95 protein-coding genes, 4 tRNA genes, 3 rRNA genes and 2 pseudogenes (2 of these 104 running past the window's edge) are annotated in these 115,343 nt (G+C 59.4%); 69 read left to right on the top strand and 35 right to left on the bottom strand.

Going from position 1 to position 115,343, the window contains the following annotated elements; genetic code table 11:
- The 5 genes from dapB to DNK50_RS27475 all read left to right on the top strand — a co-directional run.
- Positions 1-282, top strand: partial view of a 4-hydroxy-tetrahydrodipicolinate reductase gene (dapB, locus tag DNK50_RS27495; RefSeq protein ID WP_112196766.1) — the end only. 525 nt of this gene lie to the left of the window's left edge; 282 of the gene's 807 nt are visible here — the last part of the coding sequence; the start codon falls outside the window, past its left edge; the stop codon is at positions 280-282.
- 259 nt (positions 283-541) lie between these two features.
- On the top strand, positions 542-1,678 hold the full coding sequence (carA, locus tag DNK50_RS27490) for a glutamine-hydrolyzing carbamoyl-phosphate synthase small subunit (RefSeq protein WP_099584785.1): 1,137 nt from the start codon (positions 542-544) through the stop codon (positions 1,676-1,678).
- A 105-nt stretch (positions 1,679-1,783) separates the two neighbouring features.
- The gene (carB, locus tag DNK50_RS27485) at positions 1,784-5,005 is read left to right on the top strand and encodes a carbamoyl-phosphate synthase large subunit (RefSeq protein WP_099584786.1); all 3,222 of its coding nucleotides are present in this window, start codon (positions 1,784-1,786) and stop codon (positions 5,003-5,005) included.
- Entirely contained in the window at positions 5,002-5,478 is a 477-nt protein-coding gene (gene greA, locus DNK50_RS27480) for a transcription elongation factor GreA (RefSeq protein WP_099584787.1), read from the top strand. Before carB ends, greA begins: the two co-directional genes overlap by 4 nt.
- Before the next feature lie 28 nt (positions 5,479-5,506).
- Positions 5,507-5,911 carry an MFS transporter gene (locus DNK50_RS27475; RefSeq protein WP_112196765.1) on the top strand — a complete coding sequence of 135 codons (405 nt, stop codon included), beginning with the start codon at positions 5,507-5,509 and terminating at the stop codon, positions 5,909-5,911.
- 8 nt (positions 5,912-5,919) lie between these two features.
- Here the strand turns inward: DNK50_RS27475 and DNK50_RS27470 are convergent, their stop codons facing one another.
- A complete protein-coding gene (locus DNK50_RS27470; RefSeq protein WP_017139256.1) occupies positions 5,920-6,228 on the bottom strand; it encodes a YhbY family RNA-binding protein in 309 nt (102 codons plus the stop codon).
- Between the two features lie 105 nt (positions 6,229-6,333).
- Here DNK50_RS27470 and rlmE point away from each other — a divergent pair, with 105 nt between their 5' ends.
- From rlmE to DNK50_RS27390, 16 genes are all read left to right on the top strand, one after another.
- The gene (gene rlmE / locus DNK50_RS27465) at positions 6,334-6,984 is read left to right on the top strand and encodes a 23S rRNA (uridine(2552)-2'-O)-methyltransferase RlmE (RefSeq protein ID WP_003235041.1); all 651 of its coding nucleotides are present in this window, start codon (positions 6,334-6,336) and stop codon (positions 6,982-6,984) included.
- 200 nt (positions 6,985-7,184) lie between these two features.
- A complete protein-coding gene (ftsH, locus tag DNK50_RS27460) occupies positions 7,185-9,095 on the top strand; it encodes an ATP-dependent zinc metalloprotease FtsH (protein ID WP_099584789.1) in 1,911 nt (636 codons plus the stop codon).
- Between the two features lie 8 nt (positions 9,096-9,103).
- Positions 9,104-9,955: a dihydropteroate synthase gene (gene folP / locus DNK50_RS27455; RefSeq protein WP_112196764.1), complete on the top strand. Its 852-nt coding sequence runs from the start codon at positions 9,104-9,106 to the stop codon at positions 9,953-9,955.
- 16 nt (positions 9,956-9,971) lie between these two features.
- Positions 9,972-11,309, top strand: coding sequence for a phosphoglucosamine mutase (gene glmM, locus DNK50_RS27450; RefSeq protein WP_112196763.1), 1,338 nt, complete (start codon positions 9,972-9,974; stop codon positions 11,307-11,309).
- Positions 11,310-11,375: 66 nt separating this feature from the next.
- The gene (tpiA, locus tag DNK50_RS27445) at positions 11,376-12,131 is read left to right on the top strand and encodes a triose-phosphate isomerase (RefSeq protein ID WP_112196762.1); all 756 of its coding nucleotides are present in this window, start codon (positions 11,376-11,378) and stop codon (positions 12,129-12,131) included.
- Between the two features lie 4 nt (positions 12,132-12,135).
- The gene (secG, locus tag DNK50_RS27440; RefSeq protein WP_010206600.1) at positions 12,136-12,519 is read left to right on the top strand and encodes a preprotein translocase subunit SecG; all 384 of its coding nucleotides are present in this window, start codon (positions 12,136-12,138) and stop codon (positions 12,517-12,519) included.
- Positions 12,520-12,541: 22 nt separating this feature from the next.
- Positions 12,542-12,627, top strand: a tRNA-Leu gene (locus DNK50_RS27435).
- Positions 12,628-12,723: 96 nt separating this feature from the next.
- A tRNA-Met gene (locus tag DNK50_RS27430) sits at positions 12,724-12,800 on the top strand.
- 140 nt (positions 12,801-12,940) lie between these two features.
- Positions 12,941-13,399, top strand: a complete 459-nt coding sequence (gene rimP / locus DNK50_RS27425; protein ID WP_038843818.1) for a ribosome maturation factor RimP — start codon at positions 12,941-12,943, stop codon at positions 13,397-13,399.
- Between the two features lie 47 nt (positions 13,400-13,446).
- Positions 13,447-14,928, top strand: coding sequence for a transcription termination factor NusA (nusA, locus tag DNK50_RS27420; protein WP_003212187.1), 1,482 nt, complete (start codon positions 13,447-13,449; stop codon positions 14,926-14,928).
- A gap of 27 nt (positions 14,929-14,955) precedes the next feature.
- Positions 14,956-17,472, top strand: coding sequence for a translation initiation factor IF-2 (gene infB, locus DNK50_RS27415; RefSeq protein ID WP_099584793.1), 2,517 nt, complete (start codon positions 14,956-14,958; stop codon positions 17,470-17,472).
- A 159-nt stretch (positions 17,473-17,631) separates the two neighbouring features.
- Positions 17,632-18,027 carry a 30S ribosome-binding factor RbfA gene (rbfA, locus tag DNK50_RS27410; RefSeq protein WP_003176137.1) on the top strand — a complete coding sequence of 132 codons (396 nt, stop codon included), beginning with the start codon at positions 17,632-17,634 and terminating at the stop codon, positions 18,025-18,027.
- 3 nt (positions 18,028-18,030) lie between these two features.
- A complete protein-coding gene (gene truB, locus DNK50_RS27405) occupies positions 18,031-18,948 on the top strand; it encodes a tRNA pseudouridine(55) synthase TruB (protein ID WP_099584794.1) in 918 nt (305 codons plus the stop codon).
- Positions 18,949-19,063: 115 nt separating this feature from the next.
- A complete protein-coding gene (rpsO, locus tag DNK50_RS27400; RefSeq protein WP_003176135.1) occupies positions 19,064-19,333 on the top strand; it encodes a 30S ribosomal protein S15 in 270 nt (89 codons plus the stop codon).
- A gap of 196 nt (positions 19,334-19,529) precedes the next feature.
- Positions 19,530-21,635, top strand: coding sequence for a polyribonucleotide nucleotidyltransferase (pnp, locus tag DNK50_RS27395; protein ID WP_112196761.1), 2,106 nt, complete (start codon positions 19,530-19,532; stop codon positions 21,633-21,635).
- A gap of 295 nt (positions 21,636-21,930) precedes the next feature.
- Positions 21,931-22,551, top strand: a complete 621-nt coding sequence (locus tag DNK50_RS27390; RefSeq protein ID WP_099584796.1) for a BON domain-containing protein — start codon at positions 21,931-21,933, stop codon at positions 22,549-22,551.
- Between the two features lie 147 nt (positions 22,552-22,698).
- Here the strand turns inward: DNK50_RS27390 and DNK50_RS27385 are convergent, their stop codons facing one another.
- The 14 genes from DNK50_RS27385 to dksA form a co-directional block, all read right to left on the bottom strand.
- A complete protein-coding gene (locus DNK50_RS27385; protein ID WP_112196760.1) occupies positions 22,699-25,632 on the bottom strand; it encodes a DUF748 domain-containing protein in 2,934 nt (977 codons plus the stop codon).
- 87 nt (positions 25,633-25,719) lie between these two features.
- Entirely contained in the window at positions 25,720-26,736 is a 1,017-nt protein-coding gene (locus DNK50_RS27380; protein WP_112196759.1) for a class I SAM-dependent rRNA methyltransferase, read from the bottom strand.
- Positions 26,737-26,791: 55 nt separating this feature from the next.
- Positions 26,792-27,661, bottom strand: coding sequence for an oxygenase MpaB family protein (locus DNK50_RS27375; RefSeq protein WP_099584799.1), 870 nt, complete (start codon positions 27,659-27,661; stop codon positions 26,792-26,794).
- Positions 27,662-27,677: 16 nt separating this feature from the next.
- Positions 27,678-29,615 carry an acetate--CoA ligase gene (gene acs, locus DNK50_RS27370; protein ID WP_112196758.1) on the bottom strand — a complete coding sequence of 646 codons (1,938 nt, stop codon included), beginning with the start codon at positions 29,613-29,615 and terminating at the stop codon, positions 27,678-27,680.
- Between the two features lie 105 nt (positions 29,616-29,720).
- Positions 29,721-31,385: a glucose-6-phosphate isomerase gene (gene pgi, locus DNK50_RS27365; RefSeq protein WP_099584801.1), complete on the bottom strand. Its 1,665-nt coding sequence runs from the start codon at positions 31,383-31,385 to the stop codon at positions 29,721-29,723.
- 224 nt (positions 31,386-31,609) lie between these two features.
- A complete protein-coding gene (panC, locus tag DNK50_RS27360) occupies positions 31,610-32,461 on the bottom strand; it encodes a pantoate--beta-alanine ligase (protein ID WP_112196757.1) in 852 nt (283 codons plus the stop codon).
- A complete protein-coding gene (gene panB / locus DNK50_RS27355; RefSeq protein ID WP_099584803.1) occupies positions 32,458-33,258 on the bottom strand; it encodes a 3-methyl-2-oxobutanoate hydroxymethyltransferase in 801 nt (266 codons plus the stop codon). The genes panC and panB overlap by 4 nt, the downstream gene beginning before the upstream one ends.
- A 367-nt stretch (positions 33,259-33,625) precedes the next feature.
- Positions 33,626-34,111 (bottom strand): 2-amino-4-hydroxy-6-hydroxymethyldihydropteridine diphosphokinase, encoded by a 486-nt coding sequence (folK, locus tag DNK50_RS27345; protein WP_112196756.1) that lies wholly within the window; start codon positions 34,109-34,111, stop codon positions 33,626-33,628.
- 2 nt (positions 34,112-34,113) lie between these two features.
- Positions 34,114-35,514, bottom strand: coding sequence for a polynucleotide adenylyltransferase PcnB (locus DNK50_RS27340; RefSeq protein ID WP_099584806.1), 1,401 nt, complete (start codon positions 35,512-35,514; stop codon positions 34,114-34,116).
- 699 nt (positions 35,515-36,213) lie between these two features.
- Positions 36,214-37,641 carry a sigma-54 dependent transcriptional regulator gene (locus DNK50_RS27335; protein ID WP_112196755.1) on the bottom strand — a complete coding sequence of 476 codons (1,428 nt, stop codon included), beginning with the start codon at positions 37,639-37,641 and terminating at the stop codon, positions 36,214-36,216.
- 22 nt (positions 37,642-37,663) lie between these two features.
- Positions 37,664-40,618 carry a sensor histidine kinase gene (locus DNK50_RS27330; RefSeq protein ID WP_160385051.1) on the bottom strand — a complete coding sequence of 985 codons (2,955 nt, stop codon included), beginning with the start codon at positions 40,616-40,618 and terminating at the stop codon, positions 37,664-37,666.
- On the bottom strand, positions 40,602-40,778 hold the full coding sequence (locus DNK50_RS27325; RefSeq protein WP_003176118.1) for a hypothetical protein: 177 nt from the start codon (positions 40,776-40,778) through the stop codon (positions 40,602-40,604). The genes DNK50_RS27330 and DNK50_RS27325 overlap by 17 nt, the downstream gene beginning before the upstream one ends.
- 62 nt (positions 40,779-40,840) lie before the next feature.
- Positions 40,841-41,728: a tRNA glutamyl-Q(34) synthetase GluQRS gene (gene gluQRS / locus DNK50_RS27320; protein WP_099584809.1), complete on the bottom strand. Its 888-nt coding sequence runs from the start codon at positions 41,726-41,728 to the stop codon at positions 40,841-40,843.
- An 83-nt stretch (positions 41,729-41,811) separates the two neighbouring features.
- Entirely contained in the window at positions 41,812-42,255 is a 444-nt protein-coding gene (dksA, locus tag DNK50_RS27315) for an RNA polymerase-binding protein DksA (protein ID WP_099584810.1), read from the bottom strand.
- Positions 42,256-42,573: 318 nt separating this feature from the next.
- On the opposite strand from dksA, the gene DNK50_RS27310 reads away from it, so the two are divergent.
- Together DNK50_RS27310 and sfsA are read left to right on the top strand one after the other, a co-directional pair.
- Positions 42,574-43,746, top strand: a complete 1,173-nt coding sequence (locus DNK50_RS27310; protein ID WP_112196754.1) for a pyridoxal phosphate-dependent aminotransferase — start codon at positions 42,574-42,576, stop codon at positions 43,744-43,746.
- Positions 43,746-44,456 carry a DNA/RNA nuclease SfsA gene (gene sfsA, locus DNK50_RS27305; protein ID WP_099584812.1) on the top strand — a complete coding sequence of 237 codons (711 nt, stop codon included), beginning with the start codon at positions 43,746-43,748 and terminating at the stop codon, positions 44,454-44,456. Before DNK50_RS27310 ends, sfsA begins: the two co-directional genes overlap by 1 nt.
- Here the strand turns inward: sfsA and DNK50_RS27300 are convergent.
- Positions 44,453-44,770 (bottom strand): Rieske 2Fe-2S domain-containing protein, encoded by a 318-nt coding sequence (locus tag DNK50_RS27300; RefSeq protein ID WP_112196753.1) that lies wholly within the window; start codon positions 44,768-44,770, stop codon positions 44,453-44,455. The two genes, sfsA and DNK50_RS27300, sit on opposite strands and share 4 nt — an antisense overlap.
- Positions 44,771-44,926: 156 nt before the next feature.
- Here DNK50_RS27300 and DNK50_RS27295 point away from each other — a divergent pair, with 156 nt between their 5' ends.
- The 3 genes from DNK50_RS27295 to DNK50_RS27285 are packed head-to-tail and all read left to right on the top strand — an operon-like array spanning position 44,927 to position 47,606.
- Positions 44,927-45,805 (top strand): hemin ABC transporter substrate-binding protein, encoded by an 879-nt coding sequence (locus DNK50_RS27295; RefSeq protein WP_112196752.1) that lies wholly within the window; start codon positions 44,927-44,929, stop codon positions 45,803-45,805.
- Complete coding sequence (locus DNK50_RS27290) at positions 45,802-46,839, top strand: iron ABC transporter permease (RefSeq protein WP_099584815.1); 1,038 nt, start codon at positions 45,802-45,804, stop codon at positions 46,837-46,839. Before DNK50_RS27295 ends, DNK50_RS27290 begins: the two co-directional genes overlap by 4 nt.
- Positions 46,839-47,606, top strand: coding sequence for a heme ABC transporter ATP-binding protein (locus tag DNK50_RS27285; protein ID WP_099584816.1), 768 nt, complete (start codon positions 46,839-46,841; stop codon positions 47,604-47,606). The genes DNK50_RS27290 and DNK50_RS27285 overlap by 1 nt, the downstream gene beginning before the upstream one ends.
- 244 nt (positions 47,607-47,850) lie before the next feature.
- Here DNK50_RS27285 and DNK50_RS27280 read toward each other — a convergent pair whose 3' ends face one another.
- The 3 genes from DNK50_RS27280 to DNK50_RS27270 all read right to left on the bottom strand — a co-directional run bounded on the left by DNK50_RS27280 (position 47,851) and on the right by DNK50_RS27270 (position 50,321).
- Complete coding sequence (locus DNK50_RS27280; RefSeq protein ID WP_032884753.1) at positions 47,851-48,123, bottom strand: TfoX/Sxy family protein; 273 nt, start codon at positions 48,121-48,123, stop codon at positions 47,851-47,853.
- A gap of 203 nt (positions 48,124-48,326) precedes the next feature.
- On the bottom strand, positions 48,327-48,671 hold the full coding sequence (locus tag DNK50_RS27275; RefSeq protein ID WP_112196751.1) for a pentapeptide repeat-containing protein: 345 nt from the start codon (positions 48,669-48,671) through the stop codon (positions 48,327-48,329).
- 93 nt (positions 48,672-48,764) lie between these two features.
- Positions 48,765-50,321 (bottom strand): bifunctional aminoglycoside phosphotransferase/ATP-binding protein, encoded by a 1,557-nt coding sequence (locus DNK50_RS27270; RefSeq protein ID WP_099584818.1) that lies wholly within the window; start codon positions 50,319-50,321, stop codon positions 48,765-48,767.
- Between the two features lie 118 nt (positions 50,322-50,439).
- On the opposite strand from DNK50_RS27270, the gene mrcB reads away from it, so the two are divergent.
- From mrcB to DNK50_RS27165, 20 genes are all read left to right on the top strand, one after another.
- Positions 50,440-52,764: a penicillin-binding protein 1B gene (gene mrcB, locus DNK50_RS27265; RefSeq protein WP_099584819.1), complete on the top strand. Its 2,325-nt coding sequence runs from the start codon at positions 50,440-50,442 to the stop codon at positions 52,762-52,764.
- Between the two features lie 16 nt (positions 52,765-52,780).
- The gene (locus DNK50_RS27260) at positions 52,781-53,515 is read left to right on the top strand and encodes a tetratricopeptide repeat protein (protein WP_099584820.1); all 735 of its coding nucleotides are present in this window, start codon (positions 52,781-52,783) and stop codon (positions 53,513-53,515) included.
- Positions 53,515-53,844 carry a YqcC family protein gene (locus tag DNK50_RS27255; RefSeq protein ID WP_112196750.1) on the top strand — a complete coding sequence of 110 codons (330 nt, stop codon included), beginning with the start codon at positions 53,515-53,517 and terminating at the stop codon, positions 53,842-53,844. Before DNK50_RS27260 ends, DNK50_RS27255 begins: the two co-directional genes overlap by 1 nt.
- Positions 53,845-54,275: 431 nt before the next feature.
- The gene (locus tag DNK50_RS27250; RefSeq protein ID WP_112196999.1) at positions 54,276-56,000 is read left to right on the top strand and encodes an acetolactate synthase 3 large subunit; all 1,725 of its coding nucleotides are present in this window, start codon (positions 54,276-54,278) and stop codon (positions 55,998-56,000) included.
- Between the two features lie 2 nt (positions 56,001-56,002).
- The gene (gene ilvN, locus DNK50_RS27245; protein WP_003176102.1) at positions 56,003-56,494 is read left to right on the top strand and encodes an acetolactate synthase small subunit; all 492 of its coding nucleotides are present in this window, start codon (positions 56,003-56,005) and stop codon (positions 56,492-56,494) included.
- A gap of 47 nt (positions 56,495-56,541) precedes the next feature.
- On the top strand, positions 56,542-57,558 hold the full coding sequence (gene ilvC / locus DNK50_RS27240) for a ketol-acid reductoisomerase (RefSeq protein WP_099584822.1): 1,017 nt from the start codon (positions 56,542-56,544) through the stop codon (positions 57,556-57,558).
- Between the two features lie 144 nt (positions 57,559-57,702).
- Positions 57,703-58,560, top strand: coding sequence for a CDP-diacylglycerol--serine O-phosphatidyltransferase (pssA, locus tag DNK50_RS27235; protein WP_099584823.1), 858 nt, complete (start codon positions 57,703-57,705; stop codon positions 58,558-58,560).
- Between the two features lie 63 nt (positions 58,561-58,623).
- A complete protein-coding gene (gene msrP / locus DNK50_RS27230) occupies positions 58,624-59,637 on the top strand; it encodes a protein-methionine-sulfoxide reductase catalytic subunit MsrP (RefSeq protein WP_099584824.1) in 1,014 nt (337 codons plus the stop codon).
- Positions 59,637-60,257: a protein-methionine-sulfoxide reductase heme-binding subunit MsrQ gene (gene msrQ / locus DNK50_RS27225; RefSeq protein WP_112196749.1), complete on the top strand. Its 621-nt coding sequence runs from the start codon at positions 59,637-59,639 to the stop codon at positions 60,255-60,257. The genes msrP and msrQ overlap by 1 nt, the downstream gene beginning before the upstream one ends.
- 489 nt (positions 60,258-60,746) lie before the next feature.
- Positions 60,747-62,283 (top strand): 16S ribosomal RNA (locus DNK50_RS27215).
- A gap of 164 nt (positions 62,284-62,447) precedes the next feature.
- A tRNA-Ile gene (locus tag DNK50_RS27210) sits at positions 62,448-62,524 on the top strand.
- A gap of 30 nt (positions 62,525-62,554) precedes the next feature.
- A tRNA-Ala gene (locus tag DNK50_RS27205) sits at positions 62,555-62,630 on the top strand.
- A gap of 247 nt (positions 62,631-62,877) precedes the next feature.
- A 23S ribosomal RNA gene (locus DNK50_RS27200) occupies positions 62,878-65,769 on the top strand.
- Positions 65,770-65,920: 151 nt separating this feature from the next.
- A 5S ribosomal RNA gene (gene rrf, locus DNK50_RS27195) occupies positions 65,921-66,036 on the top strand.
- Together the 16S, 23S and 5S rRNA genes with 2 tRNA genes alongside form the textbook arrangement of a ribosomal RNA operon.
- Positions 66,037-66,171: 135 nt before the next feature.
- Positions 66,172-69,624 (top strand): exodeoxyribonuclease V subunit gamma, encoded by a 3,453-nt coding sequence (gene recC, locus DNK50_RS27190; RefSeq protein ID WP_112196748.1) that lies wholly within the window; start codon positions 66,172-66,174, stop codon positions 69,622-69,624.
- A complete protein-coding gene (recB, locus tag DNK50_RS27185; RefSeq protein WP_112196747.1) occupies positions 69,621-73,295 on the top strand; it encodes an exodeoxyribonuclease V subunit beta in 3,675 nt (1,224 codons plus the stop codon). The genes recC and recB overlap by 4 nt, the downstream gene beginning before the upstream one ends.
- Positions 73,292-75,397 (top strand): exodeoxyribonuclease V subunit alpha, encoded by a 2,106-nt coding sequence (recD, locus tag DNK50_RS27180; protein ID WP_112196746.1) that lies wholly within the window; start codon positions 73,292-73,294, stop codon positions 75,395-75,397. Before recB ends, recD begins: the two co-directional genes overlap by 4 nt.
- 12 nt (positions 75,398-75,409) lie before the next feature.
- Positions 75,410-75,976 carry a YfiR family protein gene (locus DNK50_RS27175; RefSeq protein WP_112196745.1) on the top strand — a complete coding sequence of 189 codons (567 nt, stop codon included), beginning with the start codon at positions 75,410-75,412 and terminating at the stop codon, positions 75,974-75,976.
- Positions 75,973-77,235: a diguanylate cyclase domain-containing protein gene (locus tag DNK50_RS27170; RefSeq protein WP_112196744.1), complete on the top strand. Its 1,263-nt coding sequence runs from the start codon at positions 75,973-75,975 to the stop codon at positions 77,233-77,235. The genes DNK50_RS27175 and DNK50_RS27170 overlap by 4 nt, the downstream gene beginning before the upstream one ends.
- 4 nt (positions 77,236-77,239) lie before the next feature.
- Complete coding sequence (locus tag DNK50_RS27165; RefSeq protein WP_099587223.1) at positions 77,240-77,731, top strand: OmpA family protein; 492 nt, start codon at positions 77,240-77,242, stop codon at positions 77,729-77,731.
- 127 nt (positions 77,732-77,858) lie between these two features.
- On the opposite strand, the gene DNK50_RS27160 is transcribed toward DNK50_RS27165, so the two are convergent.
- Positions 77,859-78,149, bottom strand: coding sequence for a DUF3077 domain-containing protein (locus DNK50_RS27160; RefSeq protein ID WP_099587224.1), 291 nt, complete (start codon positions 78,147-78,149; stop codon positions 77,859-77,861).
- 316 nt (positions 78,150-78,465) lie between these two features.
- Entirely contained in the window at positions 78,466-79,413 is a 948-nt protein-coding gene (locus DNK50_RS27150; protein WP_099587226.1) for a LysR family transcriptional regulator, read from the bottom strand.
- Positions 79,414-79,544: 131 nt separating this feature from the next.
- On the opposite strand from DNK50_RS27150, the gene DNK50_RS27145 reads away from it, so the two are divergent.
- Both DNK50_RS27145 and mmsB read left to right on the top strand, forming a co-directional pair.
- Positions 79,545-81,062, top strand: a complete 1,518-nt coding sequence (locus DNK50_RS27145; protein ID WP_099587227.1) for a CoA-acylating methylmalonate-semialdehyde dehydrogenase — start codon at positions 79,545-79,547, stop codon at positions 81,060-81,062.
- 15 nt (positions 81,063-81,077) lie between these two features.
- Positions 81,078-81,965: a 3-hydroxyisobutyrate dehydrogenase gene (gene mmsB / locus DNK50_RS27140; RefSeq protein WP_112196743.1), complete on the top strand. Its 888-nt coding sequence runs from the start codon at positions 81,078-81,080 to the stop codon at positions 81,963-81,965.
- A 122-nt stretch (positions 81,966-82,087) separates the two neighbouring features.
- On the opposite strand, the gene DNK50_RS27135 is transcribed toward mmsB, so the two are convergent.
- Positions 82,088-82,432 (bottom strand): cupin domain-containing protein, encoded by a 345-nt coding sequence (locus DNK50_RS27135; protein WP_015885872.1) that lies wholly within the window; start codon positions 82,430-82,432, stop codon positions 82,088-82,090.
- Positions 82,433-82,730: 298 nt separating this feature from the next.
- On the opposite strand from DNK50_RS27135, the gene kynB reads away from it, so the two are divergent.
- Positions 82,731-83,381, top strand: coding sequence for an arylformamidase (kynB, locus tag DNK50_RS27130; protein WP_099587229.1), 651 nt, complete (start codon positions 82,731-82,733; stop codon positions 83,379-83,381).
- The gene (gene kynA, locus DNK50_RS27125) at positions 83,378-84,235 is read left to right on the top strand and encodes a tryptophan 2,3-dioxygenase (protein WP_112196742.1); all 858 of its coding nucleotides are present in this window, start codon (positions 83,378-83,380) and stop codon (positions 84,233-84,235) included. Before kynB ends, kynA begins: the two co-directional genes overlap by 4 nt.
- Positions 84,236-84,394: 159 nt before the next feature.
- Here kynA and DNK50_RS27120 read toward each other — a convergent pair whose 3' ends face one another.
- From DNK50_RS27120 to antA, 4 genes are all read right to left on the bottom strand, one after another.
- Positions 84,395-85,798 carry an amino acid permease gene (locus DNK50_RS27120; protein ID WP_112196741.1) on the bottom strand — a complete coding sequence of 468 codons (1,404 nt, stop codon included), beginning with the start codon at positions 85,796-85,798 and terminating at the stop codon, positions 84,395-84,397.
- A gap of 72 nt (positions 85,799-85,870) precedes the next feature.
- Positions 85,871-86,878 (bottom strand): anthranilate 1,2-dioxygenase electron transfer component AntC, encoded by a 1,008-nt coding sequence (gene antC, locus DNK50_RS27115; RefSeq protein WP_112196740.1) that lies wholly within the window; start codon positions 86,876-86,878, stop codon positions 85,871-85,873.
- Positions 86,879-86,972: 94 nt separating this feature from the next.
- Positions 86,973-87,464 carry an anthranilate 1,2-dioxygenase small subunit gene (gene antB, locus DNK50_RS27110; protein ID WP_099587232.1) on the bottom strand — a complete coding sequence of 164 codons (492 nt, stop codon included), beginning with the start codon at positions 87,462-87,464 and terminating at the stop codon, positions 86,973-86,975.
- Positions 87,464-88,855: an anthranilate 1,2-dioxygenase large subunit gene (antA, locus tag DNK50_RS27105; protein WP_112196739.1), complete on the bottom strand. Its 1,392-nt coding sequence runs from the start codon at positions 88,853-88,855 to the stop codon at positions 87,464-87,466. Before antA ends, antB begins: the two co-directional genes overlap by 1 nt.
- Before the next feature lie 315 nt (positions 88,856-89,170).
- On the opposite strand from antA, the gene DNK50_RS27100 reads away from it, so the two are divergent.
- Positions 89,171-90,163, top strand: coding sequence for a helix-turn-helix domain-containing protein (locus DNK50_RS27100; RefSeq protein WP_099587234.1), 993 nt, complete (start codon positions 89,171-89,173; stop codon positions 90,161-90,163).
- Between the two features lie 4 nt (positions 90,164-90,167).
- Here the strand turns inward: DNK50_RS27100 and DNK50_RS27095 are convergent, their stop codons facing one another.
- Entirely contained in the window at positions 90,168-91,043 is an 876-nt protein-coding gene (locus DNK50_RS27095) for a LysR family transcriptional regulator (protein WP_112196738.1), read from the bottom strand.
- Between the two features lie 114 nt (positions 91,044-91,157).
- Between DNK50_RS27095 and DNK50_RS27090 the strand changes: the two genes are divergently transcribed.
- The 3 genes from DNK50_RS27090 to catA are packed head-to-tail and all read left to right on the top strand — an operon-like array spanning position 91,158 to position 93,559.
- On the top strand, positions 91,158-92,285 hold the full coding sequence (locus DNK50_RS27090) for a muconate cycloisomerase family protein (protein WP_112196737.1): 1,128 nt from the start codon (positions 91,158-91,160) through the stop codon (positions 92,283-92,285).
- A gap of 12 nt (positions 92,286-92,297) precedes the next feature.
- A complete protein-coding gene (gene catC / locus DNK50_RS27085; protein ID WP_112196736.1) occupies positions 92,298-92,588 on the top strand; it encodes a muconolactone Delta-isomerase in 291 nt (96 codons plus the stop codon).
- Between the two features lie 41 nt (positions 92,589-92,629).
- Complete coding sequence (gene catA, locus DNK50_RS27080; RefSeq protein ID WP_112196735.1) at positions 92,630-93,559, top strand: catechol 1,2-dioxygenase; 930 nt, start codon at positions 92,630-92,632, stop codon at positions 93,557-93,559.
- Positions 93,560-93,835: 276 nt separating this feature from the next.
- Here catA and DNK50_RS27075 read toward each other — a convergent pair whose 3' ends face one another.
- Positions 93,836-94,309, bottom strand: coding sequence for an Lrp/AsnC family transcriptional regulator (locus DNK50_RS27075; RefSeq protein ID WP_003194103.1), 474 nt, complete (start codon positions 94,307-94,309; stop codon positions 93,836-93,838).
- Between the two features lie 144 nt (positions 94,310-94,453).
- Here DNK50_RS27075 and kynU point away from each other — a divergent pair, with 144 nt between their 5' ends.
- Together kynU and DNK50_RS27065 are read left to right on the top strand one after the other, a co-directional pair.
- The gene (gene kynU / locus DNK50_RS27070) at positions 94,454-95,704 is read left to right on the top strand and encodes a kynureninase (protein WP_112196734.1); all 1,251 of its coding nucleotides are present in this window, start codon (positions 94,454-94,456) and stop codon (positions 95,702-95,704) included.
- Between the two features lie 72 nt (positions 95,705-95,776).
- Positions 95,777-97,183, top strand: coding sequence for an amino acid permease (locus DNK50_RS27065; protein WP_112196733.1), 1,407 nt, complete (start codon positions 95,777-95,779; stop codon positions 97,181-97,183).
- On the opposite strand, the gene DNK50_RS27060 is transcribed toward DNK50_RS27065, so the two are convergent.
- Positions 97,129-98,025 (bottom strand): LysR substrate-binding domain-containing protein, encoded by an 897-nt coding sequence (locus DNK50_RS27060; RefSeq protein WP_112196732.1) that lies wholly within the window; start codon positions 98,023-98,025, stop codon positions 97,129-97,131. The two genes, DNK50_RS27065 and DNK50_RS27060, sit on opposite strands and share 55 nt — an antisense overlap.
- A gap of 101 nt (positions 98,026-98,126) precedes the next feature.
- On the opposite strand from DNK50_RS27060, the gene DNK50_RS27055 reads away from it, so the two are divergent.
- From DNK50_RS27055 to DNK50_RS27040, 4 genes are all read left to right on the top strand, one after another.
- A complete protein-coding gene (locus DNK50_RS27055) occupies positions 98,127-98,891 on the top strand; it encodes a sulfite exporter TauE/SafE family protein (protein WP_112196731.1) in 765 nt (254 codons plus the stop codon).
- Between the two features lie 118 nt (positions 98,892-99,009).
- Positions 99,010-99,600 (top strand): NAD(P)H-dependent oxidoreductase, encoded by a 591-nt coding sequence (locus tag DNK50_RS27050; protein WP_112196730.1) that lies wholly within the window; start codon positions 99,010-99,012, stop codon positions 99,598-99,600.
- A gap of 30 nt (positions 99,601-99,630) precedes the next feature.
- A complete protein-coding gene (locus DNK50_RS27045) occupies positions 99,631-100,527 on the top strand; it encodes a LysR family transcriptional regulator (RefSeq protein ID WP_099587244.1) in 897 nt (298 codons plus the stop codon).
- Positions 100,528-100,750: 223 nt separating this feature from the next.
- On the top strand, positions 100,751-102,196 hold the full coding sequence (locus tag DNK50_RS27040; RefSeq protein ID WP_112196729.1) for a SulP family inorganic anion transporter: 1,446 nt from the start codon (positions 100,751-100,753) through the stop codon (positions 102,194-102,196).
- A gap of 21 nt (positions 102,197-102,217) precedes the next feature.
- On the opposite strand, the gene DNK50_RS27035 is transcribed toward DNK50_RS27040, so the two are convergent.
- Complete coding sequence (locus DNK50_RS27035; RefSeq protein ID WP_099587246.1) at positions 102,218-102,598, bottom strand: lysozyme inhibitor LprI family protein; 381 nt, start codon at positions 102,596-102,598, stop codon at positions 102,218-102,220.
- 245 nt (positions 102,599-102,843) lie between these two features.
- Between DNK50_RS27035 and DNK50_RS27030 the strand changes: the two genes are divergently transcribed.
- The 4 genes from DNK50_RS27030 to DNK50_RS27015 are packed head-to-tail and all read left to right on the top strand — an operon-like array spanning position 102,844 to position 106,930.
- Entirely contained in the window at positions 102,844-104,193 is a 1,350-nt protein-coding gene (locus DNK50_RS27030; protein ID WP_256595405.1) for a gluconate:H+ symporter, read from the top strand.
- Between the two features lie 13 nt (positions 104,194-104,206).
- Positions 104,207-105,067, top strand: a complete 861-nt coding sequence (locus tag DNK50_RS27025) for a MurR/RpiR family transcriptional regulator (RefSeq protein WP_112196727.1) — start codon at positions 104,207-104,209, stop codon at positions 105,065-105,067.
- Position 105,068: 1 nt separating this feature from the next.
- A complete protein-coding gene (locus DNK50_RS27020; RefSeq protein WP_112196726.1) occupies positions 105,069-106,532 on the top strand; it encodes an amidohydrolase family protein in 1,464 nt (487 codons plus the stop codon).
- Positions 106,533-106,561: 29 nt separating this feature from the next.
- Entirely contained in the window at positions 106,562-106,930 is a 369-nt protein-coding gene (locus tag DNK50_RS27015) for a glyoxalase superfamily protein (protein WP_112196725.1), read from the top strand.
- Between the two features lie 625 nt (positions 106,931-107,555).
- Here the strand turns inward: DNK50_RS27015 and DNK50_RS29685 are convergent.
- Together DNK50_RS29685 and DNK50_RS29680 are read right to left on the bottom strand one after the other, a co-directional pair.
- Positions 107,556-108,149, bottom strand: a pseudogene (locus tag DNK50_RS29685) (methyl-accepting chemotaxis protein); the annotation flags it as partial.
- A gap of 309 nt (positions 108,150-108,458) precedes the next feature.
- Positions 108,459-109,475: pseudogene (locus DNK50_RS29680) on the bottom strand (methyl-accepting chemotaxis protein); the annotation flags it as partial.
- A gap of 249 nt (positions 109,476-109,724) precedes the next feature.
- Between DNK50_RS29680 and DNK50_RS27005 the strand changes: the two are divergent.
- Positions 109,725-110,342, top strand: coding sequence for an FKBP-type peptidyl-prolyl cis-trans isomerase (locus DNK50_RS27005; RefSeq protein WP_099587252.1), 618 nt, complete (start codon positions 109,725-109,727; stop codon positions 110,340-110,342).
- Between the two features lie 60 nt (positions 110,343-110,402).
- Here the strand turns inward: DNK50_RS27005 and DNK50_RS27000 are convergent, their stop codons facing one another.
- The 3 genes from DNK50_RS27000 to DNK50_RS26990 all read right to left on the bottom strand — a co-directional run bounded on the left by DNK50_RS27000 (position 110,403) and on the right by DNK50_RS26990 (position 112,312).
- The gene (locus tag DNK50_RS27000) at positions 110,403-110,660 is read right to left on the bottom strand and encodes a hypothetical protein (RefSeq protein ID WP_003194088.1); all 258 of its coding nucleotides are present in this window, start codon (positions 110,658-110,660) and stop codon (positions 110,403-110,405) included.
- Between the two features lie 159 nt (positions 110,661-110,819).
- Positions 110,820-111,161: a zinc ribbon domain-containing protein YjdM gene (locus DNK50_RS26995; RefSeq protein WP_003230858.1), complete on the bottom strand. Its 342-nt coding sequence runs from the start codon at positions 111,159-111,161 to the stop codon at positions 110,820-110,822.
- A 182-nt stretch (positions 111,162-111,343) separates the two neighbouring features.
- Positions 111,344-112,312, bottom strand: a complete 969-nt coding sequence (locus tag DNK50_RS26990) for a polyprenyl synthetase family protein (protein ID WP_112196723.1) — start codon at positions 112,310-112,312, stop codon at positions 111,344-111,346.
- A gap of 239 nt (positions 112,313-112,551) precedes the next feature.
- Between DNK50_RS26990 and rplU the strand changes: the two genes are divergently transcribed.
- From rplU to proB, 4 genes are all read left to right on the top strand, one after another.
- Entirely contained in the window at positions 112,552-112,866 is a 315-nt protein-coding gene (gene rplU, locus DNK50_RS26985) for a 50S ribosomal protein L21 (protein ID WP_026014348.1), read from the top strand.
- Between the two features lie 34 nt (positions 112,867-112,900).
- Complete coding sequence (rpmA, locus tag DNK50_RS26980; protein WP_003176049.1) at positions 112,901-113,158, top strand: 50S ribosomal protein L27; 258 nt, start codon at positions 112,901-112,903, stop codon at positions 113,156-113,158.
- 193 nt (positions 113,159-113,351) lie between these two features.
- Positions 113,352-114,575 (top strand): Obg family GTPase CgtA, encoded by a 1,224-nt coding sequence (cgtA, locus tag DNK50_RS26975; protein ID WP_015885843.1) that lies wholly within the window; start codon positions 113,352-113,354, stop codon positions 114,573-114,575.
- A gap of 111 nt (positions 114,576-114,686) precedes the next feature.
- A protein-coding gene (gene proB / locus DNK50_RS26970) for a glutamate 5-kinase (protein ID WP_026013771.1) crosses the window boundary here: on the top strand, positions 114,687-115,343 show its 5' portion. The gene runs 462 nt beyond the window's last position; only the first 657 of its 1,119 coding nucleotides appear in the window; the start codon lies at positions 114,687-114,689; the stop codon falls past the right edge of the window.

Below are 115,343 nucleotides of genomic sequence, written 5' to 3'. Positions count from 1 at the left end.
GCTGATGCGTTGGGACGCGACTTGTCCAAGGTGGCGGTTTACGGTCGCGAAGGCCATACCGGTGCGCGCGCCCGTGACACCATTGGTTTTGCGACCGTTCGTGGTGGTGATGTCGTAGGTGATCACACTGTGCTGTTCGCCACTGAAGGCGAGCGCCTGGAAATCACGCACAAAGCTTCCAGTCGCATGACGTTCGCCAAGGGTGCGGTGCGCGCTGCGCTTTGGTTGGAAGGTCGTGATGCGGGTCTGTACGACATGCGCGATGTGCTTGAACTGCACTAATCAGTAGCTAAAACAGGGCCTCAGGATTATCCTAAGGCCCCGTTTTTACCCGCTAAGCGACGTCCTGTCGCATTCTCCTGCCTTTAAGGCTCATTAGCGGTGGACCCAAAAAGCCTTTTTCTGTAAGCTACAGCTTTAGTGTGTCCACTAAAAGCGCGCAGAATAATTCAGTGAAGAAGCGGGGTGACGTGTCCATACGTCACTCCGCTTTTTTACAACCTGCGATCGCCCTTTCAGGCTTTATTTACGGGAGGTCTTCTTGACTAAGCCAGCCATACTCGCCCTTGCTGATGGCAGCATTTTTCGCGGCGAAGCCATTGGAGCCGACGGTCAAACCGTTGGAGAGGTAGTGTTTAACACTGCCATGACCGGCTATCAGGAAATCCTTACCGATCCTTCCTACGCCCAACAGATCGTTACCCTGACCTATCCACACATCGGCAATACCGGTACTACACCGGAAGACGTCGAGTCTGATCGTGTCTGGTCGGCCGGTCTGGTGATTCGTGACCTGCCACTGGTTGCGAGCAACTGGCGTAACACGATGTCGCTGTCCGATTACCTGAAAGCCAACAATGTTGTGGCGATCGCCGGTATCGATACGCGCCGCCTCACACGCATCCTGCGTGAAAAAGGCTCGCAGAACGGCTGCATCATGGTCGGTGACAATATTTCCGAAGACGCGGCGATTGCCGCAGCGCAAGGCTTCCCTGGCTTGAAGGGCATGGACCTGGCGAAGGTCGTCAGCGTCAAAGAGAAGTATGAATGGCGCTCCACTGTCTGGGACTTGAAGACCGACAGCCACGCGACCATCGAAGCCAGCGAGTTGCCTTACCATGTGGTCGCGTACGACTACGGTGTGAAGTACAACATCCTGCGCATGCTGGTTGAGCGCGGTTGCCGCGTGACTGTGGTGCCTGCGCAAACCCCTGCTAGCGATGTGCTGGCCTTGCAGCCGGACGGTGTGTTCCTGTCCAACGGTCCGGGTGATCCGGAGCCTTGCGACTACGCCATCCAGGCCATCAAGGAAGTACTGGAAACCGAGATTCCGGTGTTCGGTATCTGCCTGGGCCACCAACTATTGGCACTGGCTTCCGGCGCCAAGACCCTGAAAATGGGTCACGGCCATCACGGTGCCAACCACCCAGTGCAAGACCTGGACACTGGCGTCGTGATGATCACCAGCCAGAACCACGGTTTTGCGGTGGATGAAGCGAGCTTGCCGGGCAACGTCCGCGCAATTCACAAGTCGCTGTTCGACGGCTCCCTGCAAGGCATCGAACGCACCGACAAGAGCGCGTTCAGCTTCCAGGGCCACCCTGAAGCGAGCCCGGGCCCGAACGACGTAGCGCCGCTGTTCGACCGTTTCATCAATGAGATGGCCAAGCGACGCTGACTGAGCGGCCTGCGGGCGGCCCCGAATCCCGGTGGCCCCTGCAGGCTCTTCAAAGATTGTTCAAGACGGCTTGCCGACTGACCTGCGGATTTGAGTGACAAACCCATGCCAAAACGTACAGACATAAAAAGCATCCTGATTCTCGGCGCTGGCCCGATCGTGATCGGCCAGGCCTGCGAATTCGACTACTCCGGCGCCCAGGCCTGTAAAGCCCTGCGCGAAGAGGGCTACCGCGTCATCCTGGTGAACTCCAACCCGGCCACCATCATGACCGACCCGGACATGGCCGACGCCACCTACATCGAGCCGATCAAGTGGCAGACCGTTGCCAAGATCATCGAAAAAGAGCGTCCGGACGCCCTGCTGCCAACCATGGGTGGCCAGACCGCACTGAACTGCGCGCTGGACCTGGAGCGCGAAGGCGTTCTGGAAAAGTTCGGCGTAGAGATGATCGGCGCCAATGCCGACACCATCGACAAGGCTGAAGACCGCTCGCGTTTCGACAAGGCCATGAAGTCCATCGGCCTTGATTGCCCGCGTTCCGGTATCGCCCACAGCATGGAAGAGGCCAACGCGGTTCTCGAAAAGCTGGGCTTCCCGTGCATCATCCGTCCGTCCTTCACCATGGGCGGCACGGGTGGCGGTATTGCTTACAACCGTGAAGAGTTCGAAGAGATTTGCGCGCGTGGTCTGGACCTGTCGCCGACCAAAGAGCTGTTGATCGACGAATCCCTGATCGGCTGGAAAGAGTACGAGATGGAAGTTGTCCGCGACAAAAAGGACAACTGCATCATCGTCTGCTCCATCGAAAACTTTGACCCGATGGGCGTGCACACCGGCGACTCGATCACCGTTGCTCCGGCACAGACCCTGACGGACAAGGAATACCAGATCATGCGTAACGCCTCGTTGGCGGTACTGCGTGAGATCGGCGTTGAAACCGGCGGTTCCAACGTTCAGTTCGGCATCTGCCCGGACACAGGCCGCATGGTCGTGATCGAGATGAACCCGCGTGTATCGCGTTCTTCGGCGCTGGCATCGAAAGCTACCGGCTTCCCGATTGCGCGCATCGCAGCCAAGCTGGCAATCGGTTACACCCTGGACGAATTGCAGAACGAAATCACTGGCGGCGCTACGCCGGCGTCCTTCGAGCCGTCGATCGACTACGTCGTCACCAAGCTGCCACGCTTCGCTTTCGAGAAATTCCCGAAAGCCGATGCCCGCCTGACCACTCAGATGAAGTCGGTCGGTGAAGTCATGGCCATCGGCCGGACCTTCCAGGAATCCCTGCAGAAAGCCCTGCGTGGCCTGGAAGTGGGCGTTTGCGGTCTGGACGAGAAGCTCGACCTGAGCAACCCGGAAAGCATGAGCGTGCTCAAACGCGAGCTGACCGTTCCGGGCGCTGAGCGTATCTGGTACGTGGCCGATGCTTTCCGCGCCGGCATGACCGTCGAAGATATCTTCGGCATGAACATGATCGATCCGTGGTTCCTGGTACAGATCGAAGATCTGATCAAGGAAGAAGAGAAGGTCAAGACCCTCGGTCTTTCCTCTATCGACCGCGACCTGATGTTCCGCCTCAAGCGCAAAGGCTTCTCCGACCAGCGTCTGGCCAAGCTGCTGGGCGTGACCGAGAAGAACCTGCGTACGCATCGCCACAAGCTGGATATCTTTCCGGTCTATAAGCGCGTTGACACCTGCGCTGCAGAGTTCGCCACCGACACCGCGTACCTGTACTCCACTTACGAGGAGGAGTGCGAGGCCGCGCCGTCGGGTCGCGACAAGATCATCATCTTGGGTGGCGGTCCAAACCGTATCGGCCAGGGCATCGAGTTCGACTACTGCTGCGTACACGCCGCTCTCGCCCTGCGCGAAGACGGTTACGAGACCATCATGGTCAACTGCAACCCAGAAACCGTTTCCACTGACTACGACACTTCCGACCGCTTGTACTTCGAGCCGGTTACGCTGGAAGACGTGCTGGAAATCTGTCGCGTCGAGAAGCCAAAAGGCGTGATCGTGCAGTACGGCGGCCAAACTCCGCTGAAATTGGCACGCGCTCTGGAAGCAGCGGGTGTGCCAATCATCGGCACCAGCCCGGACGCCATCGACCGTGCTGAAGACCGTGAGCGTTTCCAGCAAATGGTTGAGCGCCTGAACCTGCGTCAGCCGCCAAACGCTACCGTGCGCAGCGAAGACGAAGCTATCCGCGCAGCCAGCAAGATCGGCTACCCGCTGGTGGTGCGTCCGTCCTACGTGCTGGGCGGCCGGGCGATGGAAATCGTCTACGAAGAAGAAGAACTCAAGCGTTACCTGCGCGATGCAGTGAAAGTGTCCAATGACAGCCCTGTGCTGCTGGATCACTTCCTCAACTGCGCCATTGAAATGGACGTGGACGCGGTTTGCGACGGCACTGATGTAGTGATCGGCGCGATCATGCAGCACATCGAACAGGCGGGCGTTCACTCCGGTGACTCCGCGTGCTCGCTGCCGCCGTACTCGTTGCCGCTGCACATCCAGGACGAGATGCGCGAGCAGGTCAAGAAAATGGCCCTGGAATTGGGCGTGGTCGGCTTGATGAACGTTCAGTTGGCGCTGCAAGGCGAAGACATCTACGTCATCGAAGTCAACCCACGTGCTTCACGTACCGTACCGTTCGTGTCCAAGTGCATCGGTGTGTCCCTGGCGATGATCGCTGCCCGTGTAATGGCCGGTAAGACCCTGAAGGAAATCGGCTTCACCAAGGAAATCATTCCGAACTTCTACAGCGTGAAAGAGGCGGTGTTCCCATTCGCCAAATTCCCTGGTGTGGACCCGATCCTAGGCCCAGAGATGAAGTCCACCGGTGAAGTGATGGGCGTGGGCGATACCTTCGGTGAAGCGTTCGCCAAGGCTCAGATGGGTGCCAGCGAAGTGCTGCCGACCGGCGGTACTGCGTTTATCAGTGTGCGTGATGATGACAAGCCACTGGTTGCAGGTGTTGCCCGTGATCTGATCAACTTGGGCTTTGAAGTCGTTGCTACTGCCGGTACTGCCAAGCTGATCGAAGCGGCGGGCCTGAAAGTGCGTCGCGTAAACAAGGTGACGGAAGGCCGTCCGCACGTGGTCGACATGATCAAGAATGACGAAGTCACGCTGATCATCAATACCACCGAAGGTCGTCAGTCGATCGCGGACTCCTACTCCATTCGTCGTAATGCCTTGCAGCACAAGATCTACTGCACCACCACCATTGCTGCTGGCGAAGCTATCTGTGAGGCGCTCAAGTTCGGTCCGGAAAAAACCGTACGCCGCTTGCAGGATCTACACGCAGGATTGAAGGCATGATCAAATACCCAATGACCGTCCAGGGCGCAAAGGCCCTGGAAGAGGAGCACGCTCATCTGACCAAGGTCGTACGTCCGAAGCTGAGCCAGGACATCGGTACGGCCCGCGAGCTGGGTGACTTGAAGGAAAACGCTGAATACCACGCGGCTCGCGAGCAGCAGGGTATGGTTGAGGCGCGGATTCGTGACATTGAGGGTCGGATCCAGAATCAGGTCGTCATCGACGTTACGAGCATTCCTCACACTGGCAAAGTGATCTTCGGTACCACCGTCGAAATCGCCAATGTGGAGACTGATGATCGCGTGACTTACCATATCGTTGGCGAAGACGAAGCTGACTTTAAGCTCGGAAAAATCTCCGTCGGTTCGCCGCTGGCCCGCGCCTTGATTGCCAAGGAAGAGGGTGATGTGGTGGCTGTAAAAACACCCGGTGGCGTGATCGAGTACGAGATTGTTGAAGTTCGCCACGTCTGAAAGGCGGCGCCCGCTTCGTGCGGGCGCCATGCTTTGGCAGCTTGCCCAGATGCTTTGGGTGGGTGGCCTGTGGTTGCTGCACATTGGTGTGCTGCCGGCGCTGGGCCTTATTGGCCTGGCTCCGTTGCTGATCGATGAGATCGATGGATTACTGAGTGCGTTGCTGGTGGGTTTTGCAGCAGCGTGCGTGACCCTTCAGGCATTGGTGCTGGTCAAGGCCGAGGGCTTGGGGAGTTTGTGGCGGGATATTCGCGGCCAACTGCTGTTGATGGCGCTGTATGCGTGTGCAATGTTTTGCATCGTGCATGTGTGGCTGCCGGAAGCGTTGCGCTGGCAGCTATTCAGCTATCTTGTATTAGGGTTCTCCGGCCTGGTGCTGGTTGTACAGCCCGCGCCAGGATGGAGTGGCAGGGCGCGCAAAGCACGCCCGTGACCCTTGTGTCATTTGAAGCGATGCACGTTCGACAGTTGCTTGTTGACGCTGAAGTTCTTGCGATACAGCAGCGCCATCTTGCCGATGACCTGAACCAGGTCCGCTTTGCCAACCTTGCACAGTTCTGCAATGGCGGCCAGGCGCGCTTCGCGGTCAAGGATGTTGACCTTGATCTTGATCAGTTCATGATCGCCCAATGCGCGTTCAAGTTCGGCTAACACACCTTCAGTCAAACCGTTGTCTGCCACAATCAGAACTGGTTTCAGATGGTGGCCAATGGATTTGTACTGTTTCTTCTGCTCTTGAGTGAGCGGCATAATCTGACCCCTGCGTCTGATCTTGTAAAAAGCGGCGGCCAGTTTACCCGAGCGAGTCCGGGACCGCCCAGTTAATCACGACCCGTTTTATTTTCGAGGTGGCCCGTGGCCCGTTCCAAAACTAGCCTTAAGTGGCTGCAAGAGCATTTCAACGATCCTTACGTCAAAAAGGCGCAAAAGGACGGGTACCGTTCGCGGGCCAGCTACAAGCTCCTGGAGATCCAGGACAAGGACAAATTGATCCGTCCGGGCATGAGCGTTATCGATCTGGGTGCCGCTCCAGGTGGTTGGTCCCAGGTGACCAGTCGTCTGATTGGTGGGCAAGGCCGGTTGATCGCCTCCGACATCCTTGAGATGGACAGCATCCCGGATGTGACCTTCGTACACGGCGACTTCACCCAGGACTCGGTGTTGGCCGAGATCCTGGAGGCTGTGGGAAATTCGCAGGTAGACCTTGTGATTTCCGACATGGCCCCCAATATGAGTGGATTACCGGCCGTCGATATGCCGCGAGCCATGTTCCTCTGCGAACTGGCGCTGGATTTGGCGGGTCGGGTGTTGCGTCCCGGTGGAGATTTCCTTGTGAAAGTCTTCCAGGGCGAAGGTTTTGACGAGTATCACAAGAACATTCGCAAGCTGTTCGACAAGGTGCAAACTCGCAAGCCAGACTCGTCCCGAGACCGTTCTCGTGAGCAATACCTGCTGTGCCGTGGGTTCCGCGGGGTTGAAGGTGCGGCGAGCGAAGAGCGTTTTTGATTTATTCGAGGAGGGTGATAGGTTTTTTTATATCGCTTTCGTCACGAAGCTTTACGAATATTGTGTAGTCAAAGTTTCACAAAGGGTTACAGACGGCGCCTGCCAGAGTTGTAGGTAATGTAGTAAGTTAGGCCGGTGAATATCATGCGAAGCGCGCGCCAGTAGCGGAGCTTGCTTCAGAGGGTAGTTAATTGAACGATATGGCAAAGAATCTGATCCTGTGGTTGATCATCGCGGCTGTCCTGGTGACGGTGATGAACAACTTCTCCAGCCCTAACGAGCCGCAGACCCTCAACTACTCCGACTTCATCCAGCAAGTTAAGGATGGCAAGGTCGAGCGCGTAGCGGTTGATGGCTACGTGATCACCGGCAAACGCAACGATGGCGACAGCTTCAAGACCATTCGTCCGGCAATCCAGGACAACGGTCTGATCGGCGACCTGGTGGATAACCACGTGGTGGTCGAAGGCAAGCAGCCTGAGCAGCAGAGCATCTGGACTCAGCTCCTGGTGGCAAGCTTCCCGATCCTGGTAATCATTGCCGTGTTCATGTTCTTCATGCGCCAGATGCAGGGCGGCGGCGGAGGCAAGGGCGGGCCGATGAGCTTCGGCAAGAGCAAGGCGCGCCTTCTCTCAGAAGATCAGGTGAAAACTACCCTGGCTGATGTTGCAGGCTGCGATGAGGCCAAGGAAGAAGTCGGCGAACTGGTCGAGTTCCTGCGCGATCCAGGCAAGTTCCAGCGCCTGGGTGGTCGTATTCCTCGCGGCGTTCTGATGGTAGGTCCTCCGGGTACCGGTAAAACCTTGCTGGCCAAGGCGATTGCTGGCGAAGCTAAGGTGCCGTTCTTCACCATTTCCGGTTCTGACTTCGTTGAGATGTTTGTCGGCGTGGGTGCCAGTCGTGTCCGCGATATGTTCGAGCAGGCCAAGAAGCACGCTCCGTGCATTATCTTCATCGATGAAATCGACGCTGTCGGTCGCCATCGTGGTGCTGGCATGGGTGGTGGTCACGACGAGCGTGAGCAGACTCTCAACCAGTTGCTGGTCGAGATGGATGGTTTCGAGATGAATGACGGCATCATCGTCATCGCCGCAACCAACCGTCCAGACGTGCTGGACCCTGCGCTGCTGCGTCCGGGCCGTTTCGACCGTCAGGTTGTGGTCGGCCTACCGGACATCCGTGGTCGTGAACAGATTCTGAAAGTGCATATGCGCAAAGTGCCAATGGGGGATGACGTGGCTCCGGCCGTGATTGCCCGTGGTACTCCAGGCTTCTCCGGTGCCGACTTGGCCAACCTGGTGAACGAAGCTTCGTTGTTTGCGGCTCGTACCGGCAAGCGCATCGTTGAAATGAAAGAGTTCGAGCTGGCGAAAGACAAGATCATGATGGGCGCCGAGCGCAAGTCCATGGTCATGTCCGAGAAAGAGAAGCAGAACACTGCCTATCACGAAGCCGGCCACGCCATTGTTGGGCGCGTTGTGCCTGAGCATGATCCGGTCTACAAGGTGTCGATCATTCCTCGTGGTCGTGCGCTGGGTGTCACCATGTTCCTGCCGGAAGAGGATCGTTACAGCCTCTCCAAGCGTGCGCTGATCAGCCAGATCTGCTCGCTGTACGGCGGCCGTATTGCAGAAGAGATGACGCTGGGCTTCGACGGCGTAACCACTGGTGCTTCCAACGACATCATGCGTGCAAGCCAGATTGCTCGGAACATGGTGACCAAGTGGGGATTGTCGGAAAAGCTGGGCCCGTTGATGTATGCCGAGGAAGAAGGCGAAGTGTTCCTGGGGCGTGGTGGTGGCGGTCAAAGCGCCAGCTTCTCCGGTGAGACAGCCAAGCTGATCGACTCTGAAGTGCGCAGCATCATTGATCAGTGCTACGGCACAGCCAAGCAGATTCTGACCGATAATCGCGACAAGCTGGATGCAATGGCTGATGCGCTGATGAAGTACGAAACCATTGATGCGGACCAGATCGACGACATCATGGCTGGTCGGGCGCCTCGTGAGCCTCGCGATTGGGAAGGTGGTTCGGGTACTTCGGGTACACCGCCCGTGGTTCAAAACGAGCGTCCTGAAACCCCGATCGGCGGTCCGGCAGCGGATCACTAAGGTTTGAAATGACTTTTGGTACGTCCTCCACCCGGTTGCCTTGCGGCAACCGGGTTCTTGATTTGGCCCATGCGCATGTCATGGGTATTCTTAATGTAACCCCCGATTCCTTTTCCGATGGTGGCCGCTTCAGCCAGGTTGATGCTGCATTGCGTCATGCCGAGTCAATGGTGGCTGCCGGCGCGACACTGATTGATATCGGTGGCGAGTCGACCCGGCCGGGTGCTCGTGTTGTTTCTCCGCTGGAGGAGCTCGAGCGTGTGGCGCCGATTGTCGAGCGCATTGCCCGTGAGCTGGATGTGATTATTTCGGTAGACACGTCAACGCCGGCCGTTATGCGCGAGACGGCTCGGCTGGGGGCCGGATTGATCAATGATGTGCGGTCCCTGCGCCGCGACGGCGCTCTGGATGCGGCCGCTGCTACCGGTCTGCCCGTGTGCCTGATGCATATGTTGGGTGAGCCCGGCAATATGCAGGACAGCCCGCACTACGATGATCTGGTCGACGAGGTAAGTGGTTTTCTCTCCGAGCGGGTTGCCCAGTGCGCCGCGGTAGGCATTGCGCCGGAAAAGATAATTCTTGATCCGGGTTTTGGTTTTGCCAAGACCCTGCAACACAATTTAAGTCTGTTCAAGCACATGGAGTCCCTGCATGCCCTTGGTCGCCCCTTACTGGTTGGCGTTTCACGCAAGAGCATGATCGGGCTGGCGTTGAATCGGCCTGTGGGTGAGCGATTATACGGTGGCCTTGCGCTGGCCGCGCTGGCCTTGACCAAGGGTGCGCGCATCTTGCGTGTGCATGACGTCGCAGAAACCGTTGATGTGGTGCGCATGATTGCCGCTGTAGAATCAGCCGAATAAGAATGATGGAGCACTTATGACTAAAAAATACTTTGGCACCGACGGGATCCGTGGTCGGGTCGGCGAATTTCCAATTACTCCTGATTTTATGCTCAAGCTGGGTTGGGCGGCGGGTATGGCCTTTCGCAGCATGGGCGCTTGTCGGATCCTGGTGGGCAAGGACACCCGAATCTCGGGGTACATGTTTGAATCTGCGCTTGAGGCAGGTTTGTCCGCCGCAGGTGCTGACGTGATGTTGCTAGGCCCTATGCCTACCCCGGCGATTGCATACCTGACGCGTACCTTCCACGCTGAAGCCGGTATTGTGATCAGCGCCTCGCACAACCCTCATGATGACAATGGCATCAAGTTTTTCTCGGGGCAGGGCACCAAGTTGCCGGACGAGATTGAGCTGATGATTGAAGAACTGTTGGACGCGCCGATGACGGTGGTCGAGTCCAGCAAGCTGGGCAAGGTTTCGCGGATCAATGACGCGTCGGGCCGGTATATTGAGTTCTGCAAGAGCAGCGTGCCAACCAGCACCAACTTTGCAGGCCTGAAGATTGTGATCGATTGCGCCCATGGTGCGACCTACAAAGTCGCCCCAAGCGTGTTCAAGGAATTGGGCGCAGATGTCACAGTGCTCTCGGCCCAGCCCAATGGATTGAACATCAACGAAAACTGCGGCTCCACCCATATGGGGCAGTTGCAGGCCGCTGTCCTGGCTGAGCATGCGGACCTCGGGATTGCCTTTGACGGTGATGGAGACCGCGTGCTGATGGTTGATCACACGGGGGCCGTGGTGGATGGCGATGACCTGTTGTTCATCATTGCTCGTGACCTGCACGAGCGTAACAAGCTCCAGGGCGGTGTCGTCGGTACGTTGATGAGCAATCTGGGGCTTGAGCTCGCATTGGCAGACTTGGGTATTCCTTTTGTCCGTGCCAACGTGGGTGATCGTTATGTGATTGCCGAGCTGCTGGAGCGTAATTGGCAGGTAGGCGGTGAAAACTCTGGGCACGTCGTATGCTTCCAGCACACCACCACGGGCGATGCGATTATCGCGGCTTTGCAGGTGTTGCTGGCTTTGCGTCGTCGTGAAGAGAGCTTGGCGCAGGCGCGTCAGGCTTTACGCAAATGTCCGCAAGTTTTGCTTAACGTGCATTTCTCGGGCGGCGAAAACCCGATCGAGCACCCTGCTGTCAAAGAGGCTTGCGAGCGCGTGACCCTGGCAATGGCGGGGCGCGGGCGGGTACTGCTGCGCAAGTCCGGCACAGAGCCTTTGGTGCGCGTTATGGTCGAAGGTGACGACGAAATACAGGTTCGCGGCCACGCCGAAGACCTGGCAAAACTGGTAACTGAAGTTTGCGCCTGAATTCGGCTTGCCAGTAATGATGTGGTTGGGTAACATCTGCGCCCACTTTGACCGACGAGGTACAGCATGCGTCGCACTATGGTAGCTGGTAACTGGAAGATGCACGGTACCCGCGCCAGTGTCGCTGAGCTGATCAATGGCCTTCGTCACCTGGCCTTGCCTAGCGGTGTTGATGTCGCGGTTTTCCCGCCTTGCTTGCACATCACCCAAGTGGTTGATGGCTTGAAAGGTAAGTCGATTCAGGTCGGCGCGCAGAATTCTGCGGTGGAGGCCATGCAAGGTGCGTTGACCGGTGAGATTGCACCGAGTCAGCTGGTCGATGCGGGTTGTTCCTATGTGCTTGTTGGGCACTCCGAGCGTCGTCAGATGATGGGCGAGCGTGATGGAACACTCAATCGCAAGTTCGCAGCGGCACAGGCTTGTGGCTTGATTCCAGTGTTGTGCATAGGCGAGACCCTAGAGCAGCGCGAATCAGGCAAGACTCTTGAAGTTGTCTCGCGTCAGTTGGGCAGCATCATCGAGGATCTGGGTGTTGGTGCGTTTGCAAAGGCGGTAATTGCTTACGAGCCGGTCTGGGCCATTGGTACCGGGCTGACTGCTACACCGCAACAGGCGCAGGATGTGCACGCAGCCATCCGCGCGCAGTTGGCGGCAGAGAATTCTGAAATCGCACAAGGTGTGCGGCTTCTATACGGCGGCAGCGTGAAGGCGGCCAATGCGGTCGAACTGTTCGGCATGCCGGATATCGATGGGGGGCTCATTGGTGGAGCTTCCCTGAATGCAGATGAGTTCGGTGCGATCTGTCGCGCCGCGGGAAACTGAAAAAATGCTGGAAACAGTCGTAGTCGTTTTTCATCTGTTGGCTGCCCTGGGCGTAGTTGCCCTGGTTTTGTTGCAACAGGGTAAAGGTGCGGATGCTGGTGCGTCTTTCGGTGCAGGTGCTTCAAATACTGTGTTCGGAAGCCAAGGTTCCTCTACCTTTCTTAGTAAGTTTACTGCTATACTTGCCGCCGGTTTCTTCATAACCAGCTTAGGGTTAGGTTACTTTGCTAAAGAGAAAGCTCATGTGCTGACTCAAGTAGGTTTGCCAAACCCAGCAGTGTTGGAAGTTCCAAAAGCAAAACCGGCTTCTGATGATGTCCCGGTGCTTCAAGAGCAAAAGTCGGCTACTCCAGCGACTGACGTACCTCCAGCTCAAGAGCAGAAGTAAGAAGGGTTGTAAGTGCTGTATTGCCGAGGTGGTGGAATTGGTAGACACGCAACCTTGAGGTGGTTGTGCCCATAGGGTGTAGGGGTTCGAGTCCCCTTCTCGGTACCAATTATCAGAAGAGCCCGCTGTTGCGGGCTTTTTTGTAGGTGGAAGGTTACATTGACCCTGTAAGGGATCGGTCGTATACTTCCGCCCCAGCTTTGTCGCGGGGTGGAGCAGTCTGGTAGCTCGTCGGGCTCATAACCCGAAGGTCGTCGGTTCAAATCCGGCCCCCGCAACCAGTTTTAGCGGAGCCCCTTTTAAGGGGCTTTTTGTTAGCTGGACACTTTCAACGCCGCTGTTCGACGGCGTTTCAAGGATGGGCGTTTCGCCCATTTTTTTATTTTGCACAGCATGCACATACATGCACGAGGGGGTTCAGGTGTCGAGCAAGCTAGAAGAGTTGCAGGCCTTGCTGGCCCCGGTGGTCGTGGCCCTAGGCTATGAATGCTGGGGTATTGAGTTTTCGGCTCAAGGTCGCCACTCAATGTTGCGCGTTTATATCGATAAAGAGGGCGGTGTGCTGGTGGACGATTGTGCCATTGTCAGCCGTCAGATCAGCGGTGTCCTGGATGTTGAAGATCCAATTTCCGTTGAATACACCCTCGAAGTTTCCTCGCCAGGCATGGAACGCCCACTGTTCACTATTGAGCAGTTTGCAAAATTTGCCGGTGAACAAGTGAAGATCAAGCTGCGGTCTCCTTTTGAAGGGCGACGCAACTTTCAGGGCCTTCTGCGCGGTGTAGAAGAACAGGATGTCGTGGTGCAGGTAGAAGACCATGAGTTCCTGTTGCCGATCGATATGATCGACAAGGCCAACATTATTCCCAGTTTTGACTGAGACGCGGATCCCGCGGATCCAATGGCTTGCGAAAGGCGAGGCGTACGATGAGCAAAGAAGTACTGCTGGTTGTTGAGTCGGTATCCAATGAAAAGGGCGTACCGGCAAACGTGATTTTTGAAGCGCTGGAGCTGGCCCTGGCCACTGCTACCAAAAAGCGTTTTGAAGACGAAGTTGATCTGCGTGTGGAAATTAACCGCCACACCGGTGCCTATGAGACTTTCCGTCGCTGGACGGTCGTCGAAGAAGCCGATCTTGATGATCCGGCCATCGAAACCTGGCCAAGCAAGGTTGCTGAAACGCACCCGGGCGCCCAGGTCGGTGATGTCGTCGAAGAAAAGATCGAATCCATCGAGTTCGGCCGTATTGCTGCACAGACCGCCAAACAGGTGATCGTGCAAAAGGTTCGCGAAGCTGAGCGCGCTCAAGTTGTCGACGCTTATCGCGAGCGCCTGGGTGAAATCATCTCCGGCACCGTGAAAAAAGTGACCCGCGACAATGTGATCGTCGACTTGGGCAACAACGCCGAAGCGTTGCTGGCCCGCGAAGACATCATCTCTCGCGAAACCTTCCGTGTCGGCGTGCGTCTGCGTGCGCTGCTCAAGGAAATCCGCACCGAGAACCGCGGCCCTCAGTTGATCCTGTCGCGTACCGCGCCGGAAATGCTGATCGAGCTGTTCCGTATCGAAGTGCCGGAAATCGCCGAAGGCCTGATTGAAGTCATGGCTGCGTCCCGCGACCCGGGCTCGCGCGCCAAGATCGCGGTCCGCTCCAAGGACAAACGCATCGACCCGCAGGGTGCTTGCATTGGTATGCGCGGTTCGCGCGTCCAGGCAGTGTCGGGCGAATTGGGCGGTGAGCGTGTGGACATCGTCCTGTGGGACGATAACCCGGCGCAGTTCGTGATCAACGCAATGTCGCCTGCTGAAGTGGCGGCAATTATCGTTGACGAAGATGCCCATGCAATGGACATCGCCGTTGGCGCAGACAATCTGGCTCAGGCCATTGGTCGTGGTGGTCAGAACGTGCGTCTGGCCAGCCAACTGACCGGTTGGACCCTGAACGTGATGACCGAATCGGACATCCAGGCTAAGCAGCAAGCTGAAACCGGTGACATCCTGCGCAACTTCATCGACGAGTTGGAAGTCGACGAAGACCTGGCACAGGTGCTGGTAGATGAAGGCTTTACCAGCCTGGAAGAGATTGCCTACGTACCGTTGGAAGAAATGCTCAACATCGACGGCTTTGACGAAGACACCGTCAACGAGCTTCGCGCTCGGGCCAAGGATCGTTTGTTGACTAAAGCCATCGCTACTGAGGAAAAGCTGGCAGACGCCCATCCGGCCGAAGACCTGCTCTCGCTTGAGGGTATGGACAAGGATTTGGCGATGGAACTGGCGGTGCGCGGCGTAATTACCCGCGAAGACCTGGCCGAGCAGTCTATTGACGACCTGCTCGACATCGACGGCATTGACGATGATCGTGCCGGCAAGTTGATCATGGCCGCCCGAGCCCATTGGTTCGAGTAATTAGGCGCGGCCTGAGGAGAGAAGTGCATGACGCAAGTCACGGTGAAACAACTGGCCGATGAGGTCAAAACACCGGTAGAGCGCCTGTTGCAGCAGATGCGTGAGGCAGGTCTGCCGCACACCGCCGCCGATGAAGGTGTGAGCGATAGTGAGAAGCAGTCTTTGCTGACTCACTTGAAGAGCAGCCACAAGGCGAAAGTGGAAGAACCGCGCAAGATTACATTGCAGCGCAAAACTACCAGCACCCTGCGTGTTGCTGGTAGCAAGAGCATCAGCGTTGAAGTACGCAAGAAAAAAGTCTTCGTACAGCGCAGCCCGGAAGAAATCGAAGCCGAGCGCAAACGCGAACTGGATGAACGTCGCGCAGTAGAAAATGCTGCTCGTCAGAAGGCTGAAGAAGAATCCAAGCGTCGCGCCGAAGAAGAAGCGCGCCGTCAGCCTGCTGCTGCGCAAACTGCTTCGACTGATGCGGTCGCTGCTCCCGCAGAAGCTGTGCGTGAGGCCGCTCCGGTTGCCGCTGCACCAGCACCTGCTGCCGATGCCCGCAAGCGCGAGGAACCTCGTCGTCCGGACAAACCACGTGCCGACGATAACAATCGTCGCGGTGGCGGTGGCGATGGCGAGCGCAAAAACGCTCCGCATCGCGCTTCGGTCAAAGAGAAAGCGCCTGCGCCACGCGTTGCCCCACGTACTACCGACGAAGAAAGCGATGGCTTCCGTCGTGGTGGTCGCGGCAAGGCCAAGCTGAAGAAGCGCAACGCCCACGGTTTCCAGAGCCCAACCGGCCCTGTCGTGCGTGATGTGCAGATCGGCGAGACCATCACTGTTGGCGATCTCGCCAACCAGATGTCGGTCAAGGCTGCTGAAATCATCAAGTTCATGTTCAAACTGGGTACTCCAGCGACCATCAACCAGGTGCTTGATCAGGAAACTGCTCAGCTGGTAGCCGAAGAACTGGGCCACAAAGTGACCCTGGTCAGCGACACCGCTCTGGAAGATTCCCTGGCAGAGTCCCTGAAGTTTGAAGGTGAGACGTTCTCCCGCGCGCCAGTTGTGACCGTAATGGGCCACGTTGACCATGGTAAGACGTCGCTGCTCGACTATATCCGTCGTGCCAAGGTAGCTGCTGGCGAAGCCGGCGGTATCACCCAGCACATCGGTGCATACCACGTTGAAACCGAGCGCGGCATGGTCACCTTCCTCGACACCCCTGGTCACGCCGCGTTTACCGCAATGCGTGCCCGTGGTGCCAAGGCGACTGACATCGTGATCCTGGTAGTTGCAGCGGACGACGGCGTGATGCCGCAGACCATTGAAGCTGTCCAGCACGCCAAGGCCGCTGGTGTTCCACTGGTTGTTGCCGTGAACAAAATCGACAAGCCGGGCGCCGATCTTGATCGCATCCGTAGCGAACTGTCGGTTCACGGCGTGACGTCTGAAGAGTGGGGCGGTGATACGCCGTTCGTTTCGGTTTCGGCGAAAGTCGGTACTGGCGTGGACGAACTGCTCGAAGCGGTCCTGCTGCAAGCTGAAGTACTCGAACTGAAAGCAACCCCATCGGCCCCAGGTCGTGGCGTTGTGGTTGAATCGCGTCTCGACAAAGGTCGTGGCCCGGTTGCAACCGTTCTGGTTCAAGACGGTACCCTGCGCCAAGGCGACATGGTCCTGGTCGGTTCGAACTATGGCCGTGTACGTGCCATGCTCGACGAGAACGGCAAGCCAATCAAGGAAGCCGGTCCTTCCATCCCTGTCGAGATCCTCGGCCTGGACGGTACCCCGGACGCTGGCGACGAGATGAGCGTGCTGTCGGACGAGAAGAAAGCCCGTGAAGTGGCTCTGTTCCGTCAAGGCAAGTTCCGCGAAGTCAAACTGGCTCGCGCTCACGCCGGCAAGCTGGAAAACATCTTCGAGAACATGGGCCAGGCAGAGAAGAAGACGCTGAATATCGTCCTCAAATCTGACGTTCGTGGTTCCCTCGAAGCGTTGAACGGCGCCTTGAATGGCCTGGGTAACGACGAAGTGCAAGTGCGTGTTGTGGGTGGCGGTGTCGGTGGTATCACCGAATCCGACGCTAACCTGGCACTGGCTTCCAACGCTGTATTGTTCGGCTTCAACGTGCGTGCCGATGCTGGCGCACGGAAGATCGTCGAGCAGGAAGGCCTGGACATGCGTTACTACAACGTCATCTACGACATCATCGAAGACGTCAAGAAAGCCCTCACCGGCATGCTTGGCAGCGACGTTCGGGAAAATATCCTGGGTATCGCCGAGGTGCGTGACGTGTTCCGCTCGCCGAAATTCGGTGCAATCGCCGGTTGCATGGTTATCGAGGGTACTGTGTACCGTAACCGTCCGATCCGTGTACTGCGTGAAGACATCGTTATCTTCGAAGGCGAGCTGGAATCCCTGCGCCGCTTCAAGGATGACGCTTCCGAAGTACGTGCCGGCATGGAATGCGGTATCGGCGTCAAGAGCTACAACGACGTCAAGCCTGGCGACAAGATCGAAGTCTACGAGAAGGTTCAGGTTGCTCGCAGCCTCTAACTCGCGCACTTCCGGAGCCACGTCGCGTGTGGGCATGCAAATGCCCCGCGCAGCGTACGGACTCTAAACGCAACGCCCGGTCTGGCTTTTGTCAGGCCGGGCGTTTGCCGCTTTCAGACCCCACGGGTTTCACCGTGTGGCAGTAACAGGTAACAAGACATGGCAAAAGAATACAGCCGTACCCAACGTATCGGCGATCAGATGCAGCGCGAGCTGGCCCAACTGATCCGTCGCGAAGTCAAAGACCCGCGCGTTGGCCTGGTCACTATCACCGCCGTTGAAGTGAGCCGTGACGTGGGTCACGCCAAGATCTTCATCACTGTGATGGGGCAGGACAACAGCGAAGAAATCGCACAAAGCATCAAGGTGCTCAACTCTGCCGCCGGTTTCCTGCGCATGCAGTTGGCCCGCGAAATGAAGTTGCGCAGTGTTCCGCAGTTGCACTTCCACTACGACGAAAGCGTCGTGCGTGGTGCGCACCTGTCGGCGTTGATCGAGCGCGCCGTGGCTGAAGACAGCCAGCATCCGTCCACACCTGAAGACGCCAAGGAGTAAGCGGTGGCTCAGGTCAAACGTATCCGTCGCAACGTCAGCGGCATCATTCTGCTCGACAAGCCCATTGGCTTTACCTCCAATGCCGCGTTGCAGAAGGTCCGCTGGCTGCTCAATGCCGAGAAAGCCGGGCATACCGGTAGCCTCGATCCCCTGGCTACCGGCGTACTGCCGTTGTGCTTTGGCGAAGCGACCAAGTTCTCGCAATACCTGCTGGATTCCGACAAGGGTTACGAAACCCTGATGCAACTGGGCAAGACCACCACCACGGCGGATGCCGAAGGTGATGTTTTGCAGGTTCGCGAGGTGACCGTTGGTCGTGCTGATATCGAAGCCGCTTTACCCGCTTTTCGTGGGCAAATCAGTCAGATACCGCCGATGTACTCGGCTCTCAAACGTGACGGGCAGCCACTTTACAAGCTGGCACGTGCGGGCGAAGTAGTGGAGCGTGAACCGCGTTCTGTTACTATTGCGCGCTTGGAATTGCTCGCCTGTGAAGGTGAAACCGCACGCCTGGCCGTGGACTGCAGCAAAGGCACCTATATCCGTACCCTGGTGGAAGATATTGGTGAACAGCTCGGTTGCGGCGCGTACGTTGCAGAACTGCGACGCACCCAGGCCGGACCTTTCAGCCTCGCTCAGACGGTCACGCTGGAAGAGTTGGAAGCGGTACACGCCGAAGGCGGCAATGAAGCGGTTGATCGCTTCCTGATGCCATCGGACAGCGGTTTGCTGGATTGGCCGTTGCTGCACTTCTCGGAGCACAGCGCGTTCTACTGGCTCAACGGCCAGCCGGTACGTGCCCCGGATGCTCCGAAGTTCGGCATGGTGCGGGTACAGGATCATAACGGTCGCTTTATCGGTATCGGTGAAGTGAGCGAAGACGGGCGCATCGCGCCGCGTAGACTGATTCGGTCAGAATGACCGGACGAGTGTGGCTGTTAACAGGCACGGTCAACACTCATTTTTAGATACAGGGATTTGTCCCTGGCCTGTTGAAACTGCCCTTTGGGTGGTTTCCTGAAAAAAGGATTGCCTCATGGCTCTCGACGTTCAAGAAAAAGCACAAATCGTTGCTGACTATCAGCAAGCTGTTGGTGACACTGGTTCGCCAGAAGTGCAAGTTGCACTGCTGACCCACAACATCAACAAGCTGCAAGGTCACTTCAAGGCCAACGGTAAAGATCACCACTCCCGTCGTGGTCTGATCCGCATGGTAAACCAGCGTCGTAAGCTGCTGGATTACCTGAAAGGCAAGGATCTGGGTCGTTATCAGGCTCTGATCGGTCGCCTGGGTCTGCGTCGCTAATAAGCGATTGCGCTAGAGGTTGGTTGTCTGCCGTGTGTCATCGGGATTCCCGTTGGCTCATGGTAGGCTCCCAGCCTCAAGTTTTATCTGGATACACGTTTTACCCCCTGGACAAGGGTCGGGCCGATTCCCGACATTGCCCAAGAATTTCGCAAGAAAACAAGTTCCCCAAGAGCCACAAAGAAGGTAGGACACCGTGAACCCGGTTATCAAAAAATTCCAGTTCGGTCAGTCGACCGTTACCCTTGAGACAGGCCGTATCGCCCGTCAAGCCTCCGGCGCAGTGCTGGTTACCGTTGATGACGACGTTACCGTATTGGTGACCGTTGTTGGCGCCAAGACCGCTGATTCGAGCAAGGGCTTCTTCCCTCTTTCTGTTCATTACCAGGAAAAGACTTACGCTGCCGGTAAGATCCCTGGCGGTTTCTTCAAGCGTGAAGGTCGTCCTTCCGAGAAAGAAACCCTGACTTCCCGACTGATCGACCGTCCGATCCGTCCGCTGTTCCCTGAAGGCTTCATGAACGAAGTGCAGGTTGTCTGCACCGTCGTTTCCACCAGCAAGAAAACCGATCCGGACGTTGCTGCAATGATCGGTACGTCGGCTGCCCTGGCGATCTCCGGTATTCCTTTCGATGGCCCGATCGGCGCTGCCCGCGTTGCTTTCCACGAAAGCACCGGCTACCTGCTGAACCCGACTTACGAGCAACAGAAAGCATCGAGCCTGGACATGGTCGTTGCCGGTACCTCGGAAGCCGTATTGATGGTTGAATCGGAAGCCAAAGAGCTGACCGAAGACCAGATGCTGGGCGCCGTACTGTTTGCTCACGACGAATTCCAGGTTGTGATCAACGCAGTTAAAGAACTGGCTGCCGAAGCTGCCAAGCCTACTTGGGCCTGGGCTCCACAAGCCGAAGCTACCGAACTGCTGGGCGCTATCCGCTCCGAGTTCGGCGCTGCCATCTCCGACGCCTACACCATCACCGTCAAGGCCGACCGTTACGCTCGCCTGGGCGAGCTGAAGGATCAGGTTGTAGCCAAGCTGTCCGGTGAAGAAGGCCAGCCTTCTTCCAGCGAAGTCAAAGCTGCATTCGGTGAAATCGAATACCGCACCGTTCGCGAAAACATCGTTAACGGCAAGCCACGTATCGACGGTCGTGACACCCGCACCGTACGTCCGCTGAACATCGAAGTCGGCGTTCTGCCGAAGACCCACGGTTCGGCACTGTTCACCCGTGGTGAAACTCAGGCTCTGGTAGTTGCGACCCTGGGTACCGCCCGTGACGCACAGCTGCTGGACACCCTGGAAGGCGAGAAAAAAGACCCGTTCATGCTGCACTACAACTTCCCTCCGTTCTCGGTGGGCGAGTGTGGTCGTATGGGTGGTGCTGGTCGTCGCGAAATCGGTCACGGCCGTCTGGCCCGTCGTTCGATTTCCGCAATGTTGCCTGCTGCTGACGTGTTCCCGTACACCATCCGTGTTGTGTCGGAAATCACTGAATCCAACGGTTCCAGCTCCATGGCTTCCGTTTGCGGTGCTTCCCTGGCCCTGATGGACGCCGGTGTACCGATGAAGGCACCGGTTGCCGGTATCGCCATGGGTCTGGTTAAAGAAGGCGAGAAGTTCGCCATCCTGACCGACATCCTGGGCGACGAAGACCACCTGGGCGACATGGACTTCAAAGTAGCCGGTACCGCTAAAGGTGTTACCGCGCTGCAGATGGACATCAAGATCAAAGGCATCACCGAAGAAATCATGGAGATCGCTCTGGGCCAAGCCCTGGAAGCGCGCCTGAACATTCTCGGCCAGATGAACCAGATCATTGGCCAGTCGCGTACCGAGCTGTCGGAAAATGCTCCGACCATGATCGCGATGAAAATCGACACCGACAAAATCCGTGATGTTATCGGTAAAGGTGGCGCGACCATCCGTGCGATCTGCGAAGAAACCAAGGCTTCGATCGACATCGAAGACGACGGCTCGATCAAGATCTTCGGCGAAACCAAGGAAGCGGCTGAAGCTGCACGTCAGCGCGTCCTGGGCATCACCGCTGAAGCCGAGATCGGCAAGATCTACGTGGGTAAGGTTGAGCGCATCGTCGACTTCGGCGCATTCGTCAACATCCTGCCGGGCAAAGACGGTCTGGTTCACATCTCCATGCTGAGCGACGCTCGTGTTGAGAAAGTGACCGACATTCTGAAAGAAGGCCAGGAAGTGGAAGTGCTGGTACTGGACGTGGACAACCGCGGCCGTATCAAGCTGTCCATCAAGGACGTAGCAGCAGCCAAGGCTTCGGGCGTTTAATTACCCGCAGGTTTAAGCTGAACAAAAGGACCCTTCGGGGTCCTTTTTTCATGGGCGCGGGAAAGTGAAGCGAAATCAGCCGTTTAGCCCAATGCAAAAGCCGCAACTTGCATGCAGGCACGACGGCCTTCATGCAAGTTGCACGATTCCGGAAATATTCAATATTCATAAGTCGTTGTTTTATAAGGGTTTAATTGAAGGCTTCGACTTGGCACACTGCCTGCAATATCCCTGTTAACGCTGCAGCATCAAGGTTCACGTACTGCAGACTTTTAATAAAACAGGAGTTACTCGTATGAAGAAGTTCGCTCTCGCTACTGCTACCGCTCTGACTCTGGCCATGGGTGCTAACGTAGCCTTTGCTCAGACTTCCCAAGCCCCTATGACGTTGGCGGCTGGCGAAGCTACCAAGGCCAAGGAAAGCGTTTCGGATACTTGGATCACCACCAAAGTCAAATCCGACCTGCTGACCGAAAAGGGCATTCCTGGTTCGGACATCAAGGTTGAAACCAACAAAGGCGTGGTTTCCCTGTCCTCGACAGTCGCTATCTCTGACGCACAGAAAGCTACTGCTGTCGCGATCACCAAAAAGATCAAAGGCGTCACTGCTGTTTCCGCTGATGGCCTGATGGCTGGCGGTGCTACCAAAGCAGATGGCATCGACAAAACCAAAGGCGCAGCCCATGACGCCAAGGAAACCACCAGCGACACTTGGATCACCACCAAGGTAAAAGCTGACCTGGTTACCGAAAAGGGTATTCCTGGCACCGACATCAAGGTCGAAACCAATAAAGGCGTTGTTTCCCTGTCGTCGACCGTAGCCGTTAGCGAAGCGCAGAAAACCACTGCTGTAGCGATTACCAAGAAAATCAAAGGCGTTAAAGCTGTCTCGGCCGATGGCCTGAAAGCAGAGTAACGCTGGACAGTTCGTTTGACTTAAGCGGCGGCCACGAGTGAGCTAGATATCCACTCAATGCACCTCTAAGGTTCATGCGACCGACCACACGGATGTGGTCAACTCAGGCCCCGGCACTAGTGTCGGGGCCTGTTCTATTGGGCCAGGTTATTCGGCATCCAGGTGCATGAGCGTTACCACACGGCCATCTTTCTCCGCCTGGCCCAGGTTGGCATCAATAAAGTACACGCGGTCGTCTTCCAGCTGGCCCTTGTCCACCAGGTAATCCTTGATGGTGCTGGCACGATCCTGGCCGAGTTGACGCAGCAGCACGTCGCTATTGCTCCAGAACTTGATCACGCCGTCACGCAGCTTGGCTGACCGGTCATCGCGGCTCAGGTCTTTCCACTCCGCAGGTGGCTGTTGTTTCACGCGGGTACGGTAAATGCCTTCGAGCAACGGTGCTTTTTCGCTTTCCGGAACGACCAGCAACGACGCCTGAGCCGGGACTTTATCGCCGCGGCGCTGGAGGATTTTGTAGTAGTTGTACTGGTATTCGCGTTCCAGGCGTTCGGCGGCCAGGAAAGGGCCGTCGCTGCTGGCAGCCGCTGTGCCTTCAATTTCCAGGCGTAGGGCTGGGCGTTCCTTGAGTGCCTTGGCCAGTGTGTTCAGCGCGCTCTCGGCGTCTTTGCTCAACTCGCTGGAACCCGGGGCGAAGGACACATTGCCCAAGTCCTCCGAGCCGCCCCCGGTGACCAACCCGCCGATAAACTTGAACGGCGCTGTCGCTGCACGGACCACCAGGTTACGCAGGGTCTGCCACACAATCGGCATCACGCTGAATTGCGGGTTGTTCAGGTCGCCAGTAACCGGCAGCTCGATCGAGATCTTGCCGTCGGTGTCCTTGAGCAAGGCGATTGCCAGACGAATCGGCAAGTCCACGGCATCGGCGCTGTCGACCTTCTCACCCAGTTGCAGTTGCTCGACCACCACCTTGTTCTCGGCCTTCAACTGGCCTTTGGTGATCACGTAGTGCAGGTCGAGGTTCAGGCGGCCCTTGCGGATACGGAAGCCGGCGAACTTGCCTGAATAAGGCGTCAATGTGGTCAGCTCAACGCGTTTGAAACTGGTGGCGATGTCCAGCGCTGACATCGGGTCAAACGGGTTTACGCTGCCTTTGATCGTCACCGGCGCGTAGCGGTCCACCTTGCCCTTGATATCGACGCTGGCCGGTTTGGCCTGACGGCTGTCAATCGTGCCGATCTGTCCGTTGAGCTGTTGAATGGCGGTGGCGAAGTTGGGTGTAAGACTGAAGTCGGCAAAATTGGCCGAGCCGTCGTTGATAGCAATCTGCCCGATACGAATGCCCAGGGGTTTATCGTTGCTCGCAGCAGGCTTGGCCGCCGATTTGGCGCCTGTGTCGGCTGGCTGCGGGATCAGCAGGTCGTCGACGTTGGTGGTGCGGTCATCGTTGATCATGAACCGCGCATAGGGTTGCAACAGGTTGACCTTGTCGATCGACAGGCTGTTGCCGTGCTGATAGTTCAGACCCTCGACGACCAGACGCTGCCATTTGAGGAAGTCACGGGTCTTCAGGGTGTCCAAGGTGTGCAACTGGTCAACCTGCGCCCGCCCGGTAATCTGCAGCGCCAGGGGCTCGGTGCTTTTCAGGTTCACGTCGAGGTCACTGCCGAGCATGCCACTACGAAGTTCAAGACGGATAAACGGGCTGATATAGGACTGGGCGACCCGCAGGTCGATGTCCTTGGTGGTGACCTTCAACTTGGCGCTGACCGGGTTGAGGTTGACTTCGCCGGTTGCCTGGATCTTGCCTTGCTTGCCCAGGCCGCTGTCGACCTTGAGGGTGAATGGGCTCTGGTTGAGGCTGTCGAAATTCTGTACATCGACATTCAGCGGGCCCAGCTCCAGCGCTACGGCTGGTTTGACCTGTCGGTCGGCCAAGTGCACTTGATAGTTGCGCAGTTGCACGTCCTTGAGCAGCACCTGCCAAGGTTTGCTTGGCGCAGCGGGTGCAGGCTTTGGCGAATCGGCGGTGGCGGGCGCCGTGGCTGGCTCCGGCGCCTTGGCTGGCTTGCTCGGTTGGCTGGCGAACAGTTTCTGCCAGTCCAGTTGCCCATCGGCTTCACGGGCGGCCCAGGTTTCCAGTTTGTTGCTGCGGATCTTGCCGACCACCACTTGTTGCTTGGCCAGGTCCACTGTGGTCTCGCTGACGTCCAGGCGCTCCAGGCGCACCAGCGGGCGGCCATCCGGCGCCTTGATGGCGAACGGCGCGATGCTGGCGGCTGTGTTTGTCAGGTTCAGCTCGGTTTCTTTGGCCAGGCTGAATTTATAGTCGGTACTGAAGTTGAGCACACCGTCTTCGAGGACCAGGGGCAGCGCGTCACGCACATACGGCCACCAGGCTTTCATCTTGCCGTCAGTGACCTTCAGCGTACCTTCGGACGTGATCGGCACCAGGCTGAAGTTGCCTTTCCAATCGATCTGCCCGCCCTCAGGGCCAGCCGCGACCAGGGTCATGTCGGCATTGTCTTCAGGCAAGGTGCTGAGGTTTTTGAGCTCAAAGTCGAGTTTGTCGTAGAGAAATTCGATCGGTTCGCTGGGGCGTAGATCCTGGAAGTGCACATAACCGCCGGCCAGCTTGATGCTGTCGATACGCAGTGGGAACGGCTTGGCGTCGGGATCGGCGGGGGACGGTTCGCTCGCAGGCAATTTGAGCAACTGCGCCAGGTTCAATTGGCCAGACTTGTCGAACAGCAGCTCGGTCTTGGGCTGATCCAATTGCACATCGGCCAGATGCAGTGCGCGGGTCCACAGGCTGTCGATCTGCAGGTTGGCGTAAAGGCGCTCAAAACCTACCTGTTCCTTGCCGGGTTCACCAATCTTCAGGCCCCATGCGGTGACTTCCAGGCTGAACGGATTGAGCTCGATGCGCTCGATCCGCGCCGGCACCGTGGCGTAATTGGCCAGTTGTTGGTTGGCAATGCGAAGGGCGATGCCCGGCAGAATCAAAAAGCCCAGCAAGCTGTACAGGGCAAGGGCGGTCAACAAGGCGCCAGTGGCGCGAATCAATCCTTTGGACATGGGGCGGCGCCATCTATATCGAACAGGAGTGCCTTGGAGTATGGCACGGGTTTTCGGTTCCGAAGAACCGGGGCTTTGGGACGTGTCCTACAGCTGGAGTATCAGTGTTTTCAGGGGTGGCTGCTGATCCTGTGAAGGAAAGTCCGCCCCCGGTGTCATGATTTGCCAGTCGCGCACGGGGCGCCCGGCTTTTTCCGCACAGCGCAAGACCTGTTCGCGCCAATCCTCCATGCTGACTTTTGCCAGGTTGTTGCAGCAAATCAGCACGCCGTTATCCGCCGTCGCGAGCAGTGCGGGCTTGAGCAGGCTCTGGTAGTCGCGCAACAGGTCGACGGTGCCGAAGGCGCTCTTGGCCCAGGCCGGAGGATCGAGCAGCACCAAGTCATATTGACGCTGTTCAAGACGCGGGTAGCTCGGCAGTTTCTGCCCGCGCCGTTGGGTAATCGGCAGCCCGGCCAGTTGGCGAATCGCCGGGAAGTAGTCGGACTGCACAAACGCCATGCTCGGCAGTTTTGGGTTGAGCAGGCCGTTTTCACGCCCGACCGCCAGGTTGCCTTCAGCGAAGTCCAGGTTGCACACCTCACTCGCGCCACCGGCCGCGGCGCTCAGGCCCACGCCGCAGGTGTAGGCGAACAGGTTCAGCACGCTTTTGCCGGCGCTGTGCTCTTTGACCCAGCCGCGTGTATTGCGCAGGTCGAGGAACAGTAAAGGATCCTGCCCGGCATGGCGGCCACGCACACGGTAATTGAGGCCCCATTCGTGGCCGACCAGGTCTTCCAGTGCTGCGGGTTCGGCGCGATAGACCGTGTCTTCGCGGTCGATCCGCGAGTTGCCATGGGAGCGGTCGTTGTAGACCAGCAGCAACTCCAGGCCCAGGTACTGGTTGATCAGTTGATGCAGGTCCAGCAGGTCTGCTGTTTCCAGCGACTGATGGAAACTCTGCACCAGCAACTGCGGGCCGTAGCGGTCGATGGTCAGGCCGCCGGCACCTTCCTGGCTACCGTGGAACAGGCGATAGCAATCGGTGCCTTGGGCGTGCAGCTCGTTGATCAGGTCTTGGCGATGATCGAGGGCGGCGCGCAGCGCCTGATTCAAGGGAGACATGGAGCGCGCCTGGCTGTAAATGAGGGCGCGAAGTTTAACAGCTATAGGGCCTTGCCTACATCAACCCCATCCGTCGGTGTGCCCGTTGTACCGAACCATTGCGCATCGCCCAGCGCAGCAGCGGCGCACTGCGCTTGACCCCGGCGCGGATCATCTGGCGTTGCATCGGGTTCTGCCGCTGACCGAGCATGGCGCTGGCCCAGTCCGGCAGCAGGTCGATGCCGGCCTGCATCATCAAGGCGCCAAACGGCTTGGCCAACGTGCTGGGCGAAGGCGCGTTCAGCAGCAGGCGCAGTACTTCGCGGCTGCGTTCGTCACACAGCAATTGCGGGCGGATGCGCTCCAGATAATCGGAAATTTCCTGCCGTGATCGCGGTACATTCCGTGCGCCCAAGCGCTCCGCTATCAAGGCGATTTCGCTGTAGTAACGATCCTGGTCGCGCCCCGAAAGCGTCGGGTTGCGATAGCGCAAATGGGCGGCGAGAAAGTTACTCACCTCCGCTACATGCACCCAGGTCAGCAGGTCCGGGTCGCTTGCCGCATAAGGCCGCCCATCCGGGGCATGGCCGACCACCTGCAAATGAATGGTGCGCACTTTTTCGATCAGCCAGTCGGCATCTTTGCGCGAACCGAAGGTAGTGCCGGAAATGAACTGCGAAGTGCGCCGCAGGCGCCCGAGCATGTCCTGGCGAAAGTTCGAATGGTCCCACACGCCGGCCAGGGCCAGAGGATGCAGGGCTTGCAGCATCAACGCACTGATACCACCGATGAGCATGCTGCTGAAGTCGCCATGGACTTGCCAACTGACCGAGTCCGGCCCGAACAGGCCTGGATCGCCCTTGGGGTTTTCCAGGTCCAGTTGGCCCAGTGACAAGCCGGTGAGGCTCATCAGTTGGGTTTCGATACGGCTGCGGATAAATTCCATGGCGAGTCAGGGGTTCCTAGCGGTTCAGGCGTTTGTCGATCAGGCCGTCCACGACGCTGGGGTCGGCGAGGGTCGAGGTATCGCCAAGGCTGTCCAGTTCGTTGCAGGCGATCTTGCGCAAAATCCTGCGCATGATCTTGCCGGAGCGGGTTTTCGGCAAGGCCGGTGCCCATTGGATCAGTTCCGGCTTGGCAAAGCTGCCGATTTCCTTGCTGACCAGCTCCAGCAGGTGTTTTTTCAGCGCATCGCTGGGTTCCACACCATTCATGGGGGTGACGAAGGCGTAGATGCCCTGGCCTTTGACATCGTGGGGGTAGCCCACCACCGCAGCCTCGGCCACTTGGTCGTGGAGCACCAGCGCACTTTCCACCTCGGCGGTGCCGATACGGTGCCCGGACACGTTGATCACATCGTCGATACGCCCAGTGATCCAATAATCGCCGTCTTCATCGCGACGTGCGCCGTCGCCGGTGAAGTAGTAGCCGGGGTAGGGCTTGAAATAGGTGTCGATCATCCGCTGTGGGTCGCCGTAGACACTGCGGATCTGCCCCGGCCAGCTTGACTTGATCGCGAGCACGCCGCTGCCGGCGCCCGTGATCACCTTGCCCTGCTCATCCAGCAACACCGGTTGCACGCCAAACATCGGCTGGGTGGCGCAGCCCGGCTTGATCCGCTGGGCGCTGACCAACGGGCTGAGCATGATGCCGCCGGTCTCGGTCTGCCACCAGGTATCCACAATCGGGCAGCGTTGTTCGCCCACGGCGTTGAAGTACCAGTCCCAAGCCTCTGGATTGATCGGCTCGCCCACGCTGCCCAGTAAACGCAGGCTGGCGCGGGAGGTGTTTTCCAGTGGGCCGTGGCCCTCGCGCATCAAGGCGCGCAAGGCCGTTGGGGCGGTGTAGAAAATATTCACCTGGTGTTTATCGATGACCTGCCAGAACCGCGAGCTATCCGGGTAGCTCGGCACGCCTTCGAACATCAGCGAGGTGGCGCCATTGGCCAGCGGGCCATACACGATGTAGCTATGGCCGGTGACCCAGCCCACATCGGCGGTGCACCAGAACACCTCGCCGTCTCGGTAATCGAGCACGTATTTGAAGGTCATGGCCGCCTGCAGCAGGTAGCCGCCGGTGGTGTGCAGCACGCCTTTGGGTTTCCCGGTGCTGCCGGAGGTGTAGAGGATGAACAGCGGGTCTTCGGCGTCCATCGGCTCTGGCGGGCAATCGTCGCTGGCCGCGTCCACGGCCTGCTGGTAGTTGAGGTCGCGGTCTTCGCTCCAGTTCACGGCGGCACGGGTGCGTTGCACCACCACGACGGTGCTGACATTCGGACAACTGGCCAGGGCCTTGTCGACATTCTGTTTCAAGGCCACGGGCTTGCCGCCGCGCACGCCTTCATCGGCGGTGATCACGGTCCGACAGTCGGCGTCGAGAATACGGTCGCGCAGCGCGTCCGGCGAAAAGCCACCAAACACGACTGAGTGTACGGCGCCAATCCGCGTGCAGGCCAGCATGGCGTAGGCCGCTTCCGGGATCATCGGCATGTAGATGCACACGCGGTCGCCTTTATTCACCCCACGGCTTTTCAGCACGTTGGCCAGGCGGCAGACGTTCTGGTGCAGTTGGCGGTAGGTGATGGTGGAGGATTTTTTCGGATCATCGCCCTCCCAGATGAAGGCCGGCTGATCGGCGCGCTGTGCCAGGTGACGGTCGATGCAGTTGTAGCTGACGTTCAGTTGGCCACCGGCAAACCATTGGGCCGCGCCCGTGTGGATGTCCGAGTGTTGAACGGTGTGCCAGGGGGTGGTCCAGTCGAGAAAGCCCTTGGCCTGTTCGGCCCAGAACGTATCGGGTTGCTCAATGGATTGACGATAGAGGCGCTGGTAGTCCTCTTGACTGAGTTGCGCAGCCCGACGGACGGCATCGGCGGTGGGAAACGTGCTGATATCGAACATGAGCGATCCTTATTCTTGTTTTTGCGACAAGCTATAAAGATGCACCCTGTGTGAGGAGGGTTCAAGGCCAACGTCCAAACGGACGTTGGCCCTGCGATACCTGGATCAGCCGCGGTGACGGCCGCGGAAGTAGTTGATCAGGCCCTGGGTCGAAGCGTCTTCGGCCAAGGTTTCTTCGGCGCCGGTCAGGCGGTTGTAGACGCCCTTGCCCAGCTCTTTACCCAGCTCCACGCCCCATTGGTCAAAGGCGTTGATACCCCAGATCACGCTCTGCACGAACACTTTGTGCTCATACATGGCAACCAGCGCACCGAGGCGACGCGGGCTGATGCGCTCCACCACCAGGGTATTGCTCGGGCGGTTGCCCGGGATCACCTTGTGAGGGGCCAGCTTCTGCACTTCGTCTTCCGGGATACCCTTGTCGCGCAGCTCGGATTCGGCTTCGCTGCGGGTTTTGCCGAGCATCAGGGCCTGGCTCTGGGACAGGCAGTTGGCGTACAGCCACTGATGGTGGTCGGACACCGGGTTGAAGCTGACGATCGGCACGATGAAGTCGGCCGGGATCAGTTGAGTCCCTTGGTGCAGCAACTGGTGGTAAGCATGCTGACCGTTGCAACCCACGCCACCCCAGATCACCGGGCCAGTATCGGTGGACACCGGTTTGCCATCCTGGCGCACGCTCTTGCCGTTGGATTCCATATCCAGCTGTTGCAAATGTTTGGTGATGTTACGCAGGTAGTGATCGTACGGCAGGATCGCATGGCTCTGCGCACCCCAGAAGTTGCCGTACCACACGCCCAGCAGGCCCAGCAGCACCGGCATGTTCTGCTCGAACGGCGCGTTCTGGAAATGCTGGTCCATGGTGTAGGCACCGGACAGCAGTTCCTTGAAGTTGGACATGCCGATGGCCAGGGCAATAGGCAAGCCGATGGCCGACCACAGCGAGTACCGGCCGCCGACCCAGTCCCACATCGGGAAGATGTTTTCTTCGCGGATACCGAAGGCCACGGCTGCCGCGTTGTTGCTCGACACGGCAATGAAGTGGCGGTACAGCTCGGCTTCCGAGCCACCCTGGGCCAGGTACCAGGCTCGGGCGGCCTGGGCGTTTTTCAGGGTTTCGAGGGTGTTGAAGGATTTCGACGAGACGATAAACAGCGTGGTTTCGGCGCGCAGCTTCATGGTCAGCTCGTGGAACTCGCTGCCGTCGATGTTCGCCAGGTAATGGCAGCGCACGCCTTTGTGGGCGTAGGACAACAGCGCTTCGGAGACAAGTTCCGGGCCGAGGAACGAGCCACCGATGCCGATGTTCACCACGTCGGTGATGGGCTTCTCGGTGTAGCCACGCCACAGGCCGTCATGGATGCGGCCGACCAGGTCAGTGATCTGGTTCAGCACCTTGTGCACGTCCGGCATGATGTTCACGCCGTTGACCGACAGCTTGTCGCCCACCGGGCGGCGCAGGGCGGTGTGCAGGGCAGGGCGGCCTTCGGACGAGTTGACCGGCTCGCCAGCGTACAGCGAGTCGATCGCGTCCTTGAGGCCGACTTCCTTGGCCAGGCCGACGAGCAGGTCGCGGGTTTCGCTGGTGATCAGGTTTTTCGAGTAATCGAGGAAAAGTCCGCAGCTGCTCAAGGTGAATTGGGAAAATCGCTGGGGATCGGCATTGAACGCTTCGCGCATGCTGAAATCCTGCATGGCTTGGCGATGTTGATTGAGCGCTTGCCAGGCGGGCAGAGCGGTAACGTCATGAGGGGTGCGGTAGTACGCCATCGCTGCGGGTTTCCTTTTATTACGGGGACTGCCTTTAGGACACTTCAAAGCCCGGAACATCCAGTCTTATCTCAAGGAATGGGTTCCAGACAGCGCTAACTATAGCGCCGGGCGATTACATTAAACCTAGCGTGTCGATATGTCTTGGCTTTGTCTGCGCTGTGGCCGGTACTTTTTTATACCGGCACGGCGAGCAGGGCAATCGGCGGGGTGTATTGCGGGGTTTAAATGAGGTTCAGATGCAGGTTGTCGATCAGGCGGGTCGTGCCCAGGAAGGCCGCCACCAGGATGACGATGTCCTTGTCCTCGGGGGTTGCCGGGCGCAGATGCACGCCCTGGCGCACTTCGAGGTAATCCAGGCGCAACCCGGCCGCTTCGATGTGCTTGACCTGTTCGGCGCGCAGCGCGGCAAAGTCGTGGTCACCGTTCTTGATGGCGGCGGCAATCTGGCTGAGGCAGCGATACAGCACCGGCGCGATCCCACGTTCCTCTGCATTGAGGAAACCGTTGCGCGAGGACAGCGCCAGGCCGTCTTCGGCGCGCACGGTGGGCTCGCCGATGATCTGGATCGGCATGTTCAGGTCATGGACCATGGCGCGAATCACGGCCAGTTGCTGGTAATCCTTTTGACCAAATACCGCGATGTCCGGCTGGACCATATTGAACAGTTTGCTGACCACGGTCGCCACGCCTTCGAAATGCCCAGGACGGCTGGCGCCGCACAAGCCTTCGGACAGTTGCGGCACGCTGACGCGGGTCTGGCCGGTCATGCCACCGGGGTACATCTCTTCGACGGTCGGTGCGAACAGCAGGTTGCAGCCCGCTTGCAGGAGCTTTTCCTGGTCGGCGGCGAGGGTGCGGGGATACTTGTCCAGGTCTTCACCCGCGCCAAATTGCAGCGGGTTGACGAAGATGCTGGCGACGACAAAGTCCGCTTGCTGCACAGCCTTGGTCACCAGGGTGGCGTGGCCGCTGTGCAGGTTACCCATGGTGGGCACGAAGCCAATGCGTTTACCGGCCATGCGGGCGTGGGCGACGGCGGATCGTAGTTCGCGTACGGTTCTTACGGTGTTCATGCAGAGAATCCGTGTTCGGCGCCTGGGAAGGTCACGCCTTTGACTTCGCTGACGTAAGCGCTCAATGCCGCGTGGATGCTGTCCTGGCCGGTCATGAAGTTCTTCACGAACTTGGGCACGCGGCCGGTAATCGACAGGCCGAGCATGTCGTGGAGCACCAGCACCTGCCCATCGGTGGCCGAGCCCGCGCCAATGCCGATCACTGGCACTTTGACGGCCTGGGTGATTTCGGCGGCGAGTTCGCTGGGCACGCATTCAAGCAGGATCATCGCCACGCCCGCTTGCTCCAGGGCAATGGCATCGGCACGCATCTGGCGCGCCTGGGCTTCGTTGCGGCCTTGTACCTTGTAGCCGCCGAGGATGTTCACCGACTGTGGCGTAAGGCCCATATGTGCGCACACCGGCACGCCGCGTTCAGCCAGCAGGCGAATCGACTCGGCGAGCCACACGGCACCTTCCACTTTGACCATGTGCGCACCGGCGCGCATCAGTTTGCCAGCGTTGAGGAAGGTCTGTTCGACCGTGGCGTAGTCCATGAACGGAAGGTCGGCGATGATGAAGGCGCCGTTGTTACCGCGCTTGACGCTGGCCGTGTGGTAGGCCAGTTCATCGGTGGTCACGGGGAGGGTGCTGTCATTCCCTTGAAGAACCATGCCCAGGGAGTCGCCTACCAGCAACACCTCAACCCCGGCCTGGCAGCTGGCGTGGGCGAAGGTAGCGTCGTAGCAGGTCAGCATGGTGATTTTTTCACCTTTGAGCTTGAGGCTCTGCAAGGTGGTCAGGGTAATGTCTGGCATGAAAAGGGTCCTCGTTCAGGCGCTTGGAAACAGCGAGTTACGCGCGTGAGTCTTCGTTTTATACAGGCGCACCGTCTTGAGAGCAGTGCTTATAAGGCCTGGATTGCGCCCTTCAGCGCCGGGTTGGCGGCAGCGGGACGCCTATAGTCGTGAGGAGGACACGGGAAGTCAATTGGATGTGTTACCGCATTGTTACGATGACTGTGTTACCGCTGTTACTGACGCGATTCAGCAAGTGGGAAAGCGATTTTGAGGGTGTAGGTGATCAAAATGTGGGAGCTGGCTTGCCTGCGATGCAGGCGCCTCGGTCTTTCAGTGAAACCGAGGTGATGCTATCGCAGGCAAGCCAGCTCCCACATTGATCGAGTCAGTTTTGGGGCAAGCGTTCCAGGCCGACAAACGGGCAGGCGGTCAGCAAGTCGTTGAGCGTTTGACCGTTGGGCAGTTGCAGCGATGCGGGCGCTAGCTCGGCCAGTGGATACAGCACAAATGCGCGCAGGTGCATCTGGTAGTGCGGGACCTTGAGGCGCGGTTCATCGATCAGTTGATCGCCAAACAGCAGGATATCCAGGTCAAGCGTGCGCGGCCCCCAGCGCTCCAGGCGTTCGCGGCCTTGGTCGTTCTCGATGGCTTGCAGCGCATCCAGCAGGTCCAGGGGCGCGAGGCTGCTGTCCAAGGCGGCGACCGCATTGGTGTAGCGCGGCTGGCCTGGGAGCAGGGAATCACTTTGATAGAAGGCAGAGACGCCTGAGACGTGGGTGCCGGGCAACTGCGCCAGCGCTTCGATAGCGCTGCGCAGTTGTTGCTCCGGGGCAGCGAGGTTGCTGCCCATGCCGATGTAGATACGTTCCACGTTTATTCGCCTGCGGCGCCCGAGGCATCGGCGCTGCGTTTGCGCTTGCTGCCGCTGCGACGACGCTTTTTAGGTCCTTCGCCGACACCATCACCCTTGCTGCCGAGGTCGCGAATCATGTCGCGGCGCTGGCTGTCGTTGGCGTCCTGGTAGTCGGTCCACCATTCGCCCAGGCCATCGGTCTGCTCGCCGGCACTTTCGCGCAGCAGCAGGAAGTCATAGCCCGCCCGGAAGCGCGGGTTGTCCAGCAGCAGGTCGGCGCGCTTGCCGCTACGGCGGGGCAAGCGTTCCTGCATGTCCCAGATTTCGCGGATCGGCATGGTGAAGCGTTTCGGAATGGCGATACGCTGGCACTGTTCGGCAATCAACTCGTGGGCGGCTTCCTGCATCGCTGGAATCGGCGGCATGCCACGGTCCTGTAAACGCAGTACGCGTTTTGGCAGGGCCGGCCACAACAGGGCAGCAAACAGGAACGCCGGGGTGACCGGTTTGTTCTGCTTGATGCGCAGGTCGGTGTTGATTAAGGCTTCGCTGATCAGCGTGTGGGTATAAGTCGGGTTGTGTTCCAGTGCCTCGGCGCTGGCCGGGAACAGTGGGTCGAACAACTGCAGGTCCACGAGCATCTCAAAGGTGTCGGCGGCGTAGCCCGACAAGAACAGCTTGAGCACTTCTTCGAACAGGCGCGCGGACGGGATTTCCCGCAGCATCGGTGCCAGGTCGCGAATCGGCGCGGCAGTGTGTTTCTCGATGCCGAAGTTGAGCTTGGCGGCAAAACGCACAGCCCGCAGCATGCGCACCGGGTCTTCCTGGTAGCGCTGTGTCGGGTCGCCGATCAAGCGGATCAGGTTGTTACGGATATCGTGTACGCCATTGGCGTAATCGAGGATGCGCTCGCTGACCGGATCGTAATACAGGGCGTTGATGGTGAAGTCACGGCGTTGCGCGTCTTCTTCCAGGGTGCCGTAGACGTTGTCGCGCAGAATGCGCCCGCTCTCGTTGCGCGAAGACTGATTGGTGTCTTCCTCGTCATCGTTTTGCGGGTGACCGGCGCGGAAGGTCGCGACTTCGATGATTTCGCGACCGAAGTGGATATGCACCAACTTGAAACGCCGACCGATGATCCGCGCATTGCGAAACTCGGCGCGGACCTGCTCAGGCGTGGCGCTGGTGGCGACGTCGAAGTCCTTGGGCGTGATATTGAGCAGCATGTCGCGTACGCAGCCGCCCACCAGATAAGCCTGGTAGCCGGCGTTCTGCAAACGTTCGACGATGTTCACCGCATAACGGCTGAACTGAGCGCGCTGCAATGAATGCTGATTGCTGTTAAGCACTTCAGGCGTGCTGCGAATGTGTTGCGTACGACGCAAGGGAGAACGGAATGACTGGAACAACTTCTTCAGCATGGGATGCACTGTTTGAAGGAATGTTCGGCCATAACGAAGAATGACCGCATGATGGGCGGGGATTCTAGCATTTAGTCAGGGGATGGTGTAGGAACAAGCTACAGGCATTGCGCCATAAGCCTTTGAAACGTCAAATTCCAGAAACTACAAGGGGAGCCGAAGCTCCCCCAGAAGTAGTTGCGTGCTCTATTTTTATTATTGGTTTCGGGCTTTTTGTTTTTATTGATCGCCCTCGCCATGAAGCTTCACCTTCATGACACTCCCAATCGGGAGTCAAGAGCAAACGGATTGCTTTGGTCGCTGTGTTGCTGATCTACGATCCAACCAGTTCAGGCTCTGCCTTAGGGCAGTTTTTGTTGTTCTCGGCCTGGTTGCGGGGCAAGCCCCAAATGCAACGCCTCTCCAAAAGAATCAGTTAGCTGCGCCTCCGCCGTGTTGTTTTTGTTATGCGTGAGTCGATTCGTCTTATTTTTATTGTCTTGTACAAAGCTTGTTATTGTTTTTGTACTAAGCATATAGCAGGGTGCGTGCCAACTTTTGCGAGGCCCAATAAAAACGGGGGGTTGAGGGGTTTTCGGGTTTTTGACGGACCAAAAAAAGCCGGGGCTCCGTTACCGTAAGCCCCGGCTTTTGTTACGCAAAAAATCAGCGGTAACAGTTTTTTCACATTACTGGGTGTTACCTGTAGGGGCGAACCCCTCAGCTTTCGCTGGCCACACCGGTCTTGCGGCGTGGAATACCCAGGCGCTGGCGCCGTTCCCACAGGCATTTGCGGCTCACGCCCAGTTTGCGTGCCAATTCGGTCTCGGTCATGTGGTCCTGATGCTCAAGGACGAAGTGCTGGAAGTAATCCTCCAGTGACAAATCCTCTGTCGGCTCATGGCTGGTATTGCTGGCGCCCTGTTGCGGGGCCAGACCCATGAAGTCGTCGTCTTCCAAGTCACTGAGCTCGATATCGATACCCAGCAGCTCGGCGGAAATTTCCGGGCTCTCCGACAGAATCACCGCACGTTCTACCGCATTCTCCAACTCACGTACGTTACCCGGCCACGAGTAATGTCGAATGGCCTGCTCGGCGTCCGGTGCAAACTTCAGTTCGGTACGGTTGATGCGTGCGCTCTGGCGCAGCAGGAACGCGCTGGCGATCTCGTTGACGTCGGCGCCGCGTTCACGCAGAGCCGGCAGCTTGAGTGCGATCACGTGCAGGCGGTAGTACAAGTCTTCACGGAACTGGCCGATCTTGGCGAGGCTCTTGAGGTCCCGGTGGGTCGCCGCGATCAGGCGCACATCGACCTTCTGGGATTGCACCGAACCCACCCGACGAATTTCACCTTCCTGCAGCACGCGCAGCAAGCGCGCTTGTGCTTCCAGTGGCAGCTCGCCGATTTCATCAAGGAACAGCGTGCCGCCGTCCGCCGCTTCCACCAGGCCCGCACGTCCGGCGCTGGCGCCAGTGAACGCGCCTTTTTCGTGGCCAAACAGTTCGGATTCGATCAGGGATTCGGGGATCGCCGCGCAGTTCACCGAGATCATCGGCGCCTTGGCGCGTTTGGACAGGTTGTGCAGGGCGCGGGCCACCAATTCCTTACCGGTGCCTGACTCGCCCTGGATCAATACATTGGAGTCGGTAGGCGCCACTTTGCGGATCTTGCTGTACAGGTCCTGCATCGGTGGGCAGGAGCCGATGATGCCAATCTCGCCGTTGCTGTTGTCGACACCCGGTTTTTCGGCAGCCTTGCCAGCGGGCCGTTGTTCGGCTGGCGCGCTGCTGGCCGACTGACGGTCACGCAGGATGCGCGCCACGGCCTGGAGCATTTCATCGTGGTCGAAGGGTTTGGCGATGTAATCCACCGCGCCCATCTTCATGGAGTCCACTGCCGAGCGCAGGCTGGCGTAGCTGGTCATGATCAGCACCGGCGTGCCCTGGCCAAGCTTGATCAGTTCGGTGCCCGGCGCGCCAGGCAGGCGCAGGTCACTGACAATCAGGTCGAACGTGGGAATGCTGAAACGCTCTTGGGCTTCCTGCACCGAGCCGGCTTCGCTGACTTGGTACTGGTTACGTTCAAGCAGGCGACGCAAGGCAGAGCGGATAATGGTTTCGTCTTCGACGATCAAAATGTGCGGCATTGATTCAATTCTCTCGACGGTCTCAGTTCACAGCGGACGTCGCTTCGACATGACGCGGCAAGGTCACCCGAATACGGGTACCGCGTTGGCTTTCGGTGTCAGCCGGGCTGTCGATGGTGATTTGTCCATAATGCTCTTCAACGATGGAATAGACCAGTGCAAGGCCCAGACCGGTACCTTCACCTGGATCCTTGGTGGTGAAGAAGGGTTCGAACAATCGGTCCATGATGTTCTGTGGAATGCCGCTACCTTCATCTTCGACGATCAGATCGACCGTGTGTTCGAAAGCCTCGGTCTTGACGCGTACTGCACCACCAGCCGGCGTTGCGTCGCGGGAGTTGGACAGCAGGTTGATCAGTACTTGGGCCAGGCGTTGTGAGTCGCCATCGACCCAATGATCGGGGTCGCACAGGTTGAAAAACTGTACTTCGAAATTGCGTCGGTTCAAGGCGAGCAGCCCAATGGCATCCTGCGCCACTTCGGCCAGACAGACGGCTTCGTCCTGATTCTGATGGGCGCCGGCATGGGCAAAACTCATCAGCGACTGCACGATGCGTGACACGCGTTTGGTCTGTTCGAGGATTTGCCCGCTGATCTCGGTAATTTCGCCGTCTTCTTCGCGCTCTTCGCGCAGGTTTTGCGCGAGGCAGGCAATACCGGTGATCGGGTTGCCAATCTCGTGGGCCACACCCGCCGCCAGGCGCCCAATACTGGCCAGGCGCTCGGAGTGCACCAGTTTGTCTTCGAGCATCTGGGTTTCGGTCAGGTCTTCCACCAACAGCACCAGGCCGCTGTTACCGGGGGCGAGGGGTTCGTCGATGGCGGCTTTGTGCAGGTTGAGCCAGCGGGTCTGGCCATCCAGGGCGAGATGTTGCTTGTGCAAGTGTTCGTCGGGCAGGTTGATAAAGCCCTGGAGCAACTCTTTCCATGGATCGCCGAGTGTATTCAGGCGCGAGCCGACGACGCGCTGGGCGGCGATACCGGTGAGTTCTTCCATGGCTTTGTTCCACATCAGGATCTCCTGATCCTTGGCCAGGGAGCACACGCCCATGGGCAACTCTTGCAGCGTCTGGCGATGGTAGCGGCGCAAGGCATCGAGCTCGGCGGCAAGGCCCGTGAGGCGTGAGTGGTAATCCTCCAGCCGGCTCTCGATGAAATGGATGTCTTCGGTAACGTAGTTTTCGCCGCCGGCCTTGTAGGGCAAAAAGGTCTCTACCATGTCCTGGGACACGCTGGGGCCCATCAGGCCGGACAGGTTGGCTTCGATGCGGTCGCGTAACCGGCGTAGCGCATACGGGCGCCGCTCGTCGAATGGCAGGTAGAGATCGCGCAGCGCCTGTTCAACTTCTTTTTGCGCGGCTTTGGCGCCCAGGGGCTTGGCCAGTTGAGTGGCGAACTCCTGGGGCGAGGCCGCATGCAGTTCGCGCCGTTGCGGGCGACGTACGTTATCCACCGCGCATGCTTCGGCGGCGCTGGTTTCTTCGGGGCTGGCGTTGGTGAACAGCGAGATCAGGGTGAACATCAGGACGTTGGCGGCCAACGAAGCAATCGCGGCCATGTGCCAACTGGTGTCGTCCAGCACGTAAATCATGTTCAGCAGCGGGATGTAGAAACCCTGCAGGTTGCCGACCAGCGGCAACAGCATGGTGACGATCCACACCAGAATCCCGGCGAGCAGACCCGCGATAAAACCTCGGCGGTTGGCCGTCGGCCAATACAGCACCGACAGCACGCCCGGCAGGAACTGCAAGGTGGCGACAAACGCGACGATACCCAGGTTGGCCAGGTCTTGCCCGGCGCCGAGTAACAGGTAAAAACAGTAACCGGCCATGATGATCGCGACGATCAGCGCGCGGCGCGTCCACTTCAGCCAGCGGTAGATATTACCTTCGGCCGGTGGCTGATAAAGCGGCAGCACCAGGTGATTGAGTGCCATGCCGGACAGGGCCAGGGTCGTGACGATGATCAGCCCGCTGGCCGCCGACAAGCCGCCGACATAAGCGAGCAGCGCCAATGCCGGGCTATTGGCGGCAATGCCGATGCCGAGGGTGAAATATTCGGGGTTGGTGGTGGCGCCCAACTTGAGGCCGGCCCACAGGATCAACGGCACTGCCAGGCTCATCAGCAGCAGGAACAGCGGCAACCCCCAACTGGCGCTGACCAGCGAGCGCGGGTTGAGGTTTTCGGTAAAGGTCATGTGGTACATGTGCGGCATCACGATCGCCGAGGCGAAAAACACCAGCAGCAGCGTTCGCCATGGACCTTCCTGCAGCGGAGTGTGGAGGGCGGCGAGGGCGGTCTGGTTTTGCAGCAGCCACAGTTCCAGCTGTTGAGGGCCGTCGAACACGCCATACAGCGCATAGAGGCCGACGCCGCCGATGGCGATCAGCTTGATCACTGACTCGAAGGCAATCGCAAACACCAGGCCTTCATGTTTTTCGCGGGTGGCGATATGGCGTGAGCCGAAGAAGATCGTGAACAGTGAAATCAGCGCGCAGAACGCCAGGGCCACCCGATGCTGCACCGGCTCACGGGTGAGGATGCTGATGGAGTCAGCCACCGCTTGTATTTGCAGGGCCAGCAAGGGCAGCACACCGATCAGCATGAACACCGTGGTCAGGGCCCCGGCCCAGGTGCTGCGAAAGCGGAAGGCAAACAGGTCGGCCAGGGACGACAGCTGATAGGTGCGGGTGATTTTCAGGATCGGGTACAGCAACACCGGCGCCAGCAAAAACGCGCCGGACACGCCAAGGTAGCTGGAGAGAAAGCCGTAGCCGTACTGATAGGCCAGGCCCACGGTGCCATAGAAGGCCCAGGCACTGGCGTACACGCCGAGGGACAAGGTGTAGGTCAACGGATGGCGAATGATCGCCCGCGGAATCATTCCGCGCTCACTGATCCAGGCAACGCCGAACAGTGCGGCCAGGTAGGCGGCGCTGATCAGCAGCATCTGGGTGAGGCTAAAGCTCATCGGCATCTTTTTGGCTCTGCAGGATGAAGGTCACGACGATCAGGATCAGCCACAGCAGATAAGGGCGATACCAGGCGCCCGTGGCGTCGATCCACCAATCCATGATGGCGGGAGAAAACAGGTAGATCCCGACGACCAGCAGCAGGACCAATCGATAGATGTACATGTTGGCCTCTGATTAAAAAACTGCGGCGATGGTAACGGATGCCCGGCAAGCTGCAAGCGCCTTCAGCTCAATTGCGCTTCGGCCAGGGTGAGTGTGCGCGGGATCAGCGTGGCATCCCAGTGCCGTATGCCCCAATCCAGCAGTTCCCGCGGGCTGGCGTGAAGCAGTTCGCTGCCGGGTTGCTGGCCGAGGGCGCGCAGCGCTCTTACTAGCAAGGGCGTGGCCTGGTCGGGCGTCAACGGCGGCGAGCGGTAGGATTTGCCCAGTTTGTTACCGTCCGGCTGGACGATCAACGGCACATGCAGGTAGCGCGGTTGGCGCAGGCCCAGCAGTTCTTGCAGATACAGTTGGCGCGGCGTGGAGTCGAGTAAATCGGCGCCCCGCACGATATCGGTAACACCTTGCCAGGCGTCATCCAGGACCACGGCCAGTTGGTAGGCATAGAGGCCGTCGCGGCGACGGATGACAAAGTCGCCCGCTTCGCGCCCCAGGTGTTGTCGGAATTCGCCCTGTACACGGTCAGTAAAGTGATATGAAAGCTCAGGAACACGTAAGCGGATGGCGGCATCTTGCTGCTCGTGGCCGGCATTGCGGCACAGGCCAGGGTAGATCCCGTTGTAGGGTTCCAGTTGTTTGCGCGAGCAGGTGCAGGCGTAGGCAAGGCCGTGGTTGAACATGTCGTTCAGCACTTTGGCGTAGGCCTCATGCCGCTCGCTTTGTCGGACCAGTTCACCATCCCATTCAAAACCATAGCTTTCCAGGGCATGCAGGATCGCCGCCTGGGCACCGGGTTCTTCGCGGGGTGGGTCGAGGTCCTCCATGCGCATCAGCCAGCGGCCTTGGTTGGCACGGGCATCAAGATAGGAGGCGAGGGCGGCGACCAGGGAGCCAAAGTGTAAATGGCCGCTGGGCGTGGGGGCGAAACGCCCGATATAGGTAGAGGCTGTCATGGGCCGGATACTACTGGAAATTCGGTAAACGCCAGAAACAAAAATGGGGCGTTCGCACGCCCCATCCGTTCAGACCGGCTGAATTATTTGCCGACCTGTTTTTCCTTGATCTCTGCCAGGTTCTTGCAGTCCACGCACATATCAGCGGTAGGACGGGCTTCGAGTCGGCGGATACCGATTTCGATGCCGCAGGAATCACACCAGCCGTATTCTTCGTCCTTGATCAACTGCAGCGTCTTGTCGATCTTCTTGATCAGCTTGCGCTCGCGATCACGGGCGCGCAGTTCGAGGGCGAACTCTTCTTCCTGGCTGGCACGGTCGGCCGGGTCAGGGAAGTTGGCTGCTTCGTCCTTCATGTGGTCAACGGTACGGTCGACCTCCTGCATCAAGTCCTGTTTCCACTTGTTCAGGATCTTGGTGAAGTGCTCGCGCATGGGCTCGCCCATGTACTCCTCGCCCTTTTTTTCTACATAGGGTTCGAAGCCGCCGAGGCCTTGAGTCTGCTGTTGCTTTGCTTGGGTGGACATGACTAGACCGCCTCTCACTCTTCTAATCCATTGCGCAGGATTGCAACGTCACCGACACCTGCCGGCCCTGCGGCTGCAAGCGGGCGAACTTACCAGATAGATTCGGGGTGCGCCACTCCCGGTTGTCGAGCCTGTCGCGTCGGGGTTGCAAACTGTAGCGGCCCGTCGTGACTGGGTATGTTTTGGCTCGAATGTTGATTTTAGTCGTTTTGTGCGCGCTTGCTGTGGCCGCTTGGGTGGCCAGGCAGGCAATAGAACATGTTTTACCGCGCGGGTTCGGTAGAATCCTGATTTTGTCCTCACCGTTAAGGAAGGCTAATGGCCCAGCCCTACAGTGCGCGCAGTCGCGCCATCGAACCTTTTCATGTCATGGCGTTGCTGGCGCGGGCCAATGAGCTGCAGGCCGCCGGCCACGATGTCATCCATCTGGAGATTGGCGAGCCGGATTTCACCACGGCGGAACCGATCATCCAGGCCGGTCAGGCGGCGCTCGCCAATGGCAAGACGCGCTACACCGCAGCCCGTGGCCTGCCGCAATTGCGTGAAGCCATCAGCGGTTTCTACCAGCAGCGGTACGGCTTGAGTGTAGATCCCGAGCGTATTCTGATCACTCCCGGAGGCTCCGGCGCGTTGTTGCTGGCCAGCAGCCTGCTGGTGGATCCGGGCAAGCATTGGTTGTTGGCAGATCCGGGCTACCCGTGTAACCGGCATTTCCTGCGACTGGTTGAGGGCGCCGCGCAACTAGTGCCGGTAGGGCCTGAAGTGCGCTATCAACTGACCGCCGACCTGGTGGCCAAGCATTGGGATCAGGACAGCGTAGGTGCATTGGTTGCCTCCCCGGCGAATCCCACCGGCACGATCCTCACTCGCGAAGAGTTGGCCGGGCTTTCCGGCGCAATCAAGGCGCGCGACGGCCATCTGGTAGTCGATGAGATCTATCACGGCCTTACCTACGGCACCGACGCGGCCAGCGTGCTGGAAGTCGACGACGACGCCTTCGTGCTGAATAGTTTTTCGAAGTATTTCGGGATGACCGGCTGGCGCCTGGGTTGGCTGGTGGCCCCGCCCGCTGCGGTGAGTGAGTTGGAGAAGTTGGCGCAAAACCTTTATATCAGCGCGCCAAGCATGGCCCAGTATGCGGCGCTGGCGTGCTTTACCCCGCAAACCTTGAGCATCCTCGAAGAGCGCCGCGCCGAATTCGGGCGTCGCCGCGACTTCTTGCTGCCCGCCCTGCGCGAGTTGGGTTTTGGCATCGCCGTCGAGCCGGAGGGGGCGTTCTATTTGTACGCCGATATCAGTGCGTTCGGCGGGGATGCCTTCGCGTTTTGCCGGCATTTCCTCGAAACCGAGCATGTCGCATTCACACCGGGTCTGGATTTTGGTCGTTATCAAGCCGGCCATCATGTGCGCTTTGCCTACACGCAAAACCTTGATCGACTACAGGAGGCGGTGGAGCGCATCGCCCGTGGCTTGCGGAGCTGGCAAGGCTGATGCGTTTTCATCCTCCCCTCGAAGAAGGCCGATTGATTCGCCGCTACAAGCGTTTTCTCACCGATATCGAGACCGTTACCGGCGAGTTGTTGACCATTCACTGCCCGAACACCGGTTCGATGCTCAATTGCATGGTTGAAGGTGGCCAGGTCTGGTTCAGCCGTTCCACCGACCCCAAGCGTAAGCTGCCCGGCACTTGGGAAATCGCCGAAACGCCCCAGGGCCGTCTGGCGTGCGTTAACACGGCGCGCGCCAATCAGTTGGTCGAGGAGGCGTTACGCGCTGGCGTGATCACGGAGCTCAATGGCTTTACCGCACTCAAGCGCGAAGTGCCTTACGGGCAGGAGAAAAGCCGTATCGACTTTCGCCTGGAGTACCCCGATGGCGCCGCCTACGTCGAAGTCAAAAGTGTCACCCTGGGTTTCGATGACACCCGTGTTGCTGCTTTCCCTGACGCGGTGACCCAGCGTGGCGCCAAGCATCTGCGGGAGTTGGCCTACCTGGCGCGTGAAGGTGTGCGAGCGGTGCAGTTGTACTGCGTTAACCTCTCGGGAATTGACGCCGTGCGCCCAGCCCTGGAAATCGATGCCGCCTATGGTGCCGCCTTGCGCGAAGCTAAAGCGGCCGGAGTGGAAGTATTGGCATATGGCGTGCGCGTGACGGCCGAGGAGGTATGCGTGGATCGCCGGTTGGACGTGCTGCTCGACTAGAGGTCCACCCACAGGCCCTGTTCGTCTTCGCGGCCGCGCAGGGCTTCGAGGCTTTTACCGGCGCAGGGGCCGGCAATGCACTCACCGTTCTCGATCTGGAACAGGGCGCCGTGGGTGGCGCATTGGATCAGGCTGGCACTGTCATCGAGGAACTGGTCGGGCCGCCATTCGAGCGGGATGCCGCGATGGGGGCAGCGGTTGATATAGAAGTAGGCAATGCCGTCCCGGCGTACGGCCAACAATTTGCAACCATCGATTTCAAAACCGAGGCTGCTGTCTGGCGCGAGGGTCTTGGAGGGGCAGAGAAACTTCATTTCAATCCTTAAGTGCCTTGACGTTCAAATGCAAACAATTATCAAATGCCGGCTTCGCCCATTAGCTGACTGGGTGCTCAGTTCGATGCCCGGCATGGATTACCTGTCACATCAACGAGTGCTCGAAAGGCCCTGCCCTCGGAAGGAAACCCTGTTATGCGCCTGAGTACCAGCGCTATTGCGCTTGTTGTCGGACTGCTGGTCAACCCTGGGGCGCACGCCTCGGAACAGCCACAACGCTGGGTGAGTGCCGGTGGAGCGCTGTCGGAATGGGTGACGGCTCTGGGCGGTGAACCGAAGTTGGTTGGCGTGGATACCACCAGCCAGCATCCTGAGTCGCTCAAGTCGTTGCCCAGTATTGGCTATCAGCGGCAATTGTCGGCCGAGGGCATTCTCAGTCTGCGCCCTCAAGTGCTGGTGGGCACAGAAGAGATGGGGCCGCCGCCGGTACTTGCGCAGATTCGCAGCGCGGGCGTTCAGGTTGAAATGTTTTCGGCGCAGCCGGATCTGGCGACTTTGAAAGGCAACCTTCAGCACCTGGGAAAATTGCTGGGCGATGAGGCCAAGGCCAACGAATTATTTACCGGGTATGAGCAGGCGCTTGATCAGCAGAAAAGCTCGCTCGCCAAGGCCCAGGCCTCGCAAAAGGCCCCTGGCGTTTTGCTGTTGGTTGGTCACGCTGGCGGCAAGCCGCTGATTGCCGGCAAGGGCACGGCCGGTGATTGGATGGTGCAGCAGGCGGGCGGGCACAACCTGGCCACCCATACGGGTTACAAACCGTTTTCGGTGGAGTCGCTGGCAGGGCTGAGCCCGGATGTACTGGTGTTCGCTGATCGTGCCCTCACGGGGGATGCAGCCCGTGCGGCCCTCTTCAAAGAAAATCCGATCCTCGCTTCGACGCCGGCGGCCAAGAGCGGGCGGGTGTTTGAGCTGGACCCAACACTGCTGGTGGGCGGGCTCGGGCCGCGTCTGCCGCAAAGCCTGGCGAAGTTGTCTGCCGGGTTTTATCCGTCCCAGGCTAAACCGGCCCCATGACCGCACTGGTCAAGCCCAAAACCCTGTTTATCGGGCTGACGCTGTTGTGCGTATTGGCGATCTGGCTCTCTTTGGCGCTGGGGCCGGTGAGTCTGCCATTGCTGGATACGCTCAAGGCGGCCTTGCGTTTGGTGGGCGTGCCGATTGAGGCGCAGGGGCTGGAGCAGGCCGAGCTTATCCTGGGGCAGATTCGGTTGCCGCGTACCTTGCTGGGCTTGGCGGTGGGTGGCGTGTTGGCATTGTCGGGCGTGGCCATGCAAGGGTTGTTTCGCAACCCGCTGGCCGATCCTGGGTTGGTGGGGGTGTCCAGTGGTGCGGCGCTCGGAGCGGCCGTCGCCATCGTCGGAGGTTCGTTTTTTGGTGGCTTGCCGGATGCGTTCGGGCCGTACCTGCTGTCGCTGTGTGCATTCCTTGGTGGGTTGGGAGTGACTGCGCTGGTCTATCGACTGGGGCGGCGCAACGGCCAGACGAATGTGGCGACGATGCTGCTCGCCGGCATTGCTCTCACTGCGCTGGCTGGCTCGGCTGTTGGCCTGTTCACTTATTTGGCGGACGACGCAACGTTGCGCACGCTGGCGTTCTGGAACCTGGGCAGCCTCAACGGTGCGAGCTATTCGCGGCTGTGGCCGTTGTTGCTGGTGAGTGCGGGGGTGGCGCTGTGGTTGCCGCGCCGGGCCAAGGCGTTGAATGCGCTGCTGCTGGGTGAGTCTGAGGCCAGCCACTTGGGTATCGATGTTGAAGCGCTCAAACGCGAGTTGGTGTTCTGTACCGCATTGGGTGTCGGTGCTGCGGTGGCTGCAGCGGGCATGATTGGTTTTGTGGGGCTGGTGGTGCCGCATCTGGTCAGATTGCTGGCAGGGCCTGATCACCGTGTGTTACTGCCGGCATCAATCTTGGCGGGCGCGAGTCTGCTGCTGTTTGCCGACTTGGTTGCACGGCTGGCCTTGGCGCCAGCAGAGTTGCCGATCGGCATAGTGACTGCGTTCATTGGTGCGCCATTTTTTCTTTACCTGTTGCTGCGGGGGCGTGCCTGATGCTGCGTGTTGAAGACCTGCAGGTCCGCCGCGGTCGCAAAACCGTGCTGGCGGATGTCACTCTGGACCTGCTGCCAGGCGAAGTGCTCGGCGTGCTGGGTCCCAATGGCGCCGGCAAGAGTACTTTGCTGGGGGCATTGTGCGGTGAGTTACACCCCGATCAAGGCAGGGTATGGCTGGGCCAGCAGGCGTTGAAAGACTGGACCGGGTCGCAGCGCGCCCAGCGTCTGGCGGTGTTGCCACAAAGCTCGACCCTAGATTTTGCCTTTCGCGTCGAAGAGGTTGTCGGCATGGGCCGTCTCCCCCACCAGACTGGACGTGTGCGCGATGACGAAATCATCAGCGCAGCCTTGCAGGCCGCGGACGTCGCACACTTGAGTGGCCGCAGTTACCTGGCATTGTCCGGTGGCGAGCGCCAGCGCGTGCACCTGGCCCGGGTGCTGGCGCAGCTATGGCCGGGTGAAGCGGGGCAGACGTTGCTGCTGGATGAGCCGACGTCGATGCTTGATCCCCTGCATCAGCACACGACATTGCAGGCCATCCGTACCTTTGCCGATCGGGGCGCGGCCGTGCTGGTGATCCTCCACGACCTGAACCTGGCGGCGCGTTACTGTGATCGTATTCTGCTGCTGGAGGAGGGGCGCCCCCACGCTTTGGACACGCCGGTGAAGGTGCTGCGGCCTGAGCCGCTCAAGGCTGTATTTGGTCTGGATGTGTTGGTACAGCCACACCCGGAGCGTGGGCATCCGCTGATCATTGCGCGCTGAAGTCTGCTTTCTTGCAGGCAAAAAAAGACCCGGCAAGAGCCGGGTCAAATAACCGTGATTAGCCTGATGAGGAGATAATCTGAGAGTCCGAACCAATGGTCTTTCAGTTATCGGCTGATCTCGCGACCAGTTGTGATAATCATAACGATTCTCATTTGAGAGTCAATACTAGTTTTTGGTCGATCTTCCGTTTTTCTCAAACGGTCGTTCGAAACCTCCGTAAACATTGGGTCTTCTGGTCGATCTAATTCTTTTGCCGCGTTGAAATGGCATCCAGTTGGCGGTTCAACGCTTCCTTGCGCTCAACGGGAATATCGTTCCAGTGCACGTCCATCAGCGCCCCCTCGATCGCATACAGCAAAACCTTCGATGCGCGGAACCCACGAGTTCTTACTGCGCGATACGCATCGACTGCGCCCAGGCGCCGCAAGTCGGACGCGCTGTGGATGCCCACCGCATGCAGCCACTGCGCTGACGTCTTGCCAAGGTTTTTCAGGTGTTGCAGCTCATCGTTCATCAAGCCTCCTTGCGACGGCCGAAGGGTGCGGTGGGTATTCGTGACCAGGCAAGCCTGAACAGGAGTGTAGCGTTCAGTAGGAAAAGCGTGGTTCTTTGGTCCGAAACGGCCCAAACGCTTATAAGAATGGCGCGGGGATTTTGACAGCGGGCAGGCATGAGCAGCCCGCTACGCGTTGCGCGTAGTCGGGCTTGGGGCGCGTGTTACTTAGTGCGGTAGCGCAGGCGCGTGCCGAAATTGACCGACATGAGGATCTCGTCAGCGGTCAATTCAGGTGGGAAGTAGGTGCCCGAAATCTGCGCATGGGCCAGGCTGGCGCCTTCCAGCGAGCAGTCGCGTAAATCCAGGCCGCGCAAGTCGGCGGAGCGGAAGTATGCGTCGGTAAAGTCGACGCCAGTGGCGTTCAATTCACGCAAGTCCAGCCCACGGAAGTCACCACCGCGCATGTCGATAGCGCCGTCTTTCGGACGCTCCTGGTTGAAGCCGCGAACATCGTCTTTATGCAGGAGCGAGTAGAGCGGGGTATCAAGAAGCTTGGGCTGAGTCATGACGGCGAACTCCTGTTGGATTTATGACGCCATTATAGTGCCACTATTGCTCGGTCGTGCGCCCAAGTAGGCGACACGACCAAGAAATTTTTCTTACAGGCCTGGCAAGCGCTGGCGAATCTGTGCAACTACCGCGTCGAGGGTCCCGCTTTGATTAGTCTCCACGCGTTTGCTCAGCAACAGCTCTTCAGCTGTAAGTGGGTCACGGTTTGCTTGCTGGGCTTCGATAACGGCCAGGGTCGCGTCGGATGGATCGTTTTTGTCTGTCTGACGTTGCGCCAGCCAGCTGCTGATAACGGCCTGGGGTGCGTTGCAATCCAGAATCAGGAAGGGCGCACCGGTAGCTTCGGCAACCTGGGCGGCGGTTTCACGTTGTTCGCGTTTCAGGAAGGTAGCATCCAGCACCACCGGGAAGCCGGCGCGCAGCACGGTATCCGCGATGTCGTTCAAGCGAGCGTAGGTTTTGGCACTGGCATCGGACGCATAAATGCCGGCCTGTGGCGTGTTCTCCACGTGCTGCTCGCCGAACAGGCGCTTGCGCTCCACATCCGAGCGCACGCGTACGGCACCGAGCGCCTCTACCAGACGCATGGATACGTGGCTTTTGCCCACAGCCGAGACGCCGTGGGTAATCGCCAGAAAACGTGACGGAATGGTGCTGTAGCTTTCTGCCAGGTTGGCGTAGTTGCGGTACTGGCGCAGTGTTGTGGCACGTTGTACCGGGCTTGCTTCGCTCGGCATGCTGAATAACGACACCTTGGCACGCACCAGGGCGCGATAGGCTTTATAGAAGTTCAGCACTTCAAGGCCCTGATAGTCGCCGGTCAGCTCCAGGTACTGGCTGATGAAGCGGCGGGCCAGGGACTTGAGGCCTCGGTCTTCCAGGTCCATGGCCAGGAAGCCGGTGTCGGCGTACACGTCGGTGAAGCGAAACGGCTCGTTGAACTCGATGCAGTCGAAAATCACCACCTGGCCATCAATCAAGGTGGCATTACCGAGGTGGATGTCACCGTGGCACTCGCGGGTGAAGCCATCGAGCTTGCGCTGTGCCAGCAGCGGCTTGAGGCGGTCGAAACTGCTTTCGGCCCAGGCTTGCAGGGCTTCCAGTTGAATCAGGTCGGCCTTGTCGCTCAAAAACGGACGGATCTGGTCGAAGTTCTGCCGTACCGGTGCCATCACTTCGTCGGGAGTGCCGGCTGGGTGGGTTTGTGGCACTTTCGGCGCGGTGAGATGGAAGTGTGCGATCTGCTTGGCCATTTCATCGATGTGCGCGGCAGTCAGTTCGCCATTGGCTTGCAGGGTGCTGAGCAGTTGGCTTTGCGGGAACTGGCGCATCTTCAGTGCATATTCGATCACCGGGCCGTCGCCGCCCAATTGGGGGGCTTCGGCGGTGCCGGTAATCGGCAGCACATCCAGATACAAATCGTTCGTCAGGCGCTGGTTCAGACGCAGCTCTTCATTGCAGAAGTGCCCGCGCTTTTCCAGGTCGGTGAAGTCCAGAAAGCCGAAGTTCATCGGTTTCTTCAATTTGTAAGCGAAAGGGCCGGTCAATACGACCCACGAAATATGGGTCTCGATGACTTGGAACGCTTCGACCGGATGAGGGTACAAAGCCGGGTTTTGCAGGGCGGCGATCAGTGACTGGCTCACGGGCGATCCTTCAGAGTCTGGGGGAAATCATGGCGCGCATTATGGCTGCTACGGACGGTCGTGCAAACCGCTGTCCGGCTCATGTTGATCATCAATAAAGTGCGTATAATCCGCCGCCATGACTCGATCCCGATCTCCCCGTTCCCGTAAAAAACCTCCTTCCCGCGGCCTGCGTCCGTGGCTTGGCTGGGCGCTCAAGCTCGGCCTTGTAGGCCTTGTGGTGCTCGCCGGCTTCGCGGTGTACCTCGACGCAGTGGTCCAGGAGAAGTTCTCCGGCAAGCGCTGGACCATCCCGGCCAAGGTGTATGCACGCCCGCTGGAACTGTTCAGCGGACAGAAGCTGAGCAAGGATGACTTCCTCACCGAACTTGACGCCCTCGGCTACCGCCGCGAACCCGTGAGCAATGGCCCGGGTGCGGCCGCCGTCAGCGGTAACACGGTCGACCTGAATACCCGTGGCTTCCAGTTCTATGAAGGCCTGGAAAAAGCCCAGCCGGTGCGCGTGCGCTTCTCCGGTGACTACGTGGCCGAGCTGTCCTCCCTCAACGGCTCGAAATTGCCGGTGGTCCGCCTTGAACCGTTGATGATCGGCGGGATTTACCCGAAGAACCTTGAAGATCGCATCCTGATCAAGCTTGACCAGGTGCCGCCTTACCTGCTGGAAACCCTGGTTGCGGTAGAGGATCGCGACTTTTATAGCCACTGGGGCGTGTCGCCGAAGTCGATTGCCCGTGCGGTTTGGGTAAATACGTCCGGCGGCAGGATGACCCAGGGCGGCAGTACGCTGACCCAGCAGTTGGTGAAGAACTTTTACCTCACCAACGAGCGCAGCCTGACCCGTAAGCTCACCGAAGCGATGATGGCGATGCTGCTTGAGCTGCACTACAGCAAGCAGGAAATCCTTGAGGCGTACCTCAACGAAGTCTTCGTCGGCCAGGACGGCCAGCGCGCGGTGCACGGCTTCGGTCTGGCCAGCCAGTTCTTCTTCGGTCAGCCGCTGTCCGAGTTGAAGCTGCATCAAGTGGCGTTGTTGGTGGGCATGGTCAAAGGGCCTTCCTACTACAACCCGCGTCGCAATCCGGAGCGTGCGCTGGAGCGCCGTAACCTGGTGCTGGATGTGCTTGAACAGCAAGGCGTGGCCACGGCTGAACAAGTAGCCGCAGCGAAGAAAATGCCACTGGGTGTGACAACCCGCGGCAAGTTGGCGGACAGTTCATTCCCCGGCTTTATCGATCTGGTTAAACGCCAACTGCGTGAAGACTACCGCGACGAAGACTTGACCGAAGAAGGCCTGCGAATCTTCACCAGTTTTGATCCGATTCTGCAGATGAAGGCCGAAGCGTCTGTCAGCGACACTTTCAAGCGTCTGACGGGGCGTAAAGGTTCCGATGAAGTAGAAGCCGCCATGGTGGTGACGAACCCGGAAACCGGTGAAGTTCAAGCCATGATCGGCAGTCGTCAGGCGAGTTTTGCCGGATTCAATCGCGCGCTGGATGCTGTGCGGCCGATCGGTTCGCTGGTCAAGCCTGCGGTCTACCTTACCGCGTTGGAAAAACCGAGCAAGTACACCCTGACCAGTTGGCTGTCGGACGATCCGCTATCCGTCAAAGGCGGCGACGGCCAGGTGTGGACACCACAGAACTTCGATCGCCGCTCTCACGGCACGGTGTTCCTATATCAGGGCTTGGCGCATTCCTACAACATCTCCACCTCTCGGCTTGGCCTGGAAGTGGGCGTGCCGAATGTGCTCAAGACGCTGGCGCGACTGGGTATAACCCGCGAATTCCCCGCGTTCCCATCGATCCTGCTGGGTGCTGGTGCCATGACGCCGATGGAAGTCGCGACCATGTACCAGACCCTCGCCAACGGTGGCTTCAACACCCCGATGCGCGGGATCCGCAGTGTGCTGACGGCCGAGGGCGAGCCGCTCAAGCGCTACCCGTTCCAGATCCAGCAGCGTTTCGATGCGGGCTCGATCTACCTGATCCAGAACGCCATGCAGCGTGTGATGCGTGAAGGTACCGGTAGCTCGGTCTACAAGGTGCTGCCGTCCAATCTGACGCTGGCGGGCAAGACCGGTACCAGTAACGATTCGCGCGACAGTTGGTTTGCAGGTTTCGGTCAGGATGTACTGGCCGTGGTGTGGTTGGGTCGTGACGACAATGGCAAGACGCCGTTCACCGGTGCTACCGGTGCGTTGCAGGTCTGGACCAGTTTTATGCGCAAGGCCGATCCGTTGCCATTGAACATGCCGCAGCCGGATAACATCGTGCAGGCCTGGATTGATCCACATACCGGCCAGGGCTCCGATGCCAATTGTCCGGGCGCAGTCCAGATGCCGTATATTCGCGGCAGCGAACCACCACCCGGTGCTGCGTGCGGTGGCGGTGCCCCTGCGGACGCGGAATCGGTGATGGATTGGGTCAAGGGCTGGATGAATTAAGCAAAGAGGGTTTCAAGTGAACAAGTGGTTGATTCCAGCTATTACAACATTGGCTTTGCTCAGCGGTTGCTCCAGCGTGCAGCGCGGCTCCATCCCCGTGGTGGATTCGAGCACAGCCGTCTCCAATAACGACCGGATCTCGGCCAATGGCGGTTTCCGCCAGACCGTGACCAATCGTCCCGCGCAGGCCAAGCCTCAGGCCGTGCCGCAGGATTCGGGCGTGGTGGTGATGGTGCCGGGCGGCGGCGCGGCTACGTCGGCCCCGATCAGCGCTGAGCCATGGACGCCTGGTCCAAGCACCTCTGGGCCGATCGACTCCACGCCGATTCAGGCTGCGCCGATCAACCAGGGCACCTACAACATGCCGTCGACGCCAAGTGGCATTCCATCCTCCTCCAACTCGGGCGGCTTGTCGGCTGACGAACAGTTGGACGGCCCGGTGTTGGCCTTGCTGACGACGGCTCAGCAACAACAGGCCGGTGGCGACCTGAACGGTGCTTCATCGAGCCTTGAGCGTGCGCAACGCGTTGCACCGCGTGAACCACAAGTGCTGTATCGCCTGGCGCAGGTGCGCATGGCCCAGGGCGATGCGCCGCAAGCCGAGCAGTTCGCCCGCCGTGGCCTCACGATGGCCAGCGGTCGTCCTGATCTGCAAGCCAGCCTGTGGGCATTGATCGGAGATGCGCGTGCCGCACAAGGTGATGCCGCGGGTGCCGCCCAGGCCCGTCAAAAAGCCAAGGTCAGCCTCTGATGGATGTGCGGTTTCCTGCGATTGCCGAGCAGTTATTGCTCATCGAGCGCGAATTGCGCATTCAGGGCTGGTGGGATGAGGTCTCCCCCGGCGTCGAGGCGCTTAGCAGCGTTGAGCCGTTTTCGGTGGATACCCTGGACTTTCACCAGTGGCTGCAATGGATCTTCCTGGCGCGCATGAAGCAGATCCTCGAACAGGACCTGCCGTTGCCCAGCGCATCGGGGATCCTGGAAATGGCCGAGATGGTCTATGCCGATCGGCCGCGAGAAAGCGTTGGCTTGCGTAATGCGCTGAAAAAGTTCGATCAATTGATCGTCGACGCTCGTTAATTGCCTGACTGCCGGGTTTTCCGGCAGTCTTGCGCATATTTCTACCGCTTGACGACATTCAGGCGAGTTTTATCCCTCCTCAAAGCCCTTTCTTCTGCGTTCTCATGCGCTTAGTTGGAAAAAAGCGCAATTATTGCTTGACTTGAACGGCCTGAAACAGAAGAATCCAAAGTCCGCTGTATCGGGACTGCCAGAAGCAGGCCCGCTCAGCAGATCATGAGGCGCACATCCGCGCCGACCTGTTACACCCGCAACGCGTTACCTCGCGCTGGGTGGGAAAAGCCCGCAACACTTGGGACGATCCCAATACTTGCTCAGTCAGTGCTGACGTAGTCGGCGACCACCGTCGCTCATGCTCTGTTGAGAAGTAAACCTATTAAGACCCGTCGGTTTTCAACGGACGGTATTCTGGCGTTTTAGAGGTGAACAACGTGGAGCTTTTATCTGGCGGTGAGATGCTCGTCCGCTTTTTGCGTGACGAAGGCGTCGACTATATCTACGGGTACCCAGGTGGTGCTCTGCTGCATGTTTACGACGCACTGTTCAAGGAACCGGCTGTTACCCACATCCTGGTTCGCCACGAACAGGCTGCGACCCATATGGCTGACGGTTATGCCCGTGCCACCGGTAAAGCCGGCGTGGTACTGGTAACGTCCGGCCCAGGCGCAACGAATGCCATTACTGGCATTGCGACTGCCTATATGGACTCCATCCCGATGGTGATCATCTCTGGCCAGGTGCCTAGCACCATGGTCGGTACCGACGCGTTCCAGGAAACCGACATGATCGGTATCTCCCGGCCGATCGTGAAACACAGCTTCATGATCAAGCACGCCTCGGAAATTCCGGAAGTCATGAAAAAGGCCTTCTACCTCGCGCAGTCCGGTCGCCCGGGGCCTGTCGTGGTCGATATCCCGAAAGACATGACCAACCCGGCTGAAAAATTCGAATACGTCTTCCCGAAAAAAGCCAAGCTGCGCTCCTACAGCCCGGCCGTTCGTGGGCACTCGGGGCAAATCCGCAAGGCGGCAGAAATGCTCCTGGCGGCCAAGCGTCCAGTGCTGTACTCGGGTGGCGGCGTGATCCTGGGTGGCGGTTCTGCACCGTTGACCGAATTGGCCAAGCTGCTCAACCTGCCGGTCACCAATACCCTGATGGGCCTCGGCGCCTTCCCGGGTACGGACCGTCAGTTCGTCGGCATGCTCGGCATGCACGGCAGCTACACCGCCAACCTGGCCATGCACCATGCTGACGTGATTCTGGCTGTGGGTGCACGTTTTGATGACCGCGTGATCAACGGCGCGAGCAAGTTTTGCCCGAATGCCAAGATCATCCACATCGACATCGATCCGGCATCCATCTCCAAGACCATCAAGGCCGACGTGCCGATTGTGGGGCCTGTGGAAAGCGTATTGACCGAAATGGTCGCTGCGCTCAAGGACATCGGCGAGACGCCTAACAAAGAATCCGTTGCCAGTTGGTGGAAGCAGATCGACGAATGGCGTGGCGATCGCGGCCTGTTCCCTTATGACAAGGGCGACGGCAGCATCATCAAGCCACAAACCGTGATCGAAACCCTGTGCGAAGTGACCAAGGGCGACGCCTTTGTGACCTCCGACGTGGGCCAGCACCAGATGTTCGCGGCGCAGTACTACAAGTTCGACAAGCCTAACCGCTGGATCAACTCCGGTGGCCTGGGCACGATGGGCTTCGGCTTCCCGGCGGCCATGGGTGTGAAACTGAGCTTCCCGGACACCGACGTGGCGTGCGTCACCGGTGAAGGCAGCATTCAGATGAACATCCAGGAGCTGTCGACGTGCCTGCAGTACGGTCTTCCGGTGAAGATCGTCTGCTTGAACAACGGCGTACTGGGCATGGTTCGTCAGTGGCAGGACATGAGCTACGGTAGCCGTCACTCCCATTCCTACATGGAATCGTTGCCGGATTTCATCAAGTTGGTTGAAGCCTATGGCCATGTCGGCATTCGCATCACCGATCTGAAAGATCTCAAGCCGAAGATGGAGGAGGCGTTCGCCATGAAGGACCGTCTGGTGTTCATCGATATCAAGGTGGATACCAGCGAGCACGTCTACCCGATGCAGATCAAAGACGGCTCGATGCGCGACATGTGGCTGAACAAGACGGAGCGTACTTAATCATGCGGCACATTATCTCCCTGCTTCTGGAGAACGAACCCGGCGCTCTGTCTCGTGTTGTCGGCCTGTTTTCGCAACGCAACTACAACATCGAAAGCCTGACCGTGGCCCCGACGGAAGACCCGACACTGTCGCGCCTGACGTTGACTACCGTGGGCCACGATGAGGTGATCGAGCAGATCACCAAGAACCTCAACAAGCTGATCGAAGTGGTCAAGCTGGTCGACCTGTCGGAAAGTGCCCACATCGAGCGCGAGCTGATGCTGGTCAAGGTCAAGGCCACCGGTGCCCAACGTGCCGAGATCAAACGCACCACCGACATCTATCGCGGGCAGATCGTGGATGTAAGCGCCAGCGTTTATACCGTGCAACTGACCGGTACAAGCGACAAGCTGGACAGCTTCATCCAGTCGATCGGGACGGCCTCGATTCTGGAAACGGTACGCAGTGGTGTCACCGGGATTGCCCGTGGCGACAAAGTACTCAGCATCTAACCCAAATTAGTGAATGGCCTTACGGCCTGGATATATAGAGGAACCTCATGAAAGTTTATTACGAAAAAGATTGTGACCTGTCGATCATCCAGGGCAAGAAAGTCGCCATCATCGGCTACGGCTCCCAGGGTCACGCGCAAGCTTGCAACCTGAAAGACTCCGGCGTTGACGTGACTGTCGGCCTGCGTAAAGGCTCGGCCACTGTTGCCAAGGCAGAAGCCCACGGCCTGAAAGTGACTGATGTCGCTTCCGCTGTTGCTGCTGCCGACCTGGTCATGATCCTGACCCCGGACGAGTTCCAGTCCGCGCTGTACAAGAACGAAATCGAACCGAACATCAAGAAGGGCGCTACCCTGGCCTTCTCCCACGGTTTCGCGATTCACTACAACCAGGTTGTGCCACGCGCTGACCTGGACGTGATCATGATCGCGCCGAAAGCACCGGGCCACACCGTGCGTTCCGAGTTCGTCAAAGGCGGCGGTATCCCTGACCTGATCGCGATCTACCAGGACGCGTCGGGCAATGCCAAGAACGTTGCACTTTCCTACGCTGCTGGCGTGGGTGGCGGTCGTACCGGCATCATCGAAACCACCTTCAAGGACGAGACCGAAACCGACCTGTTCGGCGAACAAGCCGTTCTGTGCGGCGGTACCGTTGAGCTGGTGAAAGCCGGTTTCGAAACCCTGGTTGAAGCTGGCTATGCGCCGGAAATGGCCTACTTCGAATGCCTGCACGAACTGAAGCTGATCGTTGACCTCATGTACGAAGGCGGTATCGCCAACATGAACTACTCGATCTCCAACAACGCTGAGTACGGCGAGTACGTGACAGGCCCGGAAGTTATCAACGCCGAGTCCCGTCAGGCTATGCGCAACGCCCTGAAACGTATTCAGGACGGCGAATACGCCAAAATGTTCATCACCGAAGGCGCTACCGGCTACCCTTCGATGACCGCCAAGCGTCGTAACAACGCCGCTCACGGTATCGAAGTCATCGGCGAGCAACTGCGCTCCATGATGCCGTGGATCGGTGCCAACAAGATCGTCGACAAAGCCAAAAACTAAGTCGTACGCATCAAGAGAAAACGCGGCTTAGGCCGCGTTTTTTCGTTTGGGGGCGGGTTCTGGTATAAAGCTGCATCGTTTGCGGGCGAACACTCGCCGCAAGTATTGGTCGAATTTTTTTCACACCGTTGCAAGGTAAAGTCCATGAGCGAACGTCCCGACGAGCCTAACCAGGCTCCTGACGCCGAAAGCCTGCTACCGATCGATGAGCATGTCGAAGAGGGGCATGACGCGGAAGGCCGTAAGGTCCGGCACCGTGGCATCTATCTGCTGCCCAATCTGTTTACCACGGCGAACCTGTTTGCCGGTTTCTATTCCATCATCAACTCCATGAGCGCCCAGAGTGCGCTGGCGGCAGGTGATGCCGCGAATGCCAGCAAGTACTTCGGTTTTGCGGCGATCGCCATTTTCGTGGCCATGGTGCTCGACGGTCTGGATGGTCGTGTTGCACGTATGACCAACACCCAAAGTGCCTTCGGTGCCGAGTACGACTCGCTGTCGGACATGGTCGCGTTTGGGGTGGCTCCGGCATTGTTGGCATTTGCCTGGGCGCTGGGTGACATGGGCAAGGTTGGCTGGATGGTGGCCTTCATCTATGTTGCGGGCGCCGCGTTGCGTCTGGCGCGTTTCAATACCCAGGTAGGTACTGCCGACAAGCGCTACTTCATCGGGCTGGCCAGTCCGGCAGCAGCGGGTGTCGTGGCGGGTATCGTCTGGGCATTCAGTGACTACGGCATCCAGGGTTCTAAGATGTCGTTCCTGGTGGCGTTGATGGTGGCAGCGGCCGGTATGCTGATGGTCAGCAACATCAAGTACAACAGCTTCAAGGAGCTTGACCTCAAGGGGCGCGTACCTTTTGTGGCGATCCTGGCCGTGGTGCTGGTATTTGCCGTGGTCTTCAGCGATCCGCCGCGGATTCTGCTGTTGGCCTTCCTGGTCTACGCTGCTTCCGGGCCGGTTCAGTACTTGCTGCATATGCGTCGGGACAAAACATTGCCTTAATGTAATTTCCCCCATACTCCGCAGTCTATTGGTGCATCAGTCCTCCAATGCTGCGGAGTTGCCATGTTAATCAAATTGCCTAAAGCGTCCGATTGCCACGAGTCGGACGTCACCCCTGAATCTTTCTACCTCTCTCGCCGCAGCTTGCTCGGTGGTGCGCTTGCCGGTATCGCCGCCAGTAGCTTGCCACGCTGGGCCAGTGCGGATGAGGCTGCGCGTTATGCCGATGTTGAGCCGGGGAAGGCGCCGGGCTGGTTTGCTGACAAGCTGCCAGGCACGAAATGGCAGGCGGTTACGGTTGCAGGTGAAGCTATCACCCCGTTCAAGGACGCAACCCACTACAACAACTTTTATGAGTTTGGCACTGACAAGGGCGATCCTGCGAAGAATGCGGGTTCGCTCAAGACCGAACCCTGGAGTGTTGTGATTGATGGTGAGGTTGCCAAGCCGGGGCGTTATGCCCTGGAAGACTTCATGAAGCCCTATCAGTTGGAAGAGCGGATCTACCGGCTGCGCTGTGTCGAAGCGTGGTCGATGGTCATACCGTGGATGGGCTTTCCGATCTCTGCCTTGCTCAAGCAAGTTGAGCCGACCTCCAAGGCTAAGTACATTCGTTTTGAAACCCTCCAGGACCCCAAGAGTATGCCTGGTCAGCGTTCGAGTTTTGGCTTGATCGACTGGCCTTATGTAGAGGGGTTGCGCCTGGATGAGGCGATGAATCCTTTGGCGATTCTTGCCGTTGGCATGTATGGGCGCGAGCTGCCCAATCAGAATGGTGCACCGTTACGTCTGGTCGTGCCTTGGAAGTACGGTTTCAAGAGTGTGAAGTCCATCGTGCGGATCAGTCTTGTGAGTGAGCAGCCGAAAACCACCTGGCAGAGCATTGCCGCGGACGAGTATGGGTTTTATGCGAATGTGAACCCTACCGTGGACCATCCACGTTGGACCCAGGCACGGGAGCGTCGTCTGCCAAGTGGTCTATTCAGTCCGAATGTGCGTGAGACGCAGATGTTCAATGGCTACTCGGAGGAGGTTGCTTCTTTATATGCTGGCCTCGATCTGCGGAAGAACTACTGATGCGTTATCCCGTCTGGCGTATCGGCGTTTTTATAGCGGCGGCAGTGTGGCCGTTGATATGGCTATATGAAGCGTGGAATTTTGCCTTGGGTCCAGATCCGGGAAAGGTGCTGGTTGATCGGCTGGGGTTGGGCACGTTGATCCTGCTGCTGATCACGCTGGGGATGACGCCGCTGCAAAAGTTGAGCGGCTGGGCGGGGTGGATAGCGGTGCGCCGGCAGCTTGGGTTGTGGTGCTTTGCTTATGTGGTGCTGCATCTGGCGGCCTATTGTGTATTTGTTCTGGGCCTTGATTGGTCGCAGCTTGGAGTTGAGCTACGTAAGCGGCCTTACATTATTGTGGGTACGTTGGGTTTCTTGTCATTGTTGATGTTGGCGGTGACGTCTAATCGCTATAGCCAGCGTCGACTGGGAAATCGTTGGAAGAAGCTGCATCGCTTGGTCTACGTGATTCTTGGGCTTGGGCTGCTGCATATGTTGTGGATCGTGCGGGCTGACCTGAAGGAGTGGGCAATCTATGCATCTATAGGTGCGCTGCTGCTGGCATTGCGTATACCTGCGGTAATGCGCCGAATCCCTAGGCTTATTACGAAAAAAGCACCTTCTGCAGAAAAAACGTAATTAACGCTTGACCGCAGATTCTGGAAGCCTATAATTCGCCCCACTTCCGGCGCAGTCGAAACGGAAAACTCCTTGGTAAACAATGAGTTACGCAGTTTTCGGCAGCAAGTTGCTTCAGTTCATCGAAGCCAAAAGGAAGTTGAAAAAGAGGTGTTGACAGCAGCGTGTAACGCTGTAGAATTCGCCTCCCGCTGATGAGAGATCTGAAGCGCAAGTGGTTGAAGTTGTTGAAGAAATCTTCGAAAGCTTCTGAAAATAATCACTTGACAGCAAATGAGGCTGCTGTAGAATGCGCGCCTCGGTTGAGACGAAAGATCTTAACCAGCCGCTCTTTAACAACTGAATCAAGCAATTCGTGTGGGTGCTTGTGGAGTCAGACTGATAGTCAACAAGATTATCAGCATCACAAGTTACTCCGCGAGAAATCAAAAGATGTAACCAACGATTGCTGAGCCAAGTTTAGGGTTTCTTAAAAACCCAAAGATGTTTGAACTGAAGAGTTTGATCATGGCTCAGATTGAACGCTGGCGGCAGGCCTAACACATGCAAGTCGAGCGGTAGAGAGAAGCTTGCTTCTCTTGAGAGCGGCGGACGGGTGAGTAATGCCTAGGAATCTGCCTGGTAGTGGGGGATAACGTTCGGAAACGGACGCTAATACCGCATACGTCCTACGGGAGAAAGCAGGGGACCTTCGGGCCTTGCGCTATCAGATGAGCCTAGGTCGGATTAGCTAGTTGGTGGGGTAATGGCTCACCAAGGCGACGATCCGTAACTGGTCTGAGAGGATGATCAGTCACACTGGAACTGAGACACGGTCCAGACTCCTACGGGAGGCAGCAGTGGGGAATATTGGACAATGGGCGAAAGCCTGATCCAGCCATGCCGCGTGTGTGAAGAAGGTCTTCGGATTGTAAAGCACTTTAAGTTGGGAGGAAGGGCAGTTACCTAATACGTGATTGTTTTGACGTTACCGACAGAATAAGCACCGGCTAACTCTGTGCCAGCAGCCGCGGTAATACAGAGGGTGCAAGCGTTAATCGGAATTACTGGGCGTAAAGCGCGCGTAGGTGGTTTGTTAAGTTGGATGTGAAATCCCCGGGCTCAACCTGGGAACTGCATTCAAAACTGACTGACTAGAGTATGGTAGAGGGTGGTGGAATTTCCTGTGTAGCGGTGAAATGCGTAGATATAGGAAGGAACACCAGTGGCGAAGGCGACCACCTGGACTGATACTGACACTGAGGTGCGAAAGCGTGGGGAGCAAACAGGATTAGATACCCTGGTAGTCCACGCCGTAAACGATGTCAACTAGCCGTTGGGAGCCTTGAGCTCTTAGTGGCGCAGCTAACGCATTAAGTTGACCGCCTGGGGAGTACGGCCGCAAGGTTAAAACTCAAATGAATTGACGGGGGCCCGCACAAGCGGTGGAGCATGTGGTTTAATTCGAAGCAACGCGAAGAACCTTACCAGGCCTTGACATCCAATGAACTTTCTAGAGATAGATTGGTGCCTTCGGGAACATTGAGACAGGTGCTGCATGGCTGTCGTCAGCTCGTGTCGTGAGATGTTGGGTTAAGTCCCGTAACGAGCGCAACCCTTGTCCTTAGTTACCAGCACGTAATGGTGGGCACTCTAAGGAGACTGCCGGTGACAAACCGGAGGAAGGTGGGGATGACGTCAAGTCATCATGGCCCTTACGGCCTGGGCTACACACGTGCTACAATGGTCGGTACAGAGGGTTGCCAAGCCGCGAGGTGGAGCTAATCCCATAAAACCGATCGTAGTCCGGATCGCAGTCTGCAACTCGACTGCGTGAAGTCGGAATCGCTAGTAATCGCGAATCAGAATGTCGCGGTGAATACGTTCCCGGGCCTTGTACACACCGCCCGTCACACCATGGGAGTGGGTTGCACCAGAAGTAGCTAGTCTAACCTTCGGGAGGACGGTTACCACGGTGTGATTCATGACTGGGGTGAAGTCGTAACAAGGTAGCCGTAGGGGAACCTGCGGCTGGATCACCTCCTTAATCGACGACATCAGCTGCTCCATAAGTTCCCACACGAATTGCTTGATTCATTGAAGAAGACGATAAAGAAGCAGCCTAAATAGGGTTGTAGCTTAGTTGGTTAGAGCGCACCCCATGCTCTGTGGTAAAGAGCAGGGTGAGGTCGGCCTTAGCAGCTCGAAATTGGGTCTGTAGCTCAGTTGGTTAGAGCGCACCCCTGATAAGGGTGAGGTCGGCAGTTCGAATCTGCCCAGACCCACCAATTTTGTGTGGGAAACGCCTGTAGAAATACGGGGCCATAGCTCAGCTGGGAGAGCGCCTGCCTTGCACGCAGGAGGTCAACGGTTCGATCCCGTTTGGCTCCACCACTACTGCTTCTGTTTGTTGAAAGCTTAGAAATGAGCATTCCATTGTGATGATGGTGAATGTTGATTTCTAGTCTTTGATTAGATCGTTCTTTAAAAATTTGGGTATGTGATAGAAAGATAGACTGAACGTTACTTTCACTGGTAACGGATCAGGCTAAGGTAAAATTTGTGAGTTCTCTTAATTGAGAAATTCGAATTTTCGGCGAATGTTGTCTTCACAGTATAACCAGATTGCTTGGGGTTATATGGTCAAGTGAAGAAGCGCATACGGTGGATGCCTTGGCAGTCAGAGGCGATGAAAGACGTGGTAGCCTGCGAAAAGCTTCGGGGAGTCGGCAAACAGACTTTGATCCGGAGATGTCTGAATGGGGGAACCCAGCCATCATAAGATGGTTATCTTACGCTGAATACATAGGCGTAAGAGGCGAACCAGGGGAACTGAAACATCTAAGTACCCTGAGGAAAAGAAATCAACCGAGATTCCCTTAGTAGTGGCGAGCGAACGGGGACTAGCCCTTAAGTGGCTTTGAGATTAGCGGAACGCTCTGGAAAGTGCGGCCATAGTGGGTGATAGCCCTGTACGCGAAAATCTCTTAGTCATGAAATCGAGTAGGACGGAGCACGAGAAACTTTGTCTGAATATGGGGGGACCATCCTCCAAGGCTAAATACTACTGACTGACCGATAGTGAACTAGTACCGTGAGGGAAAGGCGAAAAGAACCCCGGAGAGGGGAGTGAAATAGATCCTGAAACCGTATGCGTACAAGCAGTGGGAGCCCACTTTGTTGGGTGACTGCGTACCTTTTGTATAATGGGTCAGCGACTTATTTTCAGTGGCGAGCTTAACCGAATAGGGGAGGCGTAGCGAAAGCGAGTCTTAATAGGGCGTCTAGTCGCTGGGAATAGACCCGAAACCGGGCGATCTATCCATGGGCAGGTTGAAGGTTGGGTAACACTAACTGGAGGACCGAACCGACTACCGTTGAAAAGTTAGCGGATGACCTGTGGATCGGAGTGAAAGGCTAATCAAGCTCGGAGATAGCTGGTTCTCCTCGAAAGCTATTTAGGTAGCGCCTCATGTATCACTGTAGGGGGTAGAGCACTGTTTCGGCTAGGGGGTCATCCCGACTTACCAAACCGATGCAAACTCCGAATACCTACAAGTGCCGAGCATGGGAGACACACGGCGGGTGCTAACGTCCGTCGTGAAAAGGGAAACAACCCAGACCGTCAGCTAAGGTCCCAAAGTTATGGTTAAGTGGGAAACGATGTGGGAAGGCTTAGACAGCTAGGAGGTTGGCTTAGAAGCAGCCACCCTTTAAAGAAAGCGTAATAGCTCACTAGTCGAGTCGGCCTGCGCGGAAGATGTAACGGGGCTCAAACCATACACCGAAGCTACGGGTATCACGTAAGTGATGCGGTAGAGGAGCGTTCTGTAAGCCTGTGAAGGTGAGTTGAGAAGCTTGCTGGAGGTATCAGAAGTGCGAATGCTGACATGAGTAACGACAATGGGTGTGAAAAACACCCACGCCGAAAGACCAAGGTTTCCTGCGCAACGTTAATCGACGCAGGGTTAGTCGGTCCCTAAGGCGAGGCTGAAAAGCGTAGTCGATGGAAAACAGGTTAATATTCCTGTACTTCTGGTTATTGCGATGGAGGGACGGAGAAGGCTAGGCCAGCTTGGCGTTGGTTGTCCAAGTTTAAGGTGGTAGGCTGAGATCTTAGGTAAATCCGGGATCTTAAGGCCGAGAGCTGATGACGAGCTAACTTTTAGTTAGCGAAGTGGTTGATGCCATGCTTCCAAGAAAAGCTTCTAAGCTTCAGGTAACCAGGAACCGTACCCCAAACCGACACAGGTGGTTGGGTAGAGAATACCAAGGCGCTTGAGAGAACTCGGGTGAAGGAACTAGGCAAAATGGCACCGTAACTTCGGGAGAAGGTGCGCCGGTGAGGGTGAAGGACTTGCTCCGTAAGCTCATGCCGGTCGAAGATACCAGGCCGCTGCGACTGTTTATTAAAAACACAGCACTCTGCAAACACGAAAGTGGACGTATAGGGTGTGACGCCTGCCCGGTGCCGGAAGGTTAATTGATGGGGTTAGCTAACGCGAAGCTCTTGATCGAAGCCCCGGTAAACGGCGGCCGTAACTATAACGGTCCTAAGGTAGCGAAATTCCTTGTCGGGTAAGTTCCGACCTGCACGAATGGCGTAACGATGGCGGCGCTGTCTCCACCCGAGACTCAGTGAAATTGAAATCGCTGTGAAGATGCAGTGTATCCGCGGCTAGACGGAAAGACCCCGTGAACCTTTACTATAGCTTTGCACTGGACTTTGAATTTGCTTGTGTAGGATAGGTGGGAGGCTTTGAAGCGTGGACGCCAGTCTGCGTGGAGCCAACCTTGAAATACCACCCTGGCAACTTTGAGGTTCTAACTCAGGTCCGTTATCCGGATCGAGGACAGTGTATGGTGGGTAGTTTGACTGGGGCGGTCTCCTCCTAAAGAGTAACGGAGGAGTACGAAGGTGCGCTCAGACCGGTCGGAAATCGGTCGTAGAGTATAAAGGCAAAAGCGCGCTTGACTGCGAGACAGACACGTCGAGCAGGTACGAAAGTAGGTCTTAGTGATCCGGTGGTTCTGTATGGAAGGGCCATCGCTCAACGGATAAAAGGTACTCCGGGGATAACAGGCTGATACCGCCCAAGAGTTCATATCGACGGCGGTGTTTGGCACCTCGATGTCGGCTCATCACATCCTGGGGCTGAAGCCGGTCCCAAGGGTATGGCTGTTCGCCATTTAAAGTGGTACGCGAGCTGGGTTTAGAACGTCGTGAGACAGTTCGGTCCCTATCTGCCGTGGACGTTTGAGATTTGAGAGGGGCTGCTCCTAGTACGAGAGGACCGGAGTGGACGAACCTCTGGTGTTCCGGTTGTCACGCCAGTGGCATTGCCGGGTAGCTATGTTCGGAATAGATAACCGCTGAAAGCATCTAAGCGGGAAACTAGCCTCAAGATGAGATCTCACTGGAACCTTGAGTTCCCTGAAGGGCCGTCGAAGACTACGACGTTGATAGGTTGGGTGTGTAAGCGCTGTGAGGCGTTGAGCTAACCAATACTAATTGCCCGTGAGGCTTGACCATATAACACCCAAGCAATTTGCGTCGAAAGGCCAGATTGCGGTGTGTGAAGACGAGATGAACCGAAAGTTCGACGCTCACAAGACACCGAAAGTTATCACATACCCAATTTGCTGAAGCGAGGCCAACAGGCCGCGACTCAGTACCCGAATTTCTTGACGACCATAGAGCATTGGAACCACCTGATCCCATCCCGAACTCAGTAGTGAAACGATGCATCGCCGATGGTAGTGTGGGGTTTCCCCATGTGAGAGTAGGTCATCGTCAAGATTAAATTCCGAAACCCCATTTGCGAAAGCAGATGGGGTTTTGTTTTGGGCGCTGGGAAAAGGCTGAGGCGGTCATCTCGGCCACCTTCAGTGCTAAAGTCCATACCTCGATATTGTTTTTCCCAAGGAAGCCGTTATGCCGGGTGCGACGTCCCTCAGTGCTGGATTCATGGTCGTTCACGGCAACCGGCTGGACGAACTGCGCAGCCTGGTGGTGAGTTGGATGCGCCGTTACCCCCTGGCGCCCCTGGAAAACGAAATCGCCCTGGTACAAAGCAACGGTATTGCTCAGTGGCTCAAACTGGCCCTGGCTGAAGACCCGGAAGACGACGACATGGGCGGCTGCGGAATCGCCGCCGCCATCAATGTTCAGCTCCCTGGCAGCTTTATGTGGCAGCTCTATCGCATGGTCCTGGGACGTGACGAAATTCCTCCCAAGTCCCTGCTCGATAAAGCTCCGCTCACCTGGCGCCTGATGCGCCTGCTCCCTGAACTCATCGGTCAACAGCACTTCGAGCCATTGCAGCGCTTTCTGACTAACGACACAGACCTGCGTAAACGCTACCAGCTATCGGAACGCCTGGCCGATCTGTTCGACCAATATCAGGTCTACCGTGCCGACTGGCTGGAAGACTGGGCCGCCGGCCGCCACCAATTGCGCAATGGTCGAGGGGAATCCAAGCCGCTCAATCCTGCCAATTGCTGGCAAGCCGAGCTATGGCGCGCGCTGCTCTTGGATGTCGGTGAAGAGGGCATGGCCGAAAGCCGCGCTGGCGTTCACCAGCGTTTTATCGAACATATCAATACCCTTGAAGAGGCGCCGAAGGGCTTGCCTTCGCGGGTGATTGTCTTCGGGATTTCTTCTTTGCCCGCTCAAGCACTCGAAGCATTGGCCGGCCTGGCCCGTTTCAGCCAAGTCTTGCTGTGCGTGCACAACCCTTGTCGGCACCATTGGTCCGACATCGTCGCCGACAAAGACCTACTGCGTAACGAATACAAACGCCAAGCGCGCAAAGCCGGCATGCCGGTCACCATCGACCCGCAGACCCTGCACCAGCACGCCCACCCGCTTCTCGCCGCCTGGGGCAAACAAGGCCGCGACTACATCAGCCTGTTGGACAGTTACGACGATCCCAACAGTTACCGCGCTGCCTTCCGTGATGGACGCATCGATCTGTTCAGCGACAGCGAACCCACCACGCTGCTCAACCAACTCCAGGACGATATCCTCGAACTGCGCCCACTCAGTGAGACTCGCGACCTGTGGCCCGCCGTCGACCTGGAGCGTGACGCCTCAATCCGCTTCCACATCGCCCACAGCGCCCAGCGCGAAGTAGAAATCCTCCACGACCAGTTGCTCCAACGTTTCAGCGCCGACTCCACGCTTCGCCCAAGGGACATCATCGTCATGGTCCCCGACGTTGACAGCTACGCGCCGCATATCCGTGCAGTATTCGGCCAGTTGGAAAGAAACGATCCACGTTTCATCCCCTTCACCCTGACCGACCAAGGCCAACGTGGCCGCGACCCTTTGCTGATCGCCGTCGAACACCTGTTAAAACTCCCCGACAGCCGCTTCCCCGTCAGCGAAGTTCTTGATCTGCTCGATGTCCCGGCCTTGCGCGAACGCTTTGCCATCAAGGAACGGGACCTACCTACCTTGCACCGCTGGATCGAAGGTGCTGGCATCCGTTGGGGTCTCAACGCCGAACAACGCGCTGGCCTTGGTTTGCCAAGCGAGTTGGAGCAGAACAGCTGGCGTTTCGGCCTTCGCCGTATGCTGCTGGGTTATGCCGTTGGCACCGGTGCTGCCTGCGAAGGCATCGAGCCTTACGACGAAATCGGTGGGCTCGATGCGGCCTTGATCGGCCCGCTAGTAGCGTTGCTCGACGCGCTCAGCGATGCCCATCAGGCCCTGTCACAACCAGCGGCTCCCCACGAATGGGGCGAACGTCTGCAACGCCTGATGCAACTGTTCTTTCTGCCCAGCAGTGAGCACGACGATTTCCTGTTGGGGCAGCTTGAGCAGCTCAGAGAAACCTGGCTGGAAACCTGCGAGTCAGTTGGCCTGCAGGACGAGTTACCGCTCACCGTAGTCCGCGAAGCCTGGCTCGCCGGCCTGGATCAGGGTCGTCTATCCCAGCGTTTCCTCGCCGGTGCTGTCAATTTTTGCACCTTGATGCCGATGCGTGCGATACCGTTCAAGCTGGTTTGCCTGCTCGGTATGAACGACGGCGATTACCCACGCGCCCAACCCCCGCTGGATTTCGACCTGATGGGCAGCGACTACCGGCCCGGCGACCGTTCGCGCCGCGAAGATGACCGTTATCTGCTCCTCGAAGCCCTCCTGTCGGCCCGCGACCAGCTCTACATCAGTTGGGTCGGCCGCAGCATCCGCGATAACAGCGAGCGCCCGGCCTCCGTCCTGATCGGCCAACTGCGCGACCATATCGCCAGCGGCTGGCATAACGCACAAGCAGAACAACCACTGCTCGAAGCGATGACCCAGGAGCACCCACTCCAACCCTTCAGCGCCCGCTACTTCCACGCGGGCGATCCACTGTTCAGCTACGCTCGCGAATGGCAGTTACTCCATGAAATGCAGGTCGCGACGCCTGAACAAGACGATCTGGCACAACACCATCAGGAAGAACCCCTGAGCCTCGGCCAGTTGCAAGATTTCCTACGCAACCCGGTCAAACACTTCTTCAGCCAGCGCCTGAAAGTATTCTTCGAGGCGGCCGAAGTACCCTTGGCCGATGAAGAACCCTTCGTCCTCGATGCGCTGCAACGCTACAGCCTCAGCGACAGCCTGTTGAATGCAGCGCTGTCCCAACCCGATCACCTCGACCTGGCCCTTAACGCCCAGGCCTTGCGTCTGCAGGGGAGTGGCCTGCTGCCCATGGTCGGTTTCGGCGAATGCTTGCGCAACGAACTGATCGAGCCCTTGCCCGGCCTGCTGCAACGCTACCAACAGTTGCTGGCCCTCTGGCCCACTCCGCACTCCGGCGCCGAACCGATCAGTTTTGAGCATCAAGGCATTGCGCTGGAAGGCTGGATCAGCGGCCTGCATCGACGCAGTGATGGCGGATTGCTGAGTGTCACCGCCATCCCCAATAGCATCGGGTCGATCAAGACACGCAAGTGGCATCGTCTGATCCGTCCTTGGGTCAACCATGTGGTGGCGTGCGCCTGTGGCCTGCCGCTGAGCACCGGTTTGGTGGCCAGTGACGACACGTTGCTACTGGCGCCGCTGGATAAACCCGCCGCCCAGGAAATCCTCCGCAACCTGCTGCTGGCCTGGCACAGCGCAATGAGAAAACCACTGCCGGTCGCCGTCAAAACCGCCTTCGCCTGGCTCAGCCAAACCGACCCGGCCAAAGCCCACGCCGCAGCGAGCAAAGCCTATGAAGGCGACGGCCTGACCACCGACGGCGAACGCCGCGAAACCCCGGCGCTCACCCGGCAATTCCCTGATTACGCTGCCTTGATTGCCAGCGAAGAATTCGAAGGCTGGTGCGAAACCCTGTATCGACCACTGATCAACGCCCCATGGCGATCACTCACAGGCGAGGAGGCCGGCGCATGAGCAGCAAACCCTTGGCCCTGGCCTTCCCGCTGCGCGGCAGCCAACTCATCGAAGCCAGCGCCGGCACCGGCAAGACCTTCACTATTTCCGCACTGTACCTGCGCCTGGTGCTAGGTCATGGTGGTGAGGAGTCCGGGTTCGGTCGCGAGTTGCTGCCACCGCAAATCCTCGTCGTCACCTTTACCGATGCCGCCACCAAAGAACTGCGCGAGCGTATCCGTATCCGCCTGGCCGAAGCCGCACGCTTCTTCCGCGATGAGATTGAACAACCTGATGCGTTGATCGCTGACCTGCGCGCGCAATACCTGCCCGAGCAATGGTCCGCCTGCGCCAACCGCCTGGACATCGCCGCTCAGTGGATGGACGAAGCGGCGGTTTCCACGATCCACAGTTGGTGCCAGCGCATGCTGCGCGAACACGCATTTGACAGTGGCAGCTTGTTCACCCAAACCCTGGAAACCGACCACAGCGACCTGCTTGGCGAAGTGCTGCGCGACTACTGGCGGCTGTTTTGTTACCCGATGCATGACGATGCGCTCAACTGGGTGCGTAACAATTGGGGCGGACCCGCAGCCTTGATGCCTCGGGTGCGCGCACTGTTTGGCAGCGAACGGCCTGCAAATGAAACCCGTGAGCCAGCGGAACTGATCAACGCCTGTCTGCAAGAGCGCCGAGAAGCCCTGATACAACTCAAGGCACCTTGGCAGCAATGGGCAGCAGAGCTGCGCGATATCTGCCTGCAAGCCGTGGTCGCCAAAGCCGTCGACGGCCGCAAGATGCAAGCGCGTTACTTTGAGCCCTGGTTCGAAAAAATCGGTGCCTGGGCTGCGGATGAAACCCTTGAGCAACTGGACATCGGCACCGGCTTCACCCGCCTGACCCCCGACGGTATGGCCGAAGCCTGGAAGGGCGACCCGCCGCAGCACCCCGGCATCGAGGCCATGGCCGGCCTCAAAGCCGCTCTCGACGCCCTGCCAACCCCTGACGCCGCCGTGTTGCAACACGCCGCCGGCTGGGTGGGCAAACGCTTCGAAGAAGAAAAACGCCGTCGCGCCGAAATGGGTTTCGACGACATGCTGATCCGCCTCAACGCTGCCCTGCACGCAGAGGGCGGCGAGCGCCTGGCCAGCGTGATCCGCGAGCAATTCCCGGTGGCCCTGATCGACGAATTCCAGGACACCGACCCGGTGCAATACAGCATCTTCGACAGCATTTACCGCATCGAAGACAACCACCTCGACAGTGGCCTGTTCCTGATTGGCGACCCCAAGCAAGCGATCTATGCGTTCCGTGGCGCCGACATCTACACCTACCTGCGCGCCCGCCAGTCCACCACTGGGCGTCACCACACCCTGGGCACCAACTTCCGTTCCAGCCATGCGATGGTCGAGGCGGTGAACCATGTGTTCCAGCGCGCAGAAACGGGCCGGGGCGCGTTCCTGTTCCGCGAGCCGACAGGCGAAAACCCGGTGCCGTTCCACGCGGTGCTATCCCAAGGCCGCAAGGAAAAGCTGCAGGTCGATGGTCAAACATTGCCAGCGATGAACCTCTGGCACCTGCCCACCGACCAGCCTGTTTCCAATGCCGTGTACCGTCAGCAATTGGCCGCCGCGTGTGCCACGCGGATCGTCGAATTGCTCAACGGTGGCCAGCAGGGTACGGCCGGATTCCTACAACCGGACGACAGCTTTCGCGGCTTACTGCCGTCAGACATCGCCATTCTGGTGCGCGACGGCAAGGAAGCCCAAGCCGTGCGGGCCGAGCTGGCCGCCCGCGGTGTGCGCAGCGTGTACCTGTCCGACAAGGACTCAGTGTTCGCCGCCCAGGAGGCCCACGACCTGCTGGCATGGCTCAAGGCCTGCGCCGAGCCGGACGTTGAGCGCCCACTGCGCGCCGCTCTGGCCTGTGTCACCCTGAACCTGTCACTGCCGGAACTGGAGCGTCTGAATCAGGACGAGCTGGCGTGGGAAGCCCGCGTGATGCAGTTCCGTGGCTATCGTATGATCTGGCGCACCCAAGGCGTGCTGCCGATGCTGCGCCGTCTGCTGCACGACTTCAAACTGCCGCAAGCCCTGATTGCCCGCAGCGACGGCGAACGGGTGCTGACCAACCTGCTGCACCTCAGCGAACTGCTGCAACAGGCCGCGTCCGAGCTGGACGGCGAACAAGCGCTGATCCGCCACTTGGCCGAACAGCTCGCGTTATCGGGCCAGGCCGGCGAAGAGCAGATCCTGCGCCTGGAAAGCGATGAGCAACTGGTCAAGGTCGTGACCATCCACAAGTCCAAGGGCCTGGAGTACGACCTGGTCTTCCTGCCGTTCATCTGCTCGGCCAAGCCGGTGGACGGCAGTCGCCTGCCGCTGCATTACCACGACGAACACGGCAAGTCCCATGTCAGCCTGCGCCCTACGCCTGAGTTGATCGCCCAGGCTGATGACGAGCGTCTGGCCGAAGATCTGCGTTTGTTCTACGTGGCCCTGACCCGCGCCAAACACGCCTGCTGGCTTGGCGTTGGCGACCTCAAGCGCGGCAACAGCAGCAGCTCGGTATTGCACCTGTCAGCGCTGGGCTACCTGCTCGGCGCGGGTGCTGCGTTGGGTGAGTCAGCCGGCCTGGCGCGCTGGCTGCTGGACCTGCAGGAAGGCTGCCCGGCCATCCACTATGCACACGTGCCCGAGGCCCAGGACAGCGTGTTCCACCCGCCGCGCAACCAAGCGACCTTGCTCGCACCGCTGCTGCCCAAACGCAAGGCTGCCGAAAACTGGTGGATCGCGTCCTACAGCGCCTTGCGCATTGGTGAAAGCATGAGTGTCGCCAGCCTCGAAGCGCCCGAAAGCCCACAAGCGCAAAAGCTGTTTGATGACGAACGCCTCGACCCTGACGCGCCGCGTGAAGTGGCGGCGTCCGGCGGCGATATTCACCGTTTCCCACGCGGTCCCAACCCTGGGACTTTCCTTCACGGCCTGCTGGAGTGGGCGGGTGAAGAAGGCTTCACTGTGACGCCGGACGCCATCGAAAAAGCCGTCGGCGCGCGCTGCAATCGCCGCAACTGGGAAGGCTGGATCATCACCCTCAGCGATTGGCTCGGCCACTTGCTGCACACGCCGCTGCCGGTGGACAACGCTCACGTCACCCTGAGCAGCCTGCAGCAGTACCAGATTGAAATGGAGTTCTGGTTCGCCAGCCATAAAGTCGATGTGCTCGCCCTCGACAAACTGGTGTGCCAGCACACCCATAACGGCGTCTCGCGCGTGGCTGCCGAACCGGTGCTGCTCAACGGCATGTTCAAAGGCTTTATCGACCTGACCTTCGAACAAGACGGCCGCTACTACGTGGCTGACTACAAATCCAACTGGCTCGGCCCTGACGATTTGGCCTACACGCAAGCGGCCATGGAACAGTCGATCCTTGAGCATCGATACGACCTGCAATACGTCCTTTACCTACTGGCACTGCATCGCCAACTCAAGGCGCGTCTGCCGGGCTACGAGTACGACCGCCACGTCGGCGGCGCGCTGTATGTATTCCTGCGCGGCACCCAAGCCGTCAGCCGAGGCGCGTTTTTTACTCGGCCGCCGCGTGAGCTGATCGAAGGCCTGGACCTGTTGTTCCAGGGCAAGCCCATCCCGCCCAAGGTTGAGCCCGCCTGGGAACAAGGAGTGTTGTTATGAGCCTGTCGCCCTTACCGCTGGAGGCGCTGGAGCCTCTGGACCGCGCCGCTGACCTGCTCCAGTTGCTGGACCGTTGGGTTGATCGTGGCTGGCTGCGGGCGTTGGACAAAGCCTTTGTCGGCTTCCTGCACGAACTCGACCCACACGCCGCCCCGTTGGTGTTGCTGGCGGCCGCCCTGACCAGCCACCAGCTGGGCCACGGCCATGTGTGTCTGGACCTGTTCGAAACCCTCAAGGCGCCGGACTTTGCCTTGTCCCTGCCGCCCGAAGGCGACCTGCAAACCGGCGCCATGCTGCTACCGTCGCAGTTGCTGGACGGCCTCGATGGCGCCCACTGGTGCCATGCGCTGGCCGCCAGCCCGTTGGTCGCCCTGGCGTTGGATGGCAGCGAGTCGGCGCACAGTCGCCCCTTGGTGCTGTCGGGCAAACGCCTGTACCTGCGCCGTTACTGGACCTACGAACGGCGCATCGACACCGCTCTGCGCCTGCGCCTGGCGACCCAGGAAGCCGTCGCCGCCGACTTGCCCCAACGCTTGAACGGCCTGTTTGACCAGCCGGCGCCCGATGGCGTGATTGACTGGCAAAAACTTGCCTGCGCCCTGGCCACGCGCGGTGCTTTCAGCATCGTCACCGGCGGCCCCGGCACCGGCAAGACCACCACCGTGGTGCGCCTGCTCGCCCTGTTACAAGCACCCGCGGTGGAAACCGGCAGCCCGTTGCGTATCCGCTTGGCCGCGCCCACCGGTAAAGCTGCCGCGCGTTTGACCGAATCCATCAGCCAGCAAGTGCTGTCGCTGAAAGTGCCGGAAAAGGTGAAGGAAAAGATCCCGACCCAGGTCACCACTGTTCACCGCTTGCTGGGCAGTCGCCCCGGCACCCGACACTTCCGCCATCACCTTGGCAACCCGTTGCCCCTGGATGTGCTGGTGGTGGACGAAGCCTCGATGATCGACCTGGAAATGATGGCCAACCTGCTGGACGCGTTACCGCCCCATGCGCGCCTGGTGCTGCTGGGCGACAAAGACCAACTCGCCTCGGTGGAGGCCGGCGCCGTACTCGGTGATTTGTGCCGCGACGCCGAAGCCGGCTGGTACAGCCCCCAGACTCGCCAATGGCTGCAAGCCGTCAGCGGTGAAGACCTCGACGCCAGCGGCCTGCAAGAAGACCTCGACGGCAGCCATCCCCTGGCTCAGCAAGTGGTAATGCTGCGTTACTCGCGGCGTTTCGGCGAAGGTAGCGGCATCGGCCAACTGGCGCGCTGGGTCAATCAGCAAAACGCCGAAGAGGCCCGCAAGCTGCTGGCCGCTCGCAGTCACGGCGACCTGTTCTGTGTCAGCCTCAAAGGTGAGCACGACCATGCCCTGGAACGCCTGGTGCTGGATGGGCAGGGCGACGGCGCTGAGGGTTATCGCTATTACCTCAACCTGTTGCACAGCGCGCGTCCCGCCCTCGACACCCCACGTGACAACCTCGCCTGGACCCACTGGGCGCAACAACTGCTGCAGGCCTTCGATGCGTTCCAACTGCTCTGCGCCGTGCGCAAAGGCCCTTGGGGCGTGGAAGGACTGAACCTGCGCATCACCGCAGCCTTGCGCAAAGTGCGGCTGATCGAGGGTGACGAACAATGGTACGAAGGCCGCCCGGTGCTGATGACGCGCAACGATTACGGCCTGGGGCTGATGAACGGCGACATCGGCATCGCCCTGAAGCTGCCCGAAAGTGACGGCGGCGACCCGGTGTTGCGCGTCGCTTTCCCACGTAACGACGGGCAAGGCGGCGTGCGATTTGTACTACCCAGCCGTTTGAATGATGTGGAAACCGTGTACGCCATGACCGTGCACAAATCCCAAGGCTCGGAATTCACCCACACCGCGCTGATCCTGCCGGACGCCTTGAACCCGGTGCTGACCAAGGAACTGATCTACACCGGCATCACCCGCGCCAAGCGCTGGTTCAGCCTGATCGAACCCCGTGGCGGAGTGTTTGAAGAGGCCGTGCGACGCAAGGTCAAGCGCTTGAGTGGGCTAATGCTGGAGTTGGGTCAGGAGTCAGAAATTTCTGATGCTGTGCTATCGTTGCGGCATCACTCCGAAAACACCTGAGAGTATCGCTGCATGAACGTGGCCGTCTCGCCCACAGAGCGAAGTTTGAGCTGGAGACGCCTGCTGCTTGTGGCGGTTTTGTGGCTGCTGGCGCCCTGCGTGTTTGCTGAGGCCCCAGGCCCGGCTGTCCAACGCGCCCAGGCGGTCACCCAAGTGGTCCTCGGCATCCTCAGCTATGCCCGCTGGCCCGTGGAGCCTGCACAACTGCGCCTGTGCATCGTCGGCCCCACCCAATACACCGACGACCTGATCAAAGGCACCACCCAGGCCACCGGCCGTCCGGTGGTGGTGCGCCGCCTGTTGGCCGACCATCCCGACATCGTCAGCGCCTGCGACGCCGTGTACATCGGCAAACTCAGCACGGATGAACGCAGCCGCCTGTTTGCCTCGTTGATCGGTCACCCGGTGCTCAGCATCAGCGAAGGCGGCGACCAGTGCACCGTCGGCAGCCTGTTCTGCCTGCGGGTGGGCGATGAGCAAGTGTCGTTCGAGGTCAACCTCGACTCGGTGGCACGCAGCGGCGTGCGTATTCACCCCAGTGTGCTGCAACTGTCCCGTCGCCGGGCGCCGGCCTCATGACAGCCGTGATTGTGCGCCCAACCCTGCGCTCGGTCATTGGCCGAGGGCACCTGATCCTGGCGCTGGTGGCCGTGACCCTGGCCAGCGTGTCCCTGACCCTGCTTGGCGTGTTGGCGCTGCGGGTCTACGCCGAACACAACCTGCACCTGATCGCACGTTCCATCAATTACACCGTCGAAGCGGCGGTAGTGTTCAACGACCGCGCGGCGGCCACCGAGGCGCTTAGCCTGATTGCTTCTACGGAAGAAGTGGCCCAGGCCGATGTGTTCGATGCCAGCGGCAGGCTGCTGGCGCATTGGGAGCGCCCCGAAACCGGCATGCTTTCGCGGGTTGAACTGGCGCTGGCGCATACCCTGCTTGAACAGCCCATCAGCCAGCCGATCCTGCACCAGGGCCGTACCATCGGCAGCATCCACTTGACCGGCCACGGTGGCAGTTTGCTGCGCTTCCTGCTCAGCGGGCTGGCGGGCATCCTGATCTGTACCGTCCTCAGCGCCTGGGTTGCCCTGCACCTGGCGCGCCGGCTGCTGAAGGGCATCACCGGGCCGCTGCAAAGCCTCGCCGCCGTGGCCCACGCTGCGCGCAGCGAACGCGACTTCGACCGTCGCGTGCCACCGGCGCGCATCGCCGAACTCGACAGCCTGGGCAGCGACTTCAATGCCTTGCTCGGCGAGATGGAAGCCTGGCAAAGCCACCTGCAAAGCGAAAACGAAACCCTCGCCCACCAGGCCAACCACGACAGCCTCACCGGCCTGCCCAACCGGGCGTTCTTCGAAGGCCGGCTGATCCGCGCACTGCGCAGCGCTGCCAAGGTCAACGAACGGGTCGCCGTGTTGTTCCTCGACAGTGACCGCTTCAAAGACATCAACGACAACTTCGGCCATGCCGCCGGCGACGCCGTGCTGGTGGCCGTCGCCGACCGCGTGCGTGCACAACTGCGTGACGATGACCTGGTGGCGCGCCTGGGCGGTGATGAGTTCGCCATCCTGCTGGCGCCGCTGCACAAAGTGGAGGATGCCCAGCGCATCGCCGACAAGATCATCGCCAGCATGGACCTGCCGATTGCCGTGCCCGGCAATACTCACGTATCGACCTCTTTGAGCATCGGCATCGCCATTTATCCCGATCATGGTGTCACTCCCGGCACCTTGCTCAATGCCGCTGACGCGGCGATGTATCAGGCCAAACGGTTTTCTCAGGGCGGCCAGCAAACGGCAGAGTCGGAGCACTCTACCGTCAACACTCAACACAGGAGTTGATCCCTTGTTCTCGACCGCGCGCGTTTTATTCATCTCATTGCTGGTGGCTTTCCTTGCCCTCGGCGGTTGCCAGACCGCCCCACCCAAAGGCCTGACCCCGGCGCAGGTCGCGGTCCTTAAACAGCAAGGCTTCGAACTCACCGACGAAGGCTGGGCATTCGGCCTGTCGGGCAAAGTACTGTTCGGCAGCGACGTCGAAACCCTCAACCAGCCCAGCACTGACATCGTCCAGCGCATCGGCAAAGCCCTGCTGGGCGTGGGCATCGAACGCGTGCGCGTCGACGGCCACACCGATGCATCGGGCAAGGAAATCTACAACCAACAACTTTCCTTGCGCCGCGCCAAAAGCGTGGCCACGGTGCTGCAAGGCGTGGGCATGAAAGAAGAAAACATTCAACTGCGCGGGTTGGGCAGCGCCGAGCCCGTGGCGTCCAACACCACGGCGGCGGGGCGTACGGAGAATCGTCGGGTATCGATTGTGGTCATCGCGGACTGAGTCGCCTCACCCCTCTCAACTTGAAATGCAATCAAAGTGTGGGAGGGGGGCTTGCCCCCGATAGCAGTGTGTCAGCCTGTACATTTGATCTGACACTCCGCTATCGGGGGCAAGCCCCCTCCCACATTTAACTGCGGGGCGTCATCGCCTGGCTCAAGTCATCCACCACCGCCTTGCTCATCTCACACAGATAATGCGCAGCCCACGCATAGTGTTCGCCGCGCACGTCCATGGCGGCATCCATTGCGAGTTTCTTGGAGTAGAACAGCAGGGTGGAGGCATGTTCCAGCGCTTCGCCGATGGGCATGCCGGCGTTGACGCGGAATAGGGGTTTTTGGTTTTCGCTGTAGTCGCCGAAGGTGACGACGCCGACGGTGATGATGGAGGAAAGCGGTGGATCGGGGACGATTTTAGTCATGATGTCTACCTGGGAGTTTTAGGAACCACCCACTCATGTCGCTAAACATGAAGGGGTGGCAGCTGTACGCAGGTTAGCGAACCGGACCCAGGACCCGGCAGACCCGAAGGTCTCCCACGCACAGCCGCCATAACACGAAAACGACGAGCAGGAAGCTGCTGTCGTTGGAGGCTGTGTCCGGGTTCGGGTCGCTAAACCCGTTCGCTGTTTTTTCAGCGAAGTCCGGAGGCTAGTCACTCGAACCCTAAGGCGCAATAGGCCGGAGATTCTCTAGGAAACGTCCTGCAATTTAAAGGGAATCGTCGTTACTGGCCCTTTAATCCGCAAACCTGATCTCCCGCGTCTCCCCCATCAACAACCCCTGGTTCTGCTCCGTCACTTCCCGGATGTAGTCCCACAACAACGTAATCCGTTTCAGCTTGCGCAAGTCCTCCCGGCAATACATCCAGAACTGCCGCGTAATCGCAATCTGCTCCCCCAGCACCGGCAACAACCGTGGATCCTGCGCCGCCAAAAAGCACGGCAATATCGCCATCGACCGGCCTTGCTGCGCCGCGACGTACTGCGCAATCACGCTGGTACTGCGCAAGCTCGCGCTGGCCCCGGGCACTACGTTCGCGAGGTACAGCAGCTCCGAGCTGAACGCCAGGTCATCCACATAGCTGATAAACGGATGCTCGGCCAAATCCGCCGGTTTGCGGATGGGCGGGTGTTGGTCGAGGTAGTCCTGGGTCGCGTACAGCTGCAATTTGTAGTCGCACAGTTTGCAGCACACATACGGCCCATGTTCCGGGCGTTCCAGGGCGATGACGATGTCGGCTTCGCGCTTGGACAGGCTGATGAAGTGGGGCAGGGGCAGGATGTCGACCGAGATGGCCGGGTAGGTGTCGACGAAATGACTCAACTGCGGGGTCACGAAGAAGCTGCCAAAGCCTTCGGTGCAGCCCATGCGCACGTGACCGGACAGCGCCACGCCTGAGCCGGAGACTTGCTCGCAGGCCATGTGCAAGGTGCTTTCGATGGACTCGGCGTAACCCAGCAGGCGCTGGCCTTCTGGAGTGAGCACGAAGCCGTTGGTCCGGGATTTTTCGAACAGCAACGTGCCGAGGGACACTTCCAATGAACTGATGCGCCGCGACACGGTGGTGTAGTCCACCGCCAGGCGTTTGGCGGCGACGCTGGCCTTGCGGGTGCGGGCCACTTCGAGGAAAAACTTCAGGTCGTCCCAGTTCAGGGAGCCCAATGATGTGATGTTTTTTTGCATATTGGACCGGCTTTTATGTGCGTTCTTATTAGAGATTTGCACATCTATACTCCAAAAACAGTCCGAACGCCTCATTCTTCAAGGCGATCCACGCGCCTTGTCTCTACATAAATATAAGAGTTGGAGACCACATGAACGCATCTGCCGATATTTCCGTTAAACAGGTCAAGTTGCTGATCAATGGCGAGTGGGTCGAGTCCAAGACCTCCCAATGGCAAGACATCGTCAACCCGGCCACCCAAGAGGTGCTGGCCAAAGTCCCGTTCGCTACGGCCGATGAAGTCAACGCCGCCATCGACGCCGCCCATCGCGCCTTCCAGACCTGGAAGCTGACGCCGATCGGCGCACGCATGCGCATCATGCTCAAGCTGCAAGCCCTCATTCGTGAACATTCCAAGCGCATCGCCGTAGTCCTCAGCGCCGAGCAGGGCAAGACCATTGCCGATGCCGAAGGCGATATTTTCCGTGGCCTGGAAGTGGTCGAGCATGCGTGCTCCATCGGTACTTTGCAGATGGGCGAATTCGCTGAAAACGTCGCGGGCGGCGTCGACACCTACACCCTGCGCCAACCCATCGGCGTATGCGCCGGTATTACCCCCTTCAACTTCCCGGCGATGATCCCACTGTGGATGTTCCCGATGGCCATCGCCTGCGGTAACACCTTCGTACTCAAGCCTTCCGAGCAAGACCCGCTGTCGACCCTGTTGCTGGTAGAACTGGCGCTGGAAGCCGGTGTGCCGCCAGGGGTGCTCAACGTGGTGCACGGCGGCAAGGATGTAGTGGATGCACTGTGCACCCATAAAGACATCAAGGCCGTGTCCTTTGTGGGTTCGACTGCCGTCGGCACGCATGTCTACGACTTGGCCGGCAAGCACGGCAAGCGCGTGCAATCGATGATGGGCGCCAAGAACCACGCCGTGGTGCTGCCGGATGCCAACCGCGAACATACCCTCAATGCTTTGGTCGGTGCCGGTTTCGGCGCAGCGGGCCAGCGTTGCATGGCCACCTCGGTGGTGGTGCTGGTGGGAGCGGCCAAGCAGTGGCTGCCGGACCTCAAGGCGCTGGCGCTGAAACTCAAGGTCAATGCCGGCAGCGAAGCCGGGACTGATGTAGGCCCGGTGATTTCCAAGCGTGCCAAGGCCCGCATCCTGGAGTTGATCGAAAGCGGCGTGAAAGAAGGCGCCAAGTTGGAGCTGGACGGCCGTGACATCCAGGTGCCGGGCTTCGAGCAAGGCAACTTTGTCGGCCCGACCCTGTTCTCCGGTGTGACCACCGATATGCAGATCTACACCCAGGAAATCTTCGGCCCGGTGCTGGTAGTGCTGGAAGTCGACACCCTCGACCAGGCCATCGCGCTGGTTAACGCCAACCCGTTCGGCAACGGGACAGGCCTGTTCACCCAAAGCGGTGCAGCGGCGCGTAAGTTCCAGAGTGAAATCGATGTAGGCCAAGTCGGCATCAACATCCCGATCCCAGTGCCGGTACCGTTCTTCAGCTTCACTGGCTCCCGTGGCTCCAAACTTGGCGACCTCGGTCCGTACGGCAAGCAAGTGGTGCAGTTCTATACCCAAACCAAAACCGTCACCAGCCGCTGGTTCGATGACGACACGGTCAACGATGGCGTGAACACCACCATCAACCTGCGCTGATTCCGGGAGACGACCATGAAGATTGCATTTATCGGCCTGGGCAACATGGGCGCGCCCATGGCCCGCAACCTGATCAAGGCTGGCCACGCGCTGAATCTGTTCGACCTGAACCAGACGGTACTCAAGGAACTCGCCGAGCTGGGCGGCAGCATCAGCGACTCGCCGCGTGATGCGGCCCAAGGCGCTGAACTGGTGATTACCATGCTACCCGCTGCCGCCCATGTACGCAGCGTGTGGCTGAATGAAGACGGTGTATTAGCCGGGATCGGCAATGGCGTACCTGCCGTGGATTGCAGCACCATCGACCCGCAGACCGCCCGCGATGTGGCGGCGGCGGCGGCCAGGCAAGGCGTGGTGATGGCAGACGCGCCGGTTTCCGGTGGCACCGGTGGTGCACAAGCGGGGACCTTGACGTTCATGGTTGGCGCCACCCCGGAACTGTTCGCCACCCTGCAACCGGTGCTGGCGCAGATGGGGCGCAACATTGTGCACTGTGGCGCTGTGGGCACCGGGCAAATCGCCAAAATCTGCAACAACCTGCTGCTGGGCATCAGCATGGTCGGCGTCAGCGAAGCCATGGCGCTGGGCGATGCGCTGGGCATCGACACCCAAGTGCTGGCCGGGATCATCAACAGCTCCACCGGGCGCTGCTGGAGTTCGGACACCTACAACCCATGGCCGGGCGTGATTGAAACCGCGCCGTCATCCCGGGGTTATACCGGCGGCTTTGGTGCCGATTTGATGCTCAAGGATTTGGGCCTGGCTACCGAGGCGGCACGTCAGGCGAAACAGCCGGTGATCCTGGGCGCCGTGGCCCAGCAGTTGTACCAATCGATGAGCCAGCGTGGGGAGGGGGGCCAGGACTTCTCGGCGATCATCAACAGCTATCGCAAGCCCAAGTAAGGGCATTCGGGGGCGAGCATTGTGGTGAGCGGGCTTGCCCAGCGCGGGGCAAATCCGCTCACCGCACAAAGCGAGTGCACCGCTGATAAGTGGCTTACCCCAACCAATCGGTGCACCGCAAATCAGGCAAACACAAAATACTTACGCACTGTCTCAACCACTTCCCACGTCCCCTTCATCCCCGGCTCTACCACGAAGATATCCCCAGCCCGCAAATGGATCGGCTCCATCCCTTCAGGGGTGATGATGCAGTAGCCTTCCTGGAAGTGGCAGTATTCCCATTTCACGTAGTCCACGTACCACTTGCCTGGGGTGCAGATCCAGGTGCCCATGATCTTGCTGCCGTCTTCGCTGGTGTAGGCGTTGAGGTTGACGGTGTGCGGGTCGCCTTCCAGTTTCTCCCATTTGCAGGCATCCAGGACCGGCAGGGGATGGGTGTCGCGCAGTACGGTGATGGGCTTGGACATGATGGCTCCGAGGCAGGGAATGGAAAGATGCACCCTAAGGCCTTGAGCGTTGTGCCAGTGGTCTGAACTCGACATCGGGATGCCCAGAAGCGCAGGTGAATACGGTTCTACTGGTACAGCGAGGTCAATCATTAATCCCTGGTGGCAGCTCCACTGTGGCCAGGCGACACTTCTGAGCGTAAAGAGGCGATTTCCTCGCAGTAAGTGCGAAAGATTTCCCGCCTCGCGCCAGAATTCGCAAGAAAATTCACAGCTGGCCCTCGTATCATTCACTTCAGTAACCGCCGAGAGCCTTCAAATGAACCCAATAAAAACGTGGTGGGACATCAGCCCACCCTTGAGTACGGCGACCCCGACCTGGCCGGGTGATACGCCGTTCCAGGAAGAGCGCGTCTGGCAGTTTGGCCCGGAGTGCCCGGTGAATGTGGGGCGCATTACCTTGTCGCCGCACACCGGCGCTCACGTGGACGCACCGCTGCACTACAGCGCAGACGGCGCGCCAATTGGCGAGGTGTCGTTGGACGTGTATATGGGCCCATGCCGGGTGCTGCATTGCCTCGCCAGCGGCGCGCTGGTGCAACCGCATCAACTGGAAGGCCGTGTGGATAACCTGCCGGAGCGGGTGTTGCTGCGCACTTATCCACAAGCGCCACTGACTGAGTGGGACTCGGACTTCACCGCCATCGCGCCGCAAACCATTGAGCTGCTCGCCAGCCTCGGCGTGCGCTTGATCGGTATCGACACGCCCTCGCTGGACCCGCAACAGTCCAAGACCATGGATTCCCATAACGCCGTAGCCCGGCATGGCATGGCGATTCTCGAAGGCATCGTGCTCGATGACGTACCGGAGGGCGACTATGAACTGATCGCCCTGCCGCTACGCTTTGCCAACCTGGACGCCAGCCCGGTCCGCGCCATTCTCCGCCCGCTCAAGGAGCCCACGCGATGAGCCAATGTCCCTTTTCTGCTGATTACCAACCGCCGGAAGAATGGCATAACGCCGAACTGAATTTTTCCGAGTCCATGAGCTACGGCGATTACCTGGACCTGGGCAAAGTCCTCAGCGCCCAGCACCCGCTGTCGCCAGACCACAACGAAATGCTCTTCATCATCCAGCACCAGACCTCTGAATTGTGGATGAAACTGATGCTCCACGAACTCAAGGCCGCCCGCGAACATGTGCGCCTGGGCGAGTTGCCGCCGGCGTTCAAGATGCTGGCGCGGGTGTCGCGGATCTTTGACCAACTGGTTCATGCGTGGGCCGTGCTGGCGACCATGACCCCGTCGGAATACAAGGCGATCCGCCCGTTCCTGGGGCAATCGTCCGGGTTCCAGTCGTTCCAGTACCGTGAGATCGAATTTATCCTCGGCAATAAAAGCGCGGCGCTGTTGCGGCCCCATGCCCATCGGCCGGAGCTGTTGAACGAGTTGAAAGTGGCGATTGCCACGCCGTCGCTGTATGACGAAGCGATCAACCTGATGATCAAGGCGGGCCTGGCGATTGATCCGAAACGTGCCGAGCGTGACCCGACCGTAGCGACCGTGCACGACGAGTCGGTGGAGGCGGCGTGGCGCGAGGTGTATCGCGATCCGAACCGGTATTGGGACTTGTATCAGTTGGCCGAGAAGTTCATTGACCTGGAAGACTCGTTCCGCCAGTGGCGCTTCCGCCATGTGACCACGGTTGAGCGCATCATCGGCTTCCAGCCGGGCACCGGCGGCACGGAAGGGGTGGGGTATTTGCGCAAGATGCTCGACACCGTGCTGTTCCCAGAGCTCTGGCGAGTACGTTCCACGCTCTAAACAAAAAGCCCCGGATTACCGGGGCTTTTTCATTTGGAATGCATTCAAAACTATGGGAGCTGGCTTGCCTGCGATGGCATCACTTGGGTCTCACTGTAAACCGAGTCGTCTGCATCGCGGGCAAGCCCGGCTCCCACACAAGCCGGGCTCCCACAGGAATCACTGTGCGTTCACTACCGCGTTGCTTTTGCGAACCCGCATCCGGTAGGCAATGTAGATAATCCCCACCCAAATCGGCATCGCATACACCGACTCGCGAATCCCCGGGATCGCCAGCATCACGCTGATGATCATCAGCATGAACGCCAGGCACAGGTAGTTGCTGAACGGGAACCAGAAGGTCTTGAACGATGGCGTCACGCCTTGCTCGCCCATGGCCTTGCGGAACTTGATGTGGGTGATGCTGATCAGCGCCCAGTTGATCATCAGCGACGCAACCACCAGCGCAAACAGCAACTCCAGGGCACTTTGCGGCGCCACGTAGTTGACCACCACACACAGCATCGTCACCAACGCCGAAATCGCCAGGGCCCGCAGTGGCACGCCTTGCTTGTTGAGTTTCATCAGCGCTTTTGGCGCATCGCCTTGCTCGGCCAGGCCGAACAGCATGCGGCTGTTGCAGTACACGCCGCTGTTGTACACCGACAGCGCCGCCGTCAGCACCACGAAGTTGAGGATGTGCGCAGCGGTGTCGTTACCGATCAGCGAGAAGATCTGCACAAACGGGCTGCCGCTGTACGCGTCGCCCGACGCGCCGAGGGTTTGCAGCAGTTGGTCCCATGGGTACAGCGACAGCAGTACGGTCAGGGCGCCGACGTAGAAAATCAGGATCCGGTAGACCACCTGGTTGATCGCCTTGGGGATCACCTTGCGCGGTTCGCTGGCTTCGGCGGCGGTGATGCCTACCAACTCCAGGCCACCGAACGAGAACATGATGAACGCCATCGACATCAACAGCCCCATGCCGCCATTCGGGAAGAACCCGCCGTGGCTCCACAGGTTGCTGACGGATGCTTGCGGGCCGCCAGTGCCGCTGAACAGCAGGTAGCAGCCGAGCACGATCATGCCGACAATCGCCACCACTTTGATGATTGCGAACCAGAACTCGGTTTCACCGAAGAACTTCACGTTCAGGGTGTTGATCAGGTTCACCGCGACAAAGAACACCAGCGCGCTGACCCAGGTCGGGATCTCCGGCCACCAGAACTGGATGTACTTGCCCACGGCCGTCAGTTCGGCCATGCCCACCAGCACGTAGAGCACCCAGTAGTTCCAGCCGGCGAGGAAGCCCGCGTAACCGCCCCAGTATTTGTGTGCGAAGTGGCTGAAGGAGCCGGCCACCGGTTCTTCGACGATCATCTCGCCGAGCTGGCGCATGATCAGGAACGCAATGAAACCTGCAATCGCGTAGCCCAGGATCATCGACGGGCCCGCCGACTTGAGTACCCCGGCCGAGCCGAGGAACAATCCCGTGCCAATCGCCCCTCCCAAGGCGATCAGCTGAATATGCCGGTTCTTCAGGCCACGCTTGAGGCCTACCGGGTTAACCATGTCATCCGCCATTAACGTTCCCTTCTACTTGTTTTTCTTGGGGTTGATTGCACGCCGCACCCGCCCCTCAGAAGTGCTGAGGAGTCAGATATTACTCTGCGTAAACTTTTCGTAATACAGCTGAACGCCATCAAGTGCCTGATCCGACAGCCATTGTTGGATGGATTCGACCATCGGAGGGGGGCCGCACACATACATATCCGCCGATCTGTCCCGCAATTCGGCCAGGTCGAAATGTTGGGTCAGGTAGCCGCGCTTGCCCGGCCATTCATCTGCGGCGTCGCTGAGGACTTCGGTGTAGCGAAAACCCGGCAGTTGCGCCGCGTAGGCCGCGATGCGTGGCGCTTCGCATAAATCCTCGGCGCCGCGCACGCCATAGTAGAGATGCACCGGCTGCTCGCAGCCGGTGGCAGCCAGTTGATCAAGCATGCCCAGCAGCGCCGACAACCCAGTGCCACCGGCGACCAGCACCAGCGGCTGGGTGACATGCCGCAGGTAGAACGCACCCAGCGGTGCCTCCATCAGCAGTTCATCGCCGACTTGGCAGCGCTCACGCAGGTAGTTGCTCATCACCCCATCGGGCAGCAAGCGGATCAGGAACTGCAATTGATTGCCCGCCAGGTTGGCGAACGAGTAGGAGCGCCAACTGTTCGTGCCAGGCACCGAGAGGCGTGCATATTGGCCGGGCAGAAACTCCAGCGGCGCGTCCAATTGCACGTGGAGAATCGCTGTACTGGCCGACACCTGCTGCACTTTGCTGACTGTCCCGCGCACCTGCTCCGGGTTCGGCGCATTGCACAGGCTTGAATCAAAGTCGAAGTAAAAGGTGGCGTCGGACTTCACCCGCGTCTGGCAACTGAGCATCTTGCGTTGTTGCAGGTCGAGGCTGGAGAGGGCCTCGTCGTCCACGTAATCCTGGGTGTAATCGCCCGATTCGCAACGACCCTGGCAGGTGCCGCACACACCTTCGCGGCAGTCCAACGGGATCTTGATGCCATTGCGCAAGGCTGCATCCAGCAGGATTTCATTGGCGCCCACCGGGAAAAACAGGGTCTTGCCGTCGGCAAAACTGAAGGCCACTTTGTGATTCATGTGTTGTTCCCCACCTATTTATGACGTACGCACGGGTTGTTGTGGCAAGCCCGCTCACCACAAAAAGCATGCTCACCACCACAACAAGGGCGCTTTAGAGGTGATAGAAATCCAGCACCGAGTTGATGGTGTCGTTGAGCAACAACGCGTGCTTGCGGGTGATCAACCAGCTGTCGCCATCGGGCTTGAGGCTGTAGGTGGCCTGTCCGTAAAACTGCTCCGACGTCGCCAGCCGATAGAACAGCGTGTGCCAGTTCAGCTTCACCTCCAGCGCGCCATCCGCCTGTTCGGCAATGCGCACGTTATTGATCAGGTGCAAAGTGCGCGGCATTGGCGTGGCTGACGCGGCCTTGCCGGTGCGCAGGCGAAAAATGCGGTCTTCCAGGCCGGAACGGTTGGCGTAGTAGATCAGCGACATCTCGCGTTTGGGATCGCGGGTGTACACATGTTCCGAGTCCCATTGCGGCAGGTGGAATTCACTCTGCGGGTCGAACAACTGCACATAGCCGTCCCAGTCCTGGGCGTCGCAGAGTTCGGACTTGCGGTAGAAGAACTGCTCGATCCGGTACTGCAATTGCGCGTTCATCATTCCACCTCCCGCAGTGTCAGCGCTTGTTTGTCCAGGCCCTTGAGCAGGAACTGTTGCCAATTGCGGTGCTGGTTGACGTACAGCCCTTCGTGGGTGAATTCGGTGCCGGTCATCGCCGGTTGGATGCCGATGGCTTCGCTGTTGGGCGTCGGCCCGGTTTCCCAGCGATGGCTGCCACGGGAGATATCGCTCCAGCGCTCCAGGCGCCCCTGGAAACCGCGCTGGGCTTCGCGAAACTCCACCAAATCGTCCGGCGTGCCCATGCCCGATACGTTGAAGAAGTCCTCGAACTGGCGAATGCGGTTTTCGCGGTCGGCGTCGGACTCGTTTTTCACCCCCAGGCATTGGCTGATGATTTCGGTCTTGTTCCACGCCACCGGGCGGATGATGCGCAACTGCGAGCTGATCTGGTCGAGGAAGAACAGGCTCGGGTAGATATTCAGGTTGCGCAGGCGGTGCATCATCCATTCGGCTTTTTGCTGGCCGTGCTCTTCCACCAGGCGCGGCATGATGGTGCTGTAGCCGGAACGTACGGAGGGATTGGGCATGTCGCTGAACAACAGGCTGTGGCCATTGTTGAAGGCGAACCAGCCATCATCGGTGTTCGCATCACCCGCGCCGAGTTTGCTGTAGTCCAGTGTTGTGCCTGAAGCGGTGCCGTTCTCGGTATTGACCTGTTGGCGATGCTGCACGGTGGCCACGTAGTTGTAGTGCACGGTGCTCACGTGATAACCGTCCAGGCCGTTTTCGTTCTGCAGCTTCCAGTTGCCGTCGTAGGTGTAGGCGGATTTGCCCGGCAGCACTTCCAGTTCACTGGTGGCGGACTGCGCGACCATCATGTCGAAAAACACTTTGGCGTCGCCGAGGAAGTCTTCCAGGCTGTTCGTGCCGTTCACGTCCAGGCTGATAAACACAAAACCTTTGTAGCTTTCGATGCGCGCCTTTTTCAGGCCGCGGGTGGCTTTGTCGAAACCCTCCGGGTATTCCCCCGGCGCCTTGACCTTCACCAGCCGGCCATCGCTTTTGTAGCACCAGGCGTGGAACGGGCAGGTAAACGTCGACTGGTTGCCCTTGCCGACGCGGGTCAGGGTGGTGCCGCGATGCTGGCAGGCGTTGATCAGCGCATTAAGCTGGCCTTCGCCATCGCGGGTGATGATCATCGGCTGGCGCCCGGCGCGCAGGGTCACGAAGTCGTGGTTATTCGCCAGTTCGCTTTCGTGGCAGGCGTAGATCCAGTTCTTTTCGAAGATCAGTTCCATCTCCAGGTCGAACAGCTCTGGCTCGGTGAACATGTCCCGGGCGATACGGAACACTTCGTCTGCCGGACGAAAATCCAGGCAGCTGTCGATAAAGCTTTTCCACTGCTCGACGCTTCTTGCACCACTCATGGGAGGCACCTTTTTGATAGGGGCTAATCGGTGGTTTATTAGAGGCAGCGGGGCAGGGCGCGGGCTATCCGCTTAATGGGGGAAGATGGGCCGCAAAGTTGGGCGCGCAGTACCCAACACGGTGCGGCGGGGTAACGCCATGCGCTACTGTCAGAGGGCGCAAGGGACGTGAAACGCGGTGACTTATCCACATAGTCGGCCGTTGCTATCCACTCAGTGGCGATACTGCCGGCGTGGCGCAGAACTTGCTGTCCAACAACGATAACGACGCGCCGCCAGAGCGCGCAAACGCCTAACCGCCGTGGGTGCACCCTGATGAGCAGCCAGACACGCGATATCCATATCCAACGCTTCGACCTGGAAGGCGCCCGCAGCTGGATGTCCGGCATCTGCGGGCCGCACCGCCTGGCGACGACGACCCCCGAGCGCCTGCGTTTCCACCACAGCGCCAATGTGTTCAAGTCCCGCGCCACGACGTTGGGTGTGATCGAGTACGGCACCGACGTGACCATCGACATCGAGGATGCCGAGCACTTCAGCAGCTATAGCCTCAGCCTGCCGCTGGTGGGTGAACAGGAGTTGAGCAAGAACGGTGAGCGCCTGAGTTCCAACCGCGATCAAGGCGTGATCATCTCGCCCAACGAGCACCAGGTGCTGGCGATTTCCGGCGACTGCCGCAAGCTGCAAGTGGTGATTACGCGGGCGGCGATGAGTGAATCCCTGGAAGGTTTGCTGCAACGGCCCATTGACGCGCCGCTGCGCTTTGAATCCGTGATGGACGCGGTGGACGGCGCCCCGGCGTCGTGGTGGCGCATGGCGCGCTACTTTATCGCCGAGTTGGAGCGCAGCAGCGAGCTGTACGAGCAGGCCGCGTTTACCCGCGACCTGGAAAGCTCGCTGATCAAGGGTTTGATCCTGGCCCAGCCGAATAACTACTCCGAGGAACTGCGTGACGTACTCGGCGTGAAGCTGCCGCATTATTTGATCCGCGCGCGTCAGTACATTCACGACAACGCCCGCGAAGCGGTGCACCTGGAAGACTTGGAAGCCGCTGCGGGCGTGTCGCGCTTCAAGCTGTTCGACGCGTTCCGCAAGTACTTTGCCTTGTCGCCGATGGCCTACCTGAAGAAGTACCGACTGGGTGCGGTGCGCCAGGAAATTCTTGAACATGGCTCTATCCGCACCATCTCCGAGATCGCCCTGGGGTGGGGCTTTACCCACCTTGGGCGGTTTTCGGCGGAGTACAGAAAACTCTTTGATGAATCTCCCAGCCAGACCTTGCAGCGCAATCGCCTACGCAGCCTCTGACCCTTCAGATCAGCTCTTCAACCAACTGCAAACAATGCCTGAGCCCCGGCGACTGATCATTCACCCTTCGGCTGAGAATAATCGGCGAGGTCGCTGTGGTTTCCACAATCGGCGTGTAACCGATGTCCGCCCGATGCAGCACCTGCACCGAGGCGGGCACCAGCGTCACGCCCATGCCCGCGCCGACCAGGCCAATCGCGGTCTGCAGCTCGTTGGTCCACTGCGCCACCTTGAGGCTCAAGCCGTGGGTGTCGAACAGGGCGATCACATGGTCGGCATAACTGGGGCGCGGGTTGCCGGGGTACAGCACAAAGGGCTCGGCGGCCAGTTGGGCGAGGGTGACGGGGGCGGTGAGCAGCGGATGCCCGGCAGGCAGCACCGCCACCAGCCGATCCTCCACCAGTACGCGCTGGTCGATGGCCGGGTCGTCGATGCGGATACGCCCGAACCCCACATCAATGCGCCCAGCCTTGAGCGCTTCGACCTGCTGCAAGGTGGTCATCTCCGACAGGCCCAATTCCAGCTCCAGCGCCTCATGGCTGCGCAGGCGGCGGATCAGCTCGGGCAACACGCCATACAAGGTCGAGGGCGCAAAACCGATGCCCAGCCAGGTCTTTTCACCCTGGCCGATGCGCCGGGTGCTGTCGCAGACCTTGTTCAACTGTTCCAGCAACACATTGGCGTGCTCATAGAAAAACCGCCCGGCTTCGGTCAGCCGCAGCGGTCGGCCGCGCTCAAGCAGAATCACGCCCAGCTCATCCTCCAATTGCTGGATCTGCCGGCTCAACGGCGGCTGGGCGATGTGCAGGCGTTCGGCGGCGCGGGTGAAGTTGAGGGTTTCGCCCAGCACCTGGAAATAGCGCAGATGACGCAGCTCCATAACGGCTCCTTTCATACCTTAAGAGTATTGTTCGAGACTAATTCTATATTGGCCCCCTGGAAAGACCGGGAACAGAATCAGCGCAAACCTATAAAGAACCCAACGGGTATTGCCATGCCGATTTGCGCCATTGAGTCGATCGAGACCATCATCGTCGACCTCCCCACCATCCGCCCGCACAAGCTGGCAATGCACACGATGCAAAACCAGACCCTGGTGATCATCCGCGTGCGTTGCGCCGATGGCATCGAAGGCATCGGAGAGTCCACCACCATCGGCGGCCTGAGCTACGGCAACGAAAGCCCCGACAGCATCAAGATCAACATCGACCGCCACTTTGCGCCGCTGTTGATCGGCCAGGACGCCAGCAACATCAACGCCGCCATGTTGCGCCTGGAGCGCAGTATTCGCGGTAATACCTTTGCCAAATCCGGGCTTGAAAGTGCGTTGCTCGATGCGCTGGGCAAGCGCCTGAACCTGCCGGTGAGCGAACTGCTCGGCGGTCGCGTGCGTGACGCGCTGCCGGTGGCCTGGACCTTGGCCAGTGGCAACACCGAGCAAGACATTGCCGAGGCTGAAAAGATGCTCGACCTGCGCCGCCACCGCATCTTCAAACTGAAGATTGGCGCAGGCGAAGTAGGCCGCGACCTGGCCCATGTGATCGCAATCAAAAAGGCTTTGGGCGAGCGCGCCAGTGTGCGCGTCGACGTCAATCAGGCCTGGGATGAAGCCGTCGCCCTGCGGGCCTGCAAGGTACTGGGCGACAACGGTATCGACCTGATCGAACAACCGATTTCGCGCAACAACCGTGGCGGCATGGCGCGGCTGAACCTGTCGAGCCCTGCGCCGATCATGGCGGATGAGTCCATCGAGTGTGTCGAGGATGCCTTCAACCTGGCCCGTGAAGGTGCGGCGTCGGTATTCGCCCTCAAGATCGCCAAGAACGGCGGCCCACGTGCGGTGTTACGCACGGCGGCGATTGCCGAAGCCGCCGGTATTGGTCTGTACGGCGGGACCATGCTGGAAGGCGGCATCGGCACCCTGGCCTCGGCCCATGCGTTCCTGACTCTCGACAAATTGGCGTGGGGCACGGAACTGTTCGGCCCGCTGCTGCTCACCGAAGACATCCTCACCGAACCGCCGGTGTACCGCGATTTCCAGCTGCATGTTTCCCACGCGCCGGGCCTGGGCCTGGCCATCGACGAGGAGCGCCTGGCGTTCTTGCGTCGTGATAAACACTAAGAGGCGCCTGCCATGTTGTTCCACGTAAAAATGACCGTGAACCTGCCCGTCGACATGAACCCCGAGCGCGCCGCCAGCCTCAAGGCCGACGAAAAAGCCCTGGCGCAGCGCCTGCAACAGCAGGGCAAATGGCGCCACCTGTGGCGCATCGCCGGGCTCTACGCCAACTACAGCGTGTTCGACGTCGACAGCGTGCAAGAACTGCACGACCTGCTGATGCAACTGCCGCTTTATCCCTACATGGCCATCGAAGTGAACGCCCTGTGCCGACACCCTTCGTCGATCCATGAGGACGACCGTTGAGCCTGCTCTACACCCAATAATTACAAGATGAGGATTGCACCATGTCCACCCGACTGTCCCAGACTGCCCACGCCCAACGGTTTCTCGAAGAAGCCAGCGGCAACCTCAATGACGGCGGTAACCCGCGCACCAAAGCGCTGATCTACCGGATTTTGCGCGACACCGTGAACATCATCGAAGACTTGGACGTGACCCCTGAAGAGTTCTGGAAGGCGGTCAACTACCTCAACGAGCTGGGCAAGAATCAGGAAGCCGGGCTGCTCGCCGCCGGGCTGGGCCTGGAACACTACCTGGACCTGTTGATGGACGCCGCCGACGAAGAAGCCGGCAAATCCGGCGGCACCCCGCGCACCATCGAAGGCCCGCTGTATGTGGCCGGTGCGCCGCTGTCCCAGTACGAAGCGCGCCTGGATGATGGGACAGATGCGGCGGTGCCGCTGTTCATGCGCGGGCAGGTGCGCGACACCGACGGCAAGCCGTTGGCCGGGGCGATCGTGGACGTATGGCAGGCCAACACCGGCGGCACTTATTCGTGGTTTGATCCCGCTCAGTCGGAGTTCAACCTGCGCCGCCGCATCGAGACTGACGCCCAGGGCAACTACCGTTTTCGTAGCATCGTGCCGTCCGGCTACGGCTGTCCGCCGACCGGGCCGACCCAGCAACTGCTTGATCAGCTCGGGCGTCATGGGCAGCGGCCGGCGCATATCCACTTCTTTATCTCGGCGCCGGGCCACCGGCACCTGACCACCCAGATCAACCTGTCGGACGATCCTTACCTGCACGATGACTTCGCCTACGCGACGCGGGATGAATTGATTGCTGAAATTCGCTTCAGTGACGATCAGCAACTGGCGCGGGAGTTTGGTGTGCAAGGGCGGTTTGCGCAGATTGATTTTGACTTTGAATTGCAGGTGGCTGACGCGCCGATAGAACAGAAACGCATGCAGCGGGTTCGCGCCCTGGAGGATTGATCAATACGGTCAAAAATGTGGGAGGGGGCTTGCCCCCGATGGCCATAGGTATCTACACAACTTCCCGTGGATGCTGAATCTATGGCAACTGGGCTGTTGTGGTGAGCGGGACAAGCCCGCTCACCACAGAGTTATGTATAAGCCTTTGAGAGTTGTGTAGATACCCATGCCCCGATGGCGGTGCATCAGCCAAATATTCAGTGACTGTCACACTGCTATCGGGGGCAAGTCGAATCGTCGCACCGCCCCTCCCACATTTGATCTGTGTTGTGCTCGCTATTTGCGCAGCACCAAATCCAACACCTCATCCCGATCCTTGATCTTCTGCAACACAATCTCCGAGCGTATATCCATCACCCCTGCCGTGCGGTTCAGGTGGTTCACGATAAAGTCCGAGAAGTGCTTGAGGTTGCGCGCCTGTACCCGCAGTACATAGTTGCTGGCGCCGGTGATCACATAGGCGCTGGCCACTTCCGGCCAGCCCTGCACCTTCTTGATAAAGGTCTCATGCCAATCCTCCACGTCCTGGCGCAACGACAGGTGGACGATGGCTTCCAGCTCGATCCCCAATTGTTCGGCGTTCAGCACCGCGCGGTAGCCGCTGATGATGCCTTCGCTCTCCAGCAGGCGCAGACGGCGCAGGCAGGCGGAGGGCGACAGCGCGACTTTTTCCGCCAGTTCCTGGTTGCTGATACGGCCATCCTGTTGCAGGAAATGCAGGAGGCGCAGGTCGGTGGCGTCAAGAATCATGGTTAGAATAAATCCGCGTATTTGGGGGTTAACTTCGAATTTCCTACAGCTTAATTAGCTGGTTGCCCACCACTTTGCACGAAAATTCTGTAAATCTTCGTTCATTATCTAGTCCATCTTCACTTATAAAAACCAGGACAGACCATGACCACCCGAAGCCATTGCCAAGCCCTCGACGCCCAGGATTCGCTGGCGCCGTTGCGCAATCAGTTCACCTTGCCTGCGGGCGTGATTTACCTCGATGGCAACTCCCTCGGCGCCCGCCCGGCGGCATCGCTGGCGCGGGCGCAACAGGTGATTGCGCATGAGTGGGGCAATGGCTTGATCCGTAGTTGGAACAGCGCGGGCTGGGCGGATTTGTCCCAGCGGCTGGGCAATCGCCTGGCACCGCTGATCGGTGCGCGGGACGGTGAAGTGGTGATCACTGATACCACCTCCATCAACCTGTTCAAAGTGCTCAGCGCGGCGCTGACGGTGCAGCGCCAACGCGCACCCGCGCGCAAGGTGATCGTCAGCGAAGCGAGCAACTTTCCCACCGACCTGTACATCGCCGAAGGCCTGGCCGAGTTGCTGCAACAGGGTTACTCCCTGCGTCTGGTGAACAGCCCGGATGAACTGCCCCAGGCCATCGACGGCGATGTGGCGGTGGTGATGCTCACTCACGTCAACTACAAGACCGGCTACATGTACGACATGCAGGCGCTCACTGCCTTGAGCCATGAATGTGGTGCGCTGAGTATCTGGGACTTGGCGCACTCGGCAGGCGCGGTGCCCATCGACCTGCACAACGCGGGAGCCGATTACGCGATTGGCTGCACCTACAAGTACCTCAATGGCGGCCCCGGCTCCCAGGCGTTCGTGTGGGTTAATCCGGCGCTGGTGGACTTGGTGCGTCAGCCACTGTCGGGCTGGTTCGGGCATACCCGGCAGTTCGCCATGGAGTCCAACTATGCGCCGAGCGCCGGCATCGCCCGCTACCTGTGCGGCACCCAGCCGATCACTTCGCTGGCGATGGTGGAGTGTGGCCTGGAGATTTTCGAACAGACCGATATGGCCAGCCTGCGCAGCAAATCCCTGGCGTTGACTGACCTGTTTATCGAGCTGGTTGAAGCCCGTTGCGCGGCGCACGGCCTGGTGTTGATCACTCCGCGTGAACATGCGCGGCGCGGTAGCCATGTGAGCTTTGAGCACCCTGAAGGTTATGCGGTGATCCAGGCCCTGATTGCCCGTGGCGTGATCGGTGATTACCGCGAGCCGCGGATTATGCGGTTTGGGTTTACGCCGTTGTATACGAGCTTTACCGAGGTGTGGGACGCCGTGGAAATCCTCGGTGAGATTCTCGACGAAAACACCTGGGACCAGCCGCAATTCAAAGTCCGCCACAGCGTTACCTGATTAAACCCCTCCCACAGGGATCCGCGACAATATCCAAACAGTGCAACCACAATAATAAAGAGGCACACCAACGTGACCACACCCGACACCGGCTTTGCCGAAATCACCCAACGCGAACTGGGCCTGCGGCGCCAGCTGACTTCCGGCCAGATGAGCATGATCGCCATCGGTGGTGCCATTGGCACCGGGCTGTTCATGGGCAGCGCCTATGCCATCGGTTATGCCGGGCCGAGTGTGCTGGTGAGTTACGCCATCGGCGCGCTGATCACTTTGCTGCTGATGGGGTGTCTGGCAGAGATGACGGTGGCCCATTCCACCTCGGGCTCCTTCGGCGCCTACGCCGAGTTCTACATCAGCCCGCTGGCCGGGTTCCTGGTGCGTTATGCCTACTGGGCGGCGATTGTGCTGGCGGTGGGCGCCGAGGTCACGGCGGTGGCGATGTACATGAAGTACTGGTTCGCTAACGTGCCGGAGTGGGTGTGGATCGTGTCGTTTTCCAGTGTGCTGATTGTGCTCAATGCGATCAGCGTGAAGACCTTCGGTAACTTCGAATACTGGTTTTCCACCATCAAGATCAGCGCCATTATCGGCTTCATCATCCTGGCCGTGTACGTGGTGTTCGGCTCCGGCAACCCGGATTACGGCGTGCAGAACTACACCGCACACGGCGGATTTTTCCCCCATGGCTTGAGCGGCATGTGGATCGCGGTGATTGTGTCGATCTTCAGCTACCTCAGCGTGGAGATGATCGCCGTGGCTGCCGGTGAAGCCGCCGACCCGGAGCAGGCGGTGAAGAAGGCCTTTCGCGCAACCATCGTGCGGTTGGTGGTGTTCTACCTGCTGACCCTGGCGCTGATGCTCGCCATCGTGCCGTGGAGCCAGGCCGGGCAGACCCAGAGCCCGTTCGTCACGGTGATGCAGACCATCGGCATTCCCGGCGCCACCGGGGTGATGAACTTTGTGATCCTGATTGCCGCGCTGTCGGCGATGAACAGCCAGCTCTACATCACCACGCGCATGATGTTCAGCTTGTCCCGCGCCGGCTTCGCGCCCAAGTCCATGGGCGCCCTGAGCAAAAGCGGCATCCCGCTGAATGCGCTGCTGCTGTCCAGTTCGGGCATTGCCCTGGCGACCTTGTTGAATGTGGTGTACCCGCAAAGCTCATTCACCTTGATGATGGCGATCTCGATGTTCGGCGCGATCTTTACCTGGTTCATGATCTTCCTCACGCACCTGTTTTTCCGCCGTTATCGCAAGCGTCACGGCGGGCCGAAGCTCTCATTCCAGCTGCGCCTGTTTCCCTACAGCACCTTGCTGGGCCTGGTGCTGATGGGCGCGGTGATGATCACCACGTATTTCACCGAGGCGTTCAAGATGACGTTGGTGTTTGGCGTGCCATTCCTGCTGATTCTGTCGGCGGTGTATTACGGGTTCTTCCGCAAGGGCAGGGCCAAGGCGTCGAACAAGGCTTTGGCGTAACCGGGCAGTTGTTCGAACGAACGTGTGCACAGCAATAGCTGTCGGCAGGCCCAGTCTTCTGCCAGAGGCTGGGCCTGGAAGTGGCGCTCCAAAGGCCAGCGATCCAGCGCGGCCTGGGGCACGATGCCCAGGCCAGCGCCCCGTGCGACCATCCGAATCACCCCATCAAAGCCCTCGGCGCGGATGCGCGTGTGTAAGCGAAACCCCGCGTTCAGCGCTTGCTCTTCCAGGTACACCGCCAGTGCGCTGTGGGCCGCGAGGCCGACGTAATCGTGTGGCAGGCTGTCGATAAAACTCACCGGGCTGGCAGCCAAGGGATGATCCAGGGGCATGATCAGCACCAGTGGGTCATCGCGAAAGGGCAGGGTCTGCAAACCGTGGGTATCCACCGCATCGGAGATGATGCCCAGATCCGCCGTGCCCTGGCGCAACGCCTGGGTGATGCGCAGGCTGGGCAATTCCTGCAGGTCGATGTCGAGGTTGGGGTGTTCGCGCAGAAAATCCGCCAACAGTTCCGGCAGGTATTCACTGAGCGCCGTGGTGTTGCACAGCAGGCGCACCTGGCCTTTGATGCCGTTGGCGTATTCCGCCAGGTCCTGTTGCAGGTGCTCGGCCTGTTGCAGCAGCAGGCGCGCATGGCGGGCCAGAGCCTTACCGGCGGCGGTGGGGGTAACGCCACGACGGCCGCGCTCCAGCAGTTCAATGCCAAAAGACGCTTCCATCGCACGGATGCGGGCGCTGGCCGCCGCCAGGGATAAATGGCTGCGGCTGGCGCCGGCGGTGATGTTGCCGGTGTCGAGGGTGTGCAGGTAGAGGCGCAGGTCGGTGAGGTCAAAGTGCATGGCTGGGGTTCTCGATGAGGCCTTCAGCCTCCCGCAAAACAAGAGGCAGCCTCAGTATATGGCGAATTTCCAGCGCACATCCAAACCCGCACAATCCCTCCATGACGACCTTCCTCGCGTTCTACCAAAATCTCGGCCCCGTCTTGACCCTGCTGGTGATCGGCACCTTTGTGCTGGCCGGCACGGTCAAAGGGGTGATCGGCCTCGGCCTGCCGACAGTGGCCATGGGCATGCTCGGCCTGGCTATGTTGCCGGCGCAGGCTGCGGCGCTGCTGATCATCCCTTCAACGGTCACCAACCTCTGGCAATTGGCATTCGGCGGTCACCTGAGTGCCTTGCTCAAACGCCTGTGGCCGATGCTGTTGCTGATTTTCCTCGGTACCGGGCTGGGCACGCTGTGGCTGGGCATGGACGGCGGACACTGGGTGGTGCGGGCGTTGGGCGCGGCGTTGCTGGTGTATGCGCTGAGCGGATTGTTTTTGCCCGCCTTCAAGCTCAAGCCGTCAACCGAACGCTGGTTGGGCCCGCTGTGTGGGTTGATCACCGGCGTAATCACCTCGGCCACCGGCGTGTTCGTGATTCCTGCCGTGCCGTATCTGCAAGCACTGGGCTTGAATCGCGATCAACTGGTGCAGGCATTGGGTCTGTCGTTCACCGTGTCGACCCTGGCGCTGGCGGCGGGCTTGGCCTGGCGCGGTACCTTGGGCGGCGGTGAGGTCAGTGCCTCGTTGCTGGCGCTGGTCCCGGCGTTGCTGGGTATGTGGCTGGGCCAGGTGCTGCGCCAGCGCATCAGTGCGGTGCTGTTCAAGCGGGTATTTTTCATCGGCATGGCGCTGCTGGGCGGTCATCTGCTGATCGGTGGTTAACAATGCTCGCTGGATTCGTGCTTTTTGATCAAAGGTATTTTGCGGGGTCACGGCTTATTCCGAAGGGTTGGGGCCGATAGTCTGCGTCCAGACATTTTCAACTTCTGGATGCCCTCTCATGAAAAAAGTACTCCTGCTCAACGGCGGCAAAAAGTTCGCCCACTCCGATGGCCGCTACAACACCACCTTGCATGACACCGCACTGGCGTTGTTGGACCGCAACGGTATCGACGTCAAAGTCACGCATATCGACGAAGGCTACGATGTCGCCGACGAAGTCGCGAAATTCCTCTGGGCCGACGTGATCATCTACCAAATGCCCGGCTGGTGGATGGGCGCACCGTGGATCGTCAAGAAGTACATCGACGAGGTCTTCACCGAAGGCCACAGCAGCCTCTACGCCAGCGACGGCCGCACCCGTTCCGATGCTTCGCAGAAATACGGCAGTGGCGGCCTGATCCAGGGCAAGCAGTACATGCTCTCACTGACCTGGAACGCGCCGCAGCAAGCCTTCGACGACCCGAGCGATTTCTTCGAAGCCAAAGGCGTGGACGCGGTGTACTTCCCGTTCCACAAGGCCAACGAGTTCCTCGGCATGACCGGCCTGCCGACTTTCCTGTGCGTGGATGTGATGAAACGCCCGGCCATCGAGGCGGACGTGGCGCGCTACGAGCAGCATCTGGCGCAGGTGTTCAACTTCTCGGTGTAAGCTGCGGTGAACCGATAACGAGGACCGCCCGTGAAAGCCCGATCCGATGAGCTACAGATCTTCGTCAGCGTGATCGAGTGCGGCTCGATTTCCGCTGCGGCGGAGCAGGTCGGGCAGACGCCGTCGGCGGTCAGTCGTACCTTGTCGCGCCTGGAAGCCAAACTCGACACCACGCTGATCAACCGCACCACGCGGCGCATGGACCTGACCGAAGAGGGCAAGTACTTCTTCGAACAGGCCAAGCTGATCCTGGCGCACATGGATGAGCTGGAAGAGCGCTTGTCGTCACGCCAGAAAAAACCGGCCGGCCGGCTGCGTATCAACGCCGCGGTGCCGTTCATGCTGCATGGGATCGTGCCGTACATCGCCGAGTTTCGCAGCCTGTACCCGGAGATCCAGCTGGAGTTGAACAGCGATGACCTGATCATCGACCTGTTGGAACAGAGCACCGACATTGCCATCCGCATCGGCGCCCTGGCCGACTCGACCCTGCATGCGCGCGCCCTCGGGTGTACGCCGCTGCACATCCTCGCCAGCCCTGACTACCTCAAGCAGTACGGCGCGCCGCAGACCGTCGCCGAGTTGGCCGACCACACGTTGCTCGGCTTCACCCAGACCGAAACCCTCAACCACTGGCCGCTGCGCCATGTGGAAGGCGACCGCTGGCTGATCCAGCCGAGCATCGCCGCGTCCAGCGGCGAAACCTTGCGCCAGCTGGCGTTGGAAGGGCAGGGCATTTGTTGCCTGTCGAACTTCATGACCAGCGCCGACATCGACGCCGGGCGCCTGGTGCCAGTGCTGGAGGCGTTCAACAGCGGTTATCGCCAGCCGATCCACGCGGTGTTCTACCGTAACTCGCAACTGGCGTTGCGTATTCAGTGCTTCCTGGACTTTATCCAGGCCAAGCTGGCGCGGTATGCGTGCTGAGACGCGCACGTCGGTCATTGAGTGGATTTGCAGCGAGAGGGTGTGAGGTTCGCTTGAGACCGAGTCGCTGCCATCGGGGGCAAGCCCCCTCCCACATTAGAATGCGGACAAGTGTGGGAGGGGGCTTGCCCCCGATGGCGGCGACTCGCTCTTCCAGACTAGCCCCGAGTTGATCAATTCCGTACCATCCCTTGCCTTATCCCCCGCAATTCCCTGGTACCTCATGAACCTCACCCGTCTGCGCGCCGATGCCCTGGCCGGCCTCACCACGTCTTTCGCGCTGCTGCCCGAATGCATCGCCTTTGCCCTGGTGGCTCATCTCAACCCGCTGATGGGCCTGTACGGCGCGTTTATCATCTGCACCCTGACGGCCTTGTTTGGCGGCCGGCCCGGTATGGTTTCCGGTGCGGCGGGCTCGATGGCGGTGGTGATCGTGGCGTTGGTGGTGCAGCACGGCGTGGAGTATCTGCTGGCGACGGTGTTGCTGGGCGGGTTGATCATGGTCGCCTTCGGCCTGCTGCGCCTGGGCAAGCTGGTGCGCATGGTGCCGCATTCGGTGATGCTCGGCTTCGTCAACGGCCTGGCGATTATCATCGCGCTGGCGCAGTTGGAGCATTTCAAGAGCGGTGAAGCCTGGCTCAGCGGCACGCCGTTGTATGTGATGACCGCGTTGGTGGCGGCGACCATGGCCATCGTCTACCTGCTGCCACGCCTGACCCGCGCCGTGCCGCCGGCGTTGGTGGCGATCCTCGGCGTGGGCCTGACGGTGTACCTGCTTGGCCTGCCGACCCGTACCCTCGGTGACATGGCCCACATCGCCGGCGGCCTGCCGACCTTTGCATTGCCGCAGATCCCCTGGACCCTGGAAACCCTCGGCATCATCGCGCCCTATGCGTTCCTGATGGCCATGGTCGGCCTGCTGGAAACCCTGCTGACCCTGAACCTGACCGACGAAATCACTGAAACCCGCGGCTACCCAGACCGCGAAAGCGTGGCATTGGGCGCGGCGAATATGGTCTCGGGCCTGTTCGGCGGCATGGGCGGTTGCGCGATGATCGGGCAAACCGTGATCAACCTCAGCTCCGGCGGGCGCGGGCGCTTTTCCGGGGTGTTTGCCGGGGTGATGATCCTGCTGTTCATTCTGTTTCTGTCACCGCTGATCGAGCGGATCCCGCTGGCGGCGCTGGTGGGGGTGATGTTCGTGGTGTCCCAGCAGACCTTTGCCTGGGCGTCGCTGCGGGTGATCAACAAGGTGCCGCTCAATGACGTGCTGGTGATTATCGCGGTGACGGTGATCACCGTGTTTACCGACCTGGCGACCGCCGTGCTGTGCGGTATCGTGATCGCCGCGCTCAACTTCGCCTGGCAACAGGCCCGCGAGTTGTATGCCGATGAGCACCAGGAAGCTGACGGCAGCAAGCTCTATCGCCTGCACGGCACCTTGTTCTTCGCCTCGACTACGCCGTTTTTGAATCAGTTCGACCCGGCCAATGACCCGGAGCAGGTGACGCTGGATTGCCGTCACCTGAGTTTTGTCGACTATTCAGCGATTGCCGCGCTGATGACCCTGCGCGAGCGCTACACCAAGGCCGGCAAGCATCTGCGGGTGCTGCATTTGTCGGAGCGCTGCAAGAAGTTGCTCAAGCGGGCGCGGGTGCATCACGACTGACGGAGCATCTGTGGAGGGGAATCACGGCCCGACCAGGTCTTCCAGTTCCTGGGCGCGCGCCTGGGTCATGTCCAGCACACAGCCGGTGCCATTGACCTGATCGATGGTGCCGCCGGTGGCTGAGCCGATAAACCCGCAGTTGGCATCGCGGTACTTTATCCACAGGCGCTGCACGTCTTGCAGTTGCTGCTTGCGGGCACCTTCCTGGGCGGCGAGGGCGATCTTGTAGGCTTTGTTCAGGCGCGTGTCCTGCACCTTGGCTTGCTTGGCGTTGCAAGTAACCATGTCGGCGGTGGTGTTGGCGCCGTCCATGCATTTTTTCAGCGCTGGGTTGTCGGCGGCGGTGGCCGCGCCGCAGACGGCGAGAAGCAGGGCGCCGGCGGCGAGAGACGTGCGAATCATGGGCGATGTTCCTGGCAGCAGTGGATGTGCAGTCTATGACTCAACCGGCTGGGTTGAGTTTCCGGTTCTCTGATCTTCATGTAAGAACAACCTCTGAATTTTCATACGCAGGTGTCGGGCATATCCCAACGCGACAGCGCTTGTCTGTGGGCGAAATTTACTTTCATAAAATTTGAAAACACCCCTCGGTAATGATTTATGAGTTTCACAACCAAATCGACGTGACCCTTTCCGAGGAGTACCGCATGGCCGCATCACCGGGCTTCGGGCTGTTGGCATACGCTGCCATCGCCATCATTGCTTTGATCGTGCTGATTGCACGTTACCGACTCAACCCGTTTATCGTCATCACCCTGGTGTCCATTGGCCTGGCGCTGATGGCCGGGATGCCGGCGGACACGATCATGGGCTCGTATGAGGCGGGTGTCGGCAAGACCCTGGGGCATATCGCGCTCGTGGTGGCGCTGGGCACCATGCTCGGCAAGATGATGGCCGAGTCCGGCGGCGCCGAGCAGGTGGCGCGCACCTTGATCAACCGTTTTGGCGAGCGCAATGCCCATTGGGCGATGGTGTGCATTGCCTTCCTGGTGGGGCTGCCGCTGTTTTTCGAGGTGGGTTTTGTGTTGCTGGTGCCCATCGCCTTTACCGTGGCGCGACGGGTCGGCGTGTCGATTTTGATGGTCGGCCTGCCGATGGTCGCCGGCCTGTCGGTGGTGCACGCGCTGGTGCCGCCGCACCCGGCGGCGATGATGGCGGTGCTGGCGTATAACGCCTCGGTGGGGCAGACGGTGCTGTATGCGATTCTGATCGGTATCCCCACGGCGATCATTGCTGGCCCCCTTTACGCCAAGTTCATCGTGCCGCACATCCACCTGCCGGCGGAAAACCCGCTGGAGCGCCAGTTTATCGAGCGTGAACCGCGCACCCGTTTGCCGAGTTTCGCGCTGACCATGGGCACCATCCTGTTGCCGGTGGTGCTGATGATGATCGGCGGTTGGGCCAATGTAATCTCCACGCCGGGGACCGGCTTCAACCAATTCCTGCTGTTTATCGGCAACTCGGTCATCGCCTTGCTGGTGGCGACCCTGGTGAGTTTCTGGACGTTGGGATTGGCCCAGGGCTTCAACCGCGAATCGATCCTCAGGTTCACCAACGAATGCCTCTCGCCGACCGCCAGCATCACCTTGCTGGTGGGCGCGGGCGGCGGGTTGAATCGCATACTGGTGGACGCCGGTGTGACCAACGAAATTCTTGGCCTGGCCCATGCGTTTCACCTGTCGCCACTGGTAATGGGCTGGTTGTTCGCAGCGTTGATGCGCGTTGCGACCGGGTCGGCCACGGTGGCGATGACCACCGCGTCCGGCGTGGTCGCACCCGTCGCCCTGGGCTTGGGTTATCCACACCCTGAATTACTGGTGCTGGCCACCGGTGCGGGTTCGGTGATCTTTTCCCACGTGAATGACGGCGGCTTCTGGCTGATCAAGGAATACTTCAATATGACGGTGATCCAGACCTTCAAGACCTGGACCGTGCTGGAGACATTGATTTCGGTGGTCGCCTTCGGTCTTACGTACGGTCTGTCTTGCATCCTCTGACCCTGGAGCCCCCATGGACATCCTCTACCAGATCCGCGCCCGCCAGGCTTCTTTCAGCGCCGGCGAAGGACGTATCGCCAAGCTGATGCTCGATGACGTCGGTTTTGCGGCGTCGGCCAGCCTGGAGGAGTTGTCCCAACGGGCTGAGGTCAGTACGGCAACGTTGTCGCGATTTGCCCGCAGCGTCGGTTGCCGCGACCTACGCGATTTACGCCTGCAACTGGCCCAGGCCAGTGGCGTCGGCAGTCGTTTCCTGGACCCGGCGGGGTTGCCCGAACAGTCGGCGTTTCACCGGCAGATTCTGGGGGACATCGAGGCAACGTTGCGACAGCACTTATCGGGGTTCAACCAGGCCAGTTTCGCCGATGCGGTCAGCCTGCTGAGCAAGGCGCGGATGATCCATGCGTTCGGCATGGGCGGCCCGTCAAGCCTGTGCAGCGACGAGTTACAAGTGCGCCTGGTTCGCCTGGGCTACCCGATTGCCGCTTGCCACGATCCGGTGATGATGCGCGTCACGGCTGCGACGCTGGGCCCGGAACATGCGCTGATCGTCTGCTCGTTGACCGGCCTGACGCCGGAACTGCTGGACGTGGTGGCGCTGGCGCGCAACTACGACGCACGCATCATCGCCATCACTTTGGCCGATTCCCCTCTGGCGCGTTTGGCGGACGTGGTATTGCCCCTGCAACCGGCCGAAACCAGTTTTATCTACAAACCCACCGCAGCGCGCTATGGCCTGCTGTTGGCCATCGACCTGCTCGCTACCGAGCTGGCGCTGGCCCTGCCGGACGCTAACCAGGAACGCCTGCGCCGGATCAAACTGGCCCTGGACGATTATCGCGGCGGCCCCGACAGCCTGCCGCTTGGAGACTGATATGAAGTACGACACGCTGATTCGCCACGCGCTGATCATCGATGGCAGCAACACACCGGGTTACGTGGCGGATGTGGGGGTGCGCGAGGGGCGTATCGAGACAATCGGTGAGCTGTCTGCTGCGACGGCCGAGCATCAAATCGACGCCACCGGCCGCGTATTGGCACCAGGCTTTATCGATGTGCACACCCACGACGACACCGTGGTGATACGCCACCCGCAGATGCTGCCCAAGCTCAGTCAGGGCGTGACCACAGTGATTGTCGGCAACTGCGGCATCAGCGCCTCGCCGGTCAGTTTGCGCAGCGATCCGCCGGACCCGATGAACCTACTGGGTGGCGCTGCGGCGTTTGTGTATCCGCGTTTCAGCGACTATCGCCGCGCCGTGGAAAGCGCTCATCCAGCCGTCAACGTCGCGGCGCTGATCGGCCACACAGCGCTGCGCAGTAACCACATGGACGACCTGCATCGCACTGCGACACCGTATGAAATCGCCGCCATGCGGGTGCAACTGCACGAGAGTCTGGAAGCCGGTGCCCTCGGTTTATCCACAGGCCTGGCCTACGCCAGCGCGTTCAATGCCGAGACCGATGAAGTGCTGCAACTCAGTGAAGAACTGACGGCCTACGGTGCGGTGTACGCCACTCACTTGCGCAGCGAATTCGAGCCGGTGCTGGAGGCGATGGGCGAGGCGTTTCAGATTGGCCGACATGCCAAGGCACCGGTGATTATTTCCCACCTCAAGTGTGCAGGGGCGGGGAACTGGGGGCGCAGTCCGCAGCTGTTGGCCGCGCTGGAACTGGCGGCGAAAACCCATCCGGTGGGGTGTGATTGCTATCCCTATGCCGCCAGTTCTTCGACCCTGGATTTGAAGCAGGTGACCGACGCATTTCGCATCACCATTACGTGGTCCACGCCCCATCCGGACATGGGCGGGCGAGATCTGCAGGCTATCGCCGGTGAGTGGAATGTTTCATTGATGGACGCCGCCCGCCGCCTGCAGCCGGCGGGCGCCGTGTATTACGGGATGGACGAGGCGGATGTGCGACGAATCCTGGCGCATCCGTTGTCGATGGTAGGCTCGGACGGGTTGCCTGAAGACCCCTTTCCCCATCCGCGTTTGTGGGGGGCGTTTCCACGGGTGCTGGGGCATTTCAGCCGTGACGTGGGGTTGTTTCCACTGCATACGGCGGTGCACAAGATGACCGGCTTGTCGGCAGCGCGCTTTGGCTTGTCGGATCGCGGAGCCATTCGTGAAGGGCATTGGGCCGACCTGGTGTTGTTCGATCCGTTGCGGGTGCGGGATATGGCGGACTTTAAAACGCCGGAACGGGCGGCAGAGGGCATTGACGGGGTGTGGGTCAATGGCGTGCTGAGCTACAGCGACGGGCAGGCGAACGGTCAGCGCCCTGGGCGATTCCTGGCGCGCAGCGGGGATTTGCGTCGCGGTTTTTCGTCTTTATAGTGAGCGATCTTTTACACGGAGCGGTTGCCATGCACTTAGGAAAAGTCACCCCCATCCTGCGGATTTTCGACGAGACAAAGGCGTTGGAATTCTATGTGGAATTCCTCGGGTTCAAGGTCGATTGGCAGCATCGTTTCGAAGCGAATTACCCGCTGTACCTGCAAGTGTCGTTGGGTGAATGCGTGCTGCATTTGTCCGAGCATCATGGCGATGCCTCGCCAGGGGCTGCGGTGCGGATCCAGGCGCAGGGAGTGGATGCCTACCAGCAGCAATTGCTGGCGAAGGACTACCGTTATGCCAAGCCCGGTGTTGAAGAAACGCCGTGGGGCTCGCGGGAGATGAGCATCAAGGATCCGTTTGGGAATCGGTTGGTGTTTGTCGAGGAAGGTGAGGGCTGAAGGGCAAATCGCAGGCGATAAAAAACCGCCTTAGTAGGGCGGTTTTTTATTGCAACCCAGTTTGCGGCTGGGGTTGCGGTCTCACAGGAAGCGCTGACCAACAGGCGGATACTACCGCCGCTCATATCATCTCGCAAGGCCAGAGGATTATCGTTTTGATGATTTCTCTTGCCTTTTTGCACCGTAAAAATTTGCAATGAATCTATCGAGCAATACTGGTGTTGGAGCATCGTTGGTCACACCTTCGACTGGGATTTTGGTTAGGCTCCTCCCCGTTCTAAGTTCGTCGATGTGAGGTGATCCGGGCGTGCACGCGAATTCTGGACCAACCGCCACGGGCTAGTAATCCGTGCCGGATTAATGCGGGAGGCCCATTAGCCCGGCCGCCTCACAGGAAGCGCTGACCCGCGTCCGAAGGCTCGCGTGTTCCGGTAAGTGCGCTGGAGGTAAGGCCCAACTCACGGAGGGCCGAGTATGTCTAAATTTGCACGACGTACCTGGAACCTCGTAGTGAACTGCCTGCGTGCTTACCACGTATGGAAGTTCCTGCGGGACAGCTTTGATGACCTGTAAGGTCTGAGAAGTGGAGCCGCCTCGGTTAATCCCGAGGCGGCTTTTTGGTTTGTTAAACCCGGAAATGGCTGACCATCTGCTGCAACTGGCTGCCCAGACGAGCCAGTTCCACACTCGACTTGGCCGTCTCGTCACTCGCAGTGGCGGTCTGTTCCGACACGTCGCGCACATTGACGATGCTGCGGCTGATCTCTTCGGCCACGGCGCTTTGTTGCTCGGCGGCGGCGGCGATCTGCTGGTTCATCGACTGGATGTTCGACACTGTCCGGGTGATGTTCTCCAGGGATACACCGGCCTTGCGCGTCAGCTCCACGCTGCTGTCGGTGAGGCTGCGGCTGTTGTTCATCACGTTGGCCACTTGCTGGGTGCCGTTCTGCAAACCGGCGACCAGGCCTTCGATCTCTTCGGTGGATTTTTGCGTGCGCTGGGCCAGGCCGCGCACTTCGTCGGCGACCACGGCAAACCCGCGACCGGCTTCACCGGCGCGTGCCGCCTCAATCGCGGCGTTGAGGGCTAGCAGGTTGGTCTGTTCGGCGACGGCCTTGATCACGTCCATCACGCTGCCGATCTTGTTGCTCTCTTGTTGCAGGTGGCTCATGGCGTCGGTGGAACGTGCCACTTCAGCGGCCAGGCGTTCGATCTGGGCGATGGCTTCGGCCACCACTTTGTCGCCTGCGCGCGCTTGGCCGTCGGCATCGGCAGCGGCCAGGGAAGCCTGTTCGGCGTTACGTGCGACTTCCTGCACGGTGGCGGTCATTTCATGCATCGCGGTGGCCACTTGATCGGTCTCGATCTTCTGGCTGTTCACGCCGGCGCTGGTCTGCTCGGTCACGGCCGACAGTTCCTCGGCGGCGCTGGCGATCTGGGTCACGCCGTCACGAATACCGCTGATCAACTCACGCAGGGTGGTGCCCATGCGCTGGATGCCTTGTTGCAGCACGCCGAGTTCATCGCGGCGGGTCACCTGGATGTTGTGGCTCAGGTCGCCGGAGGCAATGCGTTCCACCACGGCCAGGGTTTCCTGGATCGGGCGCGTGATCTGACGGGTGATGACCAGTGCGGCAATGATGCCAACCAGCAGGGCCAGCAGAGTGCTGATCAATTGCAGGCTACGGGCCTGGGCGCTTTCGGCGTCGCGGCGATCCAGTTGAATGTCGTAGAGCTTGTCGCTGATGGTGACGATATCAGCGCCCTGGGTGGTCATTTCAGCACGGGCAGCAACGATGTTGGCGTTGGCCGCCTTGTAGTTCTGCACCGCCGTGCGATACGCGCCAAGAGCGGTTTCCAGCGCGGTCAGCGCGCTTTGCTGGCTGGCGCCAACGGCGGCGCCGAGGTCTTTCAAGCCGGCAATGGCTTTGTCGATCTGTGCGGCAGCGCGGGCTTCGGTGTCTGGGCTGACGTTGCCGGTGTAGCCGCGCACTTCGTAGCGGGCCAGTTGGAATTGCATCTTGGCGTCGGCCACGGCCTGGAACTGGGCCAGATGCTCCGGGCTGTCAGGCATCTGCTTGACGCTGGCTTCCAGCGCGTCGATCTGGGCGTTGGCACTGTCGGCCTTGTCGCCCATCACCTGGCGAGAGGCATTGCCGTTACGGTAAGCCTCGCGCATTTTGTTCAGGGATTGCTGGTAGGCGGTGATGACTGCTTTCTGCTCGTTGAGCAGCTTGAGGTTTTCCGGGCTCTTGAAACTGTCGAGCAGTTTCTGCTGCTGGGCGGCGAAGGCATCGAGGCTGGTCTGCACGTTTTGCGCCACGGCTTCGTCACCGTTGGCCAGCATGTATTGAAGGCGCACGATGCGCAGTTTGGTCAGCGAGGCGTTGAGCTGGGTGATGTCGCTCATCCAGTTGCTGCGGTCGATCAGGCCGCCAAGGCTGGTCCAGCCAGTCAGTGCCAGGATCGAGGTGAGGACAAGCACCAGGCCGAAGCCCAGGCCCAGTTTGAGGTTGACGCTTATGTTACCGAACCAGCTATTCATCGAATGCTCCGCAAGAGTGATGTCTGTTTGCTGGACGGTGTTGTTATTTGAGCCAGCCAAGGTGTAGCGCTGTATCGGCGGCGGGTCTTGATTCTGAAGGGTGTTTTATTCCATGTGGCGACGAAGGGTCGCCAGCGGTGTGCAGCACGACTGAGGGCTCATCAAGGGGCGGTCTTGTGTGCTAGTCTGCGGGCCCTTTTAGTTTCGGGCAGCGCGGGAAATCGCGTTGTCCTACAGCGGAGCCTCTTCATGTCCGAAGTTAATCTGTCCACCGACGAAACCCGCGTCAGCTACGGTATCGGCCGTCAGTTGGGCGACCAACTGCGCGACAACCCGCCACCGGGCGTAAACCTTGACGCAATCCTGGCTGGCCTGACCGACGCATTCGCTGGCAAGCCAAGCCGCGTTGACCAAGAGCAAATGGCTGCCAGCTTCAAGGTGATCCGCGAAGTCATGCAAGCCGAAGCAGCCGCCAAGGCTGAAGCCGCTGCTGGCGCTGGCCTGGCCTTCCTGGCTGAAAACGCCAAGCGCGATGGCATCACCACCCTGGCTTCCGGCCTGCAATTTGAAGTGCTGACGGCCGGCGAAGGCGCCAAGCCGACTCGTGAAGATCAAGTCCGTACCCACTATCACGGCACCCTGATCGACGGCACTGTGTTCGACAGCTCGTACGAGCGTGGCCAGCCAGCAGAATTCCCGGTTGGCGGCGTGATTGCCGGTTGGACCGAAGCCCTGCAACTGATGAATGCCGGCAGCAAATGGCGTCTGTACGTGCCGAGCGAACTGGCTTACGGCGCTCAAGGCGTTGGCAGCATTCCGCCGCACAGCGTGCTGGTGTTCGACGTCGAACTGCTCGACGTTCTGTAAGACCTGCTGATTACCTGTTGGGGCGAACCTGTTCGCCCCAACAGTGTTTTGCGCGTTTGCTCATGGATGAAACTTGCCATTGAGCTCCGTCGCCGGGCGCAACGCCCGGGCATAACAGAACAGAAACAAATTACGCACCACCTCCTTCAGCACACCGGGTTCGCTTGAGCTCAGGCCGTTGACGTCCAGGTCACCCTGGTCCTGCAATTCATTCAGCGCTTCTTCTTCCAGCACTGCACAGACTTCACCGGTTTCCCGATGCAGGATCCGCAGGTAAGGGTGTGGGCGGTCCAGCCAGGCATCTATCAAATAAGTCATGGTGCATCTCCTTGATGGGTTTCAATGAGAATAATTCTTATTCGTAGAATAGCAAGCGTCTATTGGCAGTTTGTTGGTTTTTCTGTGTGGATATTGAGGTGGGTCAGGAAGGAGGGCAAAACGCCATCCCGCGGCGGGCGCGGGATGGATGCAGCGGATTCAGACTTTGCGCACGAACTCGGACTTGAGCTTCATCGGGCCGATACCGTCGATCTTGCAGTCGATATCGTGGTCGCCGTCGCACAAGCGGATGTTCTTGACCTTGGTGCCCACCTTGACCACCAGGGACGTGCCCTTGACCTTGAGGTCCTTGATCACGGTGATGGTGTCGCCGTCCTGCAGGACGTTGCCCACAGAGTCTTTCTTGACGGTTTCATCGCCGGCCACTTCGGCCTCGCCATTGGCGGACCACTCATGGGCGCATTCCGGGCAGATCAGCTGGGCGCCGTCTTCGTAGGTGTATTCGGAATTGCATTTCGGGCAGGGTGGCAACGTGCTCACTAAAGCTCCTTAAAGGTCAGGACGGCTAAAAGTCGCACATTATATAGGGTTTTGTAGTCTTGCAGGTTGTATGAAATCTAAATGTGGGAGGGGGCTTGCCCCCGATGACGGTGTGCCAGTCTATACAGAGGCTGGCTGATCTACCGCTATCGGGGGCAAGCCCCCTCCCACATTGGTCTGCCTTAGTGAGTACGCGCGACCGCAAACTCACTCAGTTCAACCAGGGCGTCCCGGTATTCACTGGCAGGCAGGGCTTCTAGGCACTGGATCGCACGGGCCACGTAATCACGCGCCAGCTGTGCGGTGTACTCCAGGGAGCCCGAAGCTTCTACGGCCTCACGGATGCTTTCCAGGTCTTCGATCCCGCCTTTCTGGATCGCTTTGCGTACCAGGGCGGCCTGTTCCGGCGTACCTTCGCGCATGGTGTAGATCAGCGGCAAGGTCGGCTTGCCCTCGGCCAGGTCGTCACCGACGTTCTTGCCCAGAGTTTCGGCGTCGCCTTTGTAGTCGAGCAGGTCATCCACCAGTTGGAACGCCACGCCCAGGTGATCACCAAAGGTACGCAGGGCTTCGGCCTGTTCGGCGGTCGCACCGCACAGGGCCGCAGCACTGTGGGTCGAGGCTTCGAAGAGCATCGCGGTTTTGCCGCGAATCACTTCCATGTAGGTTTCTTCGGTGGTGCTGGCGTCGCGGACCTTCGACAGCTGCAACACTTCGCCTTCAGCGATGATGCGCGTGGCCTGGGACAGGATCTTCATCACCGGCATCGAGCCCAGTTCGACCATCATCTCGAACGAGCGCGAATACAGGAAATCGCCCACCAGCACGCTCGGGGCGTTGCCCCACATGGCATTAGCGGTCTCGCGACCACGGCGCATGCCGGACATGTCGACCACGTCGTCATGCAGCAGGGTGGCGGTGTGCAGGAATTCGATGGTGGCCGCCAGCAGGCGCAGGTCATCACCTTCGCGGCCCAGGGCCTTGCCACACAGCAACACTAATAAAGGACGCAGGCGCTTACCGCCCGCCGACGTAATGTAGTCGCCAATTTTGGAGACCAGCGGCACTTTAGACGTCAGCTGCTGCTTGATGATGCCGTCGACGGCGCTAAAATCGTCCGCGACCGCGCGGTAGAAAGCTTGGGGTTGCATCAGCGACAGTCGCTCCAGAAGGGTTGCGCGGCATGCTAGGACCCTGACCCCGCAGTGTCAAGGCGCGATAGACGGCCCCTTGCAAGGCCTCGTTGCCTTGCGTACAATCGCGCACCCTGAACTTCCTGGGCAGCACCTGCCTTACGCAATTGCATTTGGGACGTCCATCCCATGCAGCCATGCCAGCCAATACCTCTTCTTATAAAGAGCTGGGTGAGCAGGATTATCGGAGAAATACCATGTCGTACGCAGTAATTGTTACTGGTGGCAAGCAATACAAGGTCGCCCCAGGTGAATACCTGAAGATCGAAAAACTGGAAGTCGCTACTGGCGAATCCGTTACTTTTGATCGCGTTCTGTTGGTCGCCAATGGCGATGACGTGAACATCGGCGCTCCAGTTGTTGCTGGCGCTACCGTTGTGGCTGAAGTGATTTCCCAAGGGCGTCACGATAAAATCCGCATCATCAAGTTCCGTCGTCGTAAGCACCACATGAAGCGTATGGGCCACCGCCAGTGGTACACCGAGATCAAAATCACCGGTATTCAGGCTTAATTTCAGCCTAATTCCTCACTAGGAGAATTGACTCATGGCACACAAAAAAGCTGGTGGTAGTACCCGTAACGGTCGCGACTCAGAAGCCAAACGCCTTGGCGTTAAGATGTATGGCGGCCAGAAAATCATTCCGGGCAACATCATCGTGCGTCAGCGCGGCACCCAATTCCACGCCGGTTACGGTGTAGGCATGGGTAAAGATCACACCCTCTTCGCGAAAATCGAAGGCGTGATCAAGTTTGAAGTAAAAGGCGCGTTCAACCGCCGTTACGTGAGCGTTGTCGCAGCTTAATTGCGAGATCGCTGGAAAAGCCCTGTCTTGCGACGGGGCTTTTTCGTTTGTGGGGTGAGTCTCTTGCAAAGCTGTTTGTGATGGGCTCCGGCGCTGGATTTGCGGTCGCTGATTGAGGTCGCTGCGCTCATTTTTGCAAGAGTCTTATGTCTTGGTTTTTTAAGCTCGTCCGTGCGGCGAGAGGCGTTTTGTTATGAAGTTCGTTGATGAAGTTTCCATCCGAGTAAAAGCAGGCGACGGCGGTAACGGTTGCATGAGTTTCCGCCGCGAAAAGTTCATCGAAAATGGTGGCCCCAACGGCGGTGACGGCGGTGACGGCGGTTCCATCTACATGATGGCCGACGAGAACCTCAACACCCTGGTCGACTACCGTTACACCCGGCACTTCGATGCCGAGCGTGGCTCCAACGGCGGCAGCACCGACTGCACCGGTAAGAAAGGTGAAGACCTGGTACTGCGCGTACCGGTCGGCACCACGATCATCGACTCCGCGACCCAGGAAGTGATTGGCGACCTGACCAAGGCCGGCCAGAAGCTGATGGTTGTGCAGGGCGGCTGGCACGGTCTGGGTAACACCCGATTCAAGTCCAGTACCAACCGTGCACCGCGCCAGACTACGCCGGGCAAGCCTGGCGAGCAGCGCGACCTCAAGCTGGAAATGAAAGTACTGGCAGACGTAGGCCTGCTGGGCCTGCCGAACGCGGGTAAAAGTACCTTCATCCGCTCGGTCTCGGCCGCCAAGCCGAAAGTCGCCGACTACCCGTTCACCACCCTGGTGCCAAACCTGGGCGTGGTCAGCGTCGACCGCTGGAAAAGCTTCGTGATCGCCGACATTCCAGGCCTGATCGAAGGGGCTTCCGATGGCGCAGGCCTGGGGATTCGCTTCCTCAAGCACTTGTCCCGTACCCGTTTGCTGCTGCACCTCGTCGACATGGCGCCGCTGGATGACACCAGCGCACCAGACGCCGCCGAAGTGATCGTCAGCGAGCTGACCAAGTTCAGCCCGGCCTTGGCTGAGCGTGATCGCTGGTTGGTGCTGAACAAGTGCGACCAGATCCTCGAAGAAGAGCACGAGGAGCGCGTCAAGGAAATCGTTGACCGCCTGGAATGGACCGGTCCGGTCTACGTGATCTCGGCCATCGCCAAAGAAGGCACCGAGCGCCTGACCCGCGACATCATGCGCTACCTCGAAGACCGCGCCGACCGCCTGGCCGCCGACCCGGTATTCAAGGCAGAACTGGCCGAACTCGACCAGCAGATCGAAGACGAAGCCCGCGCCCAGCTGCAAGCCCTGGACGACCAGCGTGCCCTGCGCCGCAGCGGCGTGAAGTCGGTCCATGACATCGGCGACGACGATTGGGACGAAGAAGACGTGGATGATGAAGACGGTCCGGAAATCATTTACGTGCGTGACTGATCCGTTGCAGTAAACTTGAACGCCGCTCTCTATAGAGCGGCGTTTTAGTATCCGGGTTTAACGTTATGGGCCGCGCTGGGTCGCGCAGCCCTCAATCTAAGGTTGAAGATGATGCGGAGCAAAGTGACAGGTGCGCAGCGCTGGGTCGTAAAGATCGGAAGTGCGCTGCTGACAGCGGATGGCAAAGGCCTGGATCGCGCAGCAATGAGCGTTTGGGTCGAGCAGATGGTGGCCCTGCATGAAGCGGGCGTCGAGTTGGTGCTGGTGTCGTCCGGGGCGGTAGCCGCCGGGATGAGCCGCCTCGGCTGGACCGCGCGACCCAGCGCGATGCACGAACTGCAAGCCGCCGCCGCCATCGGCCAGATGGGCCTGGTGCAAGCCTGGGAGTCCAGCTTCGCCGAGCATGGCCGCCACACGGCGCAGATCCTGCTGACCCACGATGACCTGTCTGACCGCAAGCGCTACCTCAACGCCCGCAGCACCTTGCGTGCACTGGTGGAGCTCAAGGTCATCCCGGTGATCAACGAGAACGACACCGTGGTCACCGACGAAATCCGTTTCGGCGACAACGACACCCTGGCCGCCCTGGTGGCCAACCTGGTGGAAGCCGACCTGTTGGTGATCCTCACCGACCGCGACGGCATGTTCGACGCCGACCCGCGCAACAATCCCGATGCCCAGCTTATTTATGAAGCACGTGCCGATGACCCGGCGCTTGACGCCGTGGCCGGCAGTGTCGGCGGTGCCCTGGGCCGTGGCGGCATGCAG

This window comes from Pseudomonas sp. LG1E9 (assembly GCF_003290225.1).
GTDB classification, from domain to species: Bacteria; Pseudomonadota; Gammaproteobacteria; order Pseudomonadales; family Pseudomonadaceae; genus Aquipseudomonas; species Aquipseudomonas cyclaminis.
This window is presented reverse-complemented; position numbering and strand designations above follow the sequence as displayed.

Excerpts from the sequence above, each read along its gene's own strand:
- carB (WP_099584786.1), top strand. The coding sequence starts at position 1,784 with ATGCCAAAACGTACAGACATAAAAAGCATCCTGATTCTCGGCGCTGGC.
- greA (WP_099584787.1), top strand. The coding sequence starts at position 5,002 with ATGATCAAATACCCAATGACCGTCCAGGGCGCAAAGGCCCTGGAAGAG.
- DNK50_RS27475 (WP_112196765.1), top strand. The coding sequence starts at position 5,507 with ATGCTTTGGCAGCTTGCCCAGATGCTTTGGGTGGGTGGCCTGTGGTTG.
- DNK50_RS27470 (WP_017139256.1), bottom strand. The coding sequence starts at position 6,228 with ATGCCGCTCACTCAAGAGCAGAAGAAACAGTACAAATCCATTGGCCAC.
- ftsH (WP_099584789.1), top strand. The coding sequence starts at position 7,185 with ATGGCAAAGAATCTGATCCTGTGGTTGATCATCGCGGCTGTCCTGGTG.
- folP (WP_112196764.1), top strand. The coding sequence starts at position 9,104 with ATGACTTTTGGTACGTCCTCCACCCGGTTGCCTTGCGGCAACCGGGTT.
- glmM (WP_112196763.1), top strand. The coding sequence starts at position 9,972 with ATGACTAAAAAATACTTTGGCACCGACGGGATCCGTGGTCGGGTCGGC.
- tpiA (WP_112196762.1), top strand. The coding sequence starts at position 11,376 with ATGCGTCGCACTATGGTAGCTGGTAACTGGAAGATGCACGGTACCCGC.
- secG (WP_010206600.1), top strand. The coding sequence starts at position 12,136 with ATGCTGGAAACAGTCGTAGTCGTTTTTCATCTGTTGGCTGCCCTGGGC.
- nusA (WP_003212187.1), top strand. The coding sequence starts at position 13,447 with ATGAGCAAAGAAGTACTGCTGGTTGTTGAGTCGGTATCCAATGAAAAG.
- infB (WP_099584793.1), top strand. The coding sequence starts at position 14,956 with ATGACGCAAGTCACGGTGAAACAACTGGCCGATGAGGTCAAAACACCG.
- rbfA (WP_003176137.1), top strand. The coding sequence starts at position 17,632 with ATGGCAAAAGAATACAGCCGTACCCAACGTATCGGCGATCAGATGCAG.
- rpsO (WP_003176135.1), top strand. The coding sequence starts at position 19,064 with ATGGCTCTCGACGTTCAAGAAAAAGCACAAATCGTTGCTGACTATCAG.
- DNK50_RS27390 (WP_099584796.1), top strand. The coding sequence starts at position 21,931 with ATGAAGAAGTTCGCTCTCGCTACTGCTACCGCTCTGACTCTGGCCATG.
- DNK50_RS27385 (WP_112196760.1), bottom strand. The coding sequence starts at position 25,632 with ATGTCCAAAGGATTGATTCGCGCCACTGGCGCCTTGTTGACCGCCCTT.
- DNK50_RS27380 (WP_112196759.1), bottom strand. The coding sequence starts at position 26,736 with ATGTCTCCCTTGAATCAGGCGCTGCGCGCCGCCCTCGATCATCGCCAA.
- DNK50_RS27375 (WP_099584799.1), bottom strand. The coding sequence starts at position 27,661 with ATGGAATTTATCCGCAGCCGTATCGAAACCCAACTGATGAGCCTCACC.
- acs (WP_112196758.1), bottom strand. The coding sequence starts at position 29,615 with ATGTTCGATATCAGCACGTTTCCCACCGCCGATGCCGTCCGTCGGGCT.
- pgi (WP_099584801.1), bottom strand. The coding sequence starts at position 31,385 with ATGGCGTACTACCGCACCCCTCATGACGTTACCGCTCTGCCCGCCTGG.
- panC (WP_112196757.1), bottom strand. The coding sequence starts at position 32,461 with ATGAACACCGTAAGAACCGTACGCGAACTACGATCCGCCGTCGCCCAC.
- panB (WP_099584803.1), bottom strand. The coding sequence starts at position 33,258 with ATGCCAGACATTACCCTGACCACCTTGCAGAGCCTCAAGCTCAAAGGT.
- DNK50_RS27340 (WP_099584806.1), bottom strand. The coding sequence starts at position 35,514 with ATGCTGAAGAAGTTGTTCCAGTCATTCCGTTCTCCCTTGCGTCGTACG.
- DNK50_RS27335 (WP_112196755.1), bottom strand. The coding sequence starts at position 37,641 with ATGCCGCACATTTTGATCGTCGAAGACGAAACCATTATCCGCTCTGCC.
- DNK50_RS27330 (WP_160385051.1), bottom strand. The coding sequence starts at position 40,618 with ATGCCGATGAGCTTTAGCCTCACCCAGATGCTGCTGATCAGCGCCGCC.
- DNK50_RS27325 (WP_003176118.1), bottom strand. The coding sequence starts at position 40,778 with ATGTACATCTATCGATTGGTCCTGCTGCTGGTCGTCGGGATCTACCTG.
- gluQRS (WP_099584809.1), bottom strand. The coding sequence starts at position 41,728 with ATGACAGCCTCTACCTATATCGGGCGTTTCGCCCCCACGCCCAGCGGC.
- dksA (WP_099584810.1), bottom strand. The coding sequence starts at position 42,255 with ATGTCCACCCAAGCAAAGCAACAGCAGACTCAAGGCCTCGGCGGCTTC.
- DNK50_RS27310 (WP_112196754.1), top strand. The coding sequence starts at position 42,574 with ATGGCCCAGCCCTACAGTGCGCGCAGTCGCGCCATCGAACCTTTTCAT.
- sfsA (WP_099584812.1), top strand. The coding sequence starts at position 43,746 with ATGCGTTTTCATCCTCCCCTCGAAGAAGGCCGATTGATTCGCCGCTAC.
- DNK50_RS27300 (WP_112196753.1), bottom strand. The coding sequence starts at position 44,770 with ATGAAGTTTCTCTGCCCCTCCAAGACCCTCGCGCCAGACAGCAGCCTC.
- DNK50_RS27295 (WP_112196752.1), top strand. The coding sequence starts at position 44,927 with ATGCGCCTGAGTACCAGCGCTATTGCGCTTGTTGTCGGACTGCTGGTC.
- DNK50_RS27290 (WP_099584815.1), top strand. The coding sequence starts at position 45,802 with ATGACCGCACTGGTCAAGCCCAAAACCCTGTTTATCGGGCTGACGCTG.
- DNK50_RS27285 (WP_099584816.1), top strand. The coding sequence starts at position 46,839 with ATGCTGCGTGTTGAAGACCTGCAGGTCCGCCGCGGTCGCAAAACCGTG.
- DNK50_RS27280 (WP_032884753.1), bottom strand. The coding sequence starts at position 48,123 with ATGAACGATGAGCTGCAACACCTGAAAAACCTTGGCAAGACGTCAGCG.
- DNK50_RS27275 (WP_112196751.1), bottom strand. The coding sequence starts at position 48,671 with ATGACTCAGCCCAAGCTTCTTGATACCCCGCTCTACTCGCTCCTGCAT.
- mrcB (WP_099584819.1), top strand. The coding sequence starts at position 50,440 with ATGACTCGATCCCGATCTCCCCGTTCCCGTAAAAAACCTCCTTCCCGC.
- DNK50_RS27255 (WP_112196750.1), top strand. The coding sequence starts at position 53,515 with ATGGATGTGCGGTTTCCTGCGATTGCCGAGCAGTTATTGCTCATCGAG.
- ilvN (WP_003176102.1), top strand. The coding sequence starts at position 56,003 with ATGCGGCACATTATCTCCCTGCTTCTGGAGAACGAACCCGGCGCTCTG.
- ilvC (WP_099584822.1), top strand. The coding sequence starts at position 56,542 with ATGAAAGTTTATTACGAAAAAGATTGTGACCTGTCGATCATCCAGGGC.
- pssA (WP_099584823.1), top strand. The coding sequence starts at position 57,703 with ATGAGCGAACGTCCCGACGAGCCTAACCAGGCTCCTGACGCCGAAAGC.
- msrP (WP_099584824.1), top strand. The coding sequence starts at position 58,624 with ATGTTAATCAAATTGCCTAAAGCGTCCGATTGCCACGAGTCGGACGTC.
- msrQ (WP_112196749.1), top strand. The coding sequence starts at position 59,637 with ATGCGTTATCCCGTCTGGCGTATCGGCGTTTTTATAGCGGCGGCAGTG.
- recC (WP_112196748.1), top strand. The coding sequence starts at position 66,172 with ATGCCGGGTGCGACGTCCCTCAGTGCTGGATTCATGGTCGTTCACGGC.
- recB (WP_112196747.1), top strand. The coding sequence starts at position 69,621 with ATGAGCAGCAAACCCTTGGCCCTGGCCTTCCCGCTGCGCGGCAGCCAA.
- recD (WP_112196746.1), top strand. The coding sequence starts at position 73,292 with ATGAGCCTGTCGCCCTTACCGCTGGAGGCGCTGGAGCCTCTGGACCGC.
- DNK50_RS27175 (WP_112196745.1), top strand. The coding sequence starts at position 75,410 with ATGAACGTGGCCGTCTCGCCCACAGAGCGAAGTTTGAGCTGGAGACGC.
- DNK50_RS27170 (WP_112196744.1), top strand. The coding sequence starts at position 75,973 with ATGACAGCCGTGATTGTGCGCCCAACCCTGCGCTCGGTCATTGGCCGA.
- DNK50_RS27160 (WP_099587224.1), bottom strand. The coding sequence starts at position 78,149 with ATGACTAAAATCGTCCCCGATCCACCGCTTTCCTCCATCATCACCGTC.
- DNK50_RS27150 (WP_099587226.1), bottom strand. The coding sequence starts at position 79,413 with ATGCAAAAAAACATCACATCATTGGGCTCCCTGAACTGGGACGACCTG.
- DNK50_RS27145 (WP_099587227.1), top strand. The coding sequence starts at position 79,545 with ATGAACGCATCTGCCGATATTTCCGTTAAACAGGTCAAGTTGCTGATC.
- mmsB (WP_112196743.1), top strand. The coding sequence starts at position 81,078 with ATGAAGATTGCATTTATCGGCCTGGGCAACATGGGCGCGCCCATGGCC.
- DNK50_RS27135 (WP_015885872.1), bottom strand. The coding sequence starts at position 82,432 with ATGTCCAAGCCCATCACCGTACTGCGCGACACCCATCCCCTGCCGGTC.
- kynB (WP_099587229.1), top strand. The coding sequence starts at position 82,731 with ATGAACCCAATAAAAACGTGGTGGGACATCAGCCCACCCTTGAGTACG.
- kynA (WP_112196742.1), top strand. The coding sequence starts at position 83,378 with ATGAGCCAATGTCCCTTTTCTGCTGATTACCAACCGCCGGAAGAATGG.
- DNK50_RS27120 (WP_112196741.1), bottom strand. The coding sequence starts at position 85,798 with ATGGCGGATGACATGGTTAACCCGGTAGGCCTCAAGCGTGGCCTGAAG.
- antC (WP_112196740.1), bottom strand. The coding sequence starts at position 86,878 with ATGAATCACAAAGTGGCCTTCAGTTTTGCCGACGGCAAGACCCTGTTT.
- antB (WP_099587232.1), bottom strand. The coding sequence starts at position 87,464 with ATGAACGCGCAATTGCAGTACCGGATCGAGCAGTTCTTCTACCGCAAG.
- antA (WP_112196739.1), bottom strand. The coding sequence starts at position 88,855 with ATGAGTGGTGCAAGAAGCGTCGAGCAGTGGAAAAGCTTTATCGACAGC.
- DNK50_RS27100 (WP_099587234.1), top strand. The coding sequence starts at position 89,171 with ATGAGCAGCCAGACACGCGATATCCATATCCAACGCTTCGACCTGGAA.
- DNK50_RS27095 (WP_112196738.1), bottom strand. The coding sequence starts at position 91,043 with ATGGAGCTGCGTCATCTGCGCTATTTCCAGGTGCTGGGCGAAACCCTC.
- DNK50_RS27090 (WP_112196737.1), top strand. The coding sequence starts at position 91,158 with ATGCCGATTTGCGCCATTGAGTCGATCGAGACCATCATCGTCGACCTC.
- catC (WP_112196736.1), top strand. The coding sequence starts at position 92,298 with ATGTTGTTCCACGTAAAAATGACCGTGAACCTGCCCGTCGACATGAAC.
- catA (WP_112196735.1), top strand. The coding sequence starts at position 92,630 with ATGTCCACCCGACTGTCCCAGACTGCCCACGCCCAACGGTTTCTCGAA.
- DNK50_RS27075 (WP_003194103.1), bottom strand. The coding sequence starts at position 94,309 with ATGATTCTTGACGCCACCGACCTGCGCCTCCTGCATTTCCTGCAACAG.
- kynU (WP_112196734.1), top strand. The coding sequence starts at position 94,454 with ATGACCACCCGAAGCCATTGCCAAGCCCTCGACGCCCAGGATTCGCTG.
- DNK50_RS27060 (WP_112196732.1), bottom strand. The coding sequence starts at position 98,025 with ATGCACTTTGACCTCACCGACCTGCGCCTCTACCTGCACACCCTCGAC.
- DNK50_RS27055 (WP_112196731.1), top strand. The coding sequence starts at position 98,127 with ATGACGACCTTCCTCGCGTTCTACCAAAATCTCGGCCCCGTCTTGACC.
- DNK50_RS27050 (WP_112196730.1), top strand. The coding sequence starts at position 99,010 with ATGAAAAAAGTACTCCTGCTCAACGGCGGCAAAAAGTTCGCCCACTCC.
- DNK50_RS27040 (WP_112196729.1), top strand. The coding sequence starts at position 100,751 with ATGAACCTCACCCGTCTGCGCGCCGATGCCCTGGCCGGCCTCACCACG.
- DNK50_RS27035 (WP_099587246.1), bottom strand. The coding sequence starts at position 102,598 with ATGATTCGCACGTCTCTCGCCGCCGGCGCCCTGCTTCTCGCCGTCTGC.
- DNK50_RS27030 (WP_256595405.1), top strand. The coding sequence starts at position 102,844 with ATGGCCGCATCACCGGGCTTCGGGCTGTTGGCATACGCTGCCATCGCC.
- DNK50_RS27025 (WP_112196727.1), top strand. The coding sequence starts at position 104,207 with ATGGACATCCTCTACCAGATCCGCGCCCGCCAGGCTTCTTTCAGCGCC.
- DNK50_RS27020 (WP_112196726.1), top strand. The coding sequence starts at position 105,069 with ATGAAGTACGACACGCTGATTCGCCACGCGCTGATCATCGATGGCAGC.
- DNK50_RS27015 (WP_112196725.1), top strand. The coding sequence starts at position 106,562 with ATGCACTTAGGAAAAGTCACCCCCATCCTGCGGATTTTCGACGAGACA.
- DNK50_RS27005 (WP_099587252.1), top strand. The coding sequence starts at position 109,725 with ATGTCCGAAGTTAATCTGTCCACCGACGAAACCCGCGTCAGCTACGGT.
- DNK50_RS27000 (WP_003194088.1), bottom strand. The coding sequence starts at position 110,660 with ATGACTTATTTGATAGATGCCTGGCTGGACCGCCCACACCCTTACCTG.
- DNK50_RS26990 (WP_112196723.1), bottom strand. The coding sequence starts at position 112,312 with ATGCAACCCCAAGCTTTCTACCGCGCGGTCGCGGACGATTTTAGCGCC.
- rplU (WP_026014348.1), top strand. The coding sequence starts at position 112,552 with ATGTCGTACGCAGTAATTGTTACTGGTGGCAAGCAATACAAGGTCGCC.
- rpmA (WP_003176049.1), top strand. The coding sequence starts at position 112,901 with ATGGCACACAAAAAAGCTGGTGGTAGTACCCGTAACGGTCGCGACTCA.
- cgtA (WP_015885843.1), top strand. The coding sequence starts at position 113,352 with ATGAAGTTCGTTGATGAAGTTTCCATCCGAGTAAAAGCAGGCGACGGC.